The sequence below is a fragment of the Paenibacillus sp. FSL M7-0420 genome, from assembly GCF_038002345.1.
GTDB lineage: Bacteria > Bacillota > Bacilli > Paenibacillales > Paenibacillaceae > Paenibacillus_AQ.
Genome location: NZ_JBBOCJ010000001.1, coordinates 4,901,466 through 5,016,808 on the forward strand (window position 1 = coordinate 4,901,466; position 115,343 = coordinate 5,016,808).

A 115,343-nucleotide genomic window follows, 5' to 3' on the forward strand; every position below is an offset into this window, starting at 1 on the left:
CCCTGATAGAACTGGCGCATCATGAACACGCCGAAGGCCGAGAAGGCTTGCAGCAAAATGATTGCCAGGTGGGTATTGTTCAGTCCCATGTAACGCATCAGAATGAACTGCGGCACCATATAGGCCTGCCAAGGGATCGCGATTGTGGCGATGTACCCCAGGAAGATCACATTTTTACCTCTGAAATGCAGCTTCGAGAACGCATACGCCGCGAAGCTGGAAGTCAGCAGCTGCAGGATCGTAACAATAATGGATAATTTCGCTGTATTGTAGATGAAGCGTCCGAGTGGAATCCGGGTCCAGATATCCTGGAAATTCTCCCAGCGCGGATTCGCCGGAATCCACTGCATCGGGAAGGAGAAGACATCTTTGTTCAGCTTGAGCGATGACGACAGCATCCAGATATACGGCACCAGCATTGCCAGCACGGTCAGAATTAACAGGGCATATACAAGCACCATTAAGCTGATTTTTAGTCCTTTACTTTTACCAACCATATCTTATAGATCCCCCTATTGTCCGTATTTCTTCTCGCCGCGGAACTGGACGATGGTAATGCCGAGTACCAGCAAGAAGAGCACAATCGCCATGGCACTGGCATATCCGTAATCCAGCGAGCGGAACGCCGTGTTGTAGATCTGATAGACCATGACCCGTGTAGCATTGTTGAGCTGGTTATCCGCGCCCGCGAACAGGTTGATGAAGATATCGTAGACCTTGAACGAGTTGATGACCAGAATCATCAGGACAAAGAAGGTGGTTGGTGCCAGCTGCGGCACAGTCACGTTGCGGAATCTTCTCCACGGGCCTGCGCCATCGAGCTCAGCAGCCTCATACAGCTCCGGGTTGATCCCCTGGAGACCGGCCAGGTAGATGACCATGTAATAGCCCATATTTTTCCATACTGTGAAAAGCACTACCGTAAACATCGCCCACTGCTTATCCGCCGCCCAGCGGGGCAGCTCCTCCAGCGGAATGCCGGTAATCAAGTGCAGGATGTTGTTCACCGGACCCATGGTCGGGCTGAAGATGAAGTTCCATACCGCCGCAACCGCTACCAGCGAAGCCACATAGGGGAAAAAGAAGACCGTTCTCATGAAATTACGGCCCATAATCTTCTGATTGAGCAGAATCGCCAATGCCAGCGCTACGATCATGGTCAGCGGCACGACTCCGACGGTGTAGACAATCGTGTTCCACAAGGCTTTGTGGAAGGTGGTATCCGAGATCAGCCGCGAGAAGTTGTCCAGCCCGATGAACTTCATCGGATTGGCCCCGTCCCATTTCACAAAGGCCAGAATAAAGGCAAAAATCATCGGTACCAGGGTGAACAGGGCAAATCCGATAAAGTTTGGCGCAATAAAGCTGTACGCGACCAGGTTATCCCGGAGTCCGCGCGACAACCGGCTTTTTGGGCTCTTATTTGTACGCAATATGGTTTCGTTCTGCATTCGTTCTCCTCCAAACCTTATATAACATCCCCGCAAAGTAGGAATTATTCCGAAGCCTAATCAGCTTCTCTGCTGTCCTTTATCTGTATCTGGAAGGCGGGCCTTCGCCCGCCCTTCCTTCAGGACACTAACATTACATGTTCATATTAATTGTTCAAAAGCTGGCCTACACGGTCATTCATATCCTTCAAGCCCTCGTCAATCGTAGCGTTCTTGGTCATGATGTTGTCATGCGCTTCATTCAGAATAACCTCAATGTCCGCACTCTTCTCATGAATCGGCATTTCCAGGTAAGTCTGAACGGTATTCAGTGCAGCCTTGCTGTTCTCATCCGCCGGGAAGCCGTCGATGGAGGTGATGGAATTGATCACTTCATCATTCTTGATCGCAGGAATCGTACCGGTGGAAGCAATAACCTTGGCGCCTTCCGCACCCGTTACGAAGTTCATGAAATCAAGGGCAGCTTCCTTATGCTTCGACTTCTGGTTAACAGCCAGGGAAGTAATCGTTCCCAGCGTAGTTCCGGCTTCAACGCCGTCAGGATGAGGGTATTTCACGATGCCCCATTCCGCAGATTGGGATTCGCCGCTCTTCACCTTCTCAATCTGGGTGGCAATGAACCAGCTGCCCATGTTCATCATCGCTACGGAGTTGTTGTAGAATACGCCGGAGTAATGCGTGCTGGAGGTCTTCAGGGTCGCGTAATCCATAACAATACCGTCTTCCTGCTCTTTCAGAATCCGTTCATAGGTAGGCTTCAGGAAGTCATAGTTGCCGCCGACCACGGTGTTCTTGCCGTCCAGAATACCGAACAGTTGAACTGCACTGCGCCAGGTGTGGTAGTGGGCACCGTATACTTTTTCCGAGCCGCTGCCGGAGGTCATCTTGCGGGCCAGCTCGTCGTATTGGTCAAAGGTCATATCATTAGTCGGATAATCTACGCCTGCTTTGTCGAACAAGGCTTTGTTGTAGTAGATCAGCCAGAAGTCACTGCGGAACGGAAGCGCATACACCTCGCCGTTCACTTCAATCTGCTCAACCGTACCGCCGTATACCGAAGGATCGATGGACTTGTCACCCATGTAGGTCTTCAGCGGCTCCAGGTGATTCTGCTTCACAAGGTTCGAGTAACCCGGAATATCCTTAATCGTCAGGACGTCCAGATCCGCCCCGCCCGAGAGCTGGGTACTGAGCATGGTCATATAGTCGGTGGAGCCAAGATCGACATATTCAATGGTTACGTTCGGATGTGCAGCCTTGTAAGCATCGATCAGCGGCTTGTAGTATGCAGTAGCTTCCCAGTCCCACAGCGCCCATTTCAGTGTTACCGGCTCCTGGCTTGGTTCGGAGGAAGCGGTTGCAGCGTTGCCCGAAGCAGGTGCGGCAGTGGCAGCAGCGTCTTTCGTATTGTTATTGCCGGAGCATCCGGCCAGCATGCTCACGGAGAGCGCGGTGGCAAGGGTCATGCCGTAGAATCTTTTCAAGTTCATGTAAGTATCCCCTTTATCTTCTTATGATGGTGCAGCGGCCGGCACCGGTTGATCCGGCCTTAGTTCAAATTGTAAGCCTTTTCAGACCCGATGGGGATGCAAAATCAAACACAGTTCCTTCACTATTCTGTGCTCTTCTCCGCACGGCCTGCCCCGAACCTGTAATTTCTTATCCGAAACCTGTAAAATTCTCCGCTTCTCCCCCTGGCTCTATAATGAAACGCAGGAATATGCTATGGTAGTTGAAAACGCTTTAAATAGGTCCAGTTATAGATGAAGGAGTGTTCACCACGGTACGTAAATCTACTATTAAAAGCCGCATTATTCTGCTCATGACCGCCTTTGCGCTGCTGATTGCCTCGCTGCTGTCTTGGTTCAGCTACGAACTGATTACGTATTACCAGCGCAAAACGACGATCCAGGCGACGGAATTCAACCTCCAGCTCGTCTCCCATATTATCGAACAGGATCTGATTAATCTAACTACGCTGGCGATGACCAGCAGTACCAACTCGTCCACGAACACCCTGCTTACCGAATATTTCGGTTCGGCGGAGGCCAGCCCCAAGCAGGCGCTGAATGTCTTCAATGCGATGCAGGACGATGTGCGGATCAACCGCTCCTATAGCTATGTACGCCGCCTGATTGCCACAGATAACAGCGGAAAGTTCCTGCAGGTGGAGAATTTCGGCACCTCCATTCCGCTTACGATCCATAATATTGGTCAAGTGACCGGTCTGGCGAATGATGCCGAAGAGCAATGGAACCGGGTCATTAAGGACCCGCTCTCCAATTCCTACGGTATTCCCTTCGTGTTCCCGATCTATGGCCGGGGGGCTACCCGGGTGGGCACCGTCTACCTGCTCGCGAATACCTCCGTCATTACGGACAAGCTGAAGGGCTATGCCCTGCCGGAGCACTCCCGGCTGCTGCTTACGCTCGGCGATCATCATTATCAGCTTAACGGAGATCAGGTCAGAGCCATTGAAGAGCCGTACGAGCCGGTAGCCTATACCAGTGACAAGCCTGTCGGCCCCGATACCGAGCTGTCCATGGTGAAAATGCAGGATGATGGGGAAAGCCATATCGTGGTATCGTATCCGGTACGCAGCGGTGTCATGCTCTCGCAGACCTTATCCAGCGACCAGTTCGCGCCCCGGAGCAATATATGGATTCTCGTCCTGCTCGGCGTCTGTCTGCTCGTGCTTGTCTTAAGCGCGATCATTACGCTGTATTTGACCCGCACGATCAGCCTGCCGGTCGAGAAGCTGAAGAAGCGCATGGATAAGATCGCCCAGGGCAACTTCCTGCTCGACCGTAATATTGAATGGAACAGCGAGCTGGGCGATGTCGGCCGGGGCATTAACCGCCTGTCCCAGGATATCGTAGCCCTCATGGACAGCCGGCTCGCGGACGAGAAGCAGAAGCAGGAGCTGGAATACCGGATGCTCCAGAATCAGATTAATCCGCACTTCCTCTACAATACCCTGAATTCTATCAAATGGATGGCTACGATCCAGAACGCCACCGGCATTACGGAGATGACGACCTCCCTGTCCCGGCTGCTCCGCAGCATTGCCAAGGACAACCGGCGGCTGATGCCGCTGAAGGATGAGCTGAGCCTGCTGGATGATTATTTCCTGATTCAGAAATACCGCTATGGCAGCACGGTTACCATGGTCACAGAGATTGAAGAGGAAGCGCTGCTTGGCGGGCTTATCCCGCGCTTCACACTCCAGCCCCTGGTGGAGAATGCGATTTTCCACGGCATCGAGCCCAAGGGCCGGGGCGACATTGTTGTCCGGGTCACGAAGAGCGGATTCACGGATCTGCTCATCACGATCGAGGACAACGGGGTCGGGATGACGGCGGAGCAGATTGCCACCATTCTAACCGTTCCCGGGGACGAGGCCAAGGGCATGCTGGAGAATATCGGGCTGCGCAGTGTGAACGAACGGCTGCAGCTCGCTTTTGGCAGAGAGTACGGCTTGTCCATTGAGAGCGAGCCCGGCCGCTATACCTTAATGAAGCTGCTGCTCCCCTTCCGGCAGAGAGAATAGCTAAGAATCCCCCACAAAGTGAGGCCTTAGCTTCGATGAGTATTCAGGTATTTTGCGGGGACCCCAAAACAATAGCATACCGAGCAAGGATGTGATGAGCTTGATCAAATTATTAATCGCAGATGATGAAGCCCTGGTCTGCATCGGACTTCAGTCCATGCTGAAATGGGAGCAATATAACATTGAGATTGTGGGCATCGCCCATAACGGCGCACAGGAGGAGGAGATGATTGACACCCTCCGCCCGGACATTGTAATTAGTGATATCAAAATGCCGATCAAAAGCGGCCTGGAGGTCGCCGGCTCGGTCCGCCGCAAGTACGGGCGGCTTCCGCTGTTCATCATGCTGACCAGCTATGAGGAATTCCAGTATGCGCGCGGAGCGATCGAGGTCCAGGCTACCGACTACCTGGTGAAGCTGGAGCTGACCCCGGAGGCGCTGGCGGAATCGATCCGCAGAGCGATTTCCACACTCGAAGCCTATCAGACGATGGAGAGCTATCCGAAGCTGGTCCACCGTGGCAATCTCCAGGCCCAGCGGGATAAATTCTTCATCCGGCTGTTCAACAATCTGTTCGAGAACAAGAACCAGTATCTGCTGCAAAAGGAGGACCTGGAGGTGGACCTCTCCGCGCCGGCTTATCTGGTATGTACCTGCCGCATTCTCGGACCGGACACCATCCCGCCGCGCGGGGATAAGCTGGTGGCCTTATGCTCAAGCACCGTGCAGATGGCAAAGGATACGTTGGCCTCCAGAAGCGCCTGCTACGTCACCAGCCTGGATCTGCGCAACTTCGCGCTGACCCTGCCTGTACCGGGTCCCGACCCGCAGCTCTGGATGCCAGACATCCAGATTTTGCTGGCAGATATGGCTTCCGTGCTGCATAATTACTTCAATGTGACCATTATCGGGGCGATTGGCTTCGCAGCGGAAGATCCTTATCTGCTGCAGGGGAGCTATCTCGCTGCCCGGAAGGCGCTGCCCGCCGCTGTGAAGGAGCGCTCCTTCGTCTTCTTCACGGAGGGCGAAGCCCCGCTGCAGGAGCAGCTGCTGTTTGATTTCTCGGAGTCGCGGCTTGAGATCCGCAGAGCTTTTGAAGAGATGGATACCCGCGCCTTGCACAGCATTATCTCCCGGATGATCGAGACCTTCGACGGACGGGATGACCTGCTCGTTCCCGCCACCGATGCCGCCTGCAACATTCTGTACATGGCGACCTCCCTGCTCGCCGACGGGGAGAACATGGTGGAGCAGATCTTCGAGCAGGAGCCGGAGGGCTACCGGGCGATCTACCAGATGCATACCATTGAAGAGATTACCGGCTGGCTCGTCCAGTTCCGGGACGGCTGTGTCCGGATGCTCGCCACCCGCAGACAGAGCTATAAGGAGCAGGTGGTGAAGAATGTACAGGAGTATATCAAAAGAAATCTCGGCACCAAGCTCTCGCTCCATCAGGTGGCGGATGTGTTCAACTTCAGCCCCAACTATCTGAGCCACCTGTTCTCCAAGGTCGCCGGGGTGAACTATGTTGAGTATATCACAGAGACTAAAATCACCGCCGCCAAGGAAATGATGGTCCGCGGCGAAGGCCGGATCTACGAAATCTCCCAGAAGCTCGGCTATGAGAGCGCCTTCTATTTCAGCAAGGTGTTCAAGAAGGTCACCGGGCTCTCTCCCCGGGATTATATGCAGCAGATTGAAGGGAATGCGGGAGCGGAGTAGACGAAGGAAGAAATTAAACGAAGCATGAGAGGAAAGAAAAGTCAAATGAACAAAGGACAAATCGTATTTCTAAACGGAGTGACCAGCTCCGGCAAAACCTCAATAGTCGATGCGATACAGTCGAGATCGCCGGAGTTTTTTTATGTGGTAGCCAATGATCTGTTCGAAGAAACGATCGGGGAACGTTTCCTGCGTGAAGATTACTGGAAGTATCTTAGCGAAGCAATTATCATGATGTACCATACCGCCAAGTTATTCTCGGATCATGGCAAGCATGTGCTGATTGACGGCATTATCGTGGAACGTCCGGGCCTCACGCCTCATTATGAGAAGGTGAAGGATATCTTCGCCGGATACCCGCTATCCATTGTGGAAGTATTCTGCCCCCTGGACATTTGCCGCCAGCGCAATCTGGCCCGGGAGCACCGGAGCGAAGACCAGTCCGAAGAGCAGCACAGGCTGATGGCCCGTGACATCAAGTATAGCTTCAAGGTGAACACGCATGAGAACACCTCTGAAGCGTGTGCGGATCTGATTGTGGGACATTTGTTCGGTAAGCGTACCGGAGAATGATAGGGATGAGATGACGTTATTTGCTTTAAAAAAATGGACGAGGCTGAGGCTGCCGATATAGGTAGCCTTTTTTTGCTGCGTACAAACTGGATGATGGGCTGCGGCAACCTTTCCCGAAGGAGCAAGAGCTGGGCAACCAAGCAAAGCCTGCTATGCGCGTAAGGATTCCACCCAATCGGTGGCGATTAACCTTGGTTAAAGCTCCTCTTTGGGTTGTTTTGCATTTGGCGGACTCAGAGGACGCTATTGTGTGAAAAAACGGACTTTTGCGAGTTTCGCGGACTCAGGGGCGCTTATGTTGTCTTGTAACACTGGAAACGAGGGGAATGTGGTTCATTAGCGGCCACTGAGTCCGCTTAGCCCGGTAGGATCGCGGTATGCATACAAATAACGGCCTGTCAGTCCGCACAGTCTTCGGGGAAGCGCGATGTTGATGCGATGGTAGGCTTGGTGATGCGGCGGTAGGCTTGAACTATGCAGCAACAGGCTTGAACAATGTGGCGGATTTGAAACGATGTAGCGGATTCCTGGTGTGCACAAAACCAATGGAACCATGCTTCCCTTCAACCGCCTTCAAAATGTAAGCGCTCAAAAAATCCTCTTGAAAGAACCTCCGGCGGATGATAGGATTAAGGCGAATGTTTAGTAAATTTATTAACTAAAAAGGCGTGATCAGCTTGGCAACGATTAAAGACATCGCCCGGGAGGCCGGCGTATCAGCCGCAACCGTATCCAGAGTGCTAAATAACGACCTGTCCCTGGCTGTCAGTGAGGAGACACGCAGCCGCGTATTCGCTGTGGCCGGGCAGCTGGGCTACAAGCCCTCACGGGTGCGGCAGCTGAAGCGGGAGAATGAGCTGGGCAGCAAGACCGTCTCGCTTCTGCTCTGGTGTTCCCCCGAAGAGGAACGGGACGACCCTTATTACGGCTCCATCCGGCGCGGCGTGGAGCTGCGCTGTGAAGAGCTGGGCATCCGGCTGGGCCAGACGCTGCGCGGACACAGCACGCCAGTCCCGCTCCGGCCTGCGGGTGACGGGCTTATCGTAGTCGGCGGAAGCTTCCAGCCGGGAGAGCTTGCGAAGCTGCACCCGGACCGGGGCACCACGGTGCTTGTCGACCATTACTCGGAGCGCACGGAATATGACTCCGTGCGGACACATTTCCGGCAGGCTGTCGATCAGGCGCTGGGCCATCTGCTGGAGCTCGGCCACCGCGAGATCGCCTTCATGGGAGGCGGCAGCGGGGAGGAGCGCCGCAGGCATCATTACACCCGGATTATGCAGAGCCAGGGCTGCTATGATCCGGCGCTGATTCGCACGGGAAGCTGGACCAGCGCTGACGGCTACCGGATGATGAGCGAGCTGCTGGCAGGCGTAAGGCGGCCTACGGCCTGCTTCGCCGCCAGTGATCCGCTGGCGGTCGGCGCTCTGCGCGCCCTGCACGATCACGGGATACAGGTGCCTGCCGGGATGGCTGTCGTCGGCTTCGATGATATCGAGATGGCGGCCTATGTTCAGCCTCCGCTGACAACGGTCCGCGCCTATCCCGAGCAGATGGGCAAAGCTGCGGTTCAGCTGCTCGCCGAGCGGTTCGAAGGACGCGAAGCCCCTTCGCATTCGATGATCGGCACGAAGCTGATTGTCCGCGAGACCAGCGGCGGGACCAGAGATTAGCCGTAGTAAGGTAGCACACAGCAAGTAATGATTGCTCTATTCCAATACCCAAGGAGTGTTATGATCATGAACATTTTTGCAGACGAATCACTAGGCTTGTTCCATCTTCAGTCCAAAGACACCAGCTATATCATCCAACTGGTAGAGGGTTACCCTGCCCATGTCTACTGGGGCGCACGGCTCCGTCATGATAAAAGTCTGGCGGGGATACTTGAGCTGCGCGAACGCGCCTCTTTCTCGCCCACCCCGCTGCCGCAGAAGCCCTCCCTCTCGCTGGACGCCCTGCCCCAGGAGTATCCGCAGTATGGTACGAGTGATTTCCGGCGGCCCGCTTATCAGGTTCAGCTTGCCGATGGCACGCGGATCTCAGAGCTGCAATATGCAGGCTATGTAATCACACCGGGCAAACCGGCACTGGATGGACTGCCTGCGGTCTATGCAGAGAGTGAGGCAGAAGCGCTCACGCTTGAACTTACCCTGAAGGATGACTACGCCGGTCTGACGGTCAGACTGCTATATACGGTGTTCGCTGACCATCAGGCGATCACGCGCTCTGTCCGCTTCGAGCATAACGGTGAAGCCCCGCTCCGGCTGGAGCAAGCGCTTAGCGCATCGGTGGATTTTGCCGATTCTGCGTATGACACCCTGCATCTGAGCGGCGCATGGGCCAGAGAGCGCCATGTTCAGCGCCGCCCGCTTAACCCCGGAGCCGCGCTGTCCCTGGAGAGCCGCCGCGGTTCAAGCAGCCACCAGGTCAATCCCTTCCTCGCGCTTCTGCGCCCGGGTGCAGATGAAGATCAGGGTGACGTCTATGGCTTCAGCCTTGTCTACAGCGGCAGCTTCAGCGCTACTGCCGAGGTGGAGCAGTTCGGGCAGACCCGTGTAAGCATCGGGATTAATCCGTTCGACTTCTCCTGGCTGCTGGAGCCGGGCCAATCCTTCCAGACCCCCGAGGCCGTGCTCGTCTATTCCAGCGAAGGCATCGGCGGCATGTCGCGCACCTATCACCGTCTGTACCGGACCCGACTCTGCCGCGGTGTTCACCGTGATCAGGCCCGGCCGATTCTGGTCAACAACTGGGAGGCGACTTACTTCGACTTCAATGCGGACAAAATCGCAACCATCGCCAAAGCAGCAGGCCCGCTCGGCATTGAGCTATTCGTCCTGGACGACGGCTGGTTCGGCAGACGCGACAAGGATAACAGCTCACTAGGCGACTGGTTCGAGGACCGCCGCAAACTGCCTGAAGGTCTCGCTGATCTGGCAGGCCGGGTCAACAAGGAGGGCGTACAGTTCGGTCTATGGGTGGAGCCGGAGATGGTCTCGCCGGACAGTGAGCTGTACCGCAAGCACCCAGACTGGTGCCTGCATGCCGAAGGACGCCGCCGCACGGAAGGCCGCAACCAGCTGATCCTGGACCTCTCCCGCCCGGAGGTATGCGACTATCTGTATGAGACGTTAAGCGCGGTCTTTTCCAGTGCCCCGATCCGCTATATCAAGTGGGACATGAACCGCAATATGACCGAGATTGCATCGGCGAAGGCTGCCCCAGAGCGGCAAAAAGAAACCGCCCACCGCTATATGCTCGGCCTGTATAATCTGCTGGAACGCCTGACCTCGCGCTTCCCGGATATTCTGTTCGAGAGCTGCTCCGGCGGCGGCGGCCGGTTCGATCCGGGCATGCTGTTCTATATGCCGCAGACCTGGACCAGCGACAACACCGATGCGGTGGAACGCCTGGCGATTCAGTACGGCACAAGCATCGTCTACCCGGCCAGCAGCATGGGCGCACATGTATCTGACGTTCCGAACCATCAGGTAGACCGCATTACCTCCCTCGCTATGCGCGGCGATGTAGCGATGAGCGGTAACTTCGGCTATGAGCTGGACCTCACAAAGTTCACTGAAGCGGAGAAGGACCTGGCCGCCCGGCAGATTGCCCAGTACAAGGAGATCCGCACGCTGGTGCAGCAAGGGGACATGTACCGTCTGCTGAGTCCGTTCGAGGGCAGCGGTGAGACCGCCTGGATGTTCGTCAGCGAGGACAAGACCGAAGCCTTCGTCGCTTACTTCCGCGTACTCGCGAGACCTAATCCGCCAATCTCGCGCCTTACGCTCAAGGGACTGAACCCGGAGCTGGATTACGTGCTTGAGACGGGGGCAAAAGGCAGCAACGAGCATCTTCACGGCGGCGCAGAAGCTTCTTCGGCAACAGAAGGCGACAGCTCCGCTCCGTTCCGGACCGCCTTCGGCGGGACACCGCTCGGTGGAGACCGCCTGATGCGCATGGGTCTCGTAGTCTCCGACCTGCGCGGAGATTATGCAAGCTGCACCTACCGCCTGAGAGCGGTGCAGCGCTGATCTGTAGCTTTCGTTCTGCGGGCGGTGCAGCACTGATCCGCAGCTTCCTTTTCACTATAAGACTTATGCACGGTTTAGCTTCAGGCATACCACAGGCGTCAGCCTCCTTTAGGAGATTGACGCCTGTTTTTTTTGTGGAAAGATGCAGTCAGGAAGGCGGCTTGCTGGCGGTTTATTAACGACTAACGCCTACTCCTGTTCCTGCCCCTGTTCCCGGCCAAGCAGTCCGCTGAGCGCCTCCGTTACGTTCATGCCGGTCAGCGTCTTGGTCAGCTCAGGCACCTGGGCCATGATTTTGGCGATATCGCCGGTGATTTTGTTCACGCCTGAGGAAGCCCCGTCCTGGGAGATGACGGTGATCTTGTCTACCTTGGCCAGCGGGGAGGCGATTTTCTCAGCCAGCTCGGGCAGGATTTTCAGGAATTCCACGGTCAGGGCGGCTTGAGTGAACTGTTTGTATGCTTCGGCCTTCTTCTGCAGCGCTCCCGCTTCCGCCGCTCCGGCCAGCTGGACGATCTCCGCATTCGCCTTGCCTTTTGCCAGCTCCGCCTCGGCTGTTGCCAGCCCGCGCTTAGTCGTCGTAGCGGCTTCGGCTTCCGCCTCCAGAATCTGCCGCTGCTTGGCAGCTTCCGCCCGCATAACCGTAGCCTGATTCTCCGCCTGGGCAGGCTTGATCACCGTTGCCTCCAGCTCCCGCTGTCTCAGCTCAACCTCGATCTCCCGGACTGTGCGGTTGGCTTCGGCCTCCATCTGTGTGATCTTGACCTGTTCCGTAACCAGTGACTGCTTGATCTTATTCTGCTGCAATTCGTACGCCAGATCCGCCTGCGCCTTCTTCACCTCGGTCTCCAGCTTGAAATCAGCCTGCTTAATATTCAACTCCTTTTCGAACAGGGATTCCTTCGCACGGGCGGCGGTTCCCGCTTCTATGGTCGCCTGATGGGCATTGGCTTTGGCAATGGAGGATTCCTTCTCCGCTTCGGCTTGCTTGATCTGAATGTCGCGTTCGGCCTCAGCCTTGGCAATACTGGCATCGCGGCGGATACGCTCAATCTCGGGCACCCCCATATTGTCGATGTACCCTTTGTCGTCGGTAATCTTCTTGATGGTGAAGCTGACCACCTCCAGCCCCATCTTGTCGAGGTCCTCCGAGCAGGTCTCCCGCATCTTGCTGTTGATCTCGTCAGGGGTCTTCAGGATAGATTCTACGGTGAGCTGGCCGATCAGGCCGCGCAGATGACCCTCCACCGAATGCAGAATAATTGTCTCTCGGTCTTCTTCCGGCCGGTCAATGAACTGCTCGCTGGCTGTGAGAATAGCGGTTGGATCGCTTTTAATCTTAATCTGGGCGACCGCCTCCAGGTTCAGCTTGATGCCCTGGCGGGAAAACATGGCCTGCGCCGGGATCACATCGAAGCTCATCAGCATCATGGAGATGGTTTTATTGTTCTGGAAGCCGGGGATAACGAATGTCCCGCCGCCCTGGACCACTCTTTTGCCGCCGAGACCGTATACGATCATGGCCTGATTGGGCGGAACCTTTTTATACGCGGTCACAATACTGGTTAACGCCAGCAGAATTACAACAACAATAGCTCCGGTTACATATAAAATTAACATTTGCTCCGACACTCCCCGTTAGTTTTGTTCCATTTCCCTCTCGAACAAAGTGACCGCTGCGATCCCCTTATCCGTCTTCACAATAATCACCCGATCGCCCCGCAACAGCGACTGGCCGGATTCGGCACGCACGCCGATGGAGCGCATGGTCCCGTGCAGCACATACTTCATCTCTCCCACGGCCCCATTCGCTGCGGCGATGCTGATATAGCCGAGCTGGCCTGCCGGGTCATAATCAAGTTCACTCATACTGCTGTCATACCGGGTCATCACCCGGGCCAGCACCGTGTAGAGCAGGATGCCCGGCAGCAGGGCGATCAAGGTACAGACCAGTACCACGGCGAACAGCTGCATCCCGCTGAACTGGACAAGCAGATACCCCGTGCCGCCCCAGACGGTGACAAACACCATCAGCGGAAGAATCGGCAGAAAACCAGGCCCCCCGGCATCGCCTCCCCCGACATGCAGGTGGCCTTCCAAGCCGTGCCCATGAATACTGCCACTGAGAATAAGCAGAAGTCCAACCCAAAAGCAGACGATAAATACAGTAGCGATGGTAACCCCCTCCTTTCAATGGATTGGTGATACGGTAACTGACTAGTATGAGGATGAATAAACCGACTAATTATTGTTGTTATACGTCTTTTTTTCACTTCCACTTGTCGCTATTGCCCCTAATTTCCACTTTAGGCTGCCTGGTTGTGTATGGCAGAGGCGCAATTGGATTCAAGGGCACTTGTGCTCTTCATTTGCTCATTTAGCCAACTTTCCTGGAATTCAGGAGCACTAGTGCTCTTCATTTGCTCGTTTAGCCAACATTCCTGGGATTCAGGTGCACTTGTGCTCTTCATTTGCTCGTTTAGCCAACTTTTCTGGAATTCAGAGGTACTTGTGCTCTTCATTTGCTCGTTTAGCCAACATTCCTGGGATTCTGGTGCACTTGTGCTCTTCATTTCCACCTCCAGCCCACTTCCAGCGCAATCAGTGGGATTTATCCCTCTCATTTCCGCATCCAGCCCACTTCCAGCGCAATCAGTGGGATTTATCCCTCTCATTTCCGCATCCAGCCCACTTCCAGCACAATCAGTGGGATTTATCCCTCTCATTTCCTCTTCCAGCCCACTTTCGGCTGCATCTGAGGGATTTATCCCTCTCATTTCCTCTTCCAGCCCACTTTCGGCTGCATCTGAGGGATTTATCCTTCTCATTTCCACCTCCAGCACACTTCCTCCGCAATCAGAGGGATTTATCCCTCACCTGCACAGCAAAAAGACCACAGCAGCAGCAGGGCTCTCCGTGGTCGGTTAATCGATCATGGCGCTCATCCTCTCTCTTCGAGGCTTACGGGGTTAGCTGACGGATTCGGGCAGCGAGATTGCCCTACCTCACCAGAGCCATAGTATCACGCTGGCAAGGATTCACCCCGGGTACTCAGCAGCCCATCCTTAAGCCGCCTGCACCAGTTGGTTCCCCCGTTCCCGTTACGGAATTCAGCCATTTCAAGAACAGTGTCATTTCATTCGGTTGTTGATTGAATCTTACGCCTGTAGCCATTTAATGTAAAACCTCACGGATGACAAAAGAAGTCAAAAATGCTGTCCCTTCGGGAATGAAGGCGCATTCTTCAGTTCGGCTCTTAACCGCCCGGCGATTTGCTCCTGCTATCGTCTGTTTACACCAACGTTACTCTTCCTCTCACTTACTTCTCTTCCTACGCCCACTCCCCTGCTCATCTGCTCATCTACTCACTCTTTCTTCTACTTACTCTCTCTTCTACTTACTCTCTCTTCTACTTACTCTCTCTTCTACTCCTATACTCACTAACTTCTCACTTACTCACCTACTCACTTACTCACCTACTCACCTACTCTTCTACTCCCACTCACATCCTCATCACTTTCCTCTATCCTACTTCTCATAAACCTTACCCCCCCACCTTTCTTCCCCATCCCACTACTCAAAATTTGAAATATTCACATTTCCGTCACTTGATGCTCATTGTGCAATCTTTCCCTTTGAGCAATAATAGAACCTATAGATTCTATAGCGCCTTTAACTTTTGAAGAAAGGAGGACCATTGAAATTTGAATTCCAAACTGAATTTGCGGGACAAAAAAAAGGAAGCCACCTTCTACGCCCTAGCCGTAGCGGCCTTCGAGCTTGCGCTTGAGCATGGCATGGATGGCTTCATTGTTGACGATGTTGTTCAGAAGGCCGGGTATTCCCGGCGGACTTTTGCCAATTACTTCTCCTGCAAGGAAGAAGCAGTGGCCGCCTATTTCATTGGCAATATTGCTGCCAAAGAGAAAGAAGAAGCGAATAACACGCTGGCCGGTCAACCGCCGGATGCTACACCGCTTGATGTCCTGTACAACCTGCTGAAGCTGCAATTCACCTCGGAGTTCCTGCATAAGCTGCGGCAGTTCGTCTCCCTGGCGAATCAATATCCGTCTCTGGAGCCTTACATTCTCAATGTCTTCCGGCATTTGCAGATCACAGCCCAGGAGACACTGGAGCAGTTCACCCGTGGACGGTATGCCGATGGATATACCCACCTGCTGGTAGGTGCCGTCTATGGGGCATTCGTGCCTATCTTGGACGGACGGCTGAATGTCATGCTGCCGGGCGAACAGCTGAGTGAAGGCTCCGATGCCATGCCGTTTGAACAATACCTGAATTCTATGTTTGCTTATTTACGTAACGGCTTCTAAATTCACAGATAAAGAGGAGAAACCACTACATGTCTACCTTTCTATACCGCTTAGGGAAATCGGCTTATGCCAAGCCTTGGGCCTTCATTGCAGTCTGGATCATTGTACTCGGAGTTGTAGGCACCCTGATTGGAGTCAATGGCATTCAATCCAGCTCTGAGATGAAAATTGAAGGCACAGAGTCGCAAAAAGTGCTGGATAAGCTGACAAAAGAGCTGCCCGCTGCAGCCGGAGGCCAGGCTAGTATCGCCTTCACTGCACCGGACGGCGAACGTCTGGATACGCCTGAGCGGTCCGCACTATTGCTGAAGGCCATTAATGATGTATACAACATGGAATATGTCATAAACCCTGTAGAGCTCGCAGCACAAGCAGCGGCCGCCGCTAGTCAAGCCGCTGCTGATCCTTCCGCCGCTACGGGCCAAGCCGCTGCCGATCCTTCCGCCGCCGCTGGTCAAGCTGCCGCCGATCCTTCCGCTGCTGCCGGCCAATCCGCCGCTGATCCTTCCGCCGCCGCTGGTCAAGCCGCTGCCGATCCTTCTGCCGCTGGTCAAACCGCTGCTGATCCTTCCGCCGCCGCTGGTCAAGCTGCTGCTGCGCAGGCGATGCCGTTCGGTCCGCTGATTGCCGAAGGCGCTCCGGTTCCCGGCGTGATGCTGTCGGCTGACGGCAGTATTGCCCTATTCCAGTTCCAGTTCACGGTTCAGCAGACCTCTCTGCCATCGGAGGTGCCGGATAAGATCATCGATACCGTAACCGAGGTGGAACAGTCCGGTTCAGGCATTACCGCGATTCCAAGCGACTCGCTCAAAAGCATGCCAGCCATCGGCTCCACGGAAGCTATCGGCGTAGCCGTTGCTGCCGTCGTCTTGTTCCTGACGCTGGGCTCGGTTGTCGCTGCAGGCTTGCCGCTGTTGACCGCGCTTCTCGGAGTCGGCATCAGCGTCGGAGGTGCCTTTGCCCTCGGCAGCCTGATCCAGATGAACGATATTACACCGGTTCTTGCCGTGATGATCGGTCTCGCGGTAGGGATCGACTACTCGCTGTTCATTGTGAACCGGCAGCGCCGTCTGATCCTGGATGAGAAATTAAGCGCAGCCGAAGCAGCCAGCCGGGCACTGGGCACCGCAGGCAGTGCCGTATTCTTCGCCGGTCTGACCGTTATTATCGCCTTGTGCGGCATGCTCGTCATTGGCATCGGCTTCTTATCGACAATGGCACTTGTGGCTGCGGCCAGTGTTCTGATTAACGTCCTGCTGGCCTTGTCCCTGCTGCCTGCGCTGCTCGGACTGGTCGGTGAACGGATCGTAACCGCCAAAGCCCGGACGAAGAACACCACTGCCGCCGCCAAAGCGCAGCACAGCTTCTCGCACCGCTGGGCAAATGCCACGGTGAAATACCGTTGGGCCATCATTGTGCTGGTGGTGCTGGTGCTTGGCACAGCTGCCATTCCAGTGACCAAGATGGAGCTGGGTATTCCATCCGGCGCCTCGGCGAACCTGGATACTCCGGCCCGCCAGAGCTATGATGTCATCTCCAAAGGGTTCGGCGAAGGCTTCAACGGCCCGCTGCTGCTGGTCGCTGAGACGAAGAATCCGTCTGAGAAGATCTCCATGCCAATTCTGGGCAAGCTGGTTCAGGAGCTGCAAATGCACGATAATGTGACCCTGGTCTCTCCGCTCGGTGTCAGTCCCACCGGCGATCTCGCCATCATAAGCCTGATTCCGAAGACAGGGCCCACAGATACCGCAACCAGAGACCTTGTACAGGAGCTGCGCGATCCGGCGTCCAGCCTGACCACCGGCAACAATATTAATCTTGGCGTGACCGGCTTCACCGCCATCAATATTGATATGTCCTCGAAGCTGTCCGATGCCTTCCCTGTATACATCGGGATCATCGTGATCCTGTCGCTGATCATTCTGCTCCTGGTGTTCCGGTCCATTATCGTGCCAATCAAAGCGACCGTCGGCTTCGTGCTAAGTATTCTTGCCACCTTCGGCGTGACCACCGCCGTCTATCAGTGGGGCTGGCTGCATTCGCTGTTCGGCTTCGATACCGGCGGACCGCTGCTCAGCTTCATGCCAATCCTGGTTACTGGTATTCTGTACGGACTTGCCATGGATTACCAGGTCTTCCTGGTCAGCTCCATGCGTGAAGCTTATGTCCACGGCCGCCATGGCAAGGACAGTGTCGTTCACGGCTACGATCTGGCCAGCCGCGTTGTACTCGCTGCAGGCGTGATCATGGTGTCCGTCTTCGCCGGCTTCATCTTCGCCCCGGATGCGATGATTAAGCAGATCGGCTTCGCACTGGCCTTCGGCATCTTGATCGATGCCTTCATTGTCCGGATGACGCTGGTTCCGGCCGTCATGGCCGTCTTCGGCGACAAAGCCTGGTGGCTGCCGAAATGGTTGGACCGCCTGCTGCCGAATCTCGATGTCGAAGGCGATAAGCTGATCGCCAAGCTGAATGCCGAGAGCGGACAGAAGCACTAAATCTTCCCCCATAAAGCAGAGACTTGGCTTCGATGATTACCAGGTACTTTGCGGGACCCCCAGACATGTATATCTCCCCGGAATAACGGACGGTGCTCCCGCCGTACTCCCGGTACAAATAGAGCCTGCGGCATCGTCCGCAGGCTCTATTTTGATATAATGGCTATAATTGAATTCAAATCCTAAGGAGGAGTACCCGTGAACATCGTAGAACTGGACCTTGCTCAGAACCAGCAGGAAATCTCCAGACTTCTGGAGGAACACAGCCGCGGCATAGACAGCAGCATTCCACCTTATCAGCGTGAGGTAATCTCCCTGGCGGCCTACGAGAACGGCGTCTTCGTTGGCGGCATTACCGGAGATATCGTCTGGAATATCCTGAACGTGCACTTACTGGCCGTTGACCCCACGTACAGAGGCAATGGACTCGGCAAGGCCCTGCTGGAAGAGATGGAACATAGGTCCTCACTTCGCGGTTGTAAGGTTAGCGAATTAACCACAATGAGCTGGCAGGCGCCGCATTTTTATCAGAAGCAGGGGTATGAGATCTTCGGTGAAATCAAGGATTGTCCGCATGAAGGGCAGAGCAAATATTATCTCCAGAAAAACCTGAAGCCCGGTTCCCCCTCCTAAGGGGGCCCGGCGCTTCGCACTATCCCGTTCAAACCACACTGAAAATCACATGCTTCCCGGCCGCCAGCGCCTTCCCGTAAAAGTCCAGCAGGCCTGAAAATTCACTCTTCACTGCCTCGCTAAGCTGCTCTGTCACACCGCCCGGCTCCAGCTTCTCCAAGTCTACCTGCTGCATTGCCGCAATAATATCTTCCAGCTCATCATGCTCCGTGCAGGCGAAGAACCCGTCCTCCTCTTCCAGCTCAAACACATGGACGCCGACAACAGCTTCACTTAACGGGTCGCCTTCTATAGGTTCACTGGCGGAGACTCCGGTTAATGCGAGATGCAGCTCCTCCCACAGCTTGTCGATGTCGAAGTATTCACTTCCGCCTTCAATGAGCTTCTCCAGCGTATCCATCAGCTCTGAACCGTCCATCTTCATCATGCGCTCCAGCGTATCCTCATCCACCATGACATATTGGCCCAGCATCCCCATTTGCCATTCCTCCTTATATAAGGTACGGCTGCCCACGCTCCACTCTCCTTACAGAATAGGCGACAGCAGCCGGGAAATCCCCTCTTTCAGCTTGATCACAAGCGAGCGCTGCGCATACCGTTCAACCGTAAGCTCCGAGCACAGTCTGACATCATTCAGGAAAATATCCTGGAGCTGTTCGGCAATCGCCCGGTCATACACAATGGCATTGACCTCGAAGTTCAGCCGGAAGCTGCGGGAATCGATGTTCATCGTTCCAACAGAGGCAACCTCCCCGTCTGCGACAATCGTTTTGGCGTGCAGGAAGCCGTTCTCGTAGAGCAGGATTTTGGCCCCGTAATTCAGCAGATCTCCGGCATACGCCCAGGTGGCCCAATACACGAACGGATGGTCAGGCTTGTTAGGGATCATGATCTGCAGATCGACTCCGGAGAGCAGGGCGATTTTGCAGGCATCCATGAAGCTGGTGTCCGGTATGAAGTACGGGGTCTGGATATACACACTTTCCTTGGCTGACAAAATCAGCTTAATATACATGTTCTTCAGATGCTCGGTTGACGAATTGGGGCCGCTCGTAATGATCTGGACCGGGCTTGTCCCTGTATGCTGCTCCATGTTGAAGACGAATTCCCCGTAATCTCCGCGCTCATGCTTCCCGGCCTGATGCCAGTCGAGGATGAATCTGCCCTGGATATGGCTGACGGCATTTCCGGTGATCCGAAGATGAGTGTCCCGCCAGTAGCCGAACCTCGGATCCTGCCCCAGATATTCATCCCCCACATTGAACCCGCCGATATAGGCGATGCTTCCGTCAATAATGCATAGCTTGCGGTGATTCCGGTTGTTGATCCTGAAGTTCAGCGGCTTGATCAGGGACGGGAAGAACACTTCAACCTCCCCACCTGCTGCACGCAATTCCCTGAAAAAATGCCGCGAAATCCGCTTGGAGCCGACTTCATCATATAACAGCCGCACCTTCACGCCTTCCCGCGCCTTCAAGATCAGCTCTTCACGCAGCTTCATGCCCAGCTGGTCCGGCTGAATGATGTAGTACTGAATATTGATCTCTGCGCGGGCAGAGCGGATATCCTCGAACAATGCGGCGAACTTCTGATGGCCGTCACTGTAAATAACAATCTCATTATCGTTAGATAACAAGCCGTGCGACGAGCGGATATTCATGTTGATGAGCTGGGCATAGTTCTGCAGCAGCTGCGACCTGTCATCCGCCCCTTCTGCGAAGGCTGCCAGCTGCTTGTCCGCTTCAGCCTGGACATATTCCTGCTCTTCGATGAAGAGCTTGTAGAAATTCCTTTTTTTGAGATTGCGTCCGAAGAAGATATACAAGACAAATCCCAGAATCGGGATGAAAAACAATACCATCAGCCAGGCCCAGGTGTACCCCGCCTCCCTGCGCTCAATGAACAGAAAGCCCAGGGCCAAAATGATGTTAATGAGGGTGACGACTGTGGTTAGACTTGCAAACTCCATGCTCTTTCCCCTTTCCTCTCTGTCTCTCTCTGCTGCCTAAAAGTCTTCCAGCACCTTGGACCTGTCGCCATGAATCCTGTCCAGATGCTCCTCTCCCCAGTAGCATAACAGGTCCAGCGCGGGCTTCAGCCCCCAGCCGTAGGCCGTCAGCTCATACTCCACTCTGGGCGGAATCTCCTGGTAGATGGTCCGCGAGATTATTTCATCGTTCTCCAGGCCTCTTAACTGGGCGGTCAGCACTTTCTGGGTGATGCCGGGGATGAGCCGCAGCAGCTCGGAGGTACGCTTGGGTCCGGTCATCAGATGGTAGATAATCAGCGGCTTCCACTTACCGCCCATCACTTCCAGCGCCGCCTCTACTCCGACTCTATACTTCTTAGGAACGCTATCGTCACTCTGTTCAGTCATTGCTTCTGCCTCCATTTATGTAGGGAACCTCAACGTTCCTATGGAACATACACCTTCCTATAGAACAGCAAAGTGCGTACTTCCAGATTATTTGATTCCTGTTTATAATAGCATCAGCCAAGGAACAAGGCTACAAACCTGCTAGTAAGAAAGGTAGTGAAGATACAATCATGAGCGTATTAATCGTCGTATCGCATCCGAGACAAGATTCCCTGACCTTCCAGGTGGCCCGCCGTTTCGCTGAGGGATTGAGCCAGGCCGGCCATGATTATGAGATATTGGATTTGCATGGGATAGGATTTGACCCTGTTCTACAAGGGCGGGAGGAACTCCATATGACTGCAGGTGAACAGGAATACCCCTATTCTCCTGAATTAGAGCGGGAAATGGAGCGGTTGCGGCAGCATGACGGCCTGGCCTTTGTTTTTCCGCTGTGGTGGTGGCATCTGCCAGCCATGCTGAAGGGGTATATCGACCGGGTGCTGAACAACAGGGTTGCCTACGGCACAAGTAATCTGCATGATTATCGTGCGCTGTGGCTGGCTCTGGCAGGCGTAACAGAGGAGCAGATGAAGAAGCGCAGCTATGATGAGGCCACCACGCGTCTGCTGAACGTAGGGATTGCCGATTATTGCGGAATCACAGACTCCAGAGTAGAATTCCTCTACGATACTGCGAGTTCCGCACCCGGACACCGTGAGGCGTTGCTGGAACAGGCCTATCAGGCGGGACTACATTATGGCAAAGGGGAAAACTGACAAATCGCAGGAATAAGGGAGATCACAGCATCACATCAAATTCACCCACATAAACTGCGTTTCCAGTCACTTCTATAGTGTTGCCGTTATCAGACACGGACACTCTGACTCTGCCGTCCCTGCCGATCTCTTGGCCCTGTTCGATTACAAGCTCTAGCGCAGCGGTCTGTCTGCTGATGTACCTGGAATAGTAGGCTCCCATCACCCCGGAGGCGGTGCCAGTCACCGGGTCCTCGGTGGTCCCAGAGAACGGGGAGGAGAAATGGCGGGCGTGCATACGGGCATCAGGATCATACGTCTGCTGGCAGAACGGGTGAATGGATGAGCGGGGCATCTCCTTCAGCACCTCAGGGAACCGCTGGTTGTCAGGCTGCATCCGGGTGAAGGCGGACAGGCTTTTGACGGGGACGATTAAGGTCCATGTGCCTGTACTGCCGTACATGGTTGGCAGGGTCTGATCAATATCACCGGGTTCGAGGCCGATCGAGCGGGCCAGGTCTTCAAGCGATCCGTTAAAGGGTTGAAACTGCGGGCTGGCCTGTCTCATCGTCATATAGAGGCTGTCGTGATCTTCTGTGAAACGGATGGGCAAGACTCCTGCTTTGGTCTCGATCGTCAGCTCGTTAGCGTCTCCAAGGAGGCTCTTGGTCTTCAGAGCAAATAACGTCGCTAGGGTCGCATGGCCGCAGAGATTAATCTCATGCCCGGGTGTAAAATAGCGGATTCTGAGATCCGCCTGGGTGGATTTTAACGGAAACGCCGTCTCATTAAAACCAACCTTCGCTGCAATGTCCTGCATTTGCTCCTCCGAGAGTGCTCCGCCGTCCAGGACAACCCCTGCCGGGTTCCCTTTGTTTGGAATGCTGCTGAACGCATCGTAATGATAGACTTTGATGTTCTGCACACCTGCACCGCCTGTCTTTTTTTGAGTAATATGATAGCATAAATGTATATACTGTGAATTTAAGATATTTAGGCATTATGATATGTTCGGTTTTTCGATTACATTTGGACTACATGCCTCCGCCACGCCCAATGTGGTCGGTTTTTCGATTACATTCGGACCACGCGCCTCCGCCACGCCCAATGTGGTCGGTTTTTCGATTACAATTGGACCACGCGCCTCCGCCACGCCCAATATGGTCGGTTTTTCGATTACATTTGCACCACGCGCCTCCGCCACGCCTAATGTGGTCGGTTTTTCGATTACATTTGGACCACATGCCTCCCTCACGCCCAATGTAGTCGGTTTTTCGATTACATTCGGACCACATGCCTCCCTCACGCCCAATATGGTCGGTTTTCCGCGTTCAGACAAAAAACAGCAACGGACCTCCCTCTAAAAAGGAAGGTATCCGTTGCTGCAATCATAAAAAATATACAATTTGTCTACTCTGCTGTCTATTCAGCCATCTACTCAGCCGTATCCTTCTTCCCCAGCCAAGCCAGCTCCGCCATCGCCCGCAGCGGTCCGCGCAGGCCTGACGCTACTTCCGCTTCGCTCTGCGCTTCCGGCTTATCGCTCCAGATGGAGAAGGTGCTGCCGATGAGTTCACGCGGATAGGCTCCGGTGTATTCCTGCTTAGCTTCCCCGGTACGGTTCGGGAACAGGCCGGGATGCCAGGAGGCGCGGATTTTCTCGCCAGTCGGATACGTGTAGCCTGCATGTTCACCCAGCACATAATACAAGTAGCCATCATTGTAGTTGATTACCTGATGCCCCTTGGTGAGAATGTCTTCCACCGGGGCCATCATCGGGTGCCACTTCGTCCAATACGTGATCTGGATGGACGGCTTGGGCGCGACCCGCTGAATCTGATCCGCACGATAGAGGCCATCATTCCAGGCACGGACGGTCCAGCCCTTCGACTCCAGATGTTCAGCAACCTCGTTAAGGTAATCAATATAAGTATCCACGCCCGTGCCTCCGCTGATGTTCAGCACATTCCGGGCATACTCCGCAAGCTGCGGGTACTTATCGAACTCCGCGAAGTTGATGAATTCATCCCCGCCAATATGAAAATAACGGCTGCCCGCAAATAACTCCGCGTATTCGTCAATCAAATCCAGCACGAACCGGCGGGCTGCCGGATTCGTAATATCCAGCGCCCCCGGAGCCGGAGTTCCCGCTGCATCCTTAAGCAGCCACTCGGGATGAGTGCGGAGCGCCTGTCCCAGATGCCCCGGTGAATCCAATGAAGGTATGATATCCACATGATAACGCTGTGCCTCAAGAATAATCGCCTTCATCTCCTGCTTGGTTAAAGCTTGCTCCGACACTACCTCAGGATGGCTCTCGCTCATCAGCCGGAAGCCTTCGTTCTCGGAAAAATGCAGCTGCAGCGTATTCAGCCGCAGCCGGGACATCTCTCTAATCCGCTCCAGGAGCCAGTCTTGGCTGTAGAATTTGCGGCCAATGTCGATATGCAGCGCCCGCTCTCGAATGACAGGGTAATCGGTGATGGTGCCGCAAGGCACGGAGCCGTCATCTGCCAGCCGCTGCAGCAATGTCCACAGACCATACATCACGGCCCGTTCACTTGACGCGGTGATCTTCGCATAAGTCCCGATGTCAATGACGTAAGCTTCCTGGCTGTCCAGGTCTCCCGCTGCTTCATGATCCGTCAGCTCAATGACGATATCGCCTGAAGCGGGCGGCTCCGCGCCCCCGTGTACAAGAGTCATGATGTAGTCAGCGGGGGTCAGAATGCCCGAGAATTGGCCCAGAACCATAAAGACTGTTTCGTTCAGAACACTGTTATTATCCGATCTCGCATTGTCCACAATTCGCGCTTTGAACCCGGCAGACAAGCGCCATTGTCCCCCGGCTACCGCCGCAATCTGCTGCTGTACACCGGTAAGCGGGCCGTTATTGGAGGTTTGCCGATCTAATGGTTCATCCATATCCATCCCCATACTTTTCTCACCTCTTCCTTCTTCGCCTGGATCAGCTCAGCCGGATACCAACCGTTGTAATCTCATGTCCGCCAAGCGGAAGCTTCAGCGAAGCGGCTCCTTCTAGCTGAAGCTCTTCACCTTCTGTTTCCAGTACATTTGAAGCATAGATGGCGGCAGCCGGAAGCGCTGGTTCCAGCTCCAGTATACAGGACTCGCCCGTCATGTTGAACCAGCGGAGCAGCACATCGCCGCGCTCTTGGTTCAGCTTCATAGAGGAGAATGCAGCGGTCCCGCCGCTCCAGCGGACGGCCGAATACACGGCAGGAATCGTTCCCGCGTGAACCTCTGCCTGCGCACAGGTCCAAGGAATCTGGAACTGGTATGCTGCAGCAGCGGCACCGAAGGTTACGGCATCCCCGCTATGCGGCAGGAGCAACAGGTCTGCGGTCTGTTCGCCCAGGCACTGGGCTTCCGGCGTAGGAAACCAGCCCCAGTCGCCCATCTCGCCGACACTGCGGAGCAGCGTCACGGCAATCGTATTGCGGCCATCCCGCAGAACCTCGTATTCGTGTAATCCGAGGTTAGCGACCGTCAGGCCTGCATGCTCCCCGGCAACATCCACGAAGCACTGCTGATGCTGCGCATTACTCGGGTTCTGCCATTCCGGTGCCGGCTCGTTCGGACGCTCCGCCAGCTCGAACATCGAATCTACGCGGTGCGAGGCTGCGGCCAGATCCGCAGGGAACAGCATCCGCAGACGGTGGTCTTTAGCCGTATTATCGATGAAGCTCTTCACTTCCAGCCCTTTGCCGCTACGTTCCAGTCTTAAGACAGTCCGCAGTTTAAGGGTTACTGTAGCGGCACTACGCTTAGCCTGCCGTTCCGGGTAATAGACCAGTGCCCGCTGCTCTTCTTCCAGCAGGGCATCGGCCGAAGCCGGAATCTCCCATTCATGGGTGATTTCGATGGAAGCCCGGTATGGCGTATCTTCAATAACAGCGATATCCGCGTTAAGGCCGAGAGTCGTCATCGGCACTTCACCCGCAGGCTGTCTGTACATATATTCGTTCCCGATGTCACCTGTGTTCTCATAGACACCAAGGTCACGGTAGATCTTGCCGCTCGGCTTATGCTCCAGTGTGAAGGAGCCGTCAGCCATAACCTCTACCCGCAGCGTATCGTTCTCCAGCACGTGCGCGCCTTGAACCAGCGAAGCTGGGACGGAAGCCATAGCTTCCAGGTTCGCCGCCGGAGCGCTTCCGGCAACATCAGCAGCGTTCGCTCCAAGCGGGCGAACCCAGGCATAGGTGCGCAGCCCCAGGGCAGGCACATCCGCCGCCTCGAAGGTCAGCCGCACCTTACGGCAGCTATACGGCTGGCGGAACCGGTCATCCGGCAGGTCATAGCCGAAGGACAGGCCGAGATCCTCCACCGTACAAGGAACCGGCTGGCCTTGTTCATCGACCAAGACCCGTCCGGCCAGGTCCACGGCTTTCATCAACCGGGCATTCTCTTCAAGCGGCAGGCCTTCGCGCAGATACTGGCGGGCGGCATCCAGTTCTACGGTTACCGTGCCGGTGCGGCTCCAGCCGCTGGTATTGGTTACCACGAGCGGAAGGGCCTCTTCGCCGTAAGCGGCGAAGCCGGAGGTATCAACCGCTGCGGTGATCGCCTGCATACTATCCGCTACAATGCCCTCGGCCATGTGATAGCTCTTGTCGAAGCGGGTAACCATCTCACGGTGCACCTCATCCACGCTGCAGCCGCAGATGGAATCATGCGGATGGTTCTGCAGCAGCGTCTTCCACGCATAATCCAGCAGATGCTGCGGATACTCTCCGCCATGCAGCTTCGCGATCACGGCCAGCGGCTCGGCGACCTTCTCCAGCATCGCCTGACCCCGTTGGTTCAGTTGCTTCAGGTATACCCGGGCTGACGCTGTATTAACCAGCGTTCCCCAGCCGTCGGTGCGCTGGCTGCGCAGCTCGCCCTTCACAGTGGACAGACTGCGGCCGGCCAGTGAGTCTTCTACTGCCTTAATATAGTCCGGGAAGTTCGAATGAACGAAGGAGACCTCCGGGTGCAGCTTCTCCGCCGTGCGGATCGCCTCCGGCAGGTCGGTCTGCAGCGGCTGGTGATCGCAGCCGTTCATGAACAGCAGCTGGTCGGTCGCTGCATACTGCCGGGCATCGCCCAGCTTGCGCTCCCAGAAGCGGCGGGCCTCCTCTAATTCCACCGGAACCTCATTCCCGTTAGAATACCAGTTGGCGAACAGGATGCCCAGCACCTGCGAGCCGTCTGGACCTTCCCAGACCAGCTCGGAGAACGAGGATTCATAGCCGTCATCCGAGACCATATTGTTGAAGCCTGTCGGCTTCACTCCGCGCCCGAAGAAGGCATTGGTTATGCCCGCCTGCTGCATAAGCTGCGGAATCTGTCCGGTCAGACCGAACGTATCCGGGAAATAGCCGATTTTGGACACTTCCCCATAGACTGCCGCATCCTGATGACCCAGCTGTAAGTTACGCACATTAGCTTCCGGGCTGGTCAGGAATGCATCCTGCAGAATATACCAAGGCCCGATGTAAATCCGTCCCTCCCGGATATGCTGCACCAGCCGCTCCCGGTTCTCCGGGCGGACCTGCAGATAATCCTCGATGATAATCGTCTGGCCGTCGAAGAAAAAGCTGCGGAAATCCGGGTTCTGCTCCAGCGTATCCAGCAAAGTATCCACCAGTTGAATCAGCCGGATGTGATGGCGCTCATAAGGCAGATACCATTCCCGGTCCCAGTGCGTATGCGAGATAATATGTGCCGTCTGTTTTGTGGTCATAATCGGTTACCCCTCAATCTCCAGCGGATATTCCTCCATATAGCTGATCAGCTCATCCACCGTCGTGAACGCCAGTCCAGTCACTGTATCTGCACAGCCGTAATAGATGGCAATTCGTCCGGTAGCCGCATCAGTCAATGCCGCGCAAGGGAAGGTTACATTCGGCACATCGCCTACACATTCATACAGCTCTTCCGGGCCGAGAATATAGTTGCGCGAACGGGCTTTCACCTTCCAAGGCTGATCAAGATCCAGCAGCGCGACACCCATGCGGTAGACGAATCCGTTACAGGTGTTGATAACACCATGATAGATCAGCAGCCAGCCCTTGTCAGTTTCAATCGGAATCGGACCCGGGCCAATTTTCTTGGACTGCCACGCGGAAGCGTCACCGTCAACCGTACCCATCACATAGCGGTGCTTGCCCCAGAAGGTCAGATCAGGACTCTCACTGTAAAAAATATCACCAAACGGCGTATGCCCCGTATCACTCGGACGGCTGAGCATCGCATAATTGCCGCCAATCTTACGCGGAAGCAGCACACCATTGCGGTTATACGGCAGGAAGGCATTTTCCAGCTGGTGGAAGGTTTTGAAATCGAATGTATACGCCAAGCCGATTGTTGGGCCGTGATACCCGTTGCACCAGGACACATAATAACGGTCGTCAATCTTGCAGACACGCGGATCATAGCGGTACTCGCGCTTAGTGATCTCTTCATCGCCCTCGAAGACGATAGGCTCATGGTTGATCTTCCAGTTCACGCCGTCTTCACTGAAGCCCGCGAAGATATCCATACTGACCGACCTCGAATCACAGCGGAACACCCCTGCGAAGCCGCCCTCAAACGGGATAACTGCCGAGTTGAATACACTGTTCGAGTTCGGAATGGCGTTGCGCGGAATGATCGGGTTGGCGGAATATCTCCATACCGGGGAATTCGTGCCCTCAGGCTTCTCCTGCCAAGGGATGTTCGGTAGTGCTTCTCCAATAATTGTGCTCATGATCAGGTCTCCTTTATCTGTAAAAAAATATGTTTGTCTTAGAGAATGCCTTCCTTCAGCGCCCGCAGGATCAGCTGGGAGAACAAGCTGTTCGACCAGGCGAACCATTTGCGCGTAAACACAGCCGGATCGTCGGAGTGGAAGCCTTCATGCATATAGCCGGTATCGGCGTCAGTAGCTTCCAGCATGGCGATCACTTCCAGCCGCTCTTCCTTGCTGTCTGCCGTGATGCCTTGCATCGACAAGGCCATATGCCAGATGTAGCCCGGAGGGGTATGCGGACTGCCAATTCCCTTGGCGGCCTTGCCCTCGAAGTAGAACGGATTCTCGCTGCTCAGCGCGAACCGTCTCGTATTCTGATAGACAGGATCGTCATTGTTCAGATAGCCCAGGTACGGAATGGACATCAGGCCCGGTGTTCCGGCGTCGTCCATCAGGCTGTAATTGCCATACCCGTCAGTCTCATATGCGTAGATCGGCCCGAATTCCGGGTGGCGGTAGGTGCCGTACAGCTTGATGCCGTGATCGACCTCCTGCTCCAGCTCCTTCAGCTCGGCCAGGAAATCCAGATCCCGGAACACCCACTCGGCGAAATCCTGCATCTGCCGCAGCGCCACCACGGCGAACATGTTCCCCGGAATGTTGTAATGGAAGTCGCAGGCATCGTCGCTGGAGCGGAAGCCGGACCAGATCATGCCGGTGTAATTGACGGGCATCCCCAGACCGCCGTTACGGATGGAATCCTCCATAATCCCGTTGTTCCGCGTGAAGCGGTACGGGGACTGCTCGGCATGATGCTGCTCGCGCTTGAACAGGTCGGTGATGACGCGCAGCATTTTTTTGAAATCAGAGGTGAAGAAATCAGTCTGCTTCGTCTCTTCCCAGTAAGCATGGGCCAGCCGGATCACGAAGCACAGCGAGTCGATCTCGAATTTGCGCTCCCACACCCAGGGCGACATCTCGGTCACATCGGCGGCATTCCAGTGCCAGTCATTGGCCGATTCATTGAACGCGTTGGCGTAAGGATCGATCAGCACATACTCTGTATGGCGCTTGATCAGCCCGCCGATAATCCGCTGCAGGTCAGCATCTTCTGCGGCAAAAGGCACATAATGAATGACCTGCTCCACTGAATCGCGCAGCCAGCAGGCCGGGATGTCCCCCGTAATCACAAAGGTGGTTCCGTCATCAAGCAGCTTGGTAGTCGTCTCCAGTGTATTCGGGAAGCAGTTGCGGAACAGCCGCTGGAGCTTGGGCCGGTGAGCCAGCTTCGCTTCGGCGTCGGCCAGCACGGCCTGAATGGATGACGGCAGCGTTAGCTCCGGCATCTCGATGCGGGGAAGTCTGAATTGTTCCAAGGTAATAGTCTCCTTATCGCTAATCTATAATTTTAGAAGCTGAATTTAAAATCGAACTTAAAGCTCACTCGTCACTGCGGTGAATGTTTGGACTTCCAGCAGCTGCCCATCCCCAGATTTCTTGATGAGAGCGGGAGTTGCGATAGGTTTAATTGCAAATTGTACAACTAAAGCAACTGATTTATAGCCGACAAACCGTTTAGTTGCATTTCATACATTTAAAAATCGATAAGCTGTTAATTCTCACCCTTTTGGGCATTTTTAGTTGTACAGACTACACTTATACAATAAAAGAATGCATTTCCGCTGTTTTTAATTGTACGTTCTGCAACTATCCGAGTACCTTACACTCAGCCCCTCATGTGCTTCTATTCAGCATGAATAATCTTAATCGTCTTGATCTCGAACGGATGGAAGTCTAGCGTCAGCATGCCGTCTTCATCCGGCAGCAGCTCGGTCTCTTCCTCCAGCGCATTAGACAGGTAGATCGCCGAGTGCGGCAACGGCCAGCTGATCCGCACGGTCTCGCGTCCACCGGCTGATTCATACAGCCGCAGGATGCTGCCGCGTCCGTCTTCCGCCAGCTTGACGGTATCCAGCACTACCTGCTTCCCTTCGTAGGGAAGGAAGGAGCCAGTGGACGGATGCTGTCCCGCACTTGCCTCGCAGGCTACAGCATACGAAGCATGATTCAGCTCGGCGGCCTTGCGCTGGGTATGCGCCGTACGCCAGTCTCCGGTATGCGGGTAGAGCGAATAAGTGAATTCATGCTCTCCCTGATCCGCCGAATGATCCGGCCAGCGCGGGGCGCGCAGCAGGGACAGACGGATGGTGCTGCCCTGCGTGTCATAGCCATATTTGCAGTCGTTCAGCAGGCTGACGCCGTAATCATGCTCTGACACATCGGCATAACGGTGCCCGCAGACCTCATACTGCGCCTGCTCCCAGCTGGTGTTGCGGTGCGTGGTCCGCTCCAATGCGCCGAACGGAATCTCATACGTGGCCTTGCTGGTCACTACATCAATCGGGAAGCCAACCTTCAGCAGCTTGTGTGCTTCGTGCCACTGGACCTTCGTCTTGAAGTCGATCCGCTTGTCGGCATGGTACAGGATCAGCTCCTGTTGTATTTCCGATTGTCCGAGACTCCAGCGGAAGCTCAGCACATCACAGACCGGTCCTGAGGACAGCAGCCGCTTCTCCAGCAGAACCGCTGCTCCGGCAGGCTGCTCCTCATACCGGCTGTCAATATCCCAGGCATCCCATAGAATCGGCCGGTCATGGAAGAAATGGAGCCGGTTCAAGGCTTCCCCGGACTTCACAATCTCACGCCCGACTTCCTTGTCATACAGGCTGATGATCTCGCCCAGCTCATTGAACTGGAGCCGGTAATAGCCGGTCTCCCAGCGATCTTCGAACGTAGCGGAGTTCGCCGCAGAGATTGAGTTGTTGCCTGCATCCGATGTATCCGCCCCCTGCTGCTCCGCTTCCCGCAGCCACACGGTTGCATAACCGAATGCCGGAACCTCCGGCACCCGGACGCGCAGAACTGTCCGCTTTCCTGCTGTAGTCAGCTCTGCCGGAAGCCGTGTTCCGTTCCCGTCATAGACGGCGACAGCGGCAGGCTCCACTTCAGAGGCAACCGCAAGCTGGGCCACCATATCCCGGGTCCAGCCCAGTCCGTTCAGAATGACATATGGCTGTCCTTCGCCACGGGTATCAATATCCGATACAGCAGCTTCCATGACGGACTTCAGGGTGCTCTCTCCAAGGACGAAGATGTTCTTGTATTCCTTGTCCGAAGTCTCATAGACCTCGGGAATCGACGATCCGGGGATTATATCATGGAACTGGTTCAGCAGAATCAGCTTCCAGCCTTCATGCAGGGCCTGACCTACCTCTTCCCGCCGCTGCGGCGTCAGGCGGTGTCCGCCCAGAGTCTGCCATAGCTCCGCTTCCCGGTACAGAATCTCGGCCTTGCGGTTATTGCGCTTGTTGCGAGCATGAGTTGTATAGGTTCCCCGGTGCAGCTCCAGATAGAGATCGCCCTGCCAGACCGGCAGCTCCGGCGCTGCCTGCTCGATACCTGCGAAGAAATCTGCCGCCGTGCTATAGCTAGAGGCAGGTTGACCTACCATAAGCTCTGAGCGCGACAGGTATTCCAGCATCTCCCGCGTCACGCCGCCACCGCCGTCGCCGTGTCCGTAGAGCAGCATTTGCTCGCTGTGAACGGCTTTTTGGCGGTAGGACTGCCAGTGCTCATGGATATCCTTCGGCAGCGTACTCTCATTCACGCCATGGTTCATATAGGATAATAGCGCTGTCCCGTCGATTCCGACCCAGTGGAACAGATCATACGGGAACAGGTTCGTGTCATTCCATCCAAGCTTCGTTGTCATGAAGTAACGGACCTTGCCGTGCTTCAGGATCTGCGGCAGAGAGGCGCAATAGCCGAAGGTGTCCGGCAGCCATTCAATCTCGGACTGCTGTCCGAACTCCTCCTGGTAAAAGCGCTGCCCGTACAGCATCTGCCGCATCAGGGATTCCCCGCTCGGAATATTCAGATCCGGCTCGACCCACATGCCGCCGACCAGCTCCCAGCGGCCTTCCTGAATCCGCGCCTTCACCTTCGCGTACAGCTCAGGATCATTGTCCTTCAGATAAGCGAACAGCTGCGGCTGGCTCTGGGCATAGCGGTATTCCGGGTACTCCTCCATCAGGGCATGTACCGTCGAGAAGGTCCGGCTGGTCTTCCGTACGGTCTCCCGGGTAGGCCATAACCAGGCAATATCGATATGCGACTGCCCGATCATATGAATGAAGCCCTCGCTGTTGCCGCCGATGGCCTGCACCTTCGCGGCCAGCTCCTGCTCAATCTTCTCTATCTCCTTGCCAGCCAGCGAATCGTCAGGCCCCAAATTCACATAAGCATCCATCGCCTGATGCAGCGCCTCCAGCATGCGGACGCGCCGGAAGTCCTGCTCCGGCAGCAGCAGCATGGAATCCCGGATGACGGTCACCGTATACATCAGCGACTGCACCGGCAGGTTCGCTCTGACCAGCGCGGCGGTGATCGACCGGACCGGCGGCTGAATGACCGCTTGCTTGTTCAGGGGATCATCCGGCTCAGGGATCGGATCATAGAGCTCAATCTCAAGCTCCGGGTGCCTACCGCCCGTCTCCGGGTTAAGGGAAGCATAGGTATGATTGCGGTCCAGTCCCTGCCGCGAGGCTCCGTTCACTCGCAGCAGGCCTTCGCCGCCGGAGTGGAAGATCAGTCCGGTATCCCTATCGGTCCAGTCCGCCGGGATATCCAGAGTAGTGCGGAAGTAATAGGTGGTGCCTTGCACACTCGGAAACAATCCGAACGATTCACTGCCAGAATAAGGCTGTGCTTCGTCATAGTGGCCCGGCTGCCGGTAGATGGTGGAGAAGACCTTCCAGTCGTCAAGCACCCGGTATTCCAACCACTGCTGCTGTGAGCACTCCCGAATGAACCGGTTAATCCGTTCGATGTTGATCTGCTCCATCTCTAATCCTCCATGACCGTAAGATCTATATTCAGCGTGTCGTTCACATTCCTGCCGACCCCGATGCGGAAGCTTCCCGGCTCGACTACTGGTATATACTCCGGCCCGATGTAGCTCAGATGCTCTGCACTCAGCGTGAAGGTCACAGTCTGCTTCTCGCCCGGCTCCAATGCGATCTTGCGGAAGCCCTTGAGTTCCTTGGCCGGTCTCGTCACCTTACTGACCAGATCGGAAATATATAATTGCACGACCTCCGCACCGCTGCGGGAGCCTGTATTCTCTACTTCCACTGTAACCTCAGCTGTCCCATCTGCTGTGATTACTGCCGGCTCGACCAGGAGTCCGCTATAGCTGAATTCGGTGTAGCTGAGTCCGAAGCCGAACGGATAACGCGGCTGCGAATTCCCTTCCAGATAGCGTACTCCCCGGGAACGTTTGCCTAAGTAATATACTGGCAGCTGTCCTACATCCTCAGGGAGGGAGAGAGTCAGCCTGCCGGACGGATTGACATCACCGAACAGAATGTCGGCAATGGCGTGGCCGCCTTCCTGCCCCGGATACCAGGCTTCCAGAATGGCATCCGCCTGCTCATCGATCCACGGCTCGGCAATGGGACGGCCGTTGATATATACGACGACTACCGGCTTGCCAAGCGCCTTCAGCTCCTTCATCAGCTCCAGCTGAACACCGGACAGATGCAGCGACATCCGGTCGATGCCTTCGCCGCAGTCCATATCGCTAAGTGCATTCTCTGTCACCTTAGAGGCTCCAGTCCGCAGATCGATGCTGCCTTCGCCGAAGTCACGGGCACTTGACCCGCCCAGGGCAAGCACAATGATATCCGCTTCGGCTGCTACCTTACGCGCAAGCTCGAAGCCCTCGGTGGAGCTGTCTTTGATCCGGCAGCCCGGTGCATAACTTACCCGTTCCGGCTGTGCGGCAAGCTTGGCCCGTATCCCGGCCAGCACCGTTGTCACCCGGTCACGCGGCTGCGGCGAGGTGTAATCTCCGAGCTGATTGTAGCCGATGTCTGCGTTCGGCCCGATTACCGCAATCTTACTCTTGTCCTTAGCCAGCGGAAGAATGCCGTTATTCTTCAGCAGCACAATTCCCTCTGCCGCAACACTCCGCGCCAGCTCTGCATGCTCTGCACTGCCGATTACCTGCTCTGCTGCATCGGGATCGGCATATGGCTGCTCAAACAGGCCCAGCCGGAACTTCAGCTCCAGCACCCGTGCCGCTGCCTGATCCACCAACTTCTCCTCCAGCCGACCGGAACGCAGCGCCTCCAGCAGATATCCGCCGAACATCACGCCGGACATCTCCATATCAATCCCGGCGGTGAGTGCCTGTACGGCTGCATCCTCCCCGCTGACCGCTGTATCATGGCCCGAGGCCAGCATATCGATAGCGCCGCAATCGGTAATGACCATGCCCTGGAAGCCCCATTCGCCGCGCAGAATCTCTTCCAGCAGCTCCCGGTTCGTGGTACAAGGCACGCCGTCAATCTCGTTGTAGGCCGGCATGATGGAGACCGCACCGGCTTCCACCGCTTTGCGGAACGGGTACATATCGACTTCCAGCAGCTCCCGCTTGCCGATATGCGCCGGACCGGCATTCCGGCCGCCCTCCGAGCTGCCATAGGCTACGAAGTGCTTGAGGGTTGCCCCCACACTGGACGCGCTGTCAAGCCGGTCGCCCTGTAGTCCTTCCACAGACGCTACGGCATATTCGCCGATGAGATACGGATCTTCCCCGAAACATTCCTCGGTCCGGCCCCAGCGCGGATCACGCACCACATCCAGCACAGGGGAATACGTCACGGCTCCGCCTTGAGCACGGGTCTCCCGCGCGACTGCCCGGGACATCTCCCGGTAGAGGTCCACATTCCAGGTGCTGCCGATCAGCAGCGGAACCGGAAATACCGTGGCCCCGATGGCCATATGCCCGTGCGAGCATTCCTCGCCGATCAGCAGCGGAATCCCCAGCCTGGAATGCTCCAGCGCATAACGCTGAATCGCATTGACGGCCTCCGCTCCGGCCCGTGCATCGAGCCCGCTCTCCAGCGTAACCCCTGTCCAGGGATCGGCACGCAGGGTTCCGTATAATGCGCCGACACCGCCTTCGCGGATCTGGCGCTTGAAGTCTTCTGTCAATTCAATGGTTCCATCTGTATGATTATAGGTCTGCCATCCGAACAGCTGCACCAGCTGGCCGACCTTCTCTTCCGGCGTCATCAGCCCAAGCAGATGCTTCGTCCGCTCCTTGACGGGCTGTGTACGGTCTCTATATAACATCCTGGCTCCACCCTCTCTCCTTTGATCTTAATCTATAGCTCTACTCCTTAACCGCTCCAACCGTAAGACCCTGAATGAAGTAACGCTGGAAGAACGGATACGCGAAGATAATCGGTCCGGTCGCCAGTACCACCATCGCCATACGCGAGGTATCCTGAGGCATGTTGCGGAGGGCCTCCAGGCTTAATGAACTGTTCTGCGAGTTCTGCAGAATGAACTGCATGCTTGTCTCAATCCGCATCAGCATGGACTGCAGCGGCACCAGATTCGGATTGTCAATATAGAGCAACGCGTTGAACCAGTCATTCCAGTACCCCAAGGTGCTGAACAGACCGATCGTAGCAAGACCCGGTAGGGACAGCGGCAGCACGATTCCCAGGAAGGTGCGGAACTCTCCGGCGCCGTCGATTTTGGCCGACTCGATCAGGGCATCCGGTACGCTGGTGATGTAGAAGGTACGCAGAATCATAATGTAAAAAGCATTCACCGCCAGCGGCAGCACCAGCGCCCAAATGCTGTCCTTCAGGCCCAGCATCTGTGTCACGACAATATAGGTCGGAACCAGCCCGCCGTTAAACAGCATGGTGAAGAAGGAAAAAAACGCGAAGAAATTGCGGTATTTGAAGCTTTTACGTGAAATGGCATACGCATAAAGTGAAATAATAAGCAGGCTGACAATCGTACCAATGACCGTTACGGCAATGGTCACTCCGTAAGAGCGGAGCAGCGTGTCCCCTGAGCTAAATACATATTTGTAGGCTTCCAGACTCCATTTGGCCGGGATTAACCGGTAGCCGTCCCGCGCCAGCGCCCCTTCGTCCGTGAACGAGATGAGGACAACGAACAGGAACGGGAAGATACACAGGATGGCAAAGCCTCCGGCGATACAGTTAAAGATGGTATTCAGCACCGGCGACAGCCGGTGGAAATCGCGCGATTTCACAGAATTAGCAGACATTTGGATGACCTCACTTTCCTTCTTTTTCCCTAGAATAATGCACTGTCCTTATCGAATTTGCGCACGATGTAATTAGAGGTAAGAACCAGCACGAACCCGACCACTGATTGATACAAGCCCGCAGCCGTACTCATTCCGATCTCGCCGGTAGTCTTAAGTCCACGGTATACATAAGTATCGATTACGTTGGTCACACTGTAGAGCGTCCCCGAATCTCTCGGCACCTGATAGAACAGCCCGAAGTCGGCATAGAAAATCTTCCCGATCGCAAGCAGCGTCATAATGATAATAATCGGCTTCAGCATCGGCAGCGTGATGCTGCGGATCTGCTGGAGCTTGCTGGCTCCGTCGATCATCGCGGCTTCGTACAGGGACTTGTCTATGCCCATAATTGCGGCGAGATAGACCACGCTGTTATAGCCGACGGCCTTCCATAGAAAGACGAATATAATAATGAACGGCCAGTATTTCGATTCCGAGTACCAGGAGATATTGCTGCCGAACATAGCGTTAAGCAGGCCCCGCTCCGAGCTCAGGAAGCTGAACGCGAAGTATCCCACAACGACCCAGGACAGAAAGTACGGCAGGAACATGCCTGTCTGATAGAACTTGGCTAGCTTTTTATTGGCAATCTCGGACAGCACCACCGCCATCAGCACGGACAGAATCAGGCCCAGGCCAATGAAGGCTATGTTATACAAAAGAGTATTGCGTGTGATCAGATAGGCATCATTGGTGCTGAACAGGAACTTGAAATTATCCCAGCCGACCCACTTACTGTTGATGATGCTGGCCCAGAAGCCATCCCGGCTGAAGCGGTACTCCTTAAACGCAATGACCGTACCCACCATCGGCAGGTAAGAGAAGAATAAAAACCACAGTGTGCCCGGCAGAACCATAAACAGCAGCACTTTGTTTCTCAATATATCCTTGGCGGACTTTCCTATTTTCCCCATACTTCTAGTTCCTCCTATGCCGGAAAATTCTTCCGTTAGTACAAAAAGATCGGGCAAAGTCTAATCACCCGCCCGATCCTCTAATAGAATGCTACTTATTATTCGCTGCTTTCCAGGCGTCGATCTGAGTTTGAGCTTCGGCAATAATTTTATCCAGACCGGCAGCTTTCAGTTTCTCGTTAGCCTTGGTCAGGTACTCTTCCGAATCTACAGATCCGGTCATCAGCGGTGCCCAGAATTCTTCCTTCACGTTCTGAACAGCGGCGATTTCATTCGTCACCTTGGACGTATCGAAGTTGAAGCCGAGCAGCGGTGCGTTGATACCGGCATCATTGAACTTCTTGAATTCTTCCCATTTGTTCTCAGGGTCGCCTTCATTCAGATAGTTGATCATGATGTTACCCAGGGAGAATGTCGGCATGTCGTAGTTCTTCGCATCCGGCAGGTTCTTGATCATGTTGTCGCTGATCTTCTCGTAATGTACACCCTCGATCCCGGAGTCAATCATGTTGCGCAGCTTAGGATCTGTGTTGAGCAGGTTCAGGAATTCCATCGCTTTCTCAGGGTACTCGGAATTGGCCGAGATAGCCTGCATGGAGCCCATTACAGACCAGTTGTAGATATAAGGCTGGCTGGCTGGTGTTGATACGACCGGATACCCGTAGCTTGCGGACCACAGATTGTCGGCCATCGGCTGGGTGGATGCACGGTCAGTGAACCATTTGCCGGCTTTGTACAAATCATCTACCGATGAGGTAGTCGCTACTTCAGGGGAGATGTAACCCGCCTGATAGAATTTGCGGACCGTCTTAAGTGCTTCCTTGATCTCAGGAGTTTCCAGGATGTTAACCACTTTGTAGTCCTTGGTGTCCATATAGACAGCCATCGGCATCTTCTCGATCACATAGTCAAAAGGCATAATCGGCATGAAGTCCTTGACCATCGCGTAAGGAGTGACTCCAGGCTCGTTTTCCTTGATCGTTTTGAGCAGCGGCTCCAGATCCGCCATCGTCTTCACGCTGGTTATATCCAGCTTGTGTTTGTCGAGCAGCTCTTTGTTGAAGCGGAAGACCTCTTGAGCCGGAAGCTCTTTGTTGGCCGGAATCGCATAGTTGTGGCCGTCTACCTTGGAGCCTTCCAGGAAGGCCGGATCAATGGTATCCACAATGCCCTTGCCCTGATTCTTCAGCAGATCATCGAGCTGCAGGAAGGCACCCTTACGTGCATTCTGCACATAATCGAAGGCCCAGGACGAGGTGAACAGGATATCCATCGGCTCACCGGAAGCCGCCATAACCTGCATTTTTTGCGTATAGTCCCCGAAGTCGAGCATTTTGATATCGAGTGTGGCGTTGATTTTCTCAAGTGTGTATTTATTGACTTCCGTGAGGACCTTGTCCATATCCTTCTGCGGCGGCCCGATTGTGTACCAGATCAGTTCCACTGGCTTTTCGGTAGTCTCCGAGGCTTTGTTCCCGCCTGAAGCTGCTTCCCCGCCTGCATTGTTCTTACTGTTCCCCCCGCACGCCGTCAGCGCCAGTGAAACGGTTAAAAGCGTTGTCAACAACAAGGAGAAGTGTTTCTTTTTCTTACTCATTTGCCGTACCCCCTTTTAATTAGCTGTCCGAAAAATTCAGGCCTGCCGGGTATTTCCGGCTGCTGGTTTCCTTGGGCTATACCTTAACTTTATAAGATGAAAGCAGTTTCAAATAGAAGAGAAACTATAGTTTTTCAGGTATGAAATAAAGAAAAATAACTCCGTACCTAACATATAATTTCTTTTCTTTTCAAAAAGAGCTGCCTTCAAAGGAGCCCCTTGAACTCTGTCGGGGAGATCCCGACATATTTCTTGAACTGCTTGTAGAAGTATCCCATTTCCCAGTATCCCACGGCTCTTGCAATTTCATGCACCTTCAGGTTTGTCGTGCGAAGCTGTTCCTTGGCCTTATCGATCCGGTAGCGGTTCATATATTCCGCAAAGGATTCGCCGGTCGTCTTGTGAAACAGCTGTCCCAGATACACCGGATGAATGTTGAACATGAAGCCCAGCTTCTTCAGAGACAGGTCCTCACTGTACGATTTCGCGATATAATTCAGCACCTGATTCACCACCGGGCTCTTCAGCTCCCGGTCCAGCATCCCGATGATGCCTGCCGAGGTCTGCCGGAGCGCAGCGGACAGTGCGGGCAGCGAATTCGCCCGGCGGATCGCCGTCAAGCCCTCGGCAATACACTCCCGCTCCGTTTCACTGCGGATATCCTTGATCAGCACCCGGAAGAACAGAATCCATTCCAGCGAGATCTCCTCCAGCATCGCTGGCGTTAACCCTTCCATTGCAGGAGACGAGAAATAGAGCTCCAGCTGCTCCGACAGCCCCGCCGCATTCTTGGACATAATGAGCTTGGCGTAATCGCTCCAGTCCTCCGGCAGAACCGCCCCCAGATCCTCCTTCCGGTCCCTCAGCTGCTCATAATAGATGATGCTGCGCTCCGGGTGAATCTCCAGGAACTCCTGTGCCTGCTTCGCCTGCTCGTAGCTTGCGGGAGCGGCGTCCACCCCATACACAGGCGGGCCTACGGCTGCGCGCAGCTTCTCACCGCCGGTGCATAAGCCGGTAATCTCCTCCAGCATGAATGCCATCTCCGCCGCCCCGGCGGAGGCTTCTTCATAGTTATGTATCAGCACCAGATCATTGTCCGAATCCCAGAACATGAAGAACGAAGCCTCTGCCTCTGCCAGATCGGATACCCTCTTCCTGAAGGTATCCGTTGCCGGCTCTACCTGTAGCAGGGCAACCTGCACATAACGGCTGGTGAGCGGCAGGCCGATCAGATTCAGCCGTTCGGAGCGCTCCTGCGGATCAATCTGCCCCCGCAGCCAGCGCAGCAGCACATTATCCTTCAGCACGGAATTCGTATATTCCCACCACTGCATATCCAGCCTGGAGACGTTCAGCTTCTCCACAATCGTCTCCAGCGTCTGCTGGAATTCCTCCAGATTAATCGGCTTCAGCAGATAATTCTCGATCCCGAGCGCCAAGCCTTCCTTCACATACATGAATTCATCGAAGCCGCTTAGCACCACCACCTTCAGATCCGGGCGGAATTCCCGGACAGCGCGGATCAGCTCAAGGCCGGTCATCACCGGCATGGAGATATCGGTAATCAGAATATCAGCGGGAATCTCCCGCAGCTGCTCCAGCGCTTCCTGTCCGTTCTCCGCCTGCCCCGCAATCATGAGGCCTAGCTCCTCCCAGTCCAATATATCCTGCAGGCCGCTAAGAATGAACGGCTCATCATCCACAATAAACACCTTATACATCTGCGTTCTCCTCCTTCGGCGGGTATGGAAAAGTAATCGTAACCACTGTTCCGCTGCCCTCCTCACTCTCCAGCTCTATGCCGTAAGACTTACCGTACATCAGTCTCAGCCGCTCATGAATACTGCGCAGCCCGAACGACTCGGACCCGGACAATTCGCCGTGATCCTCCAGCACCCCGCGGAGCCGGACCAGCCGCTCCTCCGCGATCCCTTTGCCGTTATCCGTAACCACCGCGCGAATACTCTCCGGCTCCGCTGTGATCACAATACGGATCACATTATCAGTCTGCCCTGTCCGCATGCCGTGCAGAACATAGTTCTCAATGACCGGCTGCAGCGACATTTTGAGTACAGGAAGCTCTTCCAGCTCTGGGCTGCATTCGATGGTATACGCGAACCGGTCCTTGTACCGGATACGGAATAATTCCAGATACAGGCGACAGGCCTCCAGCTCATCCTTGAATGTATATTTCAGCTTCGGACGGACGTACGACTTGAACAGCATGGACAGGCTGTAGATCATCTCACCTACATCCTTCGCCCCGCTGGAAATCGCCCGCATCCTGATGACTTCCAATGTATTATACAGAAAATGCGGATTCACCCTGGCCTCCAGTGTAGCGATCTCCGTATGCTTCTGTTTGATTTCCGCCTTATAGACCTGGTCAATATACTGATTGAGTTCATCCAGCATGCTGTTGAAGCTTTTGGCAATCTGGCCTAATTCATCTTCCTTGCCGTCCACAATCCGGGTGTTCAGATCCCCGTTCTTGACTTTGCGGGTGAAGCGGATAATACGGTGGGTCCGTTTGGCAAAATTAGAAATGAACATCGCCGGCAGCAGCACGGCAAACAGAATACAGACGAGTGCGATGGACACAATGGTGCTCCGCGCACTGCTATAGGTCTCAGCCAGCTCCTTTTTGGAGATCAGACTGACCACTGTATACCCGGCCTGGCTCTGCGTCTGGCTTGTAACGACCATCCCCTCTATCGTAAACTCCTCGCCGGCGTTAATCCCTTGCAGCTTCGGCAGCTTCCGGCCATACCCCTTACCCGAGGAATCGAAGATGACTTCATTCTGGGCGGAGAGCACGAGGATGTCGCCTTTGAAATCCTGCTTATAGTTATTCATGGCCTGCCAGATCGCCTCGGAGTCGAAGTAGACCAGCAGCTGGCCGATATTGAGCAGGGAGGACTTATTATTGATGGGTATTTTCACCGAGAACATTGGGGCTGTCGGCATCCCTATACTTTTCAGCACCCAAATATTTGGAACAGAGACGACACTCTCCTCACCCAGAACCATCGAATCGGGGACAAAAGAATGCGCCGCATTGGTCGAGATCCGCTCGAACTGCCTGCGGTTGTCGTAATAATACATCACCTGCTGGTTGGCGCTGTACAGGATCAGCCCGCGGATATCGGGATCATCGTCAATCTTGTTCTGGAAATACTGGATGGCGTTCGAGGTAGACTGTTCCCCCAGCAGAAAGCGGTCCAGCCGGTGCTCGATATAATCGCTTAAGGGATTCTCCAGCAGGAAGGTCGTATTACTGGCCAGACTCGCGTCCCGGTACACATCACGGAGCATATCCTGAACGGATTGATATTTGTTCTCCACATAATTGCTGATGCTCTCCATACTCTTGCGCTGGATATCCATCTGGCGCTGCACCGCCGAATCCGAGATTAACAGCAGCACCAGATAAGAGAAGGCGATAATGGTGGCTATGAAGATACAGGACACGATCAGCGTGAAGCGCAGGAACATATTGTCTTTAAAATACTTGCGGTACAGCGAAAGGCTTCGCATGATTCACCTCCTTCGTATTGATTAGCCTTGCGGGCACGGCTAGCCGGGATACACAAGAAGCGCTCCCCCCTGCTAAATGTGCCAGAGGGTGAGCGCTTGGTGTATGTTGTGCAGAATGGGCGGTACCTATTCCTACCCGCGCCTTACGGCGTTGGTTGGCCTTTGAGGTATACAGGCTGCGACTTGTTGCCGCTGTAATCCTCCATGACCACTGTAACTACTGCTGCGGTAGAAGTGAAGCTCAGCGCAGCCTTCGTCGTGCGGCCGCGGATAATCATCGGCTTCATGCCCGCAGCACCGGAGATATAGGTGACCGGGAATGACCGGTTCTGGCCGTCTTCATTAATGTACATATACCGCCAGTCCCGGGTGCTTGGCATCGGCAGGTTCAGCGTATTGCCGTTCCAGGACCAGTTCTCTGCATAAGGCTCGGACACCTTGTCGGTGAACGTTCCGTTATAGGTTATTTTATCGGTATTTCCGGCTTGAACGGTAACCGTATACTCATCACCGTTCACCGGCATATTCTGGAACAAGGCTGAGGTTGCCCCCTGCGGCACGGTCAATTCCTTCGATACCGGCTGCGGCGTGGTAGTCCAGTTCACCGACTTCACTGTTACCTTGACACTGCCCTGGGCTGCGGCGGGATTCGTCCACTTCACCAGGAAGTCTCCATTCGCAGCGGACTCGGCAGTCACCTTGGATACCGCAGCATTCAGGTCGAAGGACAGCGTAGCCGCATCGCCCTCCAGTCCATCGGCTCCGACAGCAACTACCTTCAGGACGCCGGATTTGGCCGGAAGCTTCTTGATATAGAAGGTCTCATCATACTTCCCGCCCACATAGATATCATTCACGTATACATTGTATTGCTTCACCTTGGAATAATCGGTGTCCATACTCCACTTCACGATCATCTCATCCGTGCCGGACAGGGCCTGGGCAATAGACAGACCGGCTGGAGCCGATGGCTTGACCGCTGAGCCGTCATGAATCCGCAGCTGGCCGATGTTTATCTGGTAACTGGCTGTTGCGCTGGAACCAGGGGTGAACACCAGACCGAAGGCAGCGATCTCCCGGCCGGCATACGCGCCGAGATTAAGCTCGGCTGTGGTCCAGCCCGTGGTATGCTTCCCGCTATTTGCAACAGGAACCTTCACCACTTGATTCGGGTTGTCGCGGAAGATGAGTCCTGCGCTCAGCACTGAGGTGTCGTTTGCCGACGGCTTGTTGTAGACGATGGACAGCTTGGAACCAGCTTTTACGGCAAGATTGCTCTTATAGAGACGCAGGAAGTTCTCGCTGTTCAGATTCCCGCTCACCGCCAGCGAGCTTCCGCCGTTGTAACCGCCAAGCTGCTGGTAATTCATACGCGAATTGGCGGTCTGGTCATAACCCGGACCATAATCGAAGTCCACGTTCAGGCGGTTGCCTGTAGTATCCTGCCACCATTGCCAGGTGACCGGAACATCCTGAAGGCTCATGTTCGACCACTCCGCTGCGCTGGATACCGTTCCAGCCTTGTAATAGGAAAGGCCGTGGCCGGTATTGAAGCTCGTATAGAAGTTGGAATCCTTAACCACCGAGCGCTCGGCAATAACCGAAGCGATCCCCGGCCAGTACCGGTTATCGGCATACACATCGGCTACCGTATTATTGGAAGACACCGCTGTATTCTTCGGATTCACCTGCGGCCCTGACCACCATAGCTGCTCGCGCAGGTTCGTCATCCATTGGTATTTGTTATCCGTACGGTTCGAGACAGGCCAGGACTGATTCATATCTTCGTCCAGGCCAGCATGGACGAAGTCCGCGCCCAGCGTTGCCAGACTGGTTCGTGGAATCCCCCCGGACAGCTTGCTGCTCAGCGCTGAGCCCTGAACGCTCTTGAAGCGGTCGCGCCCGGCTTCAAGTCCCGCGAAGCCGGTCTCAAAAAGATTGTAGCTCGTTCCCTGAGCTGCATTGAAGGTATTCAAGTAATTCGCCGCCGAGGTAATCTGCGAGCTGCCCATACCGTAATCGAAGAAATACGAATTCGAGACCTGTTTCTGGGCCGTTTTATCATAGAGCATAGAGATATTGTTGTTATTAAAGGTTCTGGCGAAGACATTGGCTCCCGTGGCAGTATTCAGAGAATCATACCATTGAACATACAGCCCGCCTTCCTGTAGCGCTTTCATGAAAGCAATATAATCAGGAATATCCGCTGTCGCCACATTCGGGTTCTGCTCCTCCTGATTCAGGAAGTACCCGTCATAACCGAAGTATTCGGCCATTTCAATCATTTTCTCAGCTACCGGGAACTTCCCGTTCGCATCCTTCACAATCATCTGCTTATACGTCTGCTGTCCCCGGTCATTGTTCGAGAAGAACACCCCGGCCAGTGACATTACCCCATTCTTATGTGCGGCATCGGTATATGCCGGATTCGGAATATTCAGCATGCCGAACTCGAACCATTTCTGCTGCCAGTCGGACTGGGCCAGATCGTCGTAATATTCCGGCGGTGTATACGCTGTCGCTGTTCCGTGCCAGTAGGAATAATAGTCAATATACTGCCAGAAGTTGAAGTGGTACTGGGCGAACTTGTTGGTGTACGGGGCATTCTCGATAAAAGCATTGCCATAATCGCCCGCAACATTCATCATCTGCACCGCCGGATTCAGCGCCGGATTGGCCTGAGTCTGCTGGAAAGGTGCAATCCGCTGCTGCAACGGCACCCTGGAGCGCAGCAGCGCCGCGTCCTGATCTCTCTGCGGACTCCAATCCGCTATGTGCTGGCTGGTATAGCCATGTACGCTGGGCTGATTCGCACCGTGTGCGCTTTCACCTTTGAACGGCCAGGTGTCTCCGGCCATGGCTGTCTGCGGCAGCAGGGTAACCAGCAGCGCTGTACCTAATACCGCTGAAGTCAGCTTACGAATTCTGTGTGTCCGGGATGTAGCTACCATTGTTCACTCTCCTCATTCTTCAGTTTGATGAGAACGCATTCATAATAACTGGATGAATCTTCCTTCTGAATAATAGTGATCAAGGTTACTATATAGCAGCTCATGCGGGGACTAATAGAAGCGAAATTAAAGATTCTCTGGTCAAATTAAAGAAAAGTGCAGTGAGGAGGGCAGGGGCGGCCGCCCTGCGGAGTGTATTACTTGTAATTTTGCAGTATGGGATCGCCGTGACTCCAGAGAAGTTTTGGGCTTCCGGCCGCTGTTGTTCCCAGATTTCTTAATTTAAACCGCTGTTCGCGGATGAAATCCGGTGACAAAGGCGGACGCTACCGCTCCTACAGCTCCAAAATTCCCCTCCATCACTTTTCCCTGTCTGTGTTTTTTCAAGTTCAATTTATATAGTTACTTTATTGGCTGCTTGCTGCTGTGTTCGCTTTTCCGCATACATTTCGCCCACGCACCTCCGCTGCCGCCATTGTGTTCGATTTCCGCATACATTTCGCCCACGCGCCTCCGCCCTGCCCAATGTGATCGGTTTTCCGATTACATTCGGCCTACGCGGCGCGTCCGGTCCAATTGTGATCGGTTTTCCGATTACATTTGGCCGACGTAGCGCCCCCGGTTCAATTGTGATCGGTTTTCCGATTACATTTGGCCTACGCGGCGCGTCCGGTCCATTGTGATCGGTTTTCCGATTACATTTGGCCGACGAGGGGCGTCCGGTCCAATTGTGATCGGTTTTCCGATTACATGCAGCACCCTTGCCACGCCAAAAAGCAGCCCCTCTAGGAACTGCTTCATGGTTACCTCATATGTTACTTACCTTCATTACATAAATCCGCCAGCTTACTCCGCCTCCGGATAAGGATTGATACTCTGGATCGTGCCGTCTTCGTTGTATTTCAGCTCGGTGTACTTCACGCAGCGCTTGTGGTTGACGCCTTCAGACAGGGAGCTGTCGTGATAGAACAGATACCACTTGTCTTCCACTTGCACAATGGAGTGGTGAGTCGTCCAGCCGATGACCGGAGACAGAATCTCACCCTTGAAGGTGAACGGTCCCATCGGATTCTTGCCGATTGCATACACGAGCTTATGCGTGGTTCCAGTTGAGTAGGACAGGTAGTAATCGCCGTTATATTTGTGCATCCATGGGCCTTCAAAATATCTGCGCTCTTCATCCCCGGCCAGAATCGGATTCCCGTCTTCATCGACAATCGAGATCTCGGCAGGCTTGCCCTGGAAGGACAGCATATCGTCGCTAAGCAGCGCAACTTGCGGTCCAAGGGCCGGCTGGTCGGCAGCCGGTCCTTCCGCATCCGGCACGAAGCTGCCGGTCTGCCACTTCTCCAGCTGGCCGCCCCAGAGTCCGCCGAAGTAGATATACGCCTGGTTGTCGTCATCTACCAGCACGGCCGGGTCAATACTGAAGCTGCCTTCCATATAATTCGGCTGCGGGGAGAACGGGCCTGCGGGAGACTCCGACGTTGCCACACCAAGACGGAAGATGCCGTCATGGTCGCGGGCCGGGAAGAACAGATAGTAGGTGTTGTTCTTATATGCGGCATCTGGAGCCCAGAGCTGCTTGGAGGCCCATGGAATATCTCTCACATGCAGCGCTTCGCCGTGATCGACCACCGGAGAATCGAAGCTGTCCATCGAGAGAACATGATAGTCTTCCATTTTATACTGGTCGCCGTTATCATTGCTCGGCTCGTCATGATCCAGATCGTGGGAAGGATAGATATAGATTTTGCCTTCATAGACATGGGCGGACGGGTCCGCTGTATAGATGTGAGTTACGATCGGTTGATTAGGCTTAGGTGGTTGTTGCTGATTCATAAGGCATCTCCTTTGATATTGGAATAATAGAATCCTTCATAGTAAGCAGGGCTGGCATTCTCTGTACCGTTGCCCGAAGCATGTACGCCGAGGCAGACACCGGTGAAGCCGCCGTTGACCTCCGGGGACAGGACCGATACATGAACCATCTCCGGGACTTCATGCCAGGACACGCCATCTGCCGAATACGAGCAGTGGTAGTGATGGCCGTCGCAGCGGAGGCGAAGCTGAACGGCACCTTGACCGCTTACCTCATACTGGTGAACCTGCCGCTCCTCGCCGTTCTTCACGACAAGCTCCATCACCCGGCGGCCGCTGCGGCAAGTAAGTCCCCAGAAAAGATATCCACGGTTGTTCAGCCGCGCAGCCAGTCCGGCATGCTCGCCTTCGGTCACCGGCGTGAAGTCAAGGCTTGCGCCCATCTCCATCCGGTGGTGCTGCTGGCGGAGACACGCGAACACTGCAGGTGCCTCATCGTCCAGCGTGTAAGCATTCCCGCGTACGGTGAGGCTGTCTTCCCGCTCGGTCCAGGAATAGCGCTCCGCCTCATAGGCGCGGAGGAACGCCCACTCCGGTCCGAAGCCGCTCTCCGGCGTAAAGCGCAGCACAAGGCTGTCCAGGCTGGATTCACCCTCTGCAATGACGGTGCCTTCATTATTGTCAATCATCGGCCAGCCGTCCTCCGTCCAGGTGACCGGAGCCAGGAAGGTCTCCCGGCCCAGCGGGGAATACCGGCCTTCCACCGGGCGCATGCCCAGGAAGACGGCCCACCACTGCCCGGATGTATCCTCCACCAGATCGGCATGTCCAAGGCATTGTACCGGATGGTCCTTCAGTCCCCGGTGGGTCAGGATCGGCTCCGGCTTGTCCTCGAACGGGCCGTAAGGACTGCTGCTGCGGGCAATAATCTCCCGGTGATCACCCGCCGTGCCGCCGGAGGCGGTCATCAGGTAGTAGACGCCCTTGATCTTGTACAGATGCGGGCCTTCGACCCACGGGCCGTCATCGCCGCTCCAGATGTTAACCGGCTCCGACAGCACTTCCCCGGACAGCGGATCAATCTCATACTGGATAATGTGCGACTCATAGCCTGCACCGTTCTGCACCGTAACATAGGTGCGCCCGTCATCATCGAAGAACAGGGACGGATCAATGCCCCCGTGCGGCAGCAGAATCGGATCAGACCAGGGCCCCTCAGGCTTGTCCGCAGTCACATAGAAATTGCCGATGCCTCTGACATCTGTAGTAATCATGTAGAATCGTCCGTCATGATAACGGATGGTGGCGGCGTAGATGCCGGATGAGCTCTTGGTCGCCCGCAGATCCAGCTGGGACTGGCGGGTCAGCACATGCCCTATCGGGGTCCAGTCGAGCAAGTCCCTGCTGTGGAAGATAGGCACACCCGGAAAATATTCAAAGGTGCTGTTAATCAGATAGAAATCTTCATTCACACGGACCACACTGGGGTCCGGATAATACCCGGCAATTACGGGATTCCGCACATTCATGGATTGCATCATACCCTCCTCTGGAATGAAAGCAAGCGTTTACAATCGCTAGTGTTATTGTACAAGCCCGGATTAAGCTTTCCTATGCGCAGACTAAAGAATTTCCCCCGAAAAAATGTACAATCTCCGCCTACAACCGATTGTACTGGAAATAAGCACCGTTTGCTCGTCATTTTGCTTGAGGAAATGGTCATTTTTTGCGGAGTTTACCGGCTACCTATAGTAGTCTCAAAAATCAACAAAAAGCCGTCCCCCAACCATAATCTGGCTTGGGGGACGACCCTGATCTTGCTTATACAATCGTTATGTGATGCCTATACTTACGGATTAATCAGATTCGATTGAATCAGTAATCTGCGGATAGCCGCCGACGCTTCGGCGCGGGTAATATTCTCGTTCGGCGCAAGACGCTGCTCGTCTCTGCCCTGAATAATGCCGGCCGACAGATTCAGCTTCACATTGGCAACCGCCCAGCCCGCTACCGATGCGGAATCGGCAAAGGACTTCAGCAGCTGCTGAACCTGCTCTTCGCTGCGCGAAGACTTCAGCTCTGTAATGCTCATCGCTCTGCTGACAATGGCCATGGCTTCCTGTCTGGAAATATTGTTGTCCGGTCTGAAGGTTCCGTCCGGATAACCGGTGATCAGGCCGTTCTCGATAGCAACCTGAAGCTCCAGCCCGTACCATCCGCCTGCGGAGACATCGCTGAATGTAACCTGCTGATCCCCATGCGTGACTATCCCGAGTGCTCGGGCCAGCATAGCTGTGAATTCAGCCCGCGTGATCGCCCGCTGCGGTTCAAAGACCGCTTCCTTCGTGCCGCTTACCACCAGTCTTGAGCCCATGTCATTGACATCCGGCTTGCTCCAGTGCTTCGCCACATCCGGGAATTCCAGCGGATTCCAGATCAATCCGAAATCGCCGTTCTCCAGACTGTTAATTGTCGCATAATAACGTCCGTCTTTGATTGTTACATAAGTCGGCTGATGATAGATTTTACCATCCCGGTATAATACGCCAGTGGTAATCTTCATATTTGCCGGTACCGGCAGCGTGTATTTCACCCAGCCGTGGCTGGTTACAAGTACGGTCTGTCCCTGATACTTGGCCTTGACCGAGAAGTTCGCAAGTGTACCGCCTGTTTGCGCCTTCCGCATCCCGGCGGCAAGCTTGAATCCTTCAACGCTGGCCGGAGCAGACTCCGTCAGCTCGGCAGTAATAATAATGTCGTTCACATTCACATTGCCTTGACCGAACTGCTTGCTGAGCTCTGTCAGATTGATATCTGCGGCATTCAGTCTGGCCGTACCCAGATCAGACTCGACTACGATCTCGCCGCCTTTATTCTGCAAGTCCTTCAGGCTGCTCGCAGTAAGCTCTACACTGCCAGCCGGAATGCCGGTAGTGGTTCCTTGCTGAGCAGGTGTAGCCGTTGGCGCAGGCTTCGTTACTGGATAAGACTCAGGACTCTTATCTGTAATCCGCACAATCTGGAAGGTGCTGAATTTGTTAATCTGTATCTCCAGCGCTACAGGCTCGCCGCTGGAATTATACACAATCGCTGGAGTATAGACGGCAACCTCGCCGTCGCTGTGTTCAACATATACCCGCAAGCTGTCCAGGAAGGCATCACGCGCCCCGGAGCTTTGCAGCGGAATGCCGCCAGCGATTTCAGTGAGCGGAAGCAGAATCTTGGTGTTGATCTTGCTGTAGTTGGCTTCAATCTCCCTTGGAGCTCCAAGGGTCTGGAGCGTCTTGTCACTGGTCAGAGCCAGCTTGGAAACGCCGTTCAGAACGGCATTGCTCTGAACCCTGAGCTGTTCCAGGGTATTCTCCACCGGTACCACCCGGAAGTACAGGTCTGTAGCGGTTGCTTCGAGCTGCTCCAGGCTGGCTGCATCCAGACGGATGGAACCCAGTGCTGTGACAATATCAAGTGAAGCCTTGCGTCCGGCCAGAACCGATACCGCGCCGGAAGGAATCTCCACCGCAATCTCATCCGCCGGTGCAGCAGAATCATCCACATGGGTGATGCTTACCTTCCGGTTCGCTGCATCCGGGTCATTCGGATTCACGCCTTCAATCAGGTTATACATTTCATTCTCATCAATCACAATCGTGTCAATCTTGGTTCCGTTCGACAGGTTCGTTCTCAGAATCGTTACGCCCTGCTGTAGCGGACTGCCGTCATTAGGGGTAGACATTCCTGCCTGCCTGGAGGTTGCCTGACGGACGGCACCGTCCTTGGTCACGCCTTGTGCCTTAACGATCAGCAGATAATGCTTAACTGCACTCTTCCCGCCCCGGGTGAAGGTTGCGGTCAGAATGACATTCGTATCCTTGGGCGGAAGGGTTACATTGCCCTTGGCCTGTTCGGCATTCTGCTGGACAGCGATTACCGATGCTTCATTCGAAGACCAGGTAATCTTCGTATCATATTTGCCGGTCTGCAGCAGTACGAAGGCTTCGGTGACACTCTCCCACGTATCCCCAGGCGCGAAAGTGGCCGCCGTGTTGATTCCGGTGCTTCTTGCCGCATCCTCTGCGGCTTCCTGGTCGCTGAGCTTTTTGACAACAATTGTAAAGGTCTTGACCAGCGTCTCGCCCGGACGGTCAGGGTCTGCCAGCTTCACAGTAAGCTCTACCGTCACATCCTCTTCATCCGGTCCAGGTCTCTTGACCCGTCCGGTATTCGTGAGAACATCAGGGTTACTGGAGGTCCAGGTCAGCACAGATCCGGTCTCGCCTGTCTTCGGCAGGAATAGATTCCGGGTCACCGACTCCTCTGAATCTCCCGGAGCATAGGTTACTTGAATATTCAGCTCATCCTGGGGAAGGTTGACCGGGCTGGTTCCTTTGACTGTAATATAGAAATCCTTCTCCCGGAAAAAGCCTTCCTTGGCAACACGCGCCGTCAATCTAACCACCGTATCCTTCAGCGGACGCTGAACTTCACCGGTGTTGCTGACAATATCGCTGCGGTGGCTCGTCCATACTACATCAGAATCATAATTGCCTTTCGAGATCAGTGTGATGGCTTGCGTTACACTCTTCGCCGTATCCTGCCCCTGATACCCGATAGCCAGGAGTTCAGCAGCTTCATCAAGCTGAGCATCAAGCCCCTCCCGCTTCGCCTTAACTGTTACAACGAACTCCTTGATGACGGTGACATTGCCTTTGGTAATTGTTGCGGTAAGGGTCACCTCCCGGTCCCCTTCATTAGCACCGGGACGGTTCACTGTACCCTCTGGACCCAGTATGGAAGGCTCCGTGGAGGTCCAGGTAATCTTACTGCCATAGTTGCCCTCTGTGATCAGGTCCAGCTTCGTTTTCACCTGCTCCTGGAGCTCATTGCCTGCCCGGATCTTCTCCCAGGTCAGAGCTTCCAGGCTCTCCTTCACGGACTCTTCGTCCGTCAGCGGATGCTTGACCACGGTGAGTACGAATTCTTTCGTCTCGGTTACATCCCCCTTGGTGATGACCGCCGTTAAGGTAACAGTACGATCGCCATCCAGGTAGGAAGGAGCCTGAAGTTTGCCATCCGGCGTAATGACCCCCTCATCTGAAGAAGTCCATTTGATGCTGCTGCCATTCTCACCGGCTGCCGGTAAATAGACATCTGAGGTCACCGAATCCTGGCTGACATTCTCTTTGCGGATGGTATTCCAGGTCAGCAGGTCTGTATCCTCGGCTACCGATTGGTTGTCGGTTCCGGCCTGTTTTTTGACTGTGAGCACGAAGGTCTTGGTCTGTTCCGAATCCCCGTTCTTCAGTACAGCGGTCAGCGTAACCTCCTGATCTCCCTCCGCAAAGACAGGGCGTGTTACAGTCCCGTCCGGCCCGATAACATCCTCGTTGCTGGAGGTCCAGGTAATCGTGCTGCCGAAAGCGCCTGTCTCGGGTAAAAGCAGCCCTGACACAACAGACTTCTGCACCAGATTCTCCTGCCGGATCGTATCCCAGGTAACGGCTGCCGCGTCACGGTTCACCAGTGACACCGTGCCCGGAAGCTGGATATCGAAGTTATTTGACGTCACCGGCTTAACGCCGTCTACAATTATGGACGGATCGACAGTCACCGATGCGAAAGCCGAAGCCTCAAGCTTGCCGGTTGCTTCTCCGGTGATCTGGATCTCCAGCACGGTGTCGCCGATCCGCACTACCGTGTAGTCCAGACCTTCCGGCAGATTGTTGAGGTGAACCCCTCCGCTAATCCCTTCGGTGAATACGCCGTTGCGCAGGGTAACCGTCAGCTTCTCTGCCGCTGTCCCGTCGCCTGCATCGTGAATCACTTCAGGAGACACTGCAATCGCTGCCGGAGGAGAGCGGAACAGAATAGCGAAGGTTCCCGAAGGAACGCCTGCAACCATAACTCCCGCCCGGTCCACGCTGTCAGCGGGCTTGTGACTGGCTGCCTGTCCGGCAAAAGCTACCGTAATCTGAGTTGGACTGTCCACGGTAACTGTACCCGGTGTTAGGCCCGGCGGCCAGTTCACCGCTTCAATAGCCTCGATCACCGACTCATCGAAAGAACCGTTCTTCAGCTCCAGCACAAGCGCTCCCTCAATGGTGCCGTCATTCATCTCTGACTCATAGAGCAGCGGTGACTTGACCACCAGATAAGGCTCTTTGTCCATGAAGTCGAATTTGAAGGTATTCGTGCTCAGGTCCGCCGCTGCTCCTGTCAGCTTGCCGGAGGCCACGGTTACATAAGCTCCGTAGACATCGCTGGTTACCGTAGCTGCACCGGTGAATTTGATTTCCAGCTCCGTGTCGGAGATTCTTGTTACTGTTGTGCCGAGGCCCGCTGGAAGGCCATGCACCTGCACATCGCCCGCATTGACCGGTGCGGCGAATTTCCCGCCAGTAAGCGTCACACCGAGCGTCTCAGTAATTTCTCCAGAGCCGTAGACGGCTTCGGATACAATCCCTTTATTCAAGCTGAGCACCGCAGGGTCTCTGAACGTTACACTGAAGGTCTTGGTCGTCAGACCGGAGGAATTCCCAATCAGGTTCTCCTTATCGACCGTCACGGACAGATTGTTCGTGGTCGCGTCCTTGCCATGGTTAACGGCAGCACCCTTCAGCGTGAAATTAAGCTCGGTATCACTGAGCCGGGTCACGTCAAAGTCAAGGCCTTCCGGCAGATTATTGACACGGATGTGGCTCAGATCAATAGGATCTGCAAGGGTGGCCCCGACAATGTTGACCATCTGGTTGCCGGTAACTGTTCCATCGTTAGCCTTAGCCTCCGTCAGATCTGTACTGTCCTCCTCATCCAGCTCGATTTCCGAGATGACCTCACTGAAATCCCTCTCGTCCAGACTCGTATAATAGGTGAATTTCTTGCTCTCACGGGCAGCCATCGCACCTGAATCCCAGGTAATGGTAATCCCCCTATCCGCTACAACTTCATTGCCCTTGGCCGCCGGGCTATCATAAGCGGCTTCTTCATAAGGGTCGCTGTTGCTGAACCCGAAGACAGAGGCCTTCGCCCGCGGATTGCTGGAGTAGAAGAAGATCGGTGCTCTCGAATTGAAAGCCTTGAAGAGCGGATCATTATCCCCTGTGGTATTCGCTCTAACTACGGCGGCGCCATCCTCTTCGATGGTGTGAGTCACCATATTGGAAGTTACAAAGGCTCCACCCTGATCTACTGTATTATCCGGGTCCATGGTACGCATATACCGCGCCCCGTCCCATTTCTTGCCCGTCAGATTGGTGATGGTTACTTCATTGCGGTAGAACTTCTGGTCTTCCTTGAAGCTGATTACTTGCTTAATCTCCATTGCGCCAGCCCAAGTGGATACCGTGGTCGCACTTAGCATCCCTTTATCCGTCTGCGAGGTATTTATAACTCTAGTAGGCATATCGTGGGCGTTCATCAGAGCTGAATTGGACTTCGCATATGTATTTCCCTCGCTCTGGTATCCTACCGCGAAGCGTTCTTCCGGTGTGCCCGGCAAATAGTAATCGACCGGCAGGTCTTTACCTGTTCCATAGCCGTCATGGTCGGCGCTCATCCCCAGATTCGGTCTTGAATTCGTGCCACGGAAGTTAGCGGGCTTACTGCCCATCGTACCGAAATTCCCCCAGTTGCTTACTCCCAGTTCAATGAATTTGCCCCCCAGGAAAAGCTCTGTTCCGCCTTCTCCGCCATAGGCAGCCCTCGCTCCCCAATCTGCTGAATCTGCATGTACAGCCAGGGGTGCAGGAAACATAGACAGGATCATTGCGGGCACCATTAGCAGTGCGAGCAGCTTCTTACGCTTCATTGTCTCACTCCATTCTTAATAATTGAAATGCAAGCTTATACATATAAAACCAAATCACTCTCACAAAATTCTCACAAATGATCGAAAAATGTCGTTAATTTGCGCAAAAAGCAAAAAAAGAAGCAGAGCGCACGATACACGTGAACGCCCTGCCTTATGTTGATTCATATAAACTGCGGTTAGGAAGGCTCTTCCCTAAGCCGGGAGTACATCTGCTGCATACGCCGGTTCTGATCTTCGGCCGGAAAAAGCTGCAGCAGCTGGCGGTAAAACTCCTCATTCTGCGGATCGGCCAGCAGACAGGCGTAGAACCGGTCCTCCGCTGCCTGAAGTGCACCTCCCGATAAGCTCTCGCTGATCAGCCGAAGACTGAGCTTCTCATAGATCAGACGATACTTCTCTTCCAGGGAAATCTTCCATACATACGGCTTCCCTTGTAGTAACGGCCCCCGGTACAGGCTAAAGAGCGTCTCCAGCTGCTCTGCATCCAGACTTTGACCTATCAGCACTTGTCCCGCCAGGTGATATTGCATAACGTCATAGTTGAATGCCCCGGTATCCAGCGTATATCCCTCAGAAGTCTTTTTGATCCTCATGGGGATGCCACCTGCCTCCATGACTCTTTTCACGCGATAGATGGCCGTGTGCAGATTGCGTAGCACCCGTTCTCCATCCATATCAGGCCAGAGCAGCTCGGACAGCTTCCATTTATCCACCTCACGGTTAGGATGACAGAGCAGGTAGGCGAAGAGTTCCTCCGAGATCCGCGTAGGGAATCGGAGCAGCTGCTGCTCTTCGTTACGCACCTCCAGCCGTCCAAAGCCCGTGACGGTTGGTGCCGGAGCCGGCAGAACAGAAGCGGTGGCCGGCCGCTCCGGCGTTCTGCGGGAAGGCCGCTGTCTGGCAAGCCGGTCGTGCACCCGTTCAATTGCTTTAGGGGTAACGGGTTTTACAATGTAATCCAGGGCCTGTACATCGAAGGCTTTCAATGCATAATGCGTATGACCTGTTGTAAAAACAATGTGGGCATGCTCCGAGACCTCACGGATTCGCCGGGCCAGCTCCAGTCCGTTCATCTGCGGCATCTCTACATCCAGAAAAATAATATCCGGCTGCAGCTGGGGCAACTGATCAAGCGCCTCCGCAGGATTGGTGAACGTACCCGATATTGTGAAGCTCTCATGACGGCTGACCAGCACCTCCAGCAAATCCAGCGCTGGAATCTCGTCTTCCAAAATTACGGCAGTGTACACCTAAGCCACTCCTATGATTGAGTTTGTTTTAACGCCTAACCCTTCTGGCAAAATCCACAAACTGAAATTTGTCCAGCCGGTGCCGGGACTCGGTATATTGGAACAGCACGGTATTCTCCAGATACACATAGTTGCGCACTACGACAATATGCGTATATTGCTTCAGGTCCAGCAGGCGCTGATCCTCCCCGGTGGAGGGCTCAACGGAAATCAGCTTTTTGGCATAACTGATCTTAAGACCCAACTCAGACTCAAGGTATTCAAAAATAGAGCCTGCTGCGATCTCCTTGCTGAGGAATGGGACGATATCTGAGCGGAAATAGTCCTTGTCCAGAATAATGCGCTCGGCTTCAATCTCTCTGGCGCGGATCACCTTCCACACCGGCGTCTCTTCAGTGATGTGCAGTTGCCGGGCCAGCAGGGAGCCTGCCGGCTCCAGGACCGTCTCCTCTACCAGTGTCCGCGAGGGAACCCCGAGCGTCCCGGTCAGCTCCTGGAATGAGATCAGCCCGGTTACGGGGAAATCCAGCCGGGTCATATCCAGCACAAACGAGCCTTTGCCTTTGATCTTGTTAATATAGCCCTCACGGAACAAGAGATTCAGCGCCTTGCGCACCGTCTCCCGCGAAGTCTGGTAAGCCTCCGCCAGCTCACTCTCGGAGGGCAGCTTGGTTCCGGGCGCAAGCTGGCCGGAATGAATACGGTTGCTATATTCCGTATAAATCTGCAAAAATATATTCTCTCTCATCAATCATCACCGCCCTATATTGTAACACGGGTCACCCCTTCAGGTGAACGGTTAGAATACTTGTCTGCTTCGCGGTAGCCGGTCCGGTCCGCTCCTCAATCCGCTCCACCATCTCCTGCCCGGCAGGGATAATGATCGGAGTAATGAGCGGGTAACCGGCGGCGCGGATGGCCTCCATATCGAATTCCAGCAGAAGCTCGCCAGCCTGCACCTTGTCGCCGATTTCCTTGCGCGCCGTGAACCCTTCGCCTTTGAGCGACACGGTGTTGATCCCGACATGGATCAGCACCTGGACTCCGCTGGCATGCTCCAGAATCAGCGCATGCTTGCTCTTAATCACATGGGCCACTGTAGCATCGAAGGGAGCGTAGACCTTGCCTTCGGAAGGTTCAATGGCAATCCCTTCCCCCATCTGCTTCTCGGCAAAAGCAGGATCAGGAACCTGCTCCAGCGGCACCGCCGTTCCGCTGAGCGGCGAGGCCAGCTCCAGAATATTCACCGGCTCCTGCGAGCCTTGAACGGAGCTGCGGCTGCTTAGCTCTTTGCTTGTGTCTGACGGACCGGATACTGCCGCGCTTGCTCCAGCAGCATCTGATTTGTTCGCCGCCCGCTGCACGACTGCCCGGCCATACAGCACCGTGGCAACAAACGGCACAATCAGTACGATCGCCATCCCGACGAAGAATACGCCCCACTGGTTAGGGAAGATCGACAGGAAGCCAGGTACTCCCCCCACGCCAATGGAAGTGGCGCGGACTTGATTAACGGTCAGCAGCACTCCGGCCATCGCGGAGCCGATCATCCCGAAGATGAACGGGTAACGGTAGCGGATATTTACCCCGAAGATCGCCGGCTCGGTGACTCCGAGGAACGCCGAGACGGAAGAGGTGACGGCCAGACCTTTGGCCTTCTGCTCTTTGACCACGAATATCATGGCAAGAGCTGCGGCACCCTGGGCAATGTTGGAGAGGGCCAGCATCGGCCACAGGAATGTGCCTCCTTCGCTGCCGATTAGCTGAACGTCCACGGCCAGGAAGGTGTGATGCATTCCCGTAATAACCAGCAGCGAATAGAATCCGCCGTAGATTAAGCCGCCAAGGATGGCGAAATGATCGAAAACATAGATCAGCCCGGAGGTAATGGCATTCGCAATGCCGAACGTAACCGGTCCGATGATGGTGAAGGCCAGGAACCCTGTAATCAGCAGTGTCACTGGTGCGACCACAAGCAATTTGATCGAATCATGGACCCGCTTATCCAGGAATTTCTCAATACTGGCCAGAATATAGGCCGATACCAGGACCGGCAGGACCTGCCCCTGATAACCGATCCGCTCCAGATGCCAGCCGAACAGGTTCCAGGTTGGAACCGTCCCTTCCGTAGAAGCGTTAGCATAGCTGTAAGCACTTAATAAGTCTGGATGAACCAGAATCAACCCTAATACAATCCCGAGCAGCGGACTGCCCCCGAAGCGGGTCACTGCAGCCCAGCCGATCAGAGCCGGCAAGAAGGTAAACGCCGTGCTGGCAATCGTATTAATAATGGCGGCAATATCCTTCCACTGCGGATAGACATCCACCAGTGACTGGCTGAAGAAGATCCCAGGGCCGGTCAGCAGGTTATTGATCCCCAGCAGCAGACCCGCCGTAACGATGGCTGGAAGAATAGGGATGAAGATATCCGCCAGTGTCTTGATCGCCCGCTGAAGCGGGTTCTGCTTGCGGGCAGCAGCTGACTTCACCTCATCCTTGGAGGAGCGGGAGCCGCCGGTCAGTTGAATCATCTCGTCATATACTTTATCGACCGTGCCCGGACCGATAACAATCTGGAATTGCCCCTGGGAAGAGAATTGTCCTTTCACGAGGTCATTTGCGTCCAGCGCCGCCGCGTCCACCTTACTCTCGTCATAAAGCGAGAACCTTAGCCGGGTCACACAATGCGTCGCAACCTCAATATTCTCCTTGCCCCCAACCGCCCGGACAATAGCTTCAACATTTTTGCGGTCTATAGCCATATTGTCACTCCTCGCATAGTTGATGAATACATAGTAGCCCATCAGATTTCAACTTGTGAAAATTACTTTAACTAATCGCTTGCTAAGGGTTTGCCGCTCCCGATCAGATCAGGGGGTAAAGGGCAGGCTTAATTGCAATCTGTAATACGTTCGAAGTATATTCCCGCAATTTCGGTCTTTTGGTCTTTTCTAGTTCTGACTGATCAGCCACATATATGAGGCGTACGGGCTTAACCGCAGCTCTTGCTTGAATGCAAGATCCTCTCCCGTATTGCCGAGCAGAAGCTTGTCTTGACCCGCTGCGCTTAAGTCTGCCCACTGATGATCCGCAAGCCGGAAGGTGATCTCCTTACTGCTGAAGTTCGAGACCATCACCAGTGCCTCGCCGTCCCCCATGCGTGCATAAGCGAACACCTCGGGATGTGCTTCGTCCAGTCTGCGGTAGATGCCGTCCGTGAACACCGCATGCGCCTTGCGCAGAGCGATCAGCCTGCGGTAGTGATGGAAGATCGAATCCGGCTGATCCAGCTCTCTCTGCACATTGATGTCCGGGTAACGTTCATCCACCTTCAGCCAAGGAGTACCCGTAGTGAACCCGGCGTTCGGGCTGTCCTCCCACTGCATCGGCGTCCGGGCGTTGTCCCTTGAACGTTCCTGAAGAATCGCAAGGGCCTGCTCAGGACTTGTTCCCTGCTCACACAGAATACGGTACATATTCAGCGATTCAATATCACGGAATTCTTCGATGCTCTTCCATCGCGGATTCGGCATCCCGATTTCTTCACCCTGGTAGACATACGGTGTGCCCTGTAGTCCATGCAGTGTAGTCGCCAGCAGCTTGGCGCTCTCCTTGCGGTACGCAGTATCATCGGTGAACCGGGAGAGGGCGCGCGGCTGATCATGATTATTGAAAAATAATGCGTTCCAGCCCCCACCCTCCTGCATCCCGGTCTGCCACTCACTGAATAGCCGCTTGAGTGATTCGAAATCGTAAGGCATCAGCTCCCACTTCCGGCCGTTCGGATAATCCACCTTCAGATGATGGAAGTTGAAGGTCATCGAGAATTCCCGCTGCTCAGGGCTGGAGTAACGGATGCACTCTTCAAGCGTAGTAGAGGACATTTCTCCGACCGTGATCATTTCATGCGGGCCAAATACCTCATCATACATCGCTCTGATGAATTCATGGACACGTGGACCATCTGTGTAGAATTTCCGTCCATCTCCCGGCGGCACACTTCCGTCATCGTCCGGGAAGCGCTGGTCCTTGGAGATCAGGTTAATAACGTCCATGCGGAAGCCGTCCACACCCTTGCGGGCCCAGAACAGCATCATCTCATTGACCTCTCTGCGAACCTGCTCATTCTCCCAGTTCAGATCTGCCTGTGTCTTGTCAAACAGGGTCAGGTAATATTGGCCTGACGCCTCATCGTACTGCCAGGCGGGACCACCGAACTTCGACTGCCAATTGTTCGGTACTCCCCCGCCTGGCGCCGGGTCCTTCCAGATATAATAATCGCGGTACAGATTATCCCGGCTGGAGATCGCCTGCTTGAACCACTCATGCTCTGTCGAGGTATGGTTGACTACGATATCCGTCATGAGCTTCATTCCCCGCCGGTGCAGCTCCGCTACCAGCTCGTCGAAGTCCTCCATCGTGCCGAATTCGGGGTTAATCCGCTCATAGTCGGCCACATCGTAACCGTTATCATGTCCCGGCGAGACATAGACCGGTTGGAGCCAGACAATATCAATCCCCAGCTCCTGCAAATAATCCAGCTTCTCCGTCAGGCCTCTGATATCGCCGGTTCCGTTCCCCGTCGTATCCCTGAAACTCTTCGGATACACCTGATACACGGTAGACCGGCGCCACCATTCCGCTGTCCGGGCTTGACTCACTTGATTCAACTAAAGCACCTCCATGAAGAACTTGTTGACATACATTACACTTGTATATACAAGTTCAAACAGGGGGGAGGCTGTTATGTGAGGAGGATGCTCTCGCACAAACAGATACATTAGACCCACGCGCCGTCCCCCGGCACATTGTGTTCGGTTTTTCGCATACATTTTTCCAGCGCCCTTCGCGCGAGCACCGAATGTATGCTGTTTTTGACATACATTCGGGCCGTATGCCGCTTGCGAACACAATGTATGCTGTTTTCCACATACATTCGGGCCGTATGCCGCTTGCGAGCACAATGTATGCTGTTTTTGACATACATTCGAGTCGTATGCCGCTTTCGAGCACAATGTATGCTGTTTTTGACATACATTCGGCTCACGCGCCCCTACCTGCAAATTGTGTGCGGTTTTTCGCATACACTGGGTCCACGTACCTTCGGGCTGAGCATCCACCACTCTACCTCACAAAAAAACAGCGCCCCTCCCCGCAACCGGGGACAGAACGCTGCTTGTTAAAATGCTATTACCTCTACACTCTTCGCTTATTCGCACTACTTTTCGCTATGATTAGCTGCTTTCTGCTACTCCAAATATCCCTTAATCAGTCCCAGCGGCAGCAGCTTCGGCTGCTCGCAGGTGGTGGTCAGCTCGGCATAGCGCTTCGAATCGGAGCTGGTGTGGAAGGCGTGCATGATCTCCAGCACATGATTCGCCAGCTCGCCGTTAGCGCGCGGGGTCTCTCCGGTCCCGATGCAGCGGGCCATATCCGCCACGCCGATGCCCCGGCTGTTGCCCTCATAGCTATGGACCACCGGAATCTCCTTGAATTCGGAGCTATGCGCCGGACGCAGCAGGATCGGGCCGCCGAAGGTGTTCGGGTCCGGCACAATCAGGGTGCCCAGCGAGCCGTAGATCTCAATGCGCGGCAGCGTGCTGTGCCAGACATCGAAGCTGGTAATCATCGTGGCAACCGCACCGCTGGCGAACTGAATTGTTCCGGCCACATGCGTAGGGACTTCAACGTCCACTACCTTGCCGAACTTCTTCTCACTGGTGATTGTCCGGGTAGGGAACGAAGTCTTGGTCATGCCGCATACCGTAGTTGCTGGGCCCAGCAGAGATACCAGAGCCGTCAGATAATACGGGCCCATATCGAACATCGGGCCGCCTCCGGCCTGATAGTAGAATTCAGGGTCCGGGTGCCAGCTCTCATGCCCATGGCAGAGCATGAAGGCAGTGGCCGCTACAGGCTCACCGATGTAGCCGTCCGCGATCAGCTTGGCGCAGGTCTGCAGACCGGCTCCGAGGAAGGTGTCCGGTGCGCAGCCGATGAACAATTCTTTTTCCTTAGCCAGTTCCACCAGCTCAGTCCCATGCTCAAGCGACAGCGACAGCGGCTTTTCCACATACACATGCTTGCCTGACAGCAGCGCCTGCTTACACACATCGAAATGGTAATTAGGCGTGGTCAGATTCACGACAATCTCAATTTCGTCCGAAGCCAGCAGCTCCGCTGTCGTCCAGACATTCGGCACTCCGTATTGCTCAGCTGCCTGCTGCGCCCGCTCCAGATTTAGATCCGAACAGGCGTAGACTTCCGTATTCTTGAACGTTCCCGTCAAATTCTCGAAATAAATGCCGCTGATATTTCCGCAGCCGACAATCCCTACTTTTACTTTACGCACGCTGTCTCCCACCTTGTCCTTCGTTTATTTGGCTGCCCACAAGAAGCCCCGGCGCATCAGTTCCTTGGCCTCTGGAATATCGAACACATCCGCATGATGTCCAAGCGCGTTATAGAATACCTTGCCCTGGCCCCATTTCTTCGTGTAGACGACCGGCATCGTGATGACACCATTGGCCGAATGCTCCCCTTCACTCATAACAAAAGTAGTGGTAGCCAGTACATTCACCGCCGGATCGACGTGCAGATAATACTGCTCCGACTTCACCATAAAGTCCTGCATACCTTCCACAATCGGGCTGGAGCCGGATTTCACGATGTTCACTTCATAATCCACCCCATCGTTGAAGGGATGCGCCACCCATTGCGATCCGGTCAAAAATTGCCATTCCGTATTGGTACGGAAGGAGTCGCACATCCCGCCGTGACAGCCCGCGATGCCTACGCCGGAAGCCACAGCCGCCAGAACCGCCGAGCACTGCTCCCCCTTGATCTCACCCATGGTCCACACCGGCACGATCAGGTTCAGCGCCTTCAGTGCCTCGGCATCATTGAAGCTGTCCAGCGTATCCGAGACTTCAACCTCGAAGCCTTCATTCTTAAGAATATCCGCAAAAATCGCCGCTACCTCATTCGGTTCATGCCCGTCCCATCCGCCTTTTACAATCAATGCCTTCTTTGCCATATCAAGCTCTCCTTTTTGTCCTATTTATCCAAGTTCGGGTTATAGATTGATTAAGATCCGGTCTTCCTGAAGAAATTGTAATTCATTGCGGCCGTTCCTGCTCGTCATTTTACTTGTAGGAATGGTCATTTTTTGCTAAATTTAAGACTGCATTATGCGAGAAGCAGCAAATCACTGAAACCGCTTCCCGACGAACTGCCGGGAGGACGAGAACAGGAGTAACCATGAGAGCGTTTCACGAGAACCGGACGTATGGCTATGCGTTTCCTTTCACTGCCTTTGTAAGCCGTAATATTGATTTTTTGGCCCACTGGCACAATGATCTGGAGATTGTCTATGTGCTGGAGGGATCGATCCGGATGGGGATTAACTCCGAGACACGGGTGCTGACCGCCGGGGATCTGGCCGTATGCAGCAGCGGGGATATTCATTATTATGACAGCAAGAACAGCCAGTCCAAGCTGCTGATGGTTATTTTCAACCCTTCCCTGATCGGATATCCGGCCGGCTGGCCTCTGAATATGCGGCTGATGTCCCCTTTTCTGCATAACAGCCCATCTGCCCCGGTAGAAGGCAATCCCCGGCTGCCTGCGATTATGCAGGAGCTGCTCGAGGAGTATCTGGAGAAGCCCCCGCATCATGAACAGCTGGTGACCGGCCTGCTGCATGAGCTGTGTGCGCTGATTCTGCGGCAGATGCCGCTGGATATCGTGAATCCGCATAAGGATAAGCGGCGCATTACGAATATGAAGATTATGCAGGAAGTGCTGGAGTATCTGGATGTCCATTACATGCACCCCATCACTCTGGCCGATGCCGCCCGGCATGCCAATATGAGCCTGTTCTACTTCTCCCGCTTCTTCAAAAGCATCTCAGGCATGAGCTTCGTCGCCTACCTGAACAGCATCCGCGTCAACCAGGCGGAACGGCTGCTGCTGGGCACCGACAAAAGCATTCTGGATATCGCCCTGGAATGCGGCTTCACCAATATCCGCACCTTCAACCGGGTGTTCAAGCAGGTCAAGCTGCGGACACCGAGCGAGTTGCGTTAGCATTCCGTTGCCTCTTTTACAGAGGATTGGCGAAAGATTGGATACTTATAGGTTGTTACCGTCTCATCGGGGAATATCCAGGAATATGATGACAGTACCCTACTTCAAGGAGGCTAACCTGTTGTCCAATCCCAGCATCCCTAACATCAGCCCTACGATTACGTTAACAAGGGACGATGCCATTAACCTGCTGTTATCCTCCATTGCTATGGAAGAACTGGCACTTGCCCATATTATTAACGCCGAAGGCGAGAAGCTCCAATTTGCTTTGGGTACGCTGTCAGGAATCAGCGGTCCTCCCAGCCAAGTATGAAGACGAATTGCAACTTCTCATATTTGTAAATTATATAGAATATTACTCTATAACCAAAAGTTAAGGAAGCCGACAGGTAATAGTCGGCTTCCTTATTTATACTACTTATCATTAAAAGATAGGCCCTTATCTATTTCGTCAAAGTTCTTCGAAGAATACGATGGGTTAAGCTAAAAGAAGGAGGTTATGGTATTGTCCAACCCTAATATTCCCAACATCACCCCCACGGTTGCATTATCGAGAGATGATGTCGTCAATTTGTTATTCTCTTCCATTGCCATGGAAGAGCTTGGACTAGCCCATATCATTAACGCTGAAGGTGAGAAAATCCAGTACGCCTTGGGCACACTTCCAGGGCTCACCGGCCCTCCTGCCACACTTGCACAGTTGCTGGAGATCAATGACAGCGCCCGGTCCTTGCTGAATACGATCTCCCGCCAGGAGATGCTGCTGGATTCCAGGCTGACAACCGCCGCCAATATTCCGACACTGGTTGGACCTACTGGAGCTCCCGGTCCTACCGGAGCTGCCGGTGCTGTCACCAGCGTTAATGGACAGACCGGAGATGTCGTACTGGATGCCGAAGACGGTGTCTTCCCTATTAACAATGATGAACCTTCCGGCAGTCTGCTGAGAAGCTTCAACCAGCCCGGCGTCTACAGCTCGGCTCATGCCGATGGTAATGCCCCCCTCGACAGTCCAGATGTCCCCCATAAGGATGTGTGGACCATTTATGTCTCCCGCGTCGACAATTACGTTCAGCAGCTCTATATTTCCAATCCAGCGCTCTATTACCGCAGTAGCCAGGATGGCGGTGCCACGTATCCGCTAGGATGGATTCCCCTCGGTGAACAAGGGCCCACGGGGCCCACGGGGGCTGGTGTTACCGGATTTACCGGGATGACTGGAGAGACTGGGGCCACGGGGCTCACTGGAGAGACCGGAGCCACGGGGCTCACCGGAGAGACTGGGGCCACGGGGCTCACTGGAGAGACCGGAGCCACGGGACTTACCGGGGAGACCGGAGCCACGGGACTCACTGGGGAGACCGGAGCCACGGGGCTTACTGGAGAGACCGGAGCCACGGGACTTACCGGGGAGACTGGGGCCACGGGGCTTACCGGAGAGACCGGAGCCACGGGGCTTACCGGGGAGACCGGAGCCACGGGACTTACCGGGGAGACTGGGGCCACGGGACTCACTGGGGAGACCGGAGCCACGGGGCTTACCGGAGAGACCGGAGCCACGGGACTTACCGGGGAGACCGGAGCCACGGGACTCACTGGAGAGACCGGAGCCACGGGACTCACTGGGGAGACCGGAGCCACAGGACTCACTGGGGAGACTGGAGCCACGGGACTCACCGGCGCCACGGGACTTACCGGCGCCACGGGCTTGACGGGCGTTACCGGTGTTACCGGCTTAACGGGCGTCACTGGGCTCACCGGCGTCACTGGGCTCACCGGGGTTACTGGGGCTACCGGTACAATGCAATTCCCCAAAGTATATGTTGGCTGCAACGGTGGGCAGTTCGTATATTCCATTAATGCACTTACCAATCAAGTGATCGCTTCCTGGCCTCTTAACCAACCTGGTACGGGTTTAAGAACGGGTTATGGTGCAGCAATTGATACACTTCGTCACAAGCTTTTCTACTCGGATGGATTCAGTGTCGTCAAAGTAGATACACTGACAGATCAGATAGAAACCTATTATCCGGTAGGTGCCCAACCACGCGGCATGTCGATTAACACGATTACCAATACACTTTATGTCACAAATTGGAGTACAAACAGCGTTAACATTTGGTCTATCGACGTTGATTCAGGTACAGTAAGCACGATTACGGTTGGAACAGCGGCCAATGCACAGCCTATACAGACTGAGGTTGATCCTTTCACGAACAGGGTGTATACCTTACAAGATGCAGTACCTGCACTTACCGTTTACGATGTCAGCACCAGTGCCATTATTCAAACCATTCCATTGGCAGGCTCCAGACCTCATGGCCTTGTGGTAGACCCGTTCCGAGATAGACTTTGGATAACCTATAACGGCGCTAACTATGTTAATTCGTATGATCTCTCCACGAATACGTTTGAGACCAACATTACAATTGCAAGTAGTATCGGTAATTTATCTGCAAATCTGGTCACTAATCATTTGTTCGCCACTGGCAATGCAGTCTACGTAATTGATGGAGACAGCAGAACTGTGATCGCAACAATTAATACAGGAGGCAACTCAAATGAACTACCTGCCGTTAACCCTTATACGACCCTTATTGCAAAATATCCTGTGAATTCCGTATATGTCCCTGTTGGTCAAAGAAATTATGTGGCCTTTATCGATCAAACAACGAATACTCTAGTTTCTACAATCTTAGTGTCACAAACCCCTCTTTGGAGTGCCATAGATCCTTTTGAGGATTAAATGGGAAAATATATAACAGAAAGAGGCAACTACAGAAGTAATCAAACTTCTTAGCTGCCCCTTTTTGTTATTCATACGCCTGTCATAGCAACTTCTTCGCTTACATCTGCACCGAAACGTGAAGCCTGAATAGGCTTATATTAATCATTAATTATGTTGCTGACTCAGCAGGTATCCTGAAACAAAATCCAAATATACAGACAGGAAGTGATAAAGGAATGGCCTTTTTATCAACAGGACCCATCGAAAATAACCCAGTAAGCGGACTAAGGCCCTCTCAGCAGGTTACTGTTAAAATCGTTAACCGCAGCGTTGACTCGGCTTCCTCAATATCCATTCAGGGTTATTATTTAAACGCGGGAACAAGGGTTATGTATGTTAACGAAGTACTCCCTATTGCAGAAAATCAAGTCATTACGAAAAATTATTACGCAGATTTTAATGGTTTTGAATTTACATTTGTTGTACCTGACAATCTCGCTGACATGAATGATCCTGTTCAAGTTTCGGTATGGGGCAAGAGCAGTACAGGTCAGTTGGTAACCGCACACCGACTAGTGTCTGAAGAACTGCTTGGAGAAAATAATGGCGGTGAGGCAGGACCTACTGGATCTACAGGAGCGACGGGGCCTTCTGGAGAGCAAGGTCCACAAGGAGCGACGGGGCCTTCAGGAGAGCAAGGTCCACAAGGAGAGACAGGACCGGCCGGTTCAGGGGAAGGGACTACGGGCCATACCGGACCTACTGGCACTACCGGCGCCGGTCTTCCCGGACCTACCGGCACTACTGGCGCCGGTCTTCCCGGGCCTACCGGCACTACCGGCGCCGGTCTTCCCGGACCTACCGGCACTACTGGTGCTGGACTTCCCGGGCCTACCGGCACTACCGGTATCGGGTTCGCCGGACCTACTGGCACTACCGGGGCCGGACCAAGGGGCGTTACTGGACTCACAGGCGTTACCGGTCTCACCGGTCTCACCGGGCAGACGGGCGTGACCGGACTGACCGGTACGATGCAATACCCCAAGGTATACGCAGGCACCAACACTGGGTTCGTATATGCCATTAATGCACTTACCAATCAAGTGATCGCTTCCTGGCCTCTTAACCAGCCAGGTACAGGTACTAAAACAGGATATGGGAGTGCAGCAATTGATACGCTTCGTCACAAGCTTTTCTACTCCGATGGATTTAGCGTCGTCAAAGTAGATGAACTGACCGATCAGATAGAATCGGTTTATGTGGTAGGAAATCAACCACGAGGCATGTCCATTAACACAATTACTAATACACTTTATGTCACAAATTGGAGTACAAACAGCGTTAACATTTGGTCTATCGACGTTGATTCAGGTACAGTAAGCACAATTACGGTTGGAACAGCGGCCAATGCACAGCCTATACAGGTTAAGGTTGATCCCTTCACGAACAGGGTGTATACCTTACAAGATGTAGTACCTGCACTTACCGTTTACGATGTCAGCACCAATGCCATTATTCAAACCATTCCATTGGCAGGCTCCAGACCTCATGGCCTTGTGGTAGACCCCTTCCGAGATAGACTTTGGATAACCTATAACGGCGCTAACTATGTTAATTCGTATGATCTCTCCACGAATACGTTTGAGACCAACATTACAATTGCAAGTAGTATCGGTAATTTATCTGCAAATCTGGTCACTAATCATTTGTTCGCCACTGGCTTGTTAGTCTATGTAATCGATGGAGACAGCAGGACTGTGATCGCAACGATTAATACAGGCGGCAACTCAAATGATCTGCCTGCTGTTAACCCTTATACGACCCTCATTGGAGAGTATCCTGCGAATTCGGTATACGTCCCTGTAGGCCAAAGAAATTATGTGACCGTTATCGATCAAAAATCGAATACCCAAGTCGCTACAATCACAGTGTCACAAACCCCTCTTTGGACTGTTATAGACCCTTTTGTGAATTAAAGACAGGAAAAGGAATACTTGAGGAACATATACTCCTCACTAGGAGGATCAGGATGATATCCATTAGTTTGTGTATGATTGTCAAGAACGAGGCACTCACCCTTAACAACTGTCTGGAATCGGTCAAGGGCATCCCTGATGAGATCATCATCGTGGATACAGGCTCAACGGATCAGACCAAGGAGATCGCCAAGGCATGGACGGATCAGGTATATGACTTTCCATGGACGGATGATTTCTCCGCAGCGCGCAACGCTTCCTTTCAATATGCCACGAAGCAATACATTCTCTGGTTAGATGCGGACGATATCCTGCTGCCCGAGCAGCGGTCGAAGCTGTTACAATTGAAGGAGACGTTAGCTGATAACGTGGATGCGGTTGGCATGACCTATGAAATTCCGCAACAGATAGACCGTGGAGTGGTAAGCTACACGGTTCGTTTAAGGCTGGTAAGGCGCGACAAAAACTTCCGCTGGCAAGGCGTAGTGCATGAGGATCTTGCAACCGACCAGCTTTATCATTATCTGTCCTCTGCCATTAAGGTGACACACACGAAAACCATCAGCGGGACAGGGGCGAGTCCAGCACGGCGCAATCTGGATATCTATGAATACCATCTGGCCAGTGGTCATGAGCTTACCATCTCGGAGCGATTCCACTATGCAAGAGAGTGCCATCTGCACCATTTGTATGACCAGGCCATCGAATCCTACGAGTTATGCATGAACCACCCCGATGTCTCGCTGGAGAACCAGATCTTTGCGATGCATAAGCTTGCGACTTGTTATGTCCAGGCGGGTCAGCCGCATAAAGAGTTGGAGTTGACGCTGAAAGCACTGGCCAAGGATGTTCCCTACCCTGCCTTCAGTTGCCGGATGGGAGAACACTTCCTGAAGCAAGGCCATATTGAAGCCGCCATTCATTGGTACAACACGGCCTATCATCATCCGTTGCAGGAACGTTACAATGCTTCTGTCGTGGATACAGCCTATCAAACCTGGCTTCCCCATGAACAGTTGGCCATGTGCTATGAGCTGCTTGGCGATGCCAAGCAAGCCGGTACCCACAGGCAATGGGCCGAATTTCACAAGATGGGGATTGCGGGGAAAATCCTATAAAACCAGTATCTAATGGAATCCCACCACACGTTCGTACTTGGCAGCAATTCCTACTCCCTGCCTGTATGAACTTTTTTTCGTATTACTCTATAATTGTTACTGGCTGTCAAGCACTGGGCCATTCCTCATTACAGCAGCACCCATTGTGTTCAGTTTTCCGCATACATGTGGACAAGCCGGGAATTTCAACAGCGAATTGGGGCGCGGGACTTCGGGCGTGTATTGGGATGCACTTGAAACCAATCGAGTAGGAGGGGGCGGCAAGCCCCCGTCCTCTCACACCACCGTACATGCGGGTCCCACGTACGGCGGTTCCAAAAGGTTAACAAAGTTCCAGATAACGTGAAAGCAAACTTTTCAGCCCTTTCGCTTCCCAGTAGGAAGTGGGAAGGGCATTATTTGTGTTCCGGGACATTTCCCATGCGCCTCGCCGCGAGTTTGCCATCCTAAAACATGCCCACTCCGGAACCCCTAGAGACCGGAGTTCACGTATTCGTGTGCGCACTCGTTTCCATTGTTTCCACAGACACATTCGCAGTCTTCTCCGAATCCTTTGGTCCAGTTTTTGGAGGTGCGTCTTCGCCGAGGCTAGACGGAAATAACCGAGCCAACCCATTAGATAGCGGTTCAATCGGCTAATCCGTTCTTCCATTGAAATGGACCATGTTCTATGGGTTAGCTCTCGAATACTCTCTTTACATGCAATGAGGCTTTTCGGTGCTATTCGAATCGTTGCCTGCTTCTGGCTCAGGAAACTGAACCCTAAGAACTTTCGGTACCAAGGCCTTGCCACCGCACTTTTCTCCCGGTTCACTTTCAGTCTTAGCTTTCCTTCCACAAATCGGCTGACCGATTCCATGACCCGTTCGCCAGCTCTTTTACTCGCCACAAAGATATTACAGTCGTCCGCGTAGCGTACAAACCGCAGTCCGCGTCCGCTCAATTCCTTATCCAGATCATCCAGTAGAATGTTTGCCAAAAGCGGACTGAGCGGACCGCCTTGGGGCGTTCCCTCCCGGCTACGCTCCAGCTCTCCGTCCACCATGACTCCGGCGTTTAGATACGCGCGAATCAGTGTCAGCACTCTTTTGTCTGTCACTTTTCGCGCCACTCTTGCCATGAGCATGTCGTGATTTACCTCGTCAAAGAATTTCTTCAGATCCAAGTCCACGACCCATCTCAGACCCCTTTGGATATATCTTTGGGCTTGTTTCACTGCGTCATGTTCACTCTTTCCCGGTCGAAAGCCGTAGCTGTACCACGAGAAGTGCGCGTCAAAAATCGGGTTCATAACTTGTAAAAGGGCTTGCTGGAGAAAGCGGTCCATAACGGTCGGGATGCCTAGCAGCCGTACACCGCCTCCGGGTTTGGGGATTTCTACCCGTTTGACTGGCGCAGGTCTATAGGTACACGCAAGAAGCTCGGCTTTCACCGATTCCCAATGTATTTTCAAGTAAGCCTGTAGATTCGCTACCGTTACATTGTCCACACCGGGAGCTCCTCCGTTTTGTACCACCCGTTTGTACGCGAGCCTGAGGTTATCTCCTTCAAGCATTCGCTCCAGCAAGTTGTTCTCTGCTTTGCGAGAGGAAGGGGCGACTTGTGCCGACGAAGAACTCGGGGCTTGCGGCTCTTCGGGCGGCTTCAGCGCTTCTCTTTGCTGGCAGCTCTCTTGCGAGATATTCGGCTGTCTTTGCTCTTCATACGAACGCATCAGTTTCCTCTCTCCTTTCGGTTCAGCCCTTCTGTAAGCTGTTGCGACAGTTTACGTACTATGGCCTCTGCTGACTCCTGCTGGTTCAGCGCAGCCTCTCGGCTACGATTACAAGTTTTTTTCATGCATTTCCGGCAGGCCTCCCCAGATAAGAACGCCATCTTTCCGCCCGCGACCACTGGAGTTTACCGCGTCAATCCTTGGCGGCTTTGGATTTTATCATGATTTGGTGACTCATCCTACTGATACAGCCTCAAATCCAGTTCGTGTACCTTGGCCCGTACTTTTGCCTCCGGCTTCCTTCAGATTCCATCTCGCGATGGACACCTTTGCCCTTGGCTAACGGTAGGCGCTCGTCAGCTCCCGTTCAGGACTTTCACCCTAGAGATGACGCCTATGCTGGGCGTACAAAGTTAAGGAAGCCAACAAGTAATAGTCGGCTTCCTTATTTATACTACTTATCATTAAAAGATAGGCCCTTATCTATTTCGTCAAAGTTCTTCGAAGAATACGATGGGTTAAGCTAAAAGAAGGAGGTTATGGTATTGTCCAACCCTAATATTCCCAACATCACCCCCACGGTTGCATTATCGAGAGATGATGTCGTCAATTTGTTATTCTCTTCCATTGCCATGGAAGAGCTTGGACTAGCCCATATCATTAACGCTGAAGGTGAGAAAATCCAGTACGCCTTGGGCACACTTCCAGGGCTCACCGGCCCTCCTGCCACACTTGCACAGTTGCTGGAGATCAATGACAGCGCCCGGTCCTTGCTGAATACGATCTCCCGCCAGGAGATGCTGCTGGATTCCAGGCTGACAACCGCCGCCAATATTCCGACACTGGTTGGACCTACTGGAGCTCCCGGTCCTACCGGAGCTGCCGGTGCTGTCACCAGCGTTAATGGACAGACCGGAGATGTCGTACTGGATGCCGAAGACGGTGTCTTCCCTATTAACAATGATGAACCTTCCGGCAGTCTGCTGAGAAGCTTCAACCAGCCCGGCGTCTACAGCTCGGCTCATGCCGATGGTAATGCCCCCCTCGACAGTCCAGATGTCCCCCATAAGGATGTGTGGACCATTTATGTCTCCCGCGTCGACAATTACGTTCAGCAGCTCTATATTTCCAATCCAGCGCTCTATTACCGCAGTAGCCAGGATGGCGGTGCCACGTATCCGCTAGGATGGATTCCCCTCGGTGAACAAGGGCCCACGGGGCCCACGGGGGCTGGTGTTACCGGATTTACCGGGATGACTGGAGAGACTGGGGCCACGGGGCTCACTGGAGAGACCGGAGCCACGGGGCTCACCGGAGAGACTGGGGCCACGGGGCTCACTGGAGAGACCGGAGCCACGGGACTTACCGGGGAGACCGGAGCCACGGGACTCACTGGGGAGACCGGAGCCACGGGGCTTACTGGAGAGACCGGAGCCACGGGACTTACCGGGGAGACTGGGGCCACGGGGCTTACCGGAGAGACCGGAGCCACGGGGCTTACCGGGGAGACCGGAGCCACGGGACTTACCGGGGAGACTGGGGCCACGGGACTCACTGGGGAGACCGGAGCCACGGGGCTTACCGGAGAGACCGGAGCCACGGGACTTACCGGGGAGACCGGAGCCACGGGACTCACTGGAGAGACCGGAGCCACGGGACTCACCGGCGTTACTGGCTTGACGGGCATGACCGGGCTTACCGGACTTACCGGCGTTACTGGTCTGACAGGTGTCACCGGACTCACTGGTGTTACTGGCTTGACGGGCATGACCGGGCCTACTGGTACCTTTTCATCAGCTTATGCCGTTGGCTTTGCAGATTCTTCAAGTGCCGTTACTCTGGCTCCAAATGATAAAATAAATTTCAACGTACAGCCTGAGTTACTTGGTATTGCATGGGAACCCGGGACACAAACTTTTAAAGTTGATACGGCTGGAGTCTATCTTGTGTTATGTACTGTTTCTGTGGCAACGGGTCAGTCAGGAGTGTTTGAGTACATGAGAGGACCTGCACCATCAGCTGTAACCAGGTCAATCGATTATGCCAATACCTCTGGTTCTATTACTCTGCTTGAGGTTTTCCCCCTAAACGCTAATGACAAAATTGCCATCAGAAATGGCGGTAATAACTCTATTACCATGCTAACCGGCACTATCAACAATAGACGTCCAAATTATGCAAATATCACTATCGTCAAAATCTCCTAATCCTCCCATGTAAAAAATATAAGAGACAACGACAGAAGTAATCAAACTTCTCCAGCTGTCTCTTTTTGTTATACATACACTGGTTAAAGTAACTTCTGCCCTTAACTCTGCACCGAATCGTGAAGCCTGAATAGGCTTATATAAATCATTAATTATGCTGTTGACTCAGCATGTATCCTGAAAAAAATCCAAATATACAGACAGGAAGTGATAAAGGAATGACCTTTTTATCAACAGGACCAATCGAAAACAACCCGGTGAACGGAATGAGGCCCACTCAACAAGTTACTGTTAAAATCGTTAACAACAGCGTTAGCTCGGCTTCCTCAATATCCATTCAGGGTTATTATCTAAATGCGGGAACAAGGGTCTTGTACGTTAACGAAGTACTCCCTATTGCAGTAAATCAAGTCATTACGAGGAATTTTTACGCAGATTTTAATGGTTTTGAATTTACGTTTGTTACCTCTGATTCTCCCGCTGATGTGAATGATCCTGTTCAAGTATCGGTATGGGGCAAGAGCAGTACAGGTCAACTGGTGACCGCACACCGGCTGGTGTCTGAAGAACTGCTTGGAGAACATAATGGCGGGGGAGCAGGGGCTACTGGACCGACCGGAGCCGCAGGAGCGACAGGACCTGCTGGAGAACAAGGCCCCCCTGGTGTTACCGGACCGACCGGTTCAGGCGCAGGGGCAACCGGAACTACAGGAACCACGGGGCCTCCCGGTGTAACAGGACCAACCGGTCCAGGGGTTGGGGCAACGGGTGGTACTGGTTCTACAGGAGTTACCGGGGCTACCGGTGTTACTGGTGTTACCGGAGCTACTAGTGCTACCGGGGCTACTGGGCCTACCGGTGTTACCGGAGCTACTGGCGCTACCGGGGCTACTAGTGCTACCGGAGCTACCGGAGCTACCGGAGCTACTAGTGCTACCGGGGCTACTGGGCCTACCGGTGTTACCGGTGTTACCGGAGCTACTGGTGCTACCGGAGCTACTAGTGCTACCGGGGCTACTGGTGCTACCGGTGTTACCGGAGCTACCGGAGCTACCGGGGCTACTGGCGCTACTGGCGTTACTGGCGTTACTGGCGTTACCGGACTTACTGGTGTTACCGGACTTACTGGTGTTACCGGGCTCACGGGCGTCACCGGAGTTACCGGAGCTACCGGCATATTATCCTCTGATTTTTTATTCGCGAACATTTCTATAGGTTCTACTGCAATTGCTGGCACAGGCACCGTACCTTTTGATATACCTGCAGCAAATCTAGGAAGCAATATTACTCTTTCTACTACAGGAGCAACTCAAGGGCAAATTACTCTTAACGGCAATCATGCTTATTATGCAATATATTCTGTGGCAACAGTTGCAAATAATACTTCTTTTCAATTCTATAGAGATTTAACAACTCCAATTCCCGGTACCCAAACAGTAGCCGTCAGTAACACCAATTCCAATCACACTTCCTCAGTAATTGTTAATTTAATAGGTGCACCAAGTGCCATTCTAACTGTTGAAAGCTTAACCAGTAACGTAGTAGTGAAGCAAAATTCCGCTGAAGTTACAGTATTCATGTTAATTTAACCGAAATTGGATTTATTACTTGTTCAATTGTATATTTTTACACCGGCGCTCTTACTCGGCAGAAAATTCCACTTTCTACCGAGTACGGGCTTTTTTATTTGTTTTAAAACAGAAATCTGCTCATACAATATACCTTGCCATTTCACCGCAAACTAACTACAATACACTTATTACAAGTCTTTTAATAACATCATTAGAATTATCCGGAAGGAGAACCCCGCTATGGCCCAGCCGTCTCATAACACACAACTGGTCAAGAAAATCAACGTAGAGCTGGTGAAAAATGCGTTGCGCACCTCCGGCACCGGCACCAAAGCATCCGTCGCAGGACAGACACGGCTAAGCGTGGCTACCTGTGGCACCATTCTGAATGAACTGGTCCAGACCGGTGAAATTCTGGAGCTGGGCTGGGAGGAATCCAGCGGCGGCAGACCGGCAAGGAAATATCAGTTCAATGCAGATTACTCTTCTATTATCTGTATGATTGTGCGTGCAGAGGGCGGCCGGCAATCCATTACCTGTGCGCTTGCCAATCTGAACGGTGAAATCATAGAGGAAGCCGTTAAGGATTATGACGAGATTACTCCAGATACCCTCGGAGAGTGGCTGGATGAGATGATTGCGGACCGTCTGAATGTGCAGGCAATCGGCATCGGCATTCCGGGGGTAGTACAGCAGGACCGGATAGGAATCTGCGATGTCCCCGCGCTTGCAGAGCAGCCGCTCGGACTTTTTCTGAAGGAACGCTATGAAGAGGTAGAGATCATCATTGAGAATGATATGAATCTGACGGTGTACGGCTTGTACCAGAAGCTTCTCCTGGACGAAGAGAGTCATTTTGCCGTGCTGACCTTCCCCAAGAATCATTACCCGGGGGCCGGCTTCATGGTGAACGGACGTTTGCTTAACGGCAACAGCTTTTTTAGCGGCGAGGTCTCTTACCTGCCTTACGGTATCCCCCGAGAAGAACAGCTTCGGCTGCTCCAGGGTGCAGGCGATCCCAGCAAGCTGGCCGTACATGCACTGGTGTCGATCATCAGCATCATCAACCCGTCCACCATTGTTATCACAGGCGATAATATCTTGCCGGAGATGCTGGAAGATCTGCGCAGCGGATGCCTGGACATTATTCCGCCCGAACATATGCCTGAGCTTATTATTCAGCGGGATACCCGGCAAGAGTACATGAGCGGACTAATTACCACAACCACGGAAAGCCTGAATTACCGGTTCCACCTGGTTGAACGAAAGTAAGACAAATCTATTTTATTATCATCCAGGAGGCTATTTACTATGAAAGCTCAATCCGGCAATTCCGCCAGCGCACCAGGCAACAAACGTAACACCGTCTATATCATGCAGCTCGTGACAATCTTTCTGGGCTTTGTCGTCTTTGGCATCTCAGAGAATATCAAAGGGCCCGCCATTCCGCGGATTCAGCTCTCGTTCAATCTGGATGAAGGCCAGCTCGGCACCCTGCTCTCGCTGAACGCGCTGGGTTATCTGATCGCCTGCTCCTTCACCGCTGTGCTTGTCCGCAAATGGGGGATCAAGGCGGTCACTATTATTTCGTTCGCCTCGATGGTGATCTCGGGCGTGCTGATCTTCCTGTCGCACAGCTATCCGCTGTTTGCCTCCTCTTACTTCCTGATGTACATAGGGAACGGGATGCTTGAGATTGGGCTGGCGATTCTGGGGGCACGTATTTTCGTCAAAAACACGGGGATGATGATGAACTTATCCCACTTCTTCTATGGATTAAGCTCAACCGTGGCGCCGCTGCTCGCTACCGGAGTCATGTCGATGAGCGTGTTTGGACATCTGCTGGACTGGCGGGGGATGTATCTGGTCATGCTGTCGCTCTGTCTGCTGCCGATTCTCTCGGCGCTGCGCAGCACATTTCCCGGAGATGATCTTCCGCAGGAGGACCGCACCTCCTTCCGCACTCTGACGCGTGATCCTGCACTCTGGATGATGGTGATGATTCTGTCCTTCGGCGTGGTCTCGGAGCTGGCAGTGGGCGGCTGGCTGGTTAACTTTCTGGAAAAAGCCTATGCCTGGGACACCATCCGGGCTTCCGGCCTGCTCTCTGCTTTCTTCCTTGTATTCTCTCTCGGGCGGCTCGTGCTCGGCGCACTGACGGACCGAATCGGCTTCGTCCTCTCGCTGATCATCTTCTCCTGCTTCTCGGCGGTCTGTACCTTCACCGCCTTGGCAGGCGGGGAACGTCTCGCCTTCCTGTTCGCATTGTCCGGGGCGGGAATCGCTATTATCTATCCCACCGTTATGGCCTTCATCGCCCGCCGGTACCCGAACGGAAGCGACACCGCCATTACCTTCGTCGTGACCCTGATGGGCCTCGGCAGCGTCATCGGCAACTACATTATCGGCTGGGTCATTGAGGCCGTCAAAGCATTTTACGGCTCCACTACTGAGCTCGGCCTGCTGCGCGGACTCCAGGCGGGGTACGGGTTCATCGGCTTATGCGCCGCCGTCTGTTCCCTGTCGGGCATCTTGCTGTATGTGTATTTGAAGCGGCGGCGGGAATTGATCTGAGAGATTGGAATAAGCCTCATCCGCTATAGTATTTAATCTCTTTATGTCTTGGTTACCGTTAAAATCGATAACCGCAGCGCGAGCTCGGCTTACTGAAATGGAATCGACCTCTAAATCCGCACCAAACCGGAGAATCCGAATATTACTATAGTAATCATTAAGTATGCTGCTGACTGGAGTGTTTCCGTTTATGTGTGCAGACTCGGCATACAATACCGGGCGCATACTTGAACGAAATCTAAGTATACGGATAGGAAGTGACCCAATAATGGCCTTTTTATCAACTGGACCGATCGAAAATAACCCGGTTAACGGAGTGAGGCCTACTCAGCAGGTTACCGTTAAAATTGATAACCGCAGCGTTGATTCGGCTTCCTCAGTATCCATTCAAGGGTATTATCTAAACGCGGGAACAAGAGTCCTGTACGTTAGCGAAGTCGTCCAAATTGCAACAAATCAAGTCATTACGAAGAATTATTACGCTGATTTTAATGGTTTTGAATTTATCTTTGTTACACCTGCATATATGACTGAATTGAGCGATTTCGTTCAAATCTCGGTGTGGGGCAAGAGCAGTACAGGTCAACTGGTAACCGCACACCGGTTGGTGTCTGAAGAACTGCTTGGAGAACATAACGGTGGAGGGAAAGGGCCGACTGGAGTGACAGGACCGACTGGTCCAGGGGGAGGGGCTACAGGGCCTACCGGAGTGACAGGACCGACTGGTCCAGGAGAAGGGGCTACAGGGCCTACCGGAGTGACAGGACCGACTGGTCCAGGAGAAGGGGCTACAGGGCCTACCGGAGTGACGGGACCGACTGGTCCAGGAGAAGGGGCTACAGGGCCTACCGGAGTGACGGGAGTCACTGGAGCTAGTGGAGCTACTGGAGCTACTGGCGTTACTGGCGTTACTGGAATCACAGGGCCTAATATATTGGCCACTCATGGACAATTTGTACCGGTCAATAACACAACAGTAACTAATAACGTCACGCTTAATATCCCGTTCATTACAGTATTTGCTCAGGGGATTACCCTTGGAGGTACCGGTGGTAATCAAAGTATAGTGATACCGGAAACAGGCATTTATTTTGTTGCCTACACCATTCGATTGTACATTAGTGATACCTCTGCAAGCGCCGATATTATAAGTATTGTACCTACCTTGAACGGTAATATTACTCCCTTCCCCTCCTATCTGTATAAAGCAGATGGAGGAACTCCTGGACCTGGCGGCCTGGCGCTGGCGGCCAGTGGTCTGATAAATGTAACCACGGTAGACTCAGAGCTTATTTTCCCAGTCTTAGCACAAGGAACTACGGGGTTAAACTTGCAAATCACAGGACAATCTAGCTCTAACACTTATAGTAATGTAAGCATATTTAAAATTTCTTAAATATAGAGCTAGAAAAAGAGCACAAGCAGGATGCCCAGTATGCGATTGAATGATCGCAAAGGCGCCCTGCTTTTTAATAATCATGAAGCCAACCGTGCCCTTGAGGCTAATGTATGCGGGAGACATCCTATTCGATTTTTCTCATACAATGGGCCGTTCGCCTTCCCGAAGGGGGGCCAAGAGGCTGGAAAAACACCAAAGTTAAAATAGGCATGGCGCTTAGACCTGACAGTGTTATTTTCACGCCCATGACTGCCTCTTACAAATACCCTTTAAGATTGTTGAGCACCACCGCATACCCGTTAGCATACATGTGGACACCGTCCATCGTGTATGCTTCTTTCAAATTCCCTTCAGCATCCATCAGCCCCTCATTGACATTAATGAACTCATAACCGTGCTTCATCGCCAGTTCCTCCACAGCCCGGTTCGCTTCCAGCAGCGCCGCATTGGTTCTCGTTCTGAAGTAGTTCTCACGCATCTCCTCGTCCATTCCGGGGAATTCAGCCTTGGCATTCACCGGATAATACGCCATAACATACACCTTGCACTCCGGCAGCCTGGCCCCGATCCGGGTCAGAATTTCATTGTAATTCGCAAGCAGCTTCCTGAGCTCATATTCACCATCCGCTGAACTGATGTCGTTGGTGCCGATATTAATGAACAGCTTCGAAGGCGCAAGCTCCAGCACACAGACCTCCAGCGCTTCGAGCAATTCCCGGGTCACATAGCCCGCAATCCCGCGGTTATAGATAACCGTCTGCTTCTCCAGCGTCTGCTGCAATTCATTCACCGGAAAAAACTCCATCAGCGAGGAGCCCGCCAGTACGGTCTGCCCTTTTCGCGCCAAGGTGTTCAGGATGCTGTACTTCTTCACCTTTTCTGCTTTCTCCTCTTGCATTTGCTTCTCCCACATTGCGTCAAGCTCTTCCTCAGTCAAGCTAATCTCCTCCGTTTCTGCTGCTCTACTCTATTGTACTCTGCTACTCTACTATTGTTCTACTCCATAACTAAACCTGCAACTCGCTCCAAATTGTGTCAGAAATATGGAAATTGATCTTCATGTAAGGTTTATGTTCTATGCACACGTGTTCCGTTATATGTTAGATATCGGGTGCGGTCAGAGGTGCACATCTGGCTGGTTTGCCCGCAAGGTGCCGGTACGCCGGACCTCAATTCTACAGTTGAAGGGCGGAATGTTTTTGAAAAAGGTAGTTGGCTTGCTCCTGTCGGTTGCACTGTTGTCTTCGTTCTATGTTGCCAGTCCCCCCGAGGTATCAGCCGCATCGCCAATTGTGGTGAATTCGACGATTGTAGTGAAGGCCGGGGAGACGTATAACGGCAACGGCCAGACGTTCGTCGCCAATCCGAGTACGCTTGGAGACGGCAGCCAGGCAGAGAACCAGAAGCCCATCTTCCGGCTGGAAAAGAATGCTACACTCAAAAATGTAATTATCGGCGCTCCCGGCGCAGACGGGGTGCACTGTTACGGCAACGCTACCATCTCCAATGTGACCTGGCAGGATGTCGGCGAGGATGCCCTGACCCTGAAGGCCTCCGGCACCGTCAATATTACAGGCGGAGGTGCGTACAAAGCCTACGATAAAGTGTTTCAGGCGAACGCTGCGGGCACCATTAACATTAAGAATTTCAGAGCCGACGATATCGGCAAGCTGGCCCGCCAGAACGGCGGCACCTCCTATGCCGTGAACTTCACCCTGGACAATTCGGACATCTCGAACGTCAAGGATTCCATCTTCCGCACAGACAGCAGCAGCAGCGCCGCCCGAATCACCAATACCCGCTACCGCAATGTGCCAACCCTGTTCAAGGGTTTTGCCTCGGGCAAGACCAGCCAATCGGGCAACACGCAATATTAAGGTAAAACAAGGTCAGAGAAGCTAGTGTGAATACACCAGTCTGATGCCCGCAACATACCGCCGTTAACAGTAACCGCCTCCATTTCCGGCTCCGCCGGGATGGAGGCGGTTTCAGTTCAGACGGACGGCCAAGCACACATGAACACGATAATCTCCGGGATGGAGAATTGGATTTATTTTGGACACATCTGCCCCTCTCAACTCTATCGACATGAACTCACATGATATGTTATTATGATACACTGATAACGTATTAACGAACTAAAGCAACCGATGCGGCAGGCAATCTACTAGGGGGATTAGAGAGATGAAGAGACAGGGAATATGGGTTCTATTAACCATCATGGCTATTGTACTAATTACAGGCTGCTCAGGCTCCGGTTCAGGCGGCAAGGACGGCAAGCTGGTGATCGGCATAGATGACAAGTTCGCCCCGATGGGCTTCCGGGATGACAACAATGAGCTTGTCGGCTTTGATATTGACTATGCGAAGGCAGCTGCCAAGAAGATGGGCAAAGAGGTGACCTTCCAGCCGATTGACTGGTCCGCCAAGGAATCCGAGCTGAACAGCGGGCGCATCGATATGATCTGGAACGGATACACCATCACGGACGAGCGCAAGGAGAAGGTGCTGTTCACCAAGCCTTATCTGGAGAATAGCCAGGTGGTAGTTGTGCTGGCGGGTTCATCGCTGGCAGCGCTTAAGGATCTGGCCGGCACAGAGGTCGGACTGCAAAGCCTCTCCTCTGCCGCAGATGCCCTGGATGCCAGTCCGATCAAAGCCGAGCTTAAGGACGTGACCGAATACCCCGACAATGTGCTGGCGCTGACTGACCTGAAATCGGGCCGCCTGGACGGGGTGGTCATTGATGAGGTTGTCGCCAGATACTACATAGCCAAGGAGCCGGATACGTATAAGCTGATGGAAGAATCACTGGCTCCTGAGCAATATGGTATTGGAATCAAGAAGGGCAATGATGAGCTGCTGAAAGAGCTGCAGAAGGCGCTGGACGAGCTGAACAGTGACGGAACCGCCGCTGAGATCTCAACCAAGTGGTTCGGAGAGAACAAGGTATTGAACTAGAAGCTATCGTTTAGGAGCCGGTTGAAGACATGGATATCGATTATATTATTAGAATTTCCGGACCGATGCTGGAAGGCGCCCGGACCACGGTGCTGCTGTTCCTGATCGTGATCGTGCTGTCCATTCCGCTCGGGATGGTGGTCACTCTGATGGCCAAAAGCACGCTAAAGCCGCTGTCCTGGATCGCACACGCTTATATTTACGTCATGCGCGGAACGCCGCTCTTGCTGCAATTGTTCTTCTTCTGCTTCGGTTTGCCGCAGATTCCCGTAATTGGGCAATATCTGGTTATGGACCGCTTCGTGGCGGCCAGCCTGGGCTTTATTCTGAATTACGGCGCTTATTTCGCCGAGATCTTCCGGGGCGGGCTGCTCTCGATCGATAAAGGCCAGCATGAAGCAGCCAAGGTGCTCGGCTTAAGCCGGTGGCAGACGCTGCGCAAGGTCATTCTGGCCCAGATGTTCCGGGTGGCGCTGCCTGCGGTTGCCAATGAGTCTATTACGCTGGTCAAGGATACCGCTCTGCTGTATGCCGTGGCGGTGCCTGAGTTGCTGAATTTCGCCAAGACGGCGGTGAACCGTGATTTTACCGTCACTCCTTTTGTCGTAGCGGGCGTTATTTATCTGCTGATGACCCTGGTGCTGACACTATTCTTTAAGCTGCTGGAGAGACGTTTCAAATTTGAGTAGAAGGGCTGTTTGGCTATGAGTAGCATGATTGAAGTACGGCAATTGAAGAAAGACTTCGGCAGCCTCAGTGTGCTGAACAAGATTAGCTTTGACATGAAGCCCGGCGAAGTCGTTGCCGTGATCGGCCCCTCGGGCTCCGGTAAAAGCACCATGCTGCGCAGTCTCGTGCATCTGGAGGAGGTCACCGGGGGCAGCATTTCGATCTGCGGGAAAGCGCTTGTTGAGAATGGCCGTTACGCCAGTACGGCAGCGATCAGAGACATCACTTCAAGTATGGGAATGGTGTTTCAGCATTTTAATCTGTTTCCGCATCTCAGTGTGCGGGACAACCTGGAGCTTGCCCCGCGCACGCTGAAGCGGGAGAGTGTCCAGCAGATCACGGCCAAAAGCCGGGAGCTGCTCGCCAAGGTAGGCCTCTCCGACAAAGCGGACGTCTACCCCTCCACACTGTCCGGCGGGCAGAAGCAGCGGGTCGCCATCGCCCGGGCGATGATGCTCAGCCCGGACATTCTTCTGTTCGATGAGCCCACCTCGGCGCTCGATCCTGAATTGACCGGCGAGGTGCTCCGCGTCATCCGCCAGCTCGCTGAGGAGAACATGACGATGATGATCGTCACCCATGAGATGAGCTTCGCCCGTGATGTCGCCGACCGCGTCTTCTTCATGGACCACGGGGATATTGCCGAATCCGGCACACCGGAGGAGATCTTCGGCAGCCCGAAGCTGGAGCGGACACGGGCGTTTTTGATGCGGGAGTAGGTGTGAGTAGAGCTTAACAGCTTGAGTAGTGCGTTGCAGCTTTGCGGCTGAAGCCACATGCTGGCCCGTCCACATAGCGGCCCCCTTCTGCTCATGGTGATTCTAATTGAAGAAGGTCTATCCCGGCCGTATGATGGCTTTGGGGATAGACCTTTTTTCTGGTTCAGATCAGTATGCGATTGTATGCTTACAGCTCATAGTGCTGCAGATGAAGCAAGTGGATTTAGTACATCTAATTTCGCGCTAGAGATACACTTCCTTATATTAGTTGGATAAACAACACTTACTGGGGCCGACTTTCGGCGAATCCTTATAATTCGGAAGATTAGATGTACTTTTTCCAACTGCTGCCCCGTAACCGGTCATTCGGAGCGCAATAAGTGCCTTTTTTCCACCTCTGCCCCAAGCTCGGACCAACTCCACTCTTACTTCAACCTACTCGCTCTCACTTCATCCAAGCTCACCCTTGCTTCATCCAACCTCGCACTTTCTCTGCCCCATCCACGCGCTAATCCGCGCTAATCCGCCCTAATCTGCCTTATTTAACTCTACTACTACTCCGCCACTTCCGCAGAAGACACCGTGCCTCCGGGCACCGGCTCCGCCGGCCCTATTGGCGCTGTCGGCTCCGGCTCCTCGTCCCAGCGCTTGCGGATGAAGAGCTGATAGAGCTTGACGATGATGATCTTGAGCATCATATAGACCGGAATAATGACCAGGATGCCGATGATTCCGCCGAAATCGCCGCCGGCCAAGACGAGAATGATGGTAGTCAGCGGGTGGATATCCATGCTTTTACCGAAGATATAGGGGGCCACCAGGTTATCCTGAATCTGCTGCGCAACGAGCACGACCACAATGGACCAGACCGCCGTAGACGGGGACTCAAACAGACCGATGATGAAGATTGGCACAGTAGACAGAATGGCTCCGATAAACGGGATAAAGTTCATCAGCACCGCCACCAGCGTCAGCAGCAGCGCATACGGCAGGCCAATAATCAGAAAACCGATGTACATCAGGACGCCCAGCGCCAGATTAACCAGCACTCTGCCGACGATGAAGCTGCCCATCACGCCGTCAATCTCGGCAATCACCCCCGCGCCCTCCTCGTGATAGCGTCTCGGGAAGAAGCTCACGAGCTTATCGCCGAACTTCCCGCCTTCCTTCAGCATGTAGAACAGCAGGATCGGAAAGGTGAAGAGCACAATTGCAAAATTAGAGACAAAGGAGAACAGCCCGGACACATAGCCCGTTGCCAGCGAGAAGCCTGTATTCAAATAGCCCATCAATTGGCTGGACAGGTTCATATTCTCGGGAATCAGACCCGACAGCAGCTCCGTGTTCTCCAGCTTACTTAGCTGCTCTCCCACAGCTCTCAGCACACCCGGCATATTGTTGCCCAGGTTCAGCAGCTGACTTTGCAGCGATGGCCATACGCCTACCGTGAAGCCCAGCAGCAGAACAGCAATGACCAGATAGACCAGCAGGATCGCCAGCGTCCGCTTCAATTTGCGCGAGGACAGGAAGTCGATCAGGGGCCGAAGCAGATAATAGAAGAATACGGCCAGCATTAACGGCACCATCACAACATTGAAGAGCGAGATAATAGGGGTAAAAATAAAGTCTACCAGTGAGCTGACATAGATAATGCCCAGCACCAGCAGCACGGCAATACAAATGCGGATGAACAAATTCAATTTGGCCATAGTTGACTCCCGTTCCGTTATTTTGAGCAGCGTTTCTTGTTCACTTAAATATAGCCGGGGTTTCTTAATTCAGACTAAACCAAGTCTAAAGATAAGCTAAAGATTTGGTCTTCAGGCCGGAATACGACTATGTTTAATTCCCTCATGAAACGGCTCTGGGATAGACGGGTATCTATTTGCCGAAAAGAAAGCTGCTGTCTGCGCGGTTAGCCGATAGTTTGGACTACATTGCCTTCCTGGTCTTTGATGTAAGTCTTGCGGATCTGCACCTTCAACGCTTTGGCGGCAGACAGCCGCAGCTCCCCTTCCTTGGGCTGGAGCTTCGCCTCCAGCTCCAGGACTGCCTCTTCTGTCAGACCGATACTGACAAACTCCTCATTGACCCTACTCTCGTTAGCAGGTCTCAATTCCAGCATCACCTGCCGCTTCTTGCTGGTCAGCGTCAGCGGCTTCCCCTTCAGCAGCCGGCCGCGCAGCAGCTTGGCTATAATCGGTGCCTGCCGTGCGCCTATAGTCAGGACGGCCGGTGCTGTGCCGATCAGACGGCTTGTGCCAGGCTCATAGCCCAGCTCATCCACATACAGAATGCCCGTCTGGGAACCGTCACGGTCGATACCCTGACGCACCGCTTCCTGGATGGCCGGAAGTTCGAGCAGTGAACCCCGGGCAAGATCGGTGATATAGTGGGGGAGAACCTCCCTGCCGGCCTCCAGAAAGGCGTTGGTATTCCAGGACATCATCGCTTCCAGCTCGTCCGCTGTGATCCCTACCATCTGCAGAAATTCCACACGGCCGTTCGGCGTATCCACAGCCGGAAGCTCCGGGTCATCGGTGAACGCCAGCGCCGTCAGCCCAGTATCTGCTCCCAGGCATATCGGACCATTGGCATCCAGGTGATGGCCGGAAGCAAAGATATTGCCGCTGGAGAACACATATCTGGCCATGTTCTGCAGCAGATTGATCGCCCAGGCCGGAGGCTCCTGCTCGCCTGCACTGCGCGCCAGGCGGAAGGTCAGCTCGAAGCCGTAGCCGCTGTATTCAGGGTCCTCAGACTCCTTCTCGAACAGTTCGGTGAAGCCGAAGGTTACGAAATGCCAATGCGGATAGGGCTGCTCGGCTGCATAGGCGCTGATTCCGTTCAGCGGGTCATTGCCTCCCAGGCTATATGGCAGCATAGCCGCATAATGCTTCGGCGTCTGCTCCCCGTATAATCTCGTCATCTGTTCCTCTATAGCATCCCAGCCGATAGCTTCCACTTCTTGCTCACTCATCTTGTTCCCTCCGGTCTCAGATTTATGTATAGCCGATACTTCCATAACCGGCCTAGAATCTCCCGTTCATTACCCTAAATTCCGTAATCATAACCAGCGCCAAGCGCCTCTCTCCCCTATAGCCGTACACTTCCTGAGCAACACCTCCAGCTTGCAAAATAACCCCACACCCCAAACCATATAAATCCTTATTCTTGCAAAAAAACGGCAAGCTCATCTGACGAGCTTGCCGTTTGTGTATCTTCATTAATAAAGGTATCAGTTAACACCGACCAGCAGGTCCTTACGGGCTACGCCGCTCTTAGCTGCCGCTTCGGCTACAGCCATGCGGATTCTCTCTACTACACGCGGATCGAAGGCATCCGGGATGATATATTTCTCGTGCAGCTCGGATGGGTCAATCACTGAGGAGATCGCCTCTGCTGCCGCCAGCTTCATGTCTTCATTGATATCTGTGGCTTCACAATCCAGCGCCCCTCTGAATATTCCCGGGAAGCAGAGCACATTATTAATTTGGTTCGGATAGTCGGAACGGCCGGTCGCCATGACTCTTACATGCGGCGCAGCAATCGCAGGATCAATCTCCGGCATCGGGTTCGCCATAGCGAACACAATCGGATCTGTGGCCATGTTCAGCACATCTTCCAGCTTCAGCACGTCCGGTGCAGAGACGCCGATGAAGACATCCGCGCCTTTGATTACATCGGATAGACTTCCGATTTCAAGATAAGGGTTCGTAATCTGGGCGTAATCGCTCCAGTGACTGCGCTCATAATCCGCCAGCCGGTTAATCGCGCCCTCCCGGTCCACGCCGATCAGGTTCACCGCTCCGGCATGCAGCAGCATTTTGGAGACAGAGATGCCGGCTGCGCCGATGCCGTTGACTACGATTTTGACGTCCTTGATATCCTTGCCGCATACCTTAAGCGCGTTCAGGAGTCCGGCTGTCACGACAATTGCCGTACCATGCTGATCATCATGGAAGACCGGAATGTCCAGCTCGGCTCTAAGTCTGGCTTCAATCTCGAAGCAGCGCGGAGAGGAGATGTCCTCCAGGTTAATGCCGCCGAACGTCGGGGCAAGCGCTTTTACAATCGCAATAATCTCTTCGGTATCCTTGGTGTCCAGGCAGATCGGCACGGCGTCGACGTCTGCGAATTGCTTGAACAGCGCCGCTTTGCCCTCCATGACCGGCATGGCCGCCTTCGGCCCGATATCGCCCAGCCCCAGTACAGCCGTGCCATCGGATACGACAGCTACGGTATTCTTCTTCGTGGTTAGCTCATAGGCCTGGGACTGATCGTCGGCAATCGCCTGACAGACCTTCGCCACACCCGGCGTGTAGACTTTGGACAGGTCGTCTTTGGACAGAATCGGATGCTTCAGGGTAGTTTCGAGCTTACCGCCTTTATGCAGCAGCATAATTTCTTCTAATAGTTCCATGGGTGTCTCCTCCATTCAACTGGTAACCGCTTGCTTATTCAATTCTTCTAAGATCCTTCTATATCTAACGGAGCTTCCTGCATCCGGAACCGTACCAGACCCGTATGCAGGCCCGTCAACTCTGCATTTCATATACTCCCTTAGTCATTCTCCGCGATAATTATCGGATTGGCAAGATAAAAGCTGACACCTGAAAATTGTCCACGATTTAGACACGATTGGATACGATTTCATGTGATTCAGGCGTCTCTTCTGCTGATTGAGCACCTTGATTAGCCACCCCATACTGCGATGAGCAGCGTGGCCACAACTACTGTAATCGCTCCGCCGATACGGGTGGAGATCTGTGCGAACGGCATCAGCTCCATGCGTCCCGAGGCAGACAGAATGGCTACATCGCCCGTTCCGCCAAGGCCGCCGCGGCAGCCGGTAACAATCGCCGCTTCAACCGGATACATATTGACCCATTTGCCGGTAAAATAGCCGGTGATCGTCATCGCCACGATAACGGTAGCGCAGACAATAATATAAGGAAGCGAGATCAGAGCTGCGACATCCTTCAGCGGAATGTACAGCATCCCTAGGCCGACCATCAGCGGCCAGGTTAAAGTGCCGGAAACCAGCTTATAGAGCTGATAAGCACCCTGCTCAATTTTGGCAGGCAGCAGCTTGGAAATCTTGAGCAGCGCCGCTGCGAAGATCATCAGGATCGGACCCGGAATGCCGACGAACGGCGACAGCAGGTGTCCGGTGATGAACAAGCCGCAGGCGAACAGCAGGCCCGCACCCATCAGCAGGAAGTCCGGCTTCGCGCTGTCATACGTGCTGCCCGTCAGCTTCTGGCCGTCCTTCGACTTTACGAGCACACCGTTACCGGTGATGGACGGATTTTTGTCAGCCATCCGCTTAAGCAGTCCCGCGCCGATAATAGCAAACACGTTGCCGATCACCGCCGCCGGAATCATCTGCGCCACATACGACCCGGATTCGCCGCCAAGAATCTGCGAGAACGCGATGGACAGTGGGAGAATCCCTTCACCGACGCCGCCTCCAATAATAGGCACAACGATATAGAATAACGTCCGGTGTGCGCTATAGCCGAGCAGCATCCCTACGCCCATCCCCGCAGCGACTGCGGCGATTGTTCCGGCCATCATCGGAATGAAAATGCGGATGAATCCGTTGATTAGCGTGGTACGGTTCATACCTGTAATACTTCCGGCTACCAGAATCGAGATATACAGGTACAGGAAATTCGATGTCTTCATCAGCGTGTTGACCGACTCGAGCACCGAAGGGTCCAGCACATTCCAGAAGACCAGGAAGGATGGGATCATTAACGAGAGAATCGCCGGACCGCCGATATTCTTGAGAATCGGAAGCTTGAAGCCCAGATCACTGAGCAGCACCCCCAGTACAATAATTACTGCAAAGCCGCCGATCATGTCGTTTGGCAGTTCACCAAGCACAGAAGCCGCAAAAATAATGAGTGCAAATACTACATACAATGGGAGCGGAATAACGCCTACTTTTAAATGCAGAAGCTTCTGGACGAAACCCTGCTCTCCCTGCTTCAGTACAACAGGCTGCTGTTCCGGTACCGAAATCGGGGGTTGAATTGCTTTTTGCATGTTAACCTTACCTCCTTAACTCTTTTACAAATTCATCATAGCTGCTTTGAAAGCGCTTTTGTTTTTATGAAAGTAATAAAGGGGTTTTGTAAATTATTAAAGTAAGCGCTATCAGAAGTGGGAGCTGGGGGACGCTGGGATTGGCGGGGATTAGTAGAGTGGATTGTAGAGTAGGTTAGTACAGCGCATTAGTGTAGAGAATTAGTAAAGAGCATTGGTAGAGGGCAGTGGTAGAGGGCAGTGGTAGAGGGCAGTGGTAGAGGGCAGTGGTAGGAGCATTGTTGGTAAATGATATTAGTAGAGTGCTCCAATTGGTCGAATCTGACTATAGTTGCTGGGGAGGGCGTAGATGGAGTCGGGTAGGGTCAGATGGAGACAGGTAGTATCAGGGGGAGGCAGGTAACATAGTTAGTATCAGGGAGTTGCAGACGTAGCCTGATTACATCAGGTGCATTAGTGCTCTTCATTTTGGCTTACCACTGACTTTTGGCTAATTCTGGTGCACTTCTGCTCTTGATTTGCGTCTACCGCCAACTTTCGGCGGATTCAGGTGCATTAGTGCTCTTCATTTTCGCTGGACGCCGACTTTTGGCTGATTCAAAGGGATTTTTCCCTTTCATTTCACCTCCCAGCCCGCTTCCGCTCTCTGCGCAATACAAAAAGCTCCGCCGCAGGTTGCACGGCAGGAGCTCCAGAAATAGTTAGTTATACTCTCACGCACTCAAATATACTTAGTAATCAATCCCTTACCGTTCGGAGCGAGCCGGTATTTCTGCACAGGCCTGCCGATGCTCCCGTAGACGAGGTCCATTTCCAGCACTCCCATCTCCGTTAGCCCGATCAGATATTTGCCGGCGGAGACGCGGGAGATTCCGGATACCGCTGAGATCTCCTCAGCGGAGAACAACTCGCTGCCGCAGCCTTCCACGGCACGCCAGATAGTCTGGAGTGTCTGACGGGTGAAGCCCTTGGCTAGTTCATGAGATGTCGTCCGTTCCTGCTTGAACCGGGACAGCCTGTCCAGCTCCGACTGGTTCAGCCGCTCCTGGCTGCGGAACAGCTTGTTCTGTTCCCGGTATCCATTAAGCGCCGCCCGGAGCCTGGAGAATTCAAACGGCTTAATCAAGTAGTCCACCGCTCCGTTCTGTAGCGCTTCCTGAATGCTCTCTTTGTCACTCGCCGCCGAAATCACGATGACATCGATCTTCACGCCTCTGCGCCGGATCTCGGACAGCAGCTCCAGCCCGTTGCTCTCCTTCATATAAATATCCAGCAGGATCAGGTCATAGGCCTGCTTCTCCAGCATACCCAGCACTTCTTCCGCCGAGCTGGCCCAGCCATCGGCACGGAAGCCCTCCACTTGCTGCACATAAAACTTATTCATCTCCGATACCATAGGATCATCTTCAACGATAAGTACTTTTATCATAATCGTTATCACCACTCTTCATGGGCTATCCACCCTTTTCATGATTAATTTAATTCTTCGCTCTATACGGGATCTGCACCGTAAATTCGGTGCCTTCCCCCTCCAGGCTGTCATACGTAATCGTCCCGCCCAGCTTGTCTACACTTCGCCGCACCAGATACAGCCCTACGCCCCGGTCTCCGCCTTTGGTCGAATAGCCCTGCTCAAACAGGTGATCTCCATTCTCCGCCGATATGCCCGTCCCGTTATCACTAACCTTAAGGGTAAGCTGGTTGTCCTTATGCCGGAACCCCATCTCGATCTGCTTGTTGTCCGCGCCTTGGAGCGCCTCCAGCGCATTGTCCAGAAGGTTGCCCGCGATCGTGACCAGCTCCCGCGCCACCTCGTGATCCGCCGCTTCAGGCAGCAACCCATCATCCCGGATAACCAGCCGCACATCGGCCTCCCTGATTCTACTGAGCTTGCCGAGCAGGAAGCCGACCATCACCGGGTCTTTGACCAGCCGGACCACCGAGTCCGCCTCTGTCTGGATATTCTGCACAATATCCGTGAGATATTCCTCAAGCCGGTCGTATCTGCGCATCGTATTCAGTCCCATTATGACATGCAGCTTGTTCATGAACTCATGGGTCTGGGCACGCAGCGCTTCGGCGTACAGAGAGATGCCGGAGAGCCGCTCCATCAGAATACTGATCTCAGTCTTGTCCCGGAACGTAGCAATCGCGCCTTCGATAATTCCGTTCACCCGGACCGGGACCACATTCACCAGCAGCGTGATGCCGCTCTGCTCCACTTCCTTGTCCTGCAAGGCCTCTCCGGTCTCCAGCACCTTCTCCATCCGCAGCAGCGGCCAAAACTGCCCGGCCTGCTTACCTACCGGTTCCTGGTTCAAGCCGACACTGCCCATCAGCCTGCGTGCCTCGGCATTCACCAGGGTAATCCGCGATTCCTTATCGACGGCCAGAATCCCTTCTTTGGTCGATTGCAGCATGGCGCTGCGCTCCTCCAATAACTTGGCGATCTCTCCCGGCTCCATGCCGAACATCATCCGCTTGATTTTGCGGGCGAGCAGGATAGCACCGAATATCCCCATCAGCCCGCCGACCAGGATGCCCGAGTAGATAATCCAGCGGTTCTGCTGAACGGCGGAACGGACGCTGCCAAGCGATATGCCTACAGCTACTGCTCCAACCTGCTTGCCGTCAGCGGCGAAGATCGGTGAGAACGCTCTCACAGAATAACCAAGCGAGCCTTCAGCCACGGATATGGTCTCCTTGCCATGCAGTGCATCGGTCTCATCCCCTCCCATGAAATGCTTGCCGATCAGGGCCGGATCGGGGTGGGAACGGCGAATCCCTGCCATATCCATCACCACCACGAACTGGACATCATTAATCGCGCTGATGTCGGTTGCATAACGCTGAATGCTGCCGGAATCGGACTCTGCAAGCAGCCCGTCCACCACCCCCGGTGTACGCGAGACCGTGCGGGCAATGGTGATGGCCTTGTTCTCCAGAGAAGCCCGGGCTTCTTCGGAGAATCTCATGCCGAACATTACATACACAATCAGCAGCACCAGCACGACGATGCCGCAGGTCATCAGGGTGATGGCGGTCTGAAGGCGTAATCTTTTTGTACCAATTCTCACATTGCTCCACCTTCAGGAAATTTTTCTCGATTATAACGCAAAAGTATTCAAAGCGCGATATTCACAATTCAAAATAATTCGGCTAAGATCCCGTAATCACCGACTGGTTCCGCCCTCTGCTTTTCGCCAGATACAAGGCCTGATCCGCCTTCACAAGCAGTTCCGTAAGGTCAGCGGCATGGGAAGGGTAGTGGGCAATTCCCTGTGAAACCGTAAGCTTCGCCGCAATCGGCCCCTGGCTCCGCTCAACTGCAAGACGGATTCGCTCAGCAGCGCTGAAGGCTTCCGCAGGCGTAGTCCGGGCCAGCAGAATAACGAATTCTTCCCCGCCGTAGCGGTAACAGATATCATCCGGGCGAAGCGAGGTTACGATGACCCGGACAACATGCTTCAGAACCTCATCACCCAGGTTATGGCCGTAAGTGTCATTGACGAGCTTGAATTTATCTATATCCAGCATCACCAGCGAGAAGGGAGCACCGGAGCTTATCCGCTGGTTAATCGTATGTTCCAGGGATCTGCGGTTCATCAGACCGGTCAGCACATCCGTTGCAGCTTCATGGGTCAACTGCTCAGTCTGCTGCTGGATATTGGCCAGGGCAAGTGACACCCCGTCTGTCAGTAAGTACGCCTCCCGGCTCCAATACCGCTTCGCTTCCTGCAGCTCTATATGTTCCTTGCCCATTCTGCTTACGACATCTGCCAGATAGACGAAGGGACGGGCAAACTTGCGGGCCAGCAGAATAACGCCCAACAGCAGCAGAATGAACGGTAAGGAGGAATACCCGATCAGGGTACGGAAATGCCCGATCAGCTCCTTATGAATCTGGCTAATCGGGGAGACGACCACGATACCCCAGCCATTGGCGGGCACACTGGAATAACCGGCCAGCATCTCGATGCCCCGGGTGTTCGTGACACGCTGTTCTCCGCTTTGCTTATTCATCAGCTGCTGCACAACCTCATTACTGCTGACATCTGTGCCAATCCGCGTTTTATCCGGGTGATACACCAGATGCCCTTCTGAATCCACAATATAATAATAAACCCCCGAATCATCCTCCTGTCCATTGTCAAAAATCTCAGACAGCACATTATTCTCCTGAAGATAGATGGTGCCGCTAATAATTCCAGCATAGGTTCCCGCAGCATCGAAGATGGGCTGGCTCAAAAATACGATTAACCGCTTGGTATTGGCCGTCAAATAAGGGGAAGAAATATACGGCTTGCGGAGCGCTAATGCTTCCTTGCTATTCTCTGAGGTGATGTGCTTGCCTGTAGTCCCTATGCTCGCAGGTGAGACATGGCGGATGAATCCGCTGGCGTCCACCACGGTGATGGAATTGAAGAAATTGCTGCTGCTGCGCATCAGATCCAGGGAATCATTCACTTGCTGCGGCGGCATAGCTTCTATGTCAGACAGCCGGGCGGCGTTGTATTCCAGAGTCCCGTGCATGGACTGAAATAAGGAATCCATGGTCCTCGACATACGGTCAGCATTGAGGTAATTCAGGTGAAGTGTGGTCTCCATTAATGACCGCTTCTTGGACTCATAAGAACCAAGCAAAAGAATACTCGAAGTTAGTAAGACCACCAGCGTCACCAGACCTGTGAGCAGCGTGGTAAGACTCAGCTTTTTACTTTGACGAAGCTTGCGCTTCAACCTTATATACAAAACTGCAATCCTCCTTGGAGCAAGAAACGCAAAGATAAACCCATCATACCGCAAATACTGATAATGTTCGACAGCGGATTTATGGCAGAACAGACGGCGAATGTATCCCGGACATAGCAGAATAAGCCCGCACAAGCGAGGCTCATCTTCAAGCAGTTATTCAAGTTCCGGTTCACCCTACGCCTGCAAAATCTCATCTACCCGCGCCGATGCACCCTTCCAGGAAGTCATCAGCGGAAAAGAGTACTGCTCACGTGCCCTAAGGTTCCACGGATGCGGGATACAGAGCACCTTCTTCCCTGCCTGTACCGCAGGCAGCAGGTTATGCGGGCCGTCATCAATCAGCAGGTCGTAGCCGATGAGATGCTTCCGCTTGCAGGTGAAGAAATTGTCGGCCGGGATATACGGCATATGCTTTTGCAGCCAGTTCCATTTCTCCAGCACCGTCTTCGGGACAGCGGCCGTCACAATAATAACATCATAGGCATTGTGCAGCTTCTCCATCTCTTCCACCACATATTCGTCGAAGAGCTCCAGCTCCTCGTACAGGCCGGGTCTGCCGAAGAACAGATCCATGGTGCTGTCCGGGTGGCGCAGATGGTCTGTGTTCCAATCCATCATATCTTCGTAGCGAAGCGGATGTGTAGGAAATTCAATGTTGTTGTGGTATATCGCACGCTTCACGAGATGGCAGATCGTATCGTCCATATCGACGGCGATGATCGGTTTATGCATTGATTCTCCTCCATGTACATTTTCATTTATTTTCATTTATTATAGGCAACCGGGGAATGGGTGTCCAGACTCGCGGGCTATATGGGCCTTGTTCCAACTGCGGTTGTGCACCAAAACCGAAAAGTCCACCTTTTTCATATTCCGCTAAACCTGTCATATACTATTTTATTATCAGAAACATTCTAGTCGTGGGCAACACAAAAAGGAGGTAATACAGCCTGATGAACCTCTCTGTCCTTGAGGAAGACCTCGAAGCTATTCTTGGCAATAATTTACCCTGGCAAGAGTTCTCCGGCCGCACAGTACTTATTACCGGAGCCAGCGGCCTGATTCCCTCCTATATGGTGGATACCTGTATGGCCTTGAACAGCAAGCGGCTTCTGAACTCCCCGGTGCATGTCCTTGCACTGGTAAGGAATGAAGCGGCTGCCAGGAGCAGATTTGCCCGGTATCAAGATAATCCCAATCTGGAGATTCTGGTTCAGGATGTCTGTGAGCCGGTAAGTTGGCCGGGGCAAGTGGATTTTATTATCCATGCTGCCAGCCAGGCTAGTCCCAAATACTACAGCGTCGACCCGGTAGGCACCTTATCCGCCAATGTGACTGGAACCCTCAATCTGCTTACGCTGGCCAGGGAGAAGCAGGTTCAATCTATGCTGTTCTTAAGTTCAGGCGAAATATACGGAGCGGTACCAGAAGCCTTTATACCAACGAAGGAGGAGGACTGGGGTAACGTCAACCCCATGAGCGTCCGGTCCTGTTATGCGGAGAGCAAGCGAATGGCTGAAACCATGTGCACATGCTGGCATCATCAGTATTGCGTTCCCGTGAAGGTCGTACGCCCTTATCATACTTACGGTCCGGGAATGAAACTGGATGACGGGCGGGTTTTCGCTGACTTCGTCGGCAATATTTTGAACCGCCAAGACATTGTCATGACTAGCGAGGGTACCGCAATACGTGCTTTCTGTTACCTGGCAGATGCCACAGCCGGGTTTTTCACCGTCCTTTTGAACGGCGCGAGCGGCGAAGCCTATAATATTGGCAATCCCGACGGAGCGGCCAGCATCTCTGAGCTTGCCACAACTCTGGTAAAACTATTTCCCGAGTATGGACTTAAGGTAGTAAGAACGACACACTCAGGCCATTATGTTCCCAGTACGATCGACAAGAATATCCCGGATATCACCAAGGCTATGAAGCTCGGCTGGCGTCCTTCGACAGGAATAACAGCTGGTTTCGCAAGAACAATTAGAAGTTATTCCGCCGATTATAGAAAGGAAGGTACGATATGACAACACCGCTATTCTCAGAAAAACAAGCATTGCTTGAAGGAAGACTCAGTAAGCCCGAATTTATCGCAACCATGCATGAGAGGTATCACCAGCTCTTATTTGCCTATAGCCATTACATTAAGGAGACCGATATTGCCAGGATCGAAATCACAGATGACAGTGTCATTATGGTCACCAGACAGCATGGCTTCAAGCTGCTGTGCAATCCCCATGATCAGAGAACCGTTCCCATAGAAATCCTTAATTTTGGCGCGTACGAGCAGGAGGAACTGGAATGTATCTTTAATCTTCTGTCATCAACCTCCGTCATTCTGGATATAGGGGCCAATTGCGGATATTACTCCCTGCATCTGGCACGCCATTACCCGTCAAGCAAGGTGTACGCCTTCGAGCCTGTCCCTGCCACTTTCGAGAATCTGCAGAGAAATCTGGATTTGAACCATGTTGCCAATGTGACGGCGTATAATGTAGGACTCTCCAATAAGGCTGCTACGCTGCCTATCTATTTCTATAAACAAGGCTCAGGCAACAGTTCGTTGCAAAATTTATCGGGCGGTGAGGAAGTCGTACAAGTGGATTGCAAATTCCGTACTTTGGATTCGTATATCGAAGAAATAACAGAGCCGATTGATTTCATTAAATGCGATGTGGAAGGCGCCGAGCTGCTAGTGCTGGAGGGGGGACTCGACATGATCAGGAAAAACAAGCCGATCCTGCTGTTTGAGCTGCTCCGTAAGTGGGCTGCCAAATTTAACTATCACCCTAATGATGTGCTGCAAATTCTGGAGCAGCTTGATTACCGTTGCTTCGCAGTAGAGTCTGGAAAAATCGCTCCTATCGAAAAAATAGAGGATCATACAAGGCAAACCAATTTTGTATTCCTGCACAGGGATAAGCATGCTGCAATATTCCAAGTAGAATGAGCTGATAAAACATATAAATTAATTAAATAATTTGAAAAAGCACGCCGCGTCCTTTTGTAAGGGAGCGCGTGCTTTTTTGTGCTTTTTATACGGATTGCCTAAGAAGTGTATTCAAATCGCCGTTATCTCCGTGACCGTCCCTTGAATAGGTTGACCACGAACAGAACCGCAGCGACAAAGAGCAGAAGATGAATCAGATTGCCCATGACATGAAAAATAAAACCAAACAGCCAAGCTACAATAATCAATCCGATTAATCCCCACAGCATAAGCTTACCGCCTTTCTCTTTCCGGGTTATTTGTCTCTATTTTACCCTTGTGGCGCGGGATTCAAACGGTTGTCCGGCAGTTATGGAAGCTGTTCACTTCTATGAGACCGGCAGATCCGGCCAGGGAGACAGTTATTTCATGACACCGGAGATTGCTTAATGACGGAGCGTGCTGGTATACTGTTTTTAAATAATACAATTGTATTGTAAAAAGGAGACAAACCTATCCCCATGACCAACTCTTCAAGTCATCCGAAACCTGCTGCGCTGAAACTGCGAAGCAGGCCGCTTAAGCTACTGCTTATTCTTGTATCTGCCATCCTATTTCTCATAGGATCCGGGTTCCTATATGAAGCCATTGCCACAAACTCCGCCCGTAAAAGCTATCCTGCACCGGGTCAACTGGTGGATGCCGGAGGCTATAACCTGCACATCCGCCAGTTAGGAGCGGGAACGCCGACTATTATTCTGGAAGCAGGTAGCGGTGAAACCAGCCTGTCGTGGAGAGATATTCCTGAACAGTTAGCAGAACATGCTACCGTGGTCACTTATGATAGGGCCGGGTATGCCTGGAGTGAGCAGGCCGATTCGGAACGCTCGGGCGCCAATATTGTGCGTGAACTGCACACGGCACTGAAGAATGCAGACATTCCCGGCCCCTACCTGATGGTCGGCCACTCTCTCGGCGGCATGTATGCCCGGCTGTTCACTCAGACTTACCCGGACGAAGTCACCGGACTGGTGCTGATCGATGCCAGACCCGAGAATGACGACCGCGAGACGAAGCCGATTCTGGCCGCCGAGAATATCGCCGGCAACCCCAGCGCTTCCCTGCTGAGCCTGCTCAAGCGATCCGGTGTGCTGCGGCTATTCCAGGATCAGCTACTAGCAGGGCTCGTTGCGCCACAAGACCGCGGGGCGTTCATTAACGTCATATCCACGCCTGCCTATTTCGCTGCCAAAGAGCAGGAAGCAGCGCTGGCAAGCTCTACCGAGAACGCGATCCGTGGACAGCACTTCGGCGCACTCCCGGTAAAGGTGATTGCCCGTGGACTGCCTCAGGACTACGCCTCCTTCGGAGTCTCCGAAGATGCAGGCCGGCGGCTGGAAGCGATCTGGAGGGAAGGCCAGCGTAATATGCTGAAGCTCTCTTTCAATAGTGAGCTTATTGTCGCCGGGAAGAGCGGGCATATGGTCATTCATGATCAGCCGGAGCTGGTTGTGCAGACGATTCTCGGTATGCTCGCCGCAGGGAAGTGACCTTGATTGCAGCAAATTGCATGCAGCATGACATTTCAAGCTGCATTCATTATGGGTACATCGACTTGATTACATTCCAGTTGGCATGCATAGACAAGGTTACCGGGGAACAGCCCTTGGGCATCAGAATGCCAAGCCCATAGCTATGCTCGAATTGTAATGCATAGTACTGCTTCTGAAGATCTTCCCACAGGCGGTGCACGCCGAAGTCGTCTTGCATAGCCGCAATATCATGGAACAGAATAACACCTTGATCCGCCAGCTTCGGCAGCCAGGACTCATAATCATGCTTAACCGCCTCATAGGTGTGAAGGCCGTCAATATGCAGCAGGTCGATGCTTGAATCCGGGAATACATGCAATGCCTCATCGAAGGTCATGCGCAATAGGCGGGAGATTCCAGGGTAATAGTTGCTTGACGAAGATTGTACCGACTGATAAATAGATTCATCATAGAGCCCTGAATGCTTGTCGCCTACCCATGTATCGACTGCATAACACTCCGTTGCAAGCCCATGATCCTTGACCGCCTGACAGAAGGCGAAGTGGGATGCCCCGTAATAGGTCCCTAATTCTACGATCTTGCCAGGCAGCAAATGAAGGACCAAATCATAAGCGAACCGGCGGTGTCCTTCCCAGGCGGTATTCAGATGCGTCCCCCGCTCATCCGTTTCAAAAACAGGTCTTCTGCTATTCCATACATTCATGTGCACACCTCCTGACGCAATCATATCCTGGCTCACGCCTGCGTAACTTCTTGATATGAGCCAGTGTATTCGAAAGTAGAAAGATTGGAATACGCATCTGTCCGCCAAAACTACCAGATTGTCCGGATTGCGCACGAAAAAACGGTACAAACCAAAGCTCAATTTTGAATGAGCATCTAGTTTGTACCGCTTAACTTCCATTTCAAGTCACTTCACTAACAGGGTGCTGCTTAGTCCTCCAGCTCAAACACCTGCGTGACGATCTTGTAGCCGTCCACCGTCTGCTCCGCCGCCGCAAGCTTCGAGACACGGCGCTCCAGCACATCACTCTCATAGACAGCCTCTGCCTTGAAGGCAGGCTGAACCTTGAGTTCAGCTGGTTCGCCGCCCAGGTTGTACCAGCGGGCCACGAGATCGTCCGTCTCCTCTGCCATCTTGAGGGTCGAGAAGGCCAGCGGCGAAGCACTGGAGTTCCAGCTTAACCACTGCCCCGATACCGGCAGGGTCACTCCGCCTGAATGCGGACGTCCATTCACGGCCGGAACACGTGTAGCAGGACCTTGGGTCTGAAGGACCGTCCACGGAATCTGGTACTGGTAAGCTTGGGCATAAGCACCGGATACCGCTCCGTCACCTGTATAAGGGATGATCGCGTATTCTACGGATTGCTGGCCCAGGCACTGTGCCTCCGGCGTCTCGAACACACCCCAGTCTCCGAGTTCAGAGGACGAGCGCAGCAGGGTTACTGCAATGGTGTTTTTGCCATCCAGCAGTACCTCGTATTCATTCAGGCCCTTGTTCGCAACCGCAAGCCCATGGACTCCGTCCGCTACGCTGACGAAGACCTGCTGATGCTGGGCATTACTCGGATTGATCCACTCTGCCGCAGGCCGGTTATTGCGTCTGGCCACCTCGAACACGGAGTCAGCATAGTGGTGGTCCGCTTCAAACCCTGTAGGGAACAAGGCTCTGAGCCGCTGATCCTTAGCCTGATTGTTGAAGCTGGTGCTTACCTGCAGCATTCCGCTCCCAGCTTCCAATGTATAGTGGGTGGTCAACACAAGCGGCACCATCTGAGCCGAACGCTGGGCTGTGCGCTCCGTGAATGGTACCATCTGCTGCTTCTCGGTAAGGAAAGTCTCGTCTGCACTGGCCGGAACCTCCCAGCGCAGCACCGTCTTCATCACCACACGCGACGGGGACTGCTCCTTGATTGAAATCTCAGCCGTCAAGCCTTCGGTAGTCAGCACCTCGCTGCCTTCCGGCTGACGGTACACATACTCATTGCCGATATCCCCGGTGTTCTCATAGGCATTCAATCCGGCATAAACCGCACCTGATTGCTTGTCTGTAACAGTCACGGTACCGTTGTCCGCAACCGCAACGATCAGCTTGGCATTCTCCATGGTATGGCCCTGGACATGTACACTATCCAGCACGGCTGCTTCCGCACCGGCGGCAGCGGCAGCGGGAACCATAGCATACGTACGGTACCCAAGCGCAGCCACCTCCGCTGCCGGGAAGCTCATCCGCACCTTACGCGCCATATAAGGCTGGCGGAAGCGGTCCTTGGGCAGCTCATACCCGAAGTGAACCCCGAGATCCTCAATCTGGGCCGGATAGACTTTGCCTTCTTCGTCCATAACCTGCCATTCGCCCAGCGGCTCCTGCTTCAGCTCCCGTGCAAGCCCCTGCGGGGTTGGGCCTTGAGGGAAATATTTCTTCGCCGTAATCAGCTCCACCGTCACCATTCCGGTTCTGGACCAGCCGCTGGTATTAAATACGGTGAACGGAACCGCATCGGGTCCCCAGGCCGCTACTCCGGCCACATCAATGGCTTCAGTAAGCGCAGCCGCGCTCTGGGCGGCAATCGCCTCAGCCATCTGGCTGCTCTTGGCGAACCGGGTCACCATCTCGCGGTGCACCTCATCCACGCTGCAGCCGCAGATGCTGTCATGCGGATGATTCTGCATGAGCGTCTTCCACGCATAGGTCAGCAGCGCATGCGGATAGGCCTGTACCCCGGCCAGCGCAGCGAACGCCGCCAATGGCTCAGCCACCTTTTCCAGCAAGGTCTGGCCGGATTGGTTCAATTGCTTCAGATACACCCGCGATGAGGCTGTGTTTACCAGTGTGCCCCATCCATCCGTATGCTGGCTGCGCAGCTCCCCTTCCACCGTCACCAGATCGCCTGGAAGATTGTCTTCCAGCGCCTTCAGGTACTCGTCGAAATTGGAATGCACGAACTCCACATCTGGATACAGGCTGGAGGCGGTGCGGATGGCCTCCGACAGATCGGTCTGAATCGGCTGATGATCGCAGCCGTTCATGAACAGCAGATGCGGAGTAGAAGCGAACTTCTCGGCGTCTGCGAGATTCTTGTCCCAGTATGCCTTGGCGGCAACCGGGTCTGCCGGAACCTCCATGCCGTTACAGTACCAGTTGGCGAACAGCACACCCAGCACCTCGGAACCGTCCGGGGAACGCCAGACCATCTCGGAATAAGGAGACTCGTAGGTATCGTTCTCGCTGACTTCATTATTGAAGCCTGTCGGCTTCACGCCGCGTCCGAAGATGGCATTCGTAATTCCAGCCTGCTGGAGAATCTGCGGCGCCTGGCCCATATTGCCGAAGGAATCGGGGAAATATCCGGTTTTGGAGATGATCCCGAACGGTCTCGCATCCATATGCCCGATCAGCAGGTTGCGCAGATTTGCTTCCCCGCTGGTCAGGAACTCGTCCTGGAGCACGTACCACGGACCGAAATGAATACGTCCTTCCCGGATACAGCGGTCCAGCCGCTCTCTCTGCTCCGGGCGGACCTGGAGATAATCCTCGCGGATGATGGTCTGTCCGTCCAGGTGAAAATAGCGGTAATCCGGATCTTGATCCAGCGTGTCGAGCAGTTTATCCATCAGTTCAATCAATAACAGATGATGATGTTCATAAGGCATATACCACTCGCGGTCCCAGTGGGTGTGCGAGATGATATGTGCTGTTTTTTTATTAGCGATGTTGTTATCTAGGTTGTTAGCCATATCGGTAACCCTCCATTATCCTTTGGTTGCTCCGCCCATGCTGAACCCCTTGGACATATACCGCTGGGAGAACATATACAGCACTACGGAAGGCATCGTGTAGAGCAGTGAGAAGGCAGCGAGTCTGCCATATTCGACCATACCATGGCTGCCGAAGAATTGATAGATTGTGACAGAGGCCGGCAGCTTCTCCGGTGTCTGGAGCAGGATGTACGGCACGAAGAAGTTCCCCCAGCTGCCCGAGAAGGTAAAGATCGCAATCGTCGCGATACCCGGAAGCATAAGCGGGGCCACGATTCTCCGGAGTCCGCCCCAGACGGAGGCCCCGTCAATCCAGGCTGCTTCCTCCAGATCGATCGGCACGGAGTCCATGAAGCTCTTCATCATCCAGATCCCGTAGGGCAGGGAGGAGGATGTGAGGAAGAGCATGGTCGCGAAGATTGAGTTCTGCAATTTGAAGAACAGGAACATCTGAAATACCGGAACCATAACCGCCGTAATCGGCAGAGCCGTCATGAAGAGGATGCTGAGCAGGAAGCTTTTTTTGAAACGCATCTCATAACGGGATAACGGGTACGCAGCCAGTACGGATGCAAGAACAACAAGGGTTGCCTGCCCTCCGGAGAGAATGATCCCTACGCCGAACGAGCGCAGATTGCCGCTGTCCCCGAGCACTGCCGAGAAGTTATCCAGCGTAAAGTTGGGGAATTTAATACCCTGCTGGGCATTTGTATCAAACGAAGCGAGCAGAATCCAGAATAACGGCAGCAGGAAGCAGAGTCCCAGAACCACCAGAATCCCGTATTGGATATTACGTTGAAGCCTATGCTTGACCACAGTGATGCACCTCCTTCAGGGTTAGACCTTGACTTTCATAGATTTCATATAGAACAAGCTTGCAACAATTCCGATCACCAGCAGCACGAGCGAGATCGCGGTGCCGTATCCGAACTGATAATTGACGAAGGCCTGGTTGTACATAAATACCGGTAAGGTCTGAGTGGCCGTTCCCGGTCCCCCTCCGGTCATGGTATAGATCAGTGTGAATACGCCCAGTGTCTGGAGCGTGACAAGCATCATGTTGGTGACGATCGAGCCTTTTACCATAGGAATGGTGATGTAACTAAGAATCTTGAAGTTGCTCGCTCCATCAATCGTGGCGGCCTCCTCAATATCCTTGGGAATCTCATCGAGTGCAGATTGATAAACCATCATCGAGAACGCGGTGCCGTGCCAGATGTTGGCAATGATGACACTCACCATCGGGAAGCTGAACAGCCAGGAGACCGGGCTAATGCCAAACCAGCCGATGATCTGATTGAGGGACCCGTTATCACTGAAGAACGCTACCATACAGAAGGCGACAACGATCTCCGGTGTAACCCACCCCGCAATGACGATAATGCCGATGATCCGGCGGAAGGTTACATTCTTCTCTTTCATTAGCAGGGCCAGAATGAAGCCGAGTACGACCTGCCCGATGACCGCTGAGAAAATCAGGAACACCAGGGTTCTCCAGACGCTGATCCGGAAATCCGGGTCCTGGAACATGTTCGTGAAGTTCTGGAAGCCGATGAATTGCAGGTTACGGGCAGCACTCCCCGTCAGAGCCATGTTGGTAAAGGCAAAGCAAATGGTCAATATAATCGGTACAATAAAGAATATCAGCAGCAGCAAGACAGAAGGCGTCAGAAATAAAAATGCGCCCCGCGACTTCCTTTTCATAGGTCACTCCCCCTCCAAATCCGAAAGAGGAGAATAGCTTCTCCTCTGCGTTCGAATTCTCAATCCTCTATTTGACTTCTACTTTATCTTCGCCAAGCGAGCGGGTAACGTTATCCTTCAGTTGCTTCACAGCATCTTCCGGCGACAGCTTGCCTGAAGCAATGCTCTCGACAATACTCTGAAGCTGCGCAGATACGGTTGCATACTGATCATTGGCCGGACGGAATTTCGCTACTTCCAGTAAGGCTTGCGCCTCCGCTGTATACGTACGGTCTGTATAGCCTGCTACGTCCACCGAATCATTACGCGGGCTCAGGTTGCCCTCTGCCACTACGCGTCCTGTTGCATTCTCCTGATTCATCAGGAACTCCAGGAACTTCCACGCCGCTTCCTTGTTCTGCGATTGTGCCGGAATCGACCAAGCCCATCCGCCGGACATGGTGATGGCTCCAGGCTCTTGACCGTTCTGCGTCGGGAATGGAGCGAAGCCCATTTTGTCTGCTACATTCTCAATCGGTGCCGCGCCGTTCTCGAACCAGGTCGATCCGGCCCAGCTTCCGTCTACGGCCATCGCCAGCTTGCCTTGCGGGAACAGCTGCTGGAAGGCAATGCTGCCGGCTTGTCCGTTAAGCGCTACCTGCATCGAAGGTCCGGTCTTATCTACATTGAACAACTGATTAATGAATTTGAAGGAATCGAGCAGTCCGGGACTGCTTACGACCCATTTCTTAGTTTCATCGTTATAGAGGGTGTCGTTCGTGCCGTACAGAAGCATCTCCAGCGTCTGCATCGTTACTCCTTCTCCGCTCGATTTGCCCACGATCATATTCAGCGGGGTTACGCCCGGCAGCTTATCCTTGATGGTACGTGCGGCTTCCAGCACCTCATCCCAATTAGCAGGCTTGAACGGCACCGGTAAGCCCGCTTGCGCCAGCAGCTCTTTGTTATACCAGATACCGCGTGTATCCGAGGTTGCAGGTACGCCGTAGATTTTGCCGTCTTCACCGGTCACACCGGCTTTGAGGTTCTCAATGAACTTGTCCTTCCAGTCACTCCAACCTGCAACCTGTGTATCGAGCGGCTCCAGATAGCCGGCTGCCGCATCCGACTTGATGATCGAGGTGTCTTCTGCCACAATATCCGGCGCTGTATCAGGAGACTTCATCTGCAGCACGATCTTGGAGGTGTAATCCCCTTCACTGGCCAGCACCGGAGCAATCTTGATCTTGATATCCGGGTTGTCCGTTTCGAATTTCTCAATCAGTCCCGATTCAAAATACTTAGTCAATGTATCCTCGGAGCCCGACGAACGGAAGGTAATGGTGACCTCCTGCTTCCCTTCGGCTGCGCCCGAACCGGAATTCGAATTGCTGCTTGAACAAGCTGTAGTCAACAGAAGAAGAGAAGCCATTGCCGCAGTCATCGAAACTTTGAATTTATTCATTTTCATTTGTCTTTGCCCCTTTTGATTGTAGTTTCATAACGCTTTCATAAAAGCTTCGAAAAGAACGGACAAGCCGTCTTTTCTACTACACTATCCGGTCTACTTCACTACCCGTAATCCGCAATAATCCATAATCAGTTCGCTGAACAGCATATTCGACCAGGAGAACCATGGACGGGTGAACTGTGAGGCATCCTCCACAGAGAAGCCTTCATGAGTCAGGCCGGTTCCGGCATCCGTGTCCTGAATGAGCTGAAGCAGGCGGGCTTTCTCGCTGCGGTCCGGGGAAGTCAGGCCCTGCATCGACAATGCGATGTGCCAGATATAACCCTCCGGGGTATGCGGGCTTCCGATGCCTTCAGCCACGCATCCTTTATAGTAATAAGGATTGTCCTCGCTCAGAATGAACTTCCGGGTATTGCGGTACACCTCGTCGCTCTCGTCTGTGTAGCCCAGATACGGCAGGGACAGCAGGCTTGGAACATTGGCGTCATCCATCAGATTGTAGTGGCCCAGACCGTCCGTCTCATAAGCATATATTCTCCCATAGACCGGATGATTATAGATGCCATGCTCCTGAATCCCCTGATTAATTTCCTGCCCCAGCTTCTGCGCCGCTGCCGCAAGCTCCTGATCCCCGTAGATCTCAAGGGCAATCTCTTCCAGATATCGCAGGACAACGACAGCGAACATATTGGACGGCACCAGATAGCCATACTCACAGCAATCATCACTTGGCCGGAAGCCTGACCAGGTCATCCCGGTATAAGCCGTTTCACTGCCTTTGCCTTCTCTGGTTAGCGTGTCTGTGAGCGGCGCATCCAAGCGCTGGAACGTATAGGGGGAATCTGTCTCGTGATGCTGCTCCACTCTCCACAGCTTGATGATTTCAAGCGCGGCCTTGCGGAAGGTCTCGTCAAACTGTGTGACGCAGCCGCTATTCTTCCAGAGCAGATAACTGAGCTGAATCGGATACGCCAGCGAATCAATCTCATACTTGCGTTCCCAGATCCATGGGCTCATGGCTGTAAGATCCGATTGGTGTCCGTGGCCGTTCGCCTCTTCATTGAAGGCATTGGCATACGGATCAAGCAGGATATAATTCATCTGCCGGTTCACCAGACCTGCAATCATCGCTTCCATGTTAGAATCTTCTGCGGCAAGCAGCAGATACGGGCGAACTTGGGCGGCGGAATCACGCAGCCACATAGCTGGTATATCACCTGTTATAACGAAGGTGGTGCCATCTGCTTTCTGCGAAATGGTGGTGCCAATGGTATTGATCATGCAGTCCTCGAACATCTTGGCCAGCTTGGAAGAGTCTGGCAACTCCCCTTGTACCTTGCCGATCAAATCGTAGACAGACTTCGGAATTTCATTCTGTAGCTTCACGGGTGTATGTTGCACCTCCAAATGGTATATATCATTATTTCAAACGCTTTCATCATAGTAAACAAATAATAATTATATGTCAATATATTAATGGTATATTCATAGAATATAATGCGCTATTGGTATATTACATTTGGCTCACACGCCCTAGTGTCGCCCATTCTGAGCGCAACAAAAAAAGCCTTCGCGTCGAAGGCTCATGCATTTCCACTATGATTATAGCGGCCTGTTGCCGTAGTGTTATTGCTTGCGGACCTGCGCTGTAGACCGGCCTGCAACTAATACCGCCGGCAGAAGAATCCGGGAAATCGGCTGCTCGTTCCCATGCATAGTGAATACATTCTCATACGCCTGCTTGCCGATGCTGAACTGATTCTGGCGCATATGTGTCACTTTGCAGCCTTCATGCGATTCCGGGCTGTCGAAGCAAATCAAGGACAAGTCTTCGGGAATCCGCAGTCCCAGCTTGCCTGCCGCCTCTTCGACCAGCAAGGCGATACTATATTCGGCTGCGAACAGCGCGGTGATCTGAGGATATTTCCGCAGATGCTCGGCCAGCTTGTCCACATCGCTAATCCGGGCCTCCGGGTCAAATACATTCGGCATAGTAGACGTGATCGTCTCCATCCATAGCTCACGGTTCGCCAGCAGATTATGCTCCATGTGAGCTTCGAGAATACCGTCGATCCGTTCCTCTATTGCGGTTGTATTTGCTGGCGGAGGCGCGAGAAAACCGATATGGCGGTGCCCAAGCCCGAAGAGATAATGCGTGGCCTCCTTTGCAGCCTCGATATTATCGGTACTCACAGAAGAAGCGGGAATCCCCTTGAGATAACGGTCAATCATGACGAACGGGAATTTCTGAATGACCAGCTTCAGGATCTCGGCACTGAAATATTCGCCTTGCGCCGGGAAGATAATCAGCCCGTCCACCCCAAGCCCCAAGAGCTGTTGAATCGCCTGCTCCTCCAGCTCGGGAATCCCGAACGACCGCCGGACGATCAGAAATGCGTCATTCTCCCGCGAAGCTTCTTCCATGCCGTAGATCAGCTCTGTGCCGTACATATCACTGAAGTGTGTAATCACCAGTCCGATGATCCGTTTCTTGCCTGTGGTCCGGACCGTCTGCTGGCTGTCAAAAGGTTTCATGATCAGCGAGTTCGCATCGGCTACGAAGGAGCCTCTGCCTGGCTGACGGACGATCAGATGTTCATCAGCCAGCATTTTCAGTGCTTTCTTGGAGGTAATCCGGCTCACCCCAAATTCACTGCACAGTTCTTTTTCTGAGGGAACCCGCTCCCCCGCTTTATATTCATGATTCGTAATCCGCTCACGCAGCGTATGAAAGATCATTTCGTACATCGGCTTCGAGCCTGAGTCATTGGCCATATCAAGCACCTCCATTACCGTTTCTCTTGGAAAGACACAACCTAATATACCATGTTATATTAGTAATGTGAAGCATACGGATTAAAGGAGCGCCTGAGAATTGTTGCAATTATTGCAGGAATCCTCTATACCTATTACTAGCTGAAGTGGAATGTTGCATGAATTGCATAAATTTCTGTGATTAGAGCAAGTTTGCGCTGGATTTGTTGCATTTTGTGTAGGATTTCAGCATAGACCGCTTCAATTGGATGGCGTAAAGTAAGTTGTGTACCACAATTTGGAGCCTAGCCAGGCAACAAAAAAGTAGGGTATCCTCGGGTTTACCACAACACCAAGAAGGAGCCCTACTCGATGACTATTGTACCCGAACATATGCTAAATAATCTATTTGAAAAACTTGTTAAAGACTTCATGAAAGAGAATATGGAATCGCTCCTGCGTGCCGAAATCCAAGGGTTTATGGCGAGTGAAGAAGCCGGTGCCAGCAATAGCCGTAACGGATACTATACACGGGATCTGCACACGAGATACGGCCATATTGAGGATCTTCAGGTTCCCCGGGACCGCCAGGGTCTCTTTCAAACTCAGATGTTTGAACCGTACCAGCGGCGGGAGGGCTGGCTGGAGGAGGCGGTGATCCAGATGTATAAATCCGGCATGGGTACCCGGGACGTGGCCCGATTTATTGAAAGCATGTTCGGCAGCCATTACTCGCCCACCACCATCAGTAACATCACCGCTACGGTGCTGGAGGACATTCACCAGTGGCAGAAACGTCCGCTGAGCAAGCGCTACTCTGTGATTTACCTGGATGGGCTGTACGTGAAGCTGAAACGGGGCACGGTCCGGGGTGAAGTCGTCTATTTTGCCATGGGAATCGACGAAGAAGGTCAGCGTCAAATCCTGGGGTTCTACGTGGGGGGTCAAGAGAGCTCGAATGGCTGGCGGGAGGTGCTCAAAGATCTGTACGCACGCGGGGCCCAGGAAGTGCTGCTGGGTGTATTTGATGGACTGCCGGGGCTAGATGCGGCCTTTAAAGAAACCTACCCGCAGGCGGATGTGCAGCATTGTGTGGTGCACAAAGTACGAGCCACGTTACCCAAAATCCGGGTGGAGCACAAAACCGATGTGATTAAAGCCCTGAAGACCGTGTATGATGCACCGGATGAGGTCGTGGCCCGGGCGAACTTTGACACGGTGAAAGCGAAGTGGAATGCGTTATATCCGAAGGAAATGCGGTCTTGGGAGGAGCAGCTTTCGACGTTACTGACGTTCTACAAGTACCCGGAACCGATGCGTAAAGCGATTTACACGTCCAATCCCATTGAGCGAATGAACAAGGAAATCCGCAAACGTCTGAAGCCGATGAACAGTCTGACCAACATGGATGCGGCAGAAAAAATCGTGTATCTGGAGATGTTAGGCTACAACGAAAGGTTTGGGCAGCGAGTGACCCCTGGCTTTGGGGTGGACACGGTGAAAAAGAAGCTCAGCCAGCTCTATGAAGCCCGCTACCCTTCGTTGCCGACAGCCGAAGAAGAGTAACTAAGGAATCCAGTTTCTGGGGGTCGGGGTTCCCCCTCCCCCCAGAAACACTACACCCCCAACCCGTAACCCCGGGGAGGTACTTCTACTCATTTACACAAACTTCTTGACGCTACCTTCAATTGGGCAGGATTGTTGCATTTCATGCAGAATTTCTCAACAATTGTTACTGGCTGTGAAGCCTAGAGCCCATCGCTCATCGTGGCAGCACCCGCTGTATTCAGTTTTTGCTTGTAATACACGTTTCTAATAAAATACAAATAAGGAGCGCCTCATATGGGGCACTCCTTCAACCATAAAAGCATACAACCCCTACCGGACACGCTGGCGTAGCGGACTTCCCTTCTTCGCCTTGAATGAATTCCGCTCTGTCCGGCCTTCCCCTTCGGCATCATCCTTACTGGGCGTTACCGCGAAGAAGGACAGCAAGCCACCTACGGCCCCTACACCCGCCATGGTGAAGAACAAGGTCCAGTGGCCCCGGTTCATCAAGAGGGACACCACCGGCGGGCCCAACGCGACCCCGATGAATCTCATGCTGCTGTAGAGGGAAGTTATCGTGCCCCGGTTCTCCTTCTCGATGCCTTCGGTAATCAGTGCATCCATGCAGGGCAGAACCACTCCGATCCCGATTCCGCTTAGACTCAGGAACCCGACCATGTAATAGATGTTTTCGTTGAAGCCCGTAATCAGCGTGGCAGCAGTCAGTAAGGCCATGCCGCCGAAGCCGAGCCATTTCATGAGCAGCTTGTTTTTGCCGATGATCTTGCCGCTTCCGTAAGAGGCCAGACATAGCAAAGCAAGCGGAATAGCCAGAACGAAGCCTTTGTAGGCCCCATGCAGGTTATATCTCGATTCGAGGATCTCAGATAAGTAGAACAGCACCCCGAAGGTGGCGAACATGCAGATGCCCCCGATGGCGAAGATGGCATACAGCCAGCGGCCCTTCTCATGCAATACGTTTTTAATTCCACCGAGGAATTCCTTAAGACTGGTCTTCTCCACCTCCTCCTTAGGCTTCTTGACCAGGAAGATCACTAGCATACAAGAGATCAGGCACAGCACTGGAATGGCGATAAAAGGCGCATACCATAGCAGCATTCCCAGATAAGCTCCGAGGATCGGGCTGACCACTTTTCCGAAGGTGTTGGAGGTTTCAATAATCCCGAGCCCCTTGCTCACCTCCTTCTCATCCTTGAACAGATCGCCCACGAAGGGAATGACAATGGGAAAAGCGCCTGCGGCACCGATCCCCTGGACGAAACGTCCGGCAAGAATGATCCAGTACGCGCTCACTCCTGTGAAGAACCAGGCAGCGGCGACACATCCGGCTCCGCCCAGGGCGGCCAGGATCAGGCTGGGCAGAATTACTTTTTTTCGCCCGAAGCGATCTGATAAATAGCCGGCGATGGGAATCATCAGGATGGCGATCAGGCCATAGACAGTGATGATCATACTGACCTCAAAAGCGCTCACCCCAAGCTCCTTCGAGATCTGCGGCAGGATCGGCAACAACATTGAATTCCCCAGTGTCATAATCAGCGGGATGGAGGAGAGCGCGATTAGTGCCCCTTTTGAACCTTTTCCCCCTTGGGACTCTTCGGACCCGTTCATGGACGAACCACCTTCTTTTAGTTTCGCATCCTGCTTATTGTCGGTCTAACGGCTGTATTTATACCCAGGAATGATCCAGCTGATGATTCCTAACTTCACATCTGCTTATTATGGAATGACAGTCAGCCTTTTATCCGTGTAAACAAATTCAGAACTACGCTCTGTAATATCTCTGTTTCCTCCAGGACATGCTACCCCTTGTTCAAAACCAACCGCAAAGGAGCTTGATTACTTATGACAGGAATTCTAGGCGGCAACCCCAAAGATGAGCCGATGCATTATGGAGAGATCTTCACACTTTGGGAGACCTCAATGGCAGCAAAAGGTGCTCTATCCGGCTACAGAGCTCATATGTATCATGCCGGAGACAGCGATCTCAAAAAAATTCTGGCCGCAATAATTGACCAGGCGGAGCTGGAGATCAGCGAATGCGACTCGCTGCTGGCCGAGCAGGGCATTGCTGCTGCCCCGGCACTGCCGAACCGGCCTGAAGCGAGACTGGAGGATATTCCGGTCGGCGCACGGTTCACGGACCCTGAGATTGCAGCCATGGTTGCAGCCACTCTGGCGGTTGGACTGGTGGCGTGCAGCCAGGCGATGGGGATGTCTATCCGTGAGGATATCGGCGCATTGTTCGCCAAATATCATCTCACCAAGGCAGCTATCGGTGTGAAGAATCTGCATCTGCTGAAGAAAAAAGGCTGGCTGGTTCCCCCGCCGCTGCTCGTCAAGCGACCGGAACCGGTCCACGCGTAAAGCAGCCGGTTACAGCATCTGATACAGCAAGAGGCCCGCGATTCTTCGCGGGCCTTCTTCAGGTCTGGTTGTCCTATTCTCCCATCCTGTGGAATAAGCTATCTATATAGAATAAAGGAGGAGGACATCATTAACATTTTCATAGGTTATATGGTGCTGGGATTATCCCTGTCAGCGCCTATCGGCCCTATTAATGCTGCCCAATTGGACAAGGGGCTGCGCGGAGGCTTCATGCCGGCTTGGGTAGTGGGCCTCGGAGCCATCAACGCCGATATTATCTACATGCTGCTGGTCTATCTGGGGATGATCCATCTGCTGGATGCCCCGTTCGTCAAAGCCTTCCTATGGCTGTTCGGCTTCTTCGTGCTGGTGTATTCCGGGATCGAGAGCATTATGCACTCGGGACAGATTGCCGCAGCAGAGACTAGAGGCAGCGGGGTCTCCCTGTCCAAATCGTTCGTGTCGGGCTTCCTCATGTCGCTGTTCAATCCCCTTTCCATCCTGTTCTGGCTCGGAATCTACGGCTCCATCTTAGCTAAGGCGGTTAACGAATACCCGATGCAGCAGCTCCTGATCTACAGCGGCGCCATTGTTCTCGGCATACTGCTCTGGGATGTGACCATGGCGGCAGCCTCCAGCATGTTCCGCTCCTTCCTGACTTCGCGGGTGCTGAAGTCGATCTCCGTCCTGTCCGGCCTATCGCTGGTCGGCTTCGGCTTCTATTTCGGGATTCAGGCAGCCCGGCTGCTGTTCTTTCATTAGATTTTGTTCTTCCGCAGCCGGATGCCCTTGATCCGGAAGCCGGGGCCTCCCGGCAACGAGTGGAAGCTTCCTGTATGCGCTTCCGTACGCTGTTCCTTGTCCGCTGCCTCCTGCCCATGCTTGCTGCGGTAATGCTGGAGTATCCAGTCACTTAGCCCAATCAGCGCTACGATCAAGAGGCTAATATAGAAGCCCGGGCGGCTAAGCTTATGGAACAGAGTGCCGGTGACTGCAGCCAGAATCAGCACCAGTCCGCTCCAGCGCTTCACGCCACTAAGCACGCCCTGCTTCAGCAGCTTGCCCGAGGAGAGCAGGATGAACGCCCAGTTATAGAGAATCATCAGTCCGGCGGCGGTGGTGATGTATTCGTACACTTTTCCCGGCAGCAGCAAGGCCATAATTACAGCCCACGTCAGACCGCCCGCGATCAGGCACAACGCCAGCAGGGGATACTTGTCCTTCCATTTCTTCGCGAACACCTTAGGCGCATCCCCCTCCTGGGCCAGCGTAAGCATCATCGAGGTAATGGCATACAGTGACGCAGTCATCGTAGAGAAGCCGGCAATAATCAGCACCCCGTTGAACAGATGCGGTATGAACGCGAGATGATCACTGCGCAGAGCCAGAACAAAGGGACTCTCCTTGGGGTTAAAAGCGCTAAGCGGCACCATAATCACCGCAAGTCCGATCGACAGAATATACACAGACGCCAGACCCAGCAGCATCACCTTCCCCGCCTTCGGCACTTCCTCCGGCTTCTCAAGCCGGTAAGACATAATACCCAGCACCTCAATCCCGCCATAGGCATAGAACGCGAAAATGAAGGCGGACCATAACCCGATGCCGCCGGACGGGAACAACGCCTTATAGCTCATAGGCACCTTCGGCTGAAATTTGGCACCGCCAATCCAGCCTGCCAGAAGCAAGGCGGCAATCACCAGGAACATAAGAATAGCCGCCACCTTGATGACGGCCAGCACGTTCTCCACCCGGTCAAAGCCCTTGTTGCCAAAGAATACAATCCCGAGAGCGACCAGCGCATACCCCGCTGCAAAAATCCACATCGGTACGTCCGGGAACCAGAACCGCGAGAAAATCGACAGCGCCGTAAGCTGGCTGCCCATAATCAGCAGCTCTGAGAACCAGTATAACCAGCCGCTGCCGAACCCCGCCC

The 115,343-nt window shown here is 53.6% G+C and carries 80 protein-coding genes, 1 pseudogene and 1 riboswitch (2 of these 82 cut by a window edge); of the genes and pseudogenes, 30 read left to right on the forward strand and 51 right to left on the reverse strand.

Annotated elements, in window-relative coordinates; translation table 11 throughout:
• From MKX51_RS21060 to MKX51_RS21070, 3 genes are all read right to left on the reverse strand, one after another.
• Positions 1-497, reverse strand: the 5' portion of a protein-coding gene (locus MKX51_RS21060; RefSeq protein ID WP_051493958.1) for a carbohydrate ABC transporter permease. 343 nt of this gene lie to the left of the window's left edge; only the first 497 of its 840 coding nucleotides appear in the window; it begins with the start codon at positions 495-497; its stop codon lies beyond the left edge, outside the window.
• 15 nt (positions 498-512) lie between these two features.
• A complete protein-coding gene (locus MKX51_RS21065; RefSeq protein WP_340939259.1) occupies positions 513-1,451 on the reverse strand; it encodes a carbohydrate ABC transporter permease in 939 nt (312 codons plus the stop codon).
• Between the two features lie 146 nt (positions 1,452-1,597).
• Positions 1,598-2,941, reverse strand: a complete 1,344-nt coding sequence (locus MKX51_RS21070; protein ID WP_076085891.1) for an ABC transporter substrate-binding protein — start codon at positions 2,939-2,941, stop codon at positions 1,598-1,600.
• Between the two features lie 281 nt (positions 2,942-3,222).
• Between MKX51_RS21070 and MKX51_RS21075 the strand changes: the two genes are divergently transcribed.
• The 5 genes from MKX51_RS21075 to MKX51_RS21095 all read left to right on the forward strand — a co-directional run bounded on the left by MKX51_RS21075 (position 3,223) and on the right by MKX51_RS21095 (position 11,331).
• Positions 3,223-5,001, forward strand: coding sequence for a sensor histidine kinase (locus tag MKX51_RS21075; protein WP_340993715.1), 1,779 nt, complete (start codon positions 3,223-3,225; stop codon positions 4,999-5,001).
• A 100-nt stretch (positions 5,002-5,101) separates the two neighbouring features.
• Positions 5,102-6,724, forward strand: a complete 1,623-nt coding sequence (locus MKX51_RS21080) for a response regulator transcription factor (RefSeq protein WP_340993716.1) — start codon at positions 5,102-5,104, stop codon at positions 6,722-6,724.
• A gap of 45 nt (positions 6,725-6,769) precedes the next feature.
• The gene (locus tag MKX51_RS21085; protein ID WP_340993717.1) at positions 6,770-7,297 is read left to right on the forward strand and encodes a phosphotransferase-like protein; all 528 of its coding nucleotides are present in this window, start codon (positions 6,770-6,772) and stop codon (positions 7,295-7,297) included.
• 677 nt (positions 7,298-7,974) lie between these two features.
• Positions 7,975-8,970, forward strand: coding sequence for a LacI family DNA-binding transcriptional regulator (locus tag MKX51_RS21090; RefSeq protein ID WP_340993718.1), 996 nt, complete (start codon positions 7,975-7,977; stop codon positions 8,968-8,970).
• Positions 8,971-9,036: 66 nt separating this feature from the next.
• Positions 9,037-11,331: an alpha-galactosidase gene (locus tag MKX51_RS21095; protein ID WP_340993719.1), complete on the forward strand. Its 2,295-nt coding sequence runs from the start codon at positions 9,037-9,039 to the stop codon at positions 11,329-11,331.
• Between the two features lie 189 nt (positions 11,332-11,520).
• On the opposite strand, the gene MKX51_RS21100 is transcribed toward MKX51_RS21095, so the two are convergent.
• From MKX51_RS21100 to MKX51_RS21110, 3 genes are all read right to left on the reverse strand, one after another.
• Positions 11,521-12,951 carry a flotillin family protein gene (locus MKX51_RS21100; protein WP_340993720.1) on the reverse strand — a complete coding sequence of 477 codons (1,431 nt, stop codon included), beginning with the start codon at positions 12,949-12,951 and terminating at the stop codon, positions 11,521-11,523.
• Positions 12,952-12,969: 18 nt separating this feature from the next.
• Positions 12,970-13,431, reverse strand: a complete 462-nt coding sequence (locus MKX51_RS21105; protein WP_340993721.1) for a hypothetical protein — start codon at positions 13,429-13,431, stop codon at positions 12,970-12,972.
• 206 nt (positions 13,432-13,637) lie between these two features.
• A complete protein-coding gene (locus tag MKX51_RS21110) occupies positions 13,638-14,159 on the reverse strand; it encodes a hypothetical protein (RefSeq protein ID WP_340993722.1) in 522 nt (173 codons plus the stop codon).
• A gap of 115 nt (positions 14,160-14,274) precedes the next feature.
• A riboswitch (cyclic di-AMP (ydaO/yuaA leader) is annotated at positions 14,275-14,457 on the reverse strand.
• A 578-nt stretch (positions 14,458-15,035) separates the two neighbouring features.
• Here MKX51_RS21110 and MKX51_RS21115 point away from each other — a divergent pair.
• The 3 genes from MKX51_RS21115 (at position 15,036) to MKX51_RS21125 (ending at position 18,793) form a co-directional block, all read left to right on the forward strand.
• On the forward strand, positions 15,036-15,662 hold the full coding sequence (locus MKX51_RS21115) for a TetR/AcrR family transcriptional regulator (protein ID WP_340993723.1): 627 nt from the start codon (positions 15,036-15,038) through the stop codon (positions 15,660-15,662).
• A 29-nt stretch (positions 15,663-15,691) separates the two neighbouring features.
• Positions 15,692-18,160 carry an MMPL family transporter gene (locus MKX51_RS21120; protein ID WP_340993724.1) on the forward strand — a complete coding sequence of 823 codons (2,469 nt, stop codon included), beginning with the start codon at positions 15,692-15,694 and terminating at the stop codon, positions 18,158-18,160.
• Positions 18,161-18,358: 198 nt separating this feature from the next.
• A complete protein-coding gene (locus tag MKX51_RS21125; RefSeq protein ID WP_340993725.1) occupies positions 18,359-18,793 on the forward strand; it encodes a GNAT family N-acetyltransferase in 435 nt (144 codons plus the stop codon).
• 28 nt (positions 18,794-18,821) lie between these two features.
• On the opposite strand, the gene MKX51_RS21130 is transcribed toward MKX51_RS21125, so the two are convergent.
• The 3 genes from MKX51_RS21130 to MKX51_RS21140 are packed head-to-tail and all read right to left on the reverse strand — an operon-like array spanning position 18,822 to position 21,170.
• On the reverse strand, positions 18,822-19,307 hold the full coding sequence (locus MKX51_RS21130) for a DUF1877 family protein (protein WP_340993726.1): 486 nt from the start codon (positions 19,305-19,307) through the stop codon (positions 18,822-18,824).
• A 12-nt stretch (positions 19,308-19,319) separates the two neighbouring features.
• Complete coding sequence (gene cls, locus MKX51_RS21135; RefSeq protein WP_340993727.1) at positions 19,320-20,762, reverse strand: cardiolipin synthase; 1,443 nt, start codon at positions 20,760-20,762, stop codon at positions 19,320-19,322.
• A 36-nt stretch (positions 20,763-20,798) separates the two neighbouring features.
• Complete coding sequence (locus MKX51_RS21140) at positions 20,799-21,170, reverse strand: winged helix-turn-helix transcriptional regulator (RefSeq protein ID WP_340939230.1); 372 nt, start codon at positions 21,168-21,170, stop codon at positions 20,799-20,801.
• A 170-nt stretch (positions 21,171-21,340) separates the two neighbouring features.
• On the opposite strand from MKX51_RS21140, the gene MKX51_RS21145 reads away from it, so the two are divergent.
• Positions 21,341-21,928: an NAD(P)H oxidoreductase gene (locus MKX51_RS21145; protein ID WP_340993728.1), complete on the forward strand. Its 588-nt coding sequence runs from the start codon at positions 21,341-21,343 to the stop codon at positions 21,926-21,928.
• A 22-nt stretch (positions 21,929-21,950) separates the two neighbouring features.
• Here MKX51_RS21145 and MKX51_RS21150 read toward each other — a convergent pair whose 3' ends face one another.
• Entirely contained in the window at positions 21,951-22,832 is an 882-nt protein-coding gene (locus tag MKX51_RS21150) for a PhzF family phenazine biosynthesis protein (RefSeq protein ID WP_340993729.1), read from the reverse strand.
• Positions 22,833-22,914: 82 nt separating this feature from the next.
• Here MKX51_RS21150 and MKX51_RS21155 point away from each other — a divergent pair, with 82 nt between their 5' ends.
• Positions 22,915-23,271 carry a hypothetical protein gene (locus tag MKX51_RS21155; RefSeq protein WP_340993730.1) on the forward strand — a complete coding sequence of 119 codons (357 nt, stop codon included), beginning with the start codon at positions 22,915-22,917 and terminating at the stop codon, positions 23,269-23,271.
• Positions 23,272-23,341: 70 nt separating this feature from the next.
• On the opposite strand, the gene MKX51_RS21160 is transcribed toward MKX51_RS21155, so the two are convergent.
• The 21 genes from MKX51_RS21160 to MKX51_RS21260 form a co-directional block, all read right to left on the reverse strand.
• Positions 23,342-24,832, reverse strand: coding sequence for a beta-N-acetylhexosaminidase (locus MKX51_RS21160; RefSeq protein WP_340993731.1), 1,491 nt, complete (start codon positions 24,830-24,832; stop codon positions 23,342-23,344).
• Between the two features lie 43 nt (positions 24,833-24,875).
• Positions 24,876-27,659: an alpha-mannosidase gene (locus tag MKX51_RS21165; protein ID WP_340993732.1), complete on the reverse strand. Its 2,784-nt coding sequence runs from the start codon at positions 27,657-27,659 to the stop codon at positions 24,876-24,878.
• 6 nt (positions 27,660-27,665) lie between these two features.
• Entirely contained in the window at positions 27,666-28,664 is a 999-nt protein-coding gene (locus tag MKX51_RS21170) for a glycoside hydrolase family 130 protein (protein ID WP_076084405.1), read from the reverse strand.
• Between the two features lie 38 nt (positions 28,665-28,702).
• A complete protein-coding gene (locus MKX51_RS21175) occupies positions 28,703-30,022 on the reverse strand; it encodes a glycoside hydrolase family 125 protein (RefSeq protein ID WP_340993733.1) in 1,320 nt (439 codons plus the stop codon).
• Between the two features lie 368 nt (positions 30,023-30,390).
• Complete coding sequence (locus MKX51_RS21180) at positions 30,391-33,534, reverse strand: alpha-mannosidase (RefSeq protein ID WP_340995669.1); 3,144 nt, start codon at positions 33,532-33,534, stop codon at positions 30,391-30,393.
• Between the two features lie 17 nt (positions 33,535-33,551).
• On the reverse strand, positions 33,552-35,846 hold the full coding sequence (locus MKX51_RS21185) for a glycoside hydrolase family 3 N-terminal domain-containing protein (RefSeq protein ID WP_340993734.1): 2,295 nt from the start codon (positions 35,844-35,846) through the stop codon (positions 33,552-33,554).
• 40 nt (positions 35,847-35,886) lie between these two features.
• Positions 35,887-36,804: a carbohydrate ABC transporter permease gene (locus tag MKX51_RS21190; protein WP_340993735.1), complete on the reverse strand. Its 918-nt coding sequence runs from the start codon at positions 36,802-36,804 to the stop codon at positions 35,887-35,889.
• A 29-nt stretch (positions 36,805-36,833) separates the two neighbouring features.
• Positions 36,834-37,760, reverse strand: coding sequence for an ABC transporter permease (locus MKX51_RS21195; RefSeq protein WP_076084393.1), 927 nt, complete (start codon positions 37,758-37,760; stop codon positions 36,834-36,836).
• Positions 37,761-37,851: 91 nt separating this feature from the next.
• A complete protein-coding gene (locus tag MKX51_RS21200; protein WP_340939211.1) occupies positions 37,852-39,357 on the reverse strand; it encodes an ABC transporter substrate-binding protein in 1,506 nt (501 codons plus the stop codon).
• 206 nt (positions 39,358-39,563) lie between these two features.
• Positions 39,564-41,081 carry a response regulator transcription factor gene (locus MKX51_RS21205; RefSeq protein WP_340993736.1) on the reverse strand — a complete coding sequence of 506 codons (1,518 nt, stop codon included), beginning with the start codon at positions 41,079-41,081 and terminating at the stop codon, positions 39,564-39,566.
• Positions 41,074-42,897 carry a cache domain-containing sensor histidine kinase gene (locus MKX51_RS21210; RefSeq protein ID WP_340993737.1) on the reverse strand — a complete coding sequence of 608 codons (1,824 nt, stop codon included), beginning with the start codon at positions 42,895-42,897 and terminating at the stop codon, positions 41,074-41,076. The genes MKX51_RS21205 and MKX51_RS21210 overlap by 8 nt, the downstream gene beginning before the upstream one ends.
• Before the next feature lie 143 nt (positions 42,898-43,040).
• Entirely contained in the window at positions 43,041-45,848 is a 2,808-nt protein-coding gene (locus tag MKX51_RS21215) for an endo-beta-N-acetylglucosaminidase (protein ID WP_340993738.1), read from the reverse strand.
• An 846-nt stretch (positions 45,849-46,694) separates the two neighbouring features.
• Entirely contained in the window at positions 46,695-47,690 is a 996-nt protein-coding gene (locus tag MKX51_RS21220) for a glycoside hydrolase family 43 protein (RefSeq protein WP_340993739.1), read from the reverse strand.
• Positions 47,687-49,210 (reverse strand): glycoside hydrolase family 43 protein, encoded by a 1,524-nt coding sequence (locus tag MKX51_RS21225; protein ID WP_340993740.1) that lies wholly within the window; start codon positions 49,208-49,210, stop codon positions 47,687-47,689. Before MKX51_RS21225 ends, MKX51_RS21220 begins: the two co-directional genes overlap by 4 nt.
• A gap of 308 nt (positions 49,211-49,518) precedes the next feature.
• Positions 49,519-55,473 carry an S-layer homology domain-containing protein gene (locus MKX51_RS21230; protein ID WP_340993741.1) on the reverse strand — a complete coding sequence of 1,985 codons (5,955 nt, stop codon included), beginning with the start codon at positions 55,471-55,473 and terminating at the stop codon, positions 49,519-49,521.
• Positions 55,474-55,652: 179 nt separating this feature from the next.
• Entirely contained in the window at positions 55,653-56,726 is a 1,074-nt protein-coding gene (locus MKX51_RS21235) for a response regulator (protein ID WP_340993742.1), read from the reverse strand.
• Between the two features lie 28 nt (positions 56,727-56,754).
• Entirely contained in the window at positions 56,755-57,474 is a 720-nt protein-coding gene (gene treR / locus MKX51_RS21240; protein ID WP_340939196.1) for a trehalose operon repressor, read from the reverse strand.
• A gap of 31 nt (positions 57,475-57,505) precedes the next feature.
• Positions 57,506-59,488 carry a PTS system trehalose-specific EIIBC component gene (gene treP, locus MKX51_RS21245; protein WP_340993743.1) on the reverse strand — a complete coding sequence of 661 codons (1,983 nt, stop codon included), beginning with the start codon at positions 59,486-59,488 and terminating at the stop codon, positions 57,506-57,508.
• Positions 59,489-59,677: 189 nt separating this feature from the next.
• On the reverse strand, positions 59,678-61,396 hold the full coding sequence (gene treC, locus MKX51_RS21250; RefSeq protein ID WP_445322024.1) for an alpha,alpha-phosphotrehalase: 1,719 nt from the start codon (positions 61,394-61,396) through the stop codon (positions 59,678-59,680).
• 578 nt (positions 61,397-61,974) lie between these two features.
• Positions 61,975-63,078 carry a Gfo/Idh/MocA family protein gene (locus MKX51_RS21255; protein WP_340993744.1) on the reverse strand — a complete coding sequence of 368 codons (1,104 nt, stop codon included), beginning with the start codon at positions 63,076-63,078 and terminating at the stop codon, positions 61,975-61,977.
• A 24-nt stretch (positions 63,079-63,102) separates the two neighbouring features.
• Complete coding sequence (locus MKX51_RS21260; protein WP_076084364.1) at positions 63,103-63,762, reverse strand: ThuA domain-containing protein; 660 nt, start codon at positions 63,760-63,762, stop codon at positions 63,103-63,105.
• 224 nt (positions 63,763-63,986) lie between these two features.
• Between MKX51_RS21260 and MKX51_RS21265 the strand changes: the two genes are divergently transcribed.
• The 5 genes and pseudogenes from MKX51_RS21265 (at position 63,987) to MKX51_RS21285 (ending at position 70,636) form a co-directional block, all read left to right on the forward strand.
• Complete coding sequence (locus MKX51_RS21265; protein WP_340993745.1) at positions 63,987-64,814, forward strand: AraC family transcriptional regulator; 828 nt, start codon at positions 63,987-63,989, stop codon at positions 64,812-64,814.
• 121 nt (positions 64,815-64,935) lie between these two features.
• A pseudogene (locus MKX51_RS21270) lies at positions 64,936-65,124 on the forward strand (hypothetical protein); the annotation flags it as partial.
• Between the two features lie 195 nt (positions 65,125-65,319).
• Complete coding sequence (locus tag MKX51_RS33240; RefSeq protein WP_445322025.1) at positions 65,320-67,560, forward strand: hypothetical protein; 2,241 nt, start codon at positions 65,320-65,322, stop codon at positions 67,558-67,560.
• Between the two features lie 218 nt (positions 67,561-67,778).
• Positions 67,779-69,518, forward strand: a complete 1,740-nt coding sequence (locus MKX51_RS21280) for a hypothetical protein (RefSeq protein ID WP_340993747.1) — start codon at positions 67,779-67,781, stop codon at positions 69,516-69,518.
• A gap of 53 nt (positions 69,519-69,571) precedes the next feature.
• Positions 69,572-70,636, forward strand: coding sequence for a tetratricopeptide repeat-containing glycosyltransferase family 2 protein (locus MKX51_RS21285; protein ID WP_340993748.1), 1,065 nt, complete (start codon positions 69,572-69,574; stop codon positions 70,634-70,636).
• 322 nt (positions 70,637-70,958) lie between these two features.
• Here the strand turns inward: MKX51_RS21285 and ltrA are convergent, their stop codons facing one another.
• On the reverse strand, positions 70,959-72,350 hold the full coding sequence (gene ltrA / locus MKX51_RS21290) for a group II intron reverse transcriptase/maturase (RefSeq protein ID WP_340993749.1): 1,392 nt from the start codon (positions 72,348-72,350) through the stop codon (positions 70,959-70,961).
• A gap of 545 nt (positions 72,351-72,895) precedes the next feature.
• Between ltrA and MKX51_RS21295 the strand changes: the two genes are divergently transcribed.
• The 5 genes from MKX51_RS21295 (at position 72,896) to MKX51_RS21315 (ending at position 80,098) form a co-directional block, all read left to right on the forward strand.
• Positions 72,896-74,557, forward strand: coding sequence for a collagen-like protein (locus tag MKX51_RS21295; protein ID WP_340993750.1), 1,662 nt, complete (start codon positions 72,896-72,898; stop codon positions 74,555-74,557).
• Between the two features lie 485 nt (positions 74,558-75,042).
• On the forward strand, positions 75,043-76,146 hold the full coding sequence (locus tag MKX51_RS21300) for a hypothetical protein (protein WP_340993751.1): 1,104 nt from the start codon (positions 75,043-75,045) through the stop codon (positions 76,144-76,146).
• A gap of 222 nt (positions 76,147-76,368) precedes the next feature.
• Entirely contained in the window at positions 76,369-77,400 is a 1,032-nt protein-coding gene (locus MKX51_RS21305; protein ID WP_340993752.1) for an ROK family protein, read from the forward strand.
• A gap of 39 nt (positions 77,401-77,439) precedes the next feature.
• Positions 77,440-78,702, forward strand: a complete 1,263-nt coding sequence (locus MKX51_RS21310; RefSeq protein ID WP_340993753.1) for an MFS transporter — start codon at positions 77,440-77,442, stop codon at positions 78,700-78,702.
• 268 nt (positions 78,703-78,970) lie between these two features.
• Positions 78,971-80,098: a hypothetical protein gene (locus MKX51_RS21315; protein ID WP_340993754.1), complete on the forward strand. Its 1,128-nt coding sequence runs from the start codon at positions 78,971-78,973 to the stop codon at positions 80,096-80,098.
• A 259-nt stretch (positions 80,099-80,357) separates the two neighbouring features.
• Here MKX51_RS21315 and MKX51_RS21320 read toward each other — a convergent pair whose 3' ends face one another.
• The gene (locus MKX51_RS21320; RefSeq protein WP_340993755.1) at positions 80,358-81,038 is read right to left on the reverse strand and encodes a GDSL-type esterase/lipase family protein; all 681 of its coding nucleotides are present in this window, start codon (positions 81,036-81,038) and stop codon (positions 80,358-80,360) included.
• A 256-nt stretch (positions 81,039-81,294) separates the two neighbouring features.
• Here MKX51_RS21320 and MKX51_RS21325 point away from each other — a divergent pair, with 256 nt between their 5' ends.
• From MKX51_RS21325 to MKX51_RS21340, 4 genes are all read left to right on the forward strand, one after another.
• A complete protein-coding gene (locus MKX51_RS21325; RefSeq protein WP_340993756.1) occupies positions 81,295-81,978 on the forward strand; it encodes a pectate lyase in 684 nt (227 codons plus the stop codon).
• A gap of 343 nt (positions 81,979-82,321) precedes the next feature.
• Positions 82,322-83,062 carry an amino acid ABC transporter substrate-binding protein gene (locus MKX51_RS21330; RefSeq protein ID WP_445322075.1) on the forward strand — a complete coding sequence of 247 codons (741 nt, stop codon included), beginning with the start codon at positions 82,322-82,324 and terminating at the stop codon, positions 83,060-83,062.
• A gap of 29 nt (positions 83,063-83,091) precedes the next feature.
• On the forward strand, positions 83,092-83,751 hold the full coding sequence (locus MKX51_RS21335; protein ID WP_340939179.1) for an amino acid ABC transporter permease: 660 nt from the start codon (positions 83,092-83,094) through the stop codon (positions 83,749-83,751).
• 15 nt (positions 83,752-83,766) lie between these two features.
• Entirely contained in the window at positions 83,767-84,510 is a 744-nt protein-coding gene (locus MKX51_RS21340; protein WP_340993757.1) for an amino acid ABC transporter ATP-binding protein, read from the forward strand.
• 554 nt (positions 84,511-85,064) lie between these two features.
• Here the strand turns inward: MKX51_RS21340 and MKX51_RS21345 are convergent.
• From MKX51_RS21345 to MKX51_RS21380, 8 genes are all read right to left on the reverse strand, one after another.
• Positions 85,065-86,219, reverse strand: a complete 1,155-nt coding sequence (locus MKX51_RS21345) for an AI-2E family transporter (protein ID WP_340993758.1) — start codon at positions 86,217-86,219, stop codon at positions 85,065-85,067.
• Between the two features lie 206 nt (positions 86,220-86,425).
• A complete protein-coding gene (locus MKX51_RS21350; protein WP_340993759.1) occupies positions 86,426-87,490 on the reverse strand; it encodes a suppressor of fused domain protein in 1,065 nt (354 codons plus the stop codon).
• 258 nt (positions 87,491-87,748) lie between these two features.
• A complete protein-coding gene (locus MKX51_RS21355) occupies positions 87,749-88,933 on the reverse strand; it encodes an NAD(P)-dependent malic enzyme (protein WP_340993760.1) in 1,185 nt (394 codons plus the stop codon).
• Positions 88,934-89,205: 272 nt separating this feature from the next.
• Positions 89,206-90,564, reverse strand: a complete 1,359-nt coding sequence (locus MKX51_RS21360) for a 2-hydroxycarboxylate transporter family protein (RefSeq protein ID WP_340993761.1) — start codon at positions 90,562-90,564, stop codon at positions 89,206-89,208.
• 721 nt (positions 90,565-91,285) lie between these two features.
• Positions 91,286-91,993: a response regulator gene (locus tag MKX51_RS21365; RefSeq protein WP_340993762.1), complete on the reverse strand. Its 708-nt coding sequence runs from the start codon at positions 91,991-91,993 to the stop codon at positions 91,286-91,288.
• A 49-nt stretch (positions 91,994-92,042) separates the two neighbouring features.
• The gene (dcuS, locus tag MKX51_RS21370; protein WP_340993763.1) at positions 92,043-93,641 is read right to left on the reverse strand and encodes a DcuS/MalK family sensor histidine kinase; all 1,599 of its coding nucleotides are present in this window, start codon (positions 93,639-93,641) and stop codon (positions 92,043-92,045) included.
• Between the two features lie 82 nt (positions 93,642-93,723).
• A complete protein-coding gene (locus MKX51_RS21375) occupies positions 93,724-95,316 on the reverse strand; it encodes a sensor domain-containing diguanylate cyclase (RefSeq protein ID WP_340993764.1) in 1,593 nt (530 codons plus the stop codon).
• A gap of 177 nt (positions 95,317-95,493) precedes the next feature.
• Positions 95,494-96,051 (reverse strand): 5' nucleotidase, NT5C type, encoded by a 558-nt coding sequence (locus MKX51_RS21380; RefSeq protein ID WP_340993765.1) that lies wholly within the window; start codon positions 96,049-96,051, stop codon positions 95,494-95,496.
• A gap of 221 nt (positions 96,052-96,272) precedes the next feature.
• Between MKX51_RS21380 and MKX51_RS21385 the strand changes: the two genes are divergently transcribed.
• Together MKX51_RS21385 and MKX51_RS21390 are read left to right on the forward strand one after the other, a co-directional pair.
• Entirely contained in the window at positions 96,273-97,346 is a 1,074-nt protein-coding gene (locus tag MKX51_RS21385; protein WP_340993766.1) for an NAD-dependent epimerase/dehydratase family protein, read from the forward strand.
• A complete protein-coding gene (locus MKX51_RS21390; protein WP_340993767.1) occupies positions 97,343-98,269 on the forward strand; it encodes an FkbM family methyltransferase in 927 nt (308 codons plus the stop codon). The genes MKX51_RS21385 and MKX51_RS21390 overlap by 4 nt, the downstream gene beginning before the upstream one ends.
• A 122-nt stretch (positions 98,270-98,391) precedes the next feature.
• Here MKX51_RS21390 and MKX51_RS21395 read toward each other — a convergent pair whose 3' ends face one another.
• Positions 98,392-98,538 carry a lmo0937 family membrane protein gene (locus tag MKX51_RS21395; RefSeq protein WP_340939168.1) on the reverse strand — a complete coding sequence of 49 codons (147 nt, stop codon included), beginning with the start codon at positions 98,536-98,538 and terminating at the stop codon, positions 98,392-98,394.
• Between the two features lie 231 nt (positions 98,539-98,769).
• Between MKX51_RS21395 and MKX51_RS21400 the strand changes: the two genes are divergently transcribed.
• A complete protein-coding gene (locus MKX51_RS21400) occupies positions 98,770-99,798 on the forward strand; it encodes an alpha/beta fold hydrolase (RefSeq protein WP_340993768.1) in 1,029 nt (342 codons plus the stop codon).
• A gap of 49 nt (positions 99,799-99,847) precedes the next feature.
• Here MKX51_RS21400 and MKX51_RS21405 read toward each other — a convergent pair whose 3' ends face one another.
• The 7 genes from MKX51_RS21405 to MKX51_RS21435 all read right to left on the reverse strand — a co-directional run bounded on the left by MKX51_RS21405 (position 99,848) and on the right by MKX51_RS21435 (position 109,492).
• The gene (locus tag MKX51_RS21405) at positions 99,848-100,504 is read right to left on the reverse strand and encodes a class I SAM-dependent methyltransferase (protein ID WP_340993769.1); all 657 of its coding nucleotides are present in this window, start codon (positions 100,502-100,504) and stop codon (positions 99,848-99,850) included.
• A gap of 230 nt (positions 100,505-100,734) precedes the next feature.
• Positions 100,735-103,542: an alpha-mannosidase gene (locus tag MKX51_RS21410; protein WP_340993770.1), complete on the reverse strand. Its 2,808-nt coding sequence runs from the start codon at positions 103,540-103,542 to the stop codon at positions 100,735-100,737.
• A gap of 15 nt (positions 103,543-103,557) precedes the next feature.
• Positions 103,558-104,379: a carbohydrate ABC transporter permease gene (locus tag MKX51_RS21415; protein WP_209871669.1), complete on the reverse strand. Its 822-nt coding sequence runs from the start codon at positions 104,377-104,379 to the stop codon at positions 103,558-103,560.
• A gap of 21 nt (positions 104,380-104,400) precedes the next feature.
• Positions 104,401-105,267 carry a carbohydrate ABC transporter permease gene (locus MKX51_RS21420; protein WP_036699600.1) on the reverse strand — a complete coding sequence of 289 codons (867 nt, stop codon included), beginning with the start codon at positions 105,265-105,267 and terminating at the stop codon, positions 104,401-104,403.
• 67 nt (positions 105,268-105,334) lie between these two features.
• Positions 105,335-106,717 (reverse strand): extracellular solute-binding protein, encoded by a 1,383-nt coding sequence (locus MKX51_RS21425; RefSeq protein ID WP_340993771.1) that lies wholly within the window; start codon positions 106,715-106,717, stop codon positions 105,335-105,337.
• A gap of 93 nt (positions 106,718-106,810) precedes the next feature.
• Entirely contained in the window at positions 106,811-108,103 is a 1,293-nt protein-coding gene (locus MKX51_RS21430) for a glycoside hydrolase family 125 protein (protein WP_340993772.1), read from the reverse strand.
• 240 nt (positions 108,104-108,343) lie between these two features.
• On the reverse strand, positions 108,344-109,492 hold the full coding sequence (locus MKX51_RS21435; RefSeq protein WP_340993773.1) for a GntR family transcriptional regulator: 1,149 nt from the start codon (positions 109,490-109,492) through the stop codon (positions 108,344-108,346).
• A gap of 351 nt (positions 109,493-109,843) precedes the next feature.
• Between MKX51_RS21435 and MKX51_RS21440 the strand changes: the two genes are divergently transcribed.
• Positions 109,844-111,037, forward strand: coding sequence for an IS256 family transposase (locus tag MKX51_RS21440; RefSeq protein WP_076086938.1), 1,194 nt, complete (start codon positions 109,844-109,846; stop codon positions 111,035-111,037).
• A 312-nt stretch (positions 111,038-111,349) separates the two neighbouring features.
• Here MKX51_RS21440 and MKX51_RS21445 read toward each other — a convergent pair whose 3' ends face one another.
• Complete coding sequence (locus MKX51_RS21445) at positions 111,350-112,651, reverse strand: MFS transporter (RefSeq protein WP_340993774.1); 1,302 nt, start codon at positions 112,649-112,651, stop codon at positions 111,350-111,352.
• A 234-nt stretch (positions 112,652-112,885) separates the two neighbouring features.
• Here MKX51_RS21445 and MKX51_RS21450 point away from each other — a divergent pair, with 234 nt between their 5' ends.
• Together MKX51_RS21450 and MKX51_RS21455 are read left to right on the forward strand one after the other, a co-directional pair.
• Positions 112,886-113,407 carry a DUF3231 family protein gene (locus MKX51_RS21450; protein ID WP_340993775.1) on the forward strand — a complete coding sequence of 174 codons (522 nt, stop codon included), beginning with the start codon at positions 112,886-112,888 and terminating at the stop codon, positions 113,405-113,407.
• Between the two features lie 129 nt (positions 113,408-113,536).
• Positions 113,537-114,169, forward strand: coding sequence for a LysE family transporter (locus MKX51_RS21455; RefSeq protein ID WP_340995675.1), 633 nt, complete (start codon positions 113,537-113,539; stop codon positions 114,167-114,169).
• Here the strand turns inward: MKX51_RS21455 and MKX51_RS21460 are convergent.
• On the reverse strand, positions 114,166-115,343 hold the 3' portion of the coding sequence (locus MKX51_RS21460; RefSeq protein ID WP_340993776.1) for an amino acid permease. It continues 265 nt past the right edge of the window; only the last 1,178 of its 1,443 coding nucleotides appear in the window; its start codon lies off the right edge, out of view; it ends in the stop codon at positions 114,166-114,168. The two genes, MKX51_RS21455 and MKX51_RS21460, sit on opposite strands and share 4 nt — an antisense overlap.

What these genes read in the sequence shown, in the direction of transcription:
- MKX51_RS21065 (WP_340939259.1), bottom strand. Translation starts at nt 1,451, where the DNA reads ATGCAGAACGAAACCATATTGCGTACAAATAAGAGCCCAAAAAGCCGG.
- MKX51_RS21070 (WP_076085891.1), bottom strand. Translation starts at nt 2,941, where the DNA reads ATGAACTTGAAAAGATTCTACGGCATGACCCTTGCCACCGCGCTCTCC.
- MKX51_RS21085 (WP_340993717.1), top strand. Translation starts at nt 6,770, where the DNA reads ATGAACAAAGGACAAATCGTATTTCTAAACGGAGTGACCAGCTCCGGC.
- MKX51_RS21095 (WP_340993719.1), top strand. Translation starts at nt 9,037, where the DNA reads ATGAACATTTTTGCAGACGAATCACTAGGCTTGTTCCATCTTCAGTCC.
- MKX51_RS21100 (WP_340993720.1), bottom strand. Translation starts at nt 12,951, where the DNA reads ATGTTAATTTTATATGTAACCGGAGCTATTGTTGTTGTAATTCTGCTG.
- MKX51_RS21110 (WP_340993722.1), bottom strand. Translation starts at nt 14,159, where the DNA reads ATGAGAAGGATAAATCCCTCAGATGCAGCCGAAAGTGGGCTGGAAGAG.
- MKX51_RS21120 (WP_340993724.1), top strand. Translation starts at nt 15,692, where the DNA reads ATGTCTACCTTTCTATACCGCTTAGGGAAATCGGCTTATGCCAAGCCT.
- cls (WP_340993727.1), bottom strand. Translation starts at nt 20,762, where the DNA reads ATGGAGTTTGCAAGTCTAACCACAGTCGTCACCCTCATTAACATCATT.
- MKX51_RS21140 (WP_340939230.1), bottom strand. Translation starts at nt 21,170, where the DNA reads ATGACTGAACAGAGTGACGATAGCGTTCCTAAGAAGTATAGAGTCGGA.
- MKX51_RS21145 (WP_340993728.1), top strand. Translation starts at nt 21,341, where the DNA reads ATGAGCGTATTAATCGTCGTATCGCATCCGAGACAAGATTCCCTGACC.
- MKX51_RS21155 (WP_340993730.1), top strand. Translation starts at nt 22,915, where the DNA reads ATGTTCGGTTTTTCGATTACATTTGGACTACATGCCTCCGCCACGCCC.
- MKX51_RS21160 (WP_340993731.1), bottom strand. Translation starts at nt 24,832, where the DNA reads ATGGATGAACCATTAGATCGGCAAACCTCCAATAACGGCCCGCTTACC.
- MKX51_RS21165 (WP_340993732.1), bottom strand. Translation starts at nt 27,659, where the DNA reads ATGACCACAAAACAGACGGCACATATTATCTCGCATACGCACTGGGAC.
- MKX51_RS21170 (WP_076084405.1), bottom strand. Translation starts at nt 28,664, where the DNA reads ATGAGCACAATTATTGGAGAAGCACTACCGAACATCCCTTGGCAGGAG.
- MKX51_RS21185 (WP_340993734.1), bottom strand. Translation starts at nt 35,846, where the DNA reads ATGTTATATAGAGACCGTACACAGCCCGTCAAGGAGCGGACGAAGCAT.
- MKX51_RS21190 (WP_340993735.1), bottom strand. Translation starts at nt 36,804, where the DNA reads ATGTCTGCTAATTCTGTGAAATCGCGCGATTTCCACCGGCTGTCGCCG.
- MKX51_RS21195 (WP_076084393.1), bottom strand. Translation starts at nt 37,760, where the DNA reads ATGGGGAAAATAGGAAAGTCCGCCAAGGATATATTGAGAAACAAAGTG.
- MKX51_RS21200 (WP_340939211.1), bottom strand. Translation starts at nt 39,357, where the DNA reads ATGAGTAAGAAAAAGAAACACTTCTCCTTGTTGTTGACAACGCTTTTA.
- MKX51_RS21205 (WP_340993736.1), bottom strand. Translation starts at nt 41,081, where the DNA reads ATGTATAAGGTGTTTATTGTGGATGATGAGCCGTTCATTCTTAGCGGC.
- MKX51_RS21210 (WP_340993737.1), bottom strand. Translation starts at nt 42,897, where the DNA reads ATGCGAAGCCTTTCGCTGTACCGCAAGTATTTTAAAGACAATATGTTC.
- MKX51_RS21215 (WP_340993738.1), bottom strand. Translation starts at nt 45,848, where the DNA reads ATGGTAGCTACATCCCGGACACACAGAATTCGTAAGCTGACTTCAGCG.
- MKX51_RS21220 (WP_340993739.1), bottom strand. Translation starts at nt 47,690, where the DNA reads ATGAATCAGCAACAACCACCTAAGCCTAATCAACCGATCGTAACTCAC.
- MKX51_RS21225 (WP_340993740.1), bottom strand. Translation starts at nt 49,210, where the DNA reads ATGATGCAATCCATGAATGTGCGGAATCCCGTAATTGCCGGGTATTAT.
- MKX51_RS21230 (WP_340993741.1), bottom strand. Translation starts at nt 55,473, where the DNA reads ATGAAGCGTAAGAAGCTGCTCGCACTGCTAATGGTGCCCGCAATGATC.
- treR (WP_340939196.1), bottom strand. Translation starts at nt 57,474, where the DNA reads ATGAGAGAGAATATATTTTTGCAGATTTATACGGAATATAGCAACCGT.
- treP (WP_340993743.1), bottom strand. Translation starts at nt 59,488, where the DNA reads ATGGCTATAGACCGCAAAAATGTTGAAGCTATTGTCCGGGCGGTTGGG.
- MKX51_RS21260 (WP_076084364.1), bottom strand. Translation starts at nt 63,762, where the DNA reads ATGGCAAAGAAGGCATTGATTGTAAAAGGCGGATGGGACGGGCATGAA.
- MKX51_RS21265 (WP_340993745.1), top strand. Translation starts at nt 63,987, where the DNA reads ATGAGAGCGTTTCACGAGAACCGGACGTATGGCTATGCGTTTCCTTTC.
- MKX51_RS21280 (WP_340993747.1), top strand. Translation starts at nt 67,779, where the DNA reads ATGGCCTTTTTATCAACAGGACCCATCGAAAATAACCCAGTAAGCGGA.
- MKX51_RS21285 (WP_340993748.1), top strand. Translation starts at nt 69,572, where the DNA reads ATGATATCCATTAGTTTGTGTATGATTGTCAAGAACGAGGCACTCACC.
- ltrA (WP_340993749.1), bottom strand. Translation starts at nt 72,350, where the DNA reads ATGCGTTCGTATGAAGAGCAAAGACAGCCGAATATCTCGCAAGAGAGC.
- MKX51_RS21305 (WP_340993752.1), top strand. Translation starts at nt 76,369, where the DNA reads ATGGCCCAGCCGTCTCATAACACACAACTGGTCAAGAAAATCAACGTA.
- MKX51_RS21310 (WP_340993753.1), top strand. Translation starts at nt 77,440, where the DNA reads ATGAAAGCTCAATCCGGCAATTCCGCCAGCGCACCAGGCAACAAACGT.
- MKX51_RS21315 (WP_340993754.1), top strand. Translation starts at nt 78,971, where the DNA reads ATGGCCTTTTTATCAACTGGACCGATCGAAAATAACCCGGTTAACGGA.
- MKX51_RS21325 (WP_340993756.1), top strand. Translation starts at nt 81,295, where the DNA reads ATGTTTTTGAAAAAGGTAGTTGGCTTGCTCCTGTCGGTTGCACTGTTG.
- MKX51_RS21330 (WP_445322075.1), top strand. Translation starts at nt 82,322, where the DNA reads ATGGCTATTGTACTAATTACAGGCTGCTCAGGCTCCGGTTCAGGCGGC.
- MKX51_RS21335 (WP_340939179.1), top strand. Translation starts at nt 83,092, where the DNA reads ATGGATATCGATTATATTATTAGAATTTCCGGACCGATGCTGGAAGGC.
- MKX51_RS21340 (WP_340993757.1), top strand. Translation starts at nt 83,767, where the DNA reads ATGAGTAGCATGATTGAAGTACGGCAATTGAAGAAAGACTTCGGCAGC.
- MKX51_RS21345 (WP_340993758.1), bottom strand. Translation starts at nt 86,219, where the DNA reads ATGGCCAAATTGAATTTGTTCATCCGCATTTGTATTGCCGTGCTGCTG.
- MKX51_RS21350 (WP_340993759.1), bottom strand. Translation starts at nt 87,490, where the DNA reads ATGAGTGAGCAAGAAGTGGAAGCTATCGGCTGGGATGCTATAGAGGAA.
- MKX51_RS21355 (WP_340993760.1), bottom strand. Translation starts at nt 88,933, where the DNA reads ATGGAACTATTAGAAGAAATTATGCTGCTGCATAAAGGCGGTAAGCTC.
- MKX51_RS21360 (WP_340993761.1), bottom strand. Translation starts at nt 90,564, where the DNA reads ATGCAAAAAGCAATTCAACCCCCGATTTCGGTACCGGAACAGCAGCCT.
- MKX51_RS21365 (WP_340993762.1), bottom strand. Translation starts at nt 91,993, where the DNA reads ATGATAAAAGTACTTATCGTTGAAGATGATCCTATGGTATCGGAGATG.
- MKX51_RS21380 (WP_340993765.1), bottom strand. Translation starts at nt 96,051, where the DNA reads ATGCATAAACCGATCATCGCCGTCGATATGGACGATACGATCTGCCAT.
- MKX51_RS21385 (WP_340993766.1), top strand. Translation starts at nt 96,273, where the DNA reads ATGAACCTCTCTGTCCTTGAGGAAGACCTCGAAGCTATTCTTGGCAAT.
- MKX51_RS21390 (WP_340993767.1), top strand. Translation starts at nt 97,343, where the DNA reads ATGACAACACCGCTATTCTCAGAAAAACAAGCATTGCTTGAAGGAAGA.
- MKX51_RS21395 (WP_340939168.1), bottom strand. Translation starts at nt 98,538, where the DNA reads ATGCTGTGGGGATTAATCGGATTGATTATTGTAGCTTGGCTGTTTGGT.
- MKX51_RS21400 (WP_340993768.1), top strand. Translation starts at nt 98,770, where the DNA reads ATGACCAACTCTTCAAGTCATCCGAAACCTGCTGCGCTGAAACTGCGA.
- MKX51_RS21405 (WP_340993769.1), bottom strand. Translation starts at nt 100,504, where the DNA reads ATGAATGTATGGAATAGCAGAAGACCTGTTTTTGAAACGGATGAGCGG.
- MKX51_RS21410 (WP_340993770.1), bottom strand. Translation starts at nt 103,542, where the DNA reads ATGGCTAACAACCTAGATAACAACATCGCTAATAAAAAAACAGCACAT.
- MKX51_RS21420 (WP_036699600.1), bottom strand. Translation starts at nt 105,267, where the DNA reads ATGAAAAGGAAGTCGCGGGGCGCATTTTTATTTCTGACGCCTTCTGTC.
- MKX51_RS21425 (WP_340993771.1), bottom strand. Translation starts at nt 106,717, where the DNA reads ATGAAAATGAATAAATTCAAAGTTTCGATGACTGCGGCAATGGCTTCT.
- MKX51_RS21435 (WP_340993773.1), bottom strand. Translation starts at nt 109,492, where the DNA reads ATGGCCAATGACTCAGGCTCGAAGCCGATGTACGAAATGATCTTTCAT.
- MKX51_RS21440 (WP_076086938.1), top strand. Translation starts at nt 109,844, where the DNA reads ATGACTATTGTACCCGAACATATGCTAAATAATCTATTTGAAAAACTT.
- MKX51_RS21445 (WP_340993774.1), bottom strand. Translation starts at nt 112,651, where the DNA reads ATGAACGGGTCCGAAGAGTCCCAAGGGGGAAAAGGTTCAAAAGGGGCA.
- MKX51_RS21450 (WP_340993775.1), top strand. Translation starts at nt 112,886, where the DNA reads ATGACAGGAATTCTAGGCGGCAACCCCAAAGATGAGCCGATGCATTAT.